The organism is Arthrobacter sp. alpha11c, from assembly GCF_054149985.1.
Genome location: NZ_CP196747.1, coordinates 4,684,640 through 4,799,982, shown reverse-complemented (window position 1 = coordinate 4,799,982; position 115,343 = coordinate 4,684,640). Strand labels below are relative to the sequence as shown.

Below are 115,343 nucleotides of genomic sequence, written 5' to 3'. Positions count from 1 at the left end.
TTCCGGAAGCAACGCCATCAGAACCGTTCGTGGTCGATCCTGACGTCGTACCCGCGCCCGAAGTACCGGAAGTACCGGCAGTGCCAGCCGACGAATCACCCAGCACACCAGCCGACGTCGAACCAACAGTCACCGGAGCAGTAATCGGAGCAACTACCTGGGTTCCGGAAGCAACGCCGTCCGAACCGCTGGTCGTAGCTCCGGGTGTAGCGGCAGCAGGTGCGCTGCCTGTATTCGAGGGTGCGCCGGACGTGGCTGATGAATCTCCAGCCACACCCGCGGCAGTGGCTCCGATGTTTAACAGGGACCAATATCGGAGCCACTACCTGAGCGCCGGATGCGATGCTTTCTCCCCCCGACGTTGTTGCCTGCGCAGGCGCTTGGGCCGGCGCAGAACCTGATGTTGCTGCTGGTGATGTCGTTGCCGATGAGTCCCCCAGGACACCCGTCGACGTCGATCCCACAGTTACGGGGACCGTCACCGGTGCAACTACTTGGGTACCGGAGGCTGTGCCGCCGGAACCGTTGGTGCCAGCCGCCGTCGTCGAACTGCTTGGTGCAGTTGGCGCGGCAGGTTTGGCTGGGCCCGTCGCAGTGGAGCCCCCCAGCAGACCCACTGATGACGAGCCCAGGTTTATGGGCGCTGTTACGGGCGCGACTACCTGTGTCCCGGAGCCAACGCCGTTGGAACCGTTGGTGCTGGCAGCTGGCGCTGTCCCCGTAGCCGGAGCGGCTGCGGGTGCCTTTGTGGTTGACGAGGAATCTCCCACGAGGGCTAATGACGTAGCGCCTGTGCTGACTGGCGCGGTCACCGGTGCCACCACCTGTGTACCGGAAAGGGTTCCGTCCTTTCCACTGGTCGTATCTGCCGCGTTGGCCGCGGTCCCGCCGAGGGCTATCAAGCCTCCGGCAAAGCATGTGCCGATCAGGCACCTGCGAATTGTCGAGTTCATTGTGATCTTCTCCTGAAGGTCGTGTTCCCAAAGACGTCCGATGACGGATCGTCCGGCTAACCACTGGCCGCATGTAGAGGCGCGGCTGGGTTGGGGAACTAGTCAGGAGATGAGCCGGGATCGAATGAAACCGGCTTTGGATGATCTTCATTGCTGGCCGCTGCTGGACCAGAAAGTGTGTCTGCAGGAACGATCAGCGCACCCTGCAGGAAGGCTGCGGCAGGGCTTGGTGGCCCGTTTTGTGAGGTACCCGAGCCCGCGCCGGTGACACCAAGGGGTGCCGCATCCGGGTCGGCAGGCAGCTCGTTTGGAGCCTCAGGTTCGACCATGACAGAGGCGCCGGTTACGGCACCGGGTGAAGCAGGAGCAAAACCTCGCGCCAGGACAAAGGCCAGTGAAGCGTCGGCATTGAGGGTGGGCGGGGTTGTCCCGAGGGGCAGGCCAGCGGATTCCAGGGCCGAACCTTCGCCAGCTGGAGTCACTGGTGAGGTCCCGACGGCGGGTGGCGGCACAGCTCCAGCACCCGGCGTCGTGGGAAGCATGGCGCCGTCGCCGCCTAAGAGCGGCGGAAGCAGGCTTCCGGGTCCAGCAATGGGAGGCAAGACGTTGCCGACAGGCGGGAGGACAGTGTCGATGACCTCAACGATGGGGACTACAACCGGGTTGGTCACGTCCGTCACGGGGTCCAGGCCAACCGGTTCCAGGACATTATTAACCGGAGGAACAATCGCCTCGACGGTGTTGTCAATGGTGCCCGTGGCTGGTTTAACCACCGTATCCACAACGTTGCCAACCGTGTCGTTGGGCACTACCCGATGAACCACGGGGACTGTGGCTACGACCTTGTCCGTGGAGTGCGCAACATGCTCAACCACTGGGGTTACAGCAGGAACATGCACGGTTATCGGATGCGCCGGGACAACGGCTTTGGCGGGAGCTGGCAGCGGGACGTTCGGAACCGGGACAGTGACCACGGGCGCGGAAGGGTTAGGCCCAACGGAAGTTGCAACGGACGCGGCCGCCTTCTTGACCGCACCCGTTGCAGCACTGAGCGTCTTATTGGTTTGCTTGCCGGCGGTGTCGGCTAATGAAACGGTTGACGACACCGAAGACGTCACTCCGCCCACCAGCGAATGCTTATCGGTGATCCCGGAATCGGCGCTGGCGGCCGTCGCGGACAATGCCATCCAAATTGCGGTACCGGCGCCAGCGATCATGACGGAGCGGAGAATCTGAGTAGCGCGCGGAATTACGCGAATGGCCTTCATCTCGACACCCCCCAGGTAGCCGCAAACCGATGGTCGACTTCATCCTAGGACTGGTGTTACCCAATAGTCCATGGGGAGGCAGTAATCAAGATGACAAATTTGTAAGCAACCTTCATTTATGAAGAAGGATAGAAGCCAGTCTTCTCGGGTCCAAAGTCGGGAGTTGCCAGGGATCCGCCAGCAGCCCTTCCGTGCTGGGCATTGGTCTCCTGGAGCCGCTTGATGAACCAGCGCGACTGCTCCGGTCCGTAAGGAAGCACCGGGATGGCCTTGGTTGCATCGTTGGGCATATCGCGAATGGACTGGGTTGCCTGCCGCACTGCGGTGCTCATGGTGTCGGCCATGGTCTTGACGAATTCGTCGCTCGCAGGCTTGCCGTGGCCTGGGACCAAGAACTCGTATCGGTGACGCAAAGCGGAGATGTGCCGGAGGACGTCCGCCCATTCCTCGGGATACGAGTCCTCAAACGAAGGATGGGCGCCCTGCTCCACGAGGTCGCCGACGAAGAGCGTCGAGTTTGTCCCCACCAGGAGGTCACCGTCGGTGTGGGCGCGGCCCAGATAGAACAGTGTGGCCGTAATTCCGCCAAGGTCCACCAGAACGGGCTGGTCGCCAACGATCGCGTTCGGAACAACGATATCGACGGCGTCACCCTTCCCCGCGGCCATCTCAGGTTCGTTGGTGGCTACGAAGCGACGCTGGTTGTCGGCGTCCCGCTCGATGGTTGCCGCACAGTTGGCGTGCCCCCAGAACTCCGTCACGCCGTCGTCGGCAAAAACAGCGTTGCCGAAGAAGTGGTCGTAATGGGCGTGGGTGTTCACTACCACCAGCGGAAGCTGGGTCTTTTCGCGGACAGCAGCGAGGATCTCGCGGCCTTGGCGCGGGCCACATCCGGTGTCGATGACCATGGCGAGCTCACTGCCCACCACAAGCCCGGTGTTGAGTAAGGACCCCTCGGTCTCCAAGACGTAGTTGTCCGTGCCAAGTTCATGCCAAGCTGACAATGAGTTCTCCGTATCCAGTGCAATCCGGCGATGTTCAGGCCTCGATTCTACCCATGCGCAGCTGGGAGAAGCCGGAATGACCCGGTGGCAGGTGAACTCGGCGCGGACTACAGGATGGCTGTCATGACGTTCCAGCCGGAACCAATCTGCCGGGCAGCAAGCCAACCACCAGAACCGTCACCGGGGTACAACCACAAAACACCGGAACTGTTGCGGGCAACAACATCAATCTTGCCGTCGCCGTTGAAATCGCCGGGGCCCTCAATAGCGGTCATCACGTTCCAGCCGGAACCAATCTGACGGGCAGGAAGCCAACCGCCTGAACCGTCACCGGGGTACAACCACAGAACGCCGGAACTGTTGCGGGCAAGAACATCAACTTTGCCGTCCCCGTCAAAGTCACCGGGGCCTTCAACAGCGGTCATGACATTCCAGCCTGCACCGATCTGGCGGGCAGCAAACCAACCACCTGAACCATTACCGGGATACAGCCACAAGACACCATTGGCATCGCGGGCGATCACATCGGCTTTGCCGTCCCCATTGAAGTCACCAGGCGCCTCGATCGCGGCCATGGTATTCCAGCCTGCACCGATCTGGCGGGCAGCAAGCCAGCCACCAGAACCATTACCGGGATACAGCCACAAGACACCGTTCGCGTCCCGCGCGATGACATCCATCTTGCCGTCCCCGTTGAAGTCACCGGGTGATTCAAGGGATGTCATGGCATTCCAGCCTGCACCGATCTTGCGGGCTGCAAGCCAGCCTCCGGAACCGTTGCCTGGGTACAGCCACAAAACACCGCCGCTGTCCCTCGCAAGGACATCGCTCTTGCCGTCGCCGTCGAAATCGGTGATTTTTTGAACGGAGGTCTTGAAGGTGAACTTCCACTCGGCCACTACTGCTGGGACCAACGCATAATCTGCAAGAGCCCTGACAGTAACAGTCACTGCCCCGCTGCCCGCGTATGTGCCAGCGGTAATAACCTTTCCGCCGACCAAATATTCAACGCCGGCCGAGGTGGGAATCGTGTAGGTATCGTTCGAGGTACCGTCCCGGTCTGTGAATACTACTGGCGCAGGCGTCACGGGAAGGTGCCCACCAAATGTGGTGAGCGCTGCGGTGGCATCGATCAAACCGGCGCCACATCCGGCCGGACAGCCAGCAGGAAGTGGCCGCGATGACTCCTTCAGTTGCTGTTCCACGTGCTCCGGAGTGAGAACAAGGCCCTCTGCCGAAAAAAGGAGCGCTGCGAGGCCTGCCACGTGCGGGGCCGCCATCGACGTTCCCTGCATGAACGCATAACCGGGCGCCCCCTGCGTGGTTGTCCCGGAGTTGTAGGTGGACAAGATGCCGTTCGAGGCCGAGGAAGCCATGTCGCCACCGGGAGCAGTTACATCAATGACGCTCCCGTAGTTGGAGTACGGCGCCTTTGCTCCTGTCCTGTCGCTGGCGGCAACGGTGATGACATTCTGGCAATTGGCCGGGCTGGAATCAGCCGCCGGGCGATTGGAATTTCCGGCAGCAACAATGACCGCCGCCCCAGCGTTATGGGCGAAATTGATGGCGTTTTGGTAAGTAGAAGAACACGCCCTGATGCCACCGAGACTGAGGTTGATGACGCGCGCGGGGTTGGGATTTATGGGAGCCCCGGTAACAACTCCTCCTGCGGCCCAAATGATTCCATCTGCGATATCCGATGAATACCCACCACAGGCACCTAACGCCCGCACTGGAAGAATTTTTGCCTTCGGGGCGACGCCGGTTACGCCGGAAGTATTGTTGCCGATGGCAGCGATTGTGCCTGCTACGTGGGTTCCATGCCAGGACGAATTTATCTGCGGGCTGCCCACCCCGCATTCATTTGCCGTCGACCAATCTCCGGGGTCTGTAGGATCCGCGTCCCTACCAGTCCCATCGCGGGCATCGGCGGCATCGGACATCATGTCGTAGCCGGGCAGTACATTGGCGTCGAGCTCCACATGACTGGTGATCCCGGTGTCTACCACTGCGACGACTACGCCTTCACCATGGTTGTATTGCCACGCCCCGGACGGCCGGATGCTGGCCAAATCCTCCGAGAGATCCCACTGCGCCGAATAGTAGGCATCGTTCGGATCAGCCGCCACCTGCATGATGTCGTCGGCTTCGGCGTAGGCAACGTTGGGATCCGCACGAAGGGATTGCAGGAATTGCTCTGCTTTTGTCCCTGAAAGTGCCTTAGCGAGTTTAATGACTTGCCCACCGGCAGCGTTTTGGTGCGAGCTCTTCGCAGCGACTCCGAGCTTGGTGGCCGCGCGATCTGCAGCCTGCTCAGCAGTAGCCTTAGCTGCTTTGACGTTGTCCCGTAGCCCGACGACAAATTGGTCCGTGGCCGCCTCGGGTGCCGGCTGGAGTGATTGCGGGGTGCTCGGGATGATGTCGCTATCTCCCGCTACTGCTGGCTGTACAGCGAGTCCCCCGGTAATGAGTAGCGTGGCCAGCGCGAAGCCGAGGGTCCTCAAGGATCGCATTGGGGAGTTTTTTACCATGGTTGGGCATCCTAGAACGGCGACTGAGCACGGTAAGGCTGGTCGCGGGCAACTGGAGACCACCAGCTGACCCCCACAAAAAATTGTACGCAGAGTTGGCAGCCCTTTTAGCCAAGTCTTTTGTGAGGATTTGTCGAGGATTTGCCCCACAAAGAGCAGGACCCCGATCAGCCGAATCGGGGCCCTGCCTCGTCAGCGTCAGGCTCGGACCTACATATCCGCGAGTGCTCCACCAGGGTTCTCGATGGCGTCGGCCACGTACCTGAGGAAACCGGCCGCGGTCTCGCCGTCGCACACGCGGTGGTCGAAGGCGAGGGTCAACTCGGTGACCTTTCGCACGGCAAGCTCACCGTTGACTACCCACGGCCTATCGATGATGCGACCAACACCAAGCATCGCAACCTCTGGGTAGTTGATGATCGCGGCCGAGCCATCCACTCCGAACACACCGTAGTTGTTCAGGGTGAAGGTGCCTGAGCCCAGTTCGGTTGGGGTCGCCTTGCCGTCACGAGCGACGGCGGTCAGTCGCCGGATCTCGGCGTCCAACTCGCGGGCGCTCAACTGGTGCGCATTCCGGACCGACGGGACCACAAGACCGCGATCCGTCTGTGCTGCGAAACCGAGGTTGATTCCGTCAAAACCGACAATCTCTTGGTAGCCGTCTTCTCCGGTTTCAAAGCGCGTGTTCAGGGCGGGGTACTTTTTAACCCAGCCGTGACAAAACGGGCAATGAAGGCCAGCAGACCGGGAGTGTCGTGTGGGGAGCGCTTCTTCAGTTCAGCCCGCATCTCAAGCAACGCCGTCGCGTCCACGTCCACCCAGACCGTCGCCTCAGGGATCTCCGTGCGGCTCTTGGTCATGTTCGCTGCAACCGCCTTGCGAACTCCGCGAACGGGAGTCCGGGCCGATACAGCCAGGCCGGTACGGGAGTCGAGGTCGCCCTCAGCAGCGGTTGCAGCCGAGGCCGGAGCCTTCTCACGAGCAGGAGCAGCAGGAGCTTCCGGCGTAGAGATCGCAGCCTCCACATCCCGGCGCATGATCAGCCCACTGGCACCCGAGCCCTCGATGTTCTCAAGGGAAACACCGTGGTCCCTGGCCATCTTCCTGACAAGCGGGGAGATGACCGCGCTGAGCTTGCCGGGGATGCGCGTTCCGGCGACAGCCGGTTCGGAAGCAACCGGAGCTTCGGCAAGGGTCTCCGTTTGGCGATCGACGACGGCGACGCTCGCCTTCCGCGGGCGGGTCCGGCCTCCGGTCACGCCACCAGGAGTGCCGTATCCGATCAGTACGTTGCCGGATCCAGCTTTCTCCTCAGTGCGATACGTCTCTGCGGCCGCATCAACCTCGGGGGACGCCACGATCCCAGTCGAGACCGCGTCTTCGGAAGTGGAGGGACTTTCCGGGGCAACGGGAGCAGTGCCTGAACGAGCGATCGAGATCAGCGGCTTGCCGACGTCGAGCGTTTGACCGGCCTCACCGTGAAGCTCGGCCACCGTGCCCGCATAAGGCGAGGGCACCTCCACCATGGACTTGGCAGTTTCGACTTCAGCGATCGGCTGATCCACTTTGATTTCGTCACCCACAGCGACGAGCCAGTTCACGAGTTCGGCTTCGGTAAGGCCCTCCCCCAGGTCCGGCAGACGAAATACCTGCATATCTGAGCTCATGGTCAGTCCTCCCATTGAAGGTCGTCGACGGCGTCGAGGATGCGGTCGACGCTTGGCAGGTAGTAGTGCTCCAGCTTGGGAGACGGGAACGGGACATCGAAGCCGGTCACACGGCGGATCGGTGCGGCGAGGTAGTGGAACGCACGCTCTTGGACGCGGGCCACGATCTCGGACGACACTGATGCGAAGCCATGCGCTTCGGCGATCACGACGGCGCGTCCCGTCTTGCGCACGGACGCGCAGACGGTTTCGTCGTCGAAGGGGACGAGGGTGCGCACGTCGATGACCTCAAGCGAGCGGCCCTCTTCGGCCGCAGCAGCTGCCGCTGCGAGCGCGGTGGGAACGGAAGGACCGTAGGCAATTAGTGTTGCGTCAGTGCCAGGACGGGCAACAGCCGCGCGGCCCTCGGTGGAGGTGCCGGCGTCGTGCTCTGCTCGTAGGGCATCCAGGTCCACCTGGTCTTTGGACCAGTAGAGCTTCTTCGGCTCCATGAACATAACCGGGTCATCGGAGTCGATGGCTTCGCGCAGCATCCGGTAACCGTCTGCGACTGTCGCTGGGGTGTAGACCTTCAGGCCGGCGGTGTGGGCGTAGTAGGACTCGGAGGAGTCGCAGTGGTGCTCCACTCCCCCGATTCCGCCGGCGTAGGGAACCCTGATGACTATGGGCATCTTCAGCTTGCCCTTGGTGCGGTTGTGCATCTTGGCGACGTGGCTGACGATCTGTTCGAACGCCGGGTAGGCGAACGCGTCGAACTGCATCTCGATGACGGGCCGCATGCCGTTGATGGCCATGCCGACTGCCATGCCGACGATGCCGGATTCTGCCAGCGGGGTATCGAAGCAGCGCTGCTCGCCGAACTCGGCAATGAGGCCGTCGGTGATACGGAAGACACCGCCCAGCATCCCGACGTCCTCACCGAAGACCAGCACCGAGGAATCGGCACGCATAGCATCGGCCATTGCCGTGTTGAGCGCCTTGGCCATGGTGATGGACTGAGGGCCGCTCGCCTCAGCGGTAGCTGCAGCGGACGCGGCGGCGCTTGCGGTGGCTGCGCTGACGTTGCCGTTGACGTTGGTGGTGACGGTCATTTTGCGCTCTCCTCTCGTGCGAGTTCGCCAGCGAGCAGTTCAGACTGCTCTTTCAACTGCGGGGTGGGCTTGGAGAAGACGTACTTAAAGAGGTCCAGCGGCTGTACCGGGACATCTTCACCCAGGCCTTCACGCAATTGGGTGGCGACCGCTTCTGCATGTTCCGCAATGCGGTCGTTGGCGGCGTCGTCCAGGAGTCCCTCGTCGGTGAGATAGGACTTCATTCGGGTCAGCGGATCCTTCGCTTGCCATTCGGCCACCTCGCTATCGGGGCGGTAGCGCGTGGCATCGTCGGCGTTGGTGTGCGCCTGCATGCGGTACGTGTGGGCCTCGATCAGGAGGGGTCCAGAGCCTTCGCGGGCCAGCTTCACGGCACGGTCCATCACGGCGAGGAGCGCGACGAGGTCGTTGCCGTCAACTCGCTCACCGGCCATGCCGTAGCCAACAGCCTTGTGGGCCAGCGACGGCGCCACCGACTGGTGGCTGAGCGGAACTGAAATGGCGTATTTGTTGTTCTGCACGAAGAAGATGACCGGCAGGTGGAAGACGGCAGCAAAGTTCAGGGCCTCGTGGAAGTCACCCTCACTCGTGGCACCATCGCCGCACATTGCCATCACCACGGTGTCCTCACCGCGGAGTTTGGCGGCATGCGCGACGCCGACGGCGTGCAGCAGCTGTGTGGTCAGCGGCGTGCACTGGATCCCGACGTGGTGCTTCTTGGGGTCGTAACCACCGTGCCAGTCACCGCGGAAGATCGTCATCGCTTCGACAGGATCCACACCACGGGTCATCACTGCGACGGCGTCGCGGTACGTCGGGAAGAGCCAGTCACCTTCGCTGAGGCACATGGCAGCCGCCACCTGGCAGGCTTCCTGACCATGGCTTGACGGGTAGACGGCCATGCGGCCCTGCCGAACGAGCGCGGAGTTCTGATCGTTGACACGACGCCCGACGACGAGCTGCTCGTAAGCGGCCATGAGTTCAGCATCGCTGGGCGTGGGGTACTCGTGGCCCGGTTCGGTGCCCTGCTCTTCATGGGAGCGAAGGGTGCCATCCGGATTCACCATCTGGATCTGGTGCCGGGCAGGCAGCATGTAGTCCTCTACGCTGATGCCGAATTTTCTCTGGACGTCAGCAGCTTGGTCCTCTACTGCCGCTTCCGGCGCAGTGTGGTCTGCGTGGATCGTCATTGGTCCGTCCTTCTCTAGCCACTATGTGCTTCCAGTATGTTCCGGAGAGCTGTTTCGTATCCAGCTTTCGTTCAGATCATGGAAGAGCATGCAGGAAGTGGCTATTCTGAAAGACGAATTGCAAATGTGAGCTGGGTAACGAGCCAGTTGTGTAGACGAATTGGAGACCACGTGAGCGAGACCGAGGCAGAGCAGACTGCCGTGCCCCTGGACGATGTTGACCGGGACATCATCCGAGAGCTCACAACTGACGGCCGGATGTCCATTACCCAAGTGGCCGAGAACGTGCACATCAGCCGGGCCCATGCTTACTCACGCATTGCCCGGTTGACCGGCGAGGGAGTTTTGACCAAGTTCACGGCATTGGTGGACCCGATCAAAGCCGGCCTGCGATCTTCCGCCTACGTCACCCTCAAGGTCCAGCAGCATTCATGGCGAGAACTGAAGGAGCAACTGCGGGCAATTCCCGAGGTTCACCACATCGCCTTGGTGGGCGGCGACTTTGACGTCATCCTGCTGGTCCGCGCCACGGACAACATCCACCTCCGGCGTGTGATCTTCGACCAATTGCAGTCCATGGAGGGTATCCTGGACACCCAAACTTTCCTGGTGTTTGAGGACGTCGATACGCGGTAACTGCCCGGGCCGCAGGCGCCTCGTACGGAACGCACATTCAGGGACCATAGACTGTCCCCGTGCCCCTCAAAACTGCCTCCGTCACGCGCGCCGCTGTGCGGGTTGCAGTGTCGGTTGTGGCCATCGCGCTGCTATGGCTGATCGCCGCTTTTCAGTTCTTTTACAGCCCTCCACAGGCTACCCCTCATCACACTGATGCGATCGTCGTTTTGGGCGGGTTAAGTAAGGAACGACTTCCAGTGGCTCAGGAACTCCAGGAAAGCCTGGATATCCCCATTTTGGTGGTCTCGACGACGGGCCTTTCCGGCAACGTTGAGGGTGACGCTTTGTGCCATGAAGACGATGACCCCGACTTGATTTGCTTCCGTCCCTCGCCGCTGAATACCCGGGGTGAAGCCAGAGGCCTTGCGGAGCTGATCGCGCAGAACGGATGGAAGTCCATCACCGTGGTTACCTCCGACTATCACCTCCTGCGGGCAGGTACTTTGATGCGGCAATGCACCTCTGTAGAGATCCAAATGGTCGGCTCCCAACCCGACCTTTCGCCCGGAGCCTGGCTGGACCGATTCGTGGTCGAAACAGGTGGGCTCATCGACGTGTGGATGCAGCCGGAGTGTTCTTCTCACTAGCAATGCGCCATTCAGCCTGCTGAGTGCCCCCGAAAAAACGGCAGAGTCCTGCGTGACAGCCTTCGTTAAGTATGAACTGACTTGGCAAAGGTTTCGTCACGAAATTGCCATTTCCTTCAAATCTATTTCAGCGCTTGAAGGATTCAGTCAAGTCATTGAGTTTGCTGTGCCAGCCCGTCATCCTTTTGCCATAGGTCCAAGGTCTCAGCCCTACGAGTCCAAGGATCCTCCGTGGCAAAGTTTAAAGCAGAGACGTACACCTTCAGCACGAGCAATGCCCGACATCTAACTGCCAGCATCTTGGCCGCCTTCGTCTTGGTGATGGGATTCCTTCACGGATCCACAGCCCAAGCGGCACCCACCCCGGTTTACCCCATAAGCGGTTACTTCATTTTCGGCAGCACCAGTGATGACGCCAACTTGAAGAAACTGACGGATATCAAGTCCGTCGGCGGGGATACCGTCATAACATTTGGGTCGTCGCTAAAGCCTGCCACGTTGTCGAGCATCCCCCCTGCGTGCTCCATTAACGGTCTCAACTGTGCCACCGCGGCTGCTGCCGGTGTCACTGTGAATCGATACTTCACCTATTCCGATGGAAATCAGTGGGGAACGCCGGCTCTGGCGTGTCCTCGAGACAAGACTGTCACAAGCGGCACGAGCGTGTTTACGGTGTTGGTCCTCCCATCCCAGGGAAGTGGGTGCACATCGTCAAACGGCTCTTATGACGTGGTGGTCATCAGCGGCCAGCAGACTTCCATAAGTGTCTCAGTGGCCAAGGCCGCAACCGCCCTGGGTATGAAGTTCTACGCAGGCATGCCCGCGCCTGTAAAGAGCACCACGGTGACATATATACCGGACCTTACCTACCAATCAACGTTCACAAACTTCACCGCCAGGTTCCTGCAATATCAGGCGAAAGTTAATAACGTGGCAGGTTTGGCTGGGTTCTACCATCACACGGAGATGCCTGTAGGCAATGGTTCCGTATGGAACGCCGTTCTGACGGTGTACTCGATTCAAAACGCCGCAATCGCCAAATACATGCCAACGCGCTCGGCACTGATCAGTCCATACATTGACTCACGCAGTGCCTATTCAGCCCACATCACCCTGGACCAAGCCCGGCAGGGCATTAGGAACATCGCCGGGACAGCAAATGGTGTTCGGCTCGCCATCGCTCCACAAGACGGTATGGGGACTGGGAAGGGCGCAGCGTTCTTTAGCAGCGACAGTGGAACCAGCGTGGACCAGTTCGCAGCCTCCATCGTTGGCGCTGGTACTTGGGGCAGCCAATACGTAGCGTCCAGCCGCGATTACTTCTCCGCAATGGCCGAAGGAATCGACGGAACAGGTGTAGAGCTGTGGGCCAACATGGAAGGCATGGCGCCAGCAACCAGCCAGAACCAATGCGACGGTAACTATCGAGGACAGAGCTACAAGGCTCGTCACGACAAGCAACTCCAGGTGCTGGGCAACTCGCCGGTCAAAATCATTTCGTACATGTGGGATCCGTTTTACACCTGCACTGGGACCTGGGCCCCCTTGCTCGACCAGATGAAAGCCGGCAGCATGACCCCCGTGATTACAGATTCGATCTTCTATGGCAATGGAGACGTCCTGGTCACTGGGCAAAACCTCAGCGGCGGTACCGTGCAGGTGAAGTGGACTGACAAGTATGGCCGCGTCTTCGACAAGACCGTCTCGGCGATCAACTACAACGCGAGCTATGGCAAGCAGCAAGGTATCAATCCGCGGCTCGAATCAGTGACTGCAAGACTTGGCACCACATCACTTGGCTCGGGCAAGTACTACTACATCAACGTAACCAACGGATCTGGCGCAAAGAACGACGCGCTCTATTCCGACCGCGGCTAAGCGATGCCTGAAGGGCGGTCCAGGTGCTGAAGGTGCGCCAGGACCGCCCTTCAATGGCGACTTCGCCGCTTGTCGCCAAACAGATAATCCATGCCGCTGACGGTGCGGCTGTGAGGGCCTTCTTCTGCCCAAATGTGGTCCCTCGCTCCTCGGATGCAACAATTGTGCGTGGCCATGTTCCATCTGGACGCAGCTGAGGAGTGAAGACGTGACAGATACTGTCCGCCGAGCGGCGGCACTTTCGCCGTCCCCACGACACATGCGCAAACGTCGATTCCTGGGGGATGTTCCCCCGTCTTCGTTGCCCGGCAACAAGGGCGCCGTAGACATCGCTCGTTCAGAATCCAGGCTCTCAGTGTCTCCGAAGCCGGCCCGGCCTCCCGGCGGTAGCACTGCGCCTAAACCCTCGGCTTCTTCTGAACCAAGCATCAGTACCGGATCACGAAAAGCAAGCCCTCGGCAAAAACGGTTAGTCGCCTTGGGCATTGTGATACTCGTCTCTCTCAGCATCCCGCTGCTGGTGCTGACCTTGATGTTTGCTGGTTGAAGCAAGTTGGGCGTCACACACAATTAATCACCTCGATTGGCTGTGCGATAGCATCTGTTGACCAGCCATTGCCATTCCCGGGGGAATCCATGCAAATCGTCATGCCAATTTTCGGTACTCGCCCGGAAGCCATCAAAATGGCTCCGATCGTCACCGCCCTTCAACAATCTACCGATTTCGATTGCGTAGTGACTGTCACAGGCCAACATCGCGAAATGCTGGATCAGGTCAACGAACTCTTCGGGATTATTCCGGACCACGACCTGAACATCCTTCAGCAGCGTCAGTCGCTGTCAGCGATTATGACCAGGACCATCGATGGCCTGGACAAATTGTTCAGCAGCAACAAGCCCGATGCTGTCATTGTTCAGGGCGACACCACGACGTCGACTGCTGCGGCCATCGCCGCCTTCTATCACGGTATCCCTGTTGTTCATGTCGAAGCCGGCCTTCGAAGCGGCGACTTGTACTCTCCATTCCCGGAAGAGGCGAACCGCAAGATCACCAGCCAGATCGCCAGTTTGCACCTCGCCCCGACCAGCACCAGCAAAGCTAATCTGCTGGCGGAAGGCATCAACGAGGATGACATCGTCGTCACCGGGAACACTGTGATCGATGCACTCCTCACCACAGTCAATAAGAACGTCCCTTTCACCGATCCGAAGCTCGAAGAGCTTGCGGCCAGCGGCCGCCGGATCCTTCTGGTAACCACGCACCGCCGCGAGAATCAAGGTGACGCCATGCGGGGTGTAGGACGCGCTCTGGCTCGAATAGCCGAGGCTGAACCGGATCTTGTCGTGGTGCTTCCCGCACACAAGAATCCAGTCGTGAGAGAAGCAGTTCTGCCGGCAATCGAAGGTAAGGCAAACGTGATCGTCACTGAGCCGTTGGCTTATGGCGAATTCACGCGGATGCTGTCCCTCGCACACGTAGTCCTCACGGATTCCGGTGGAGTTCAGGAGGAAGCACCCAGCTTGGGAAAGCCTGTCCTGGTTATGCGCGACAACACGGAGCGTCCCGAAGCCGTTCACGCCGGCACCGTCACGCTCATCGGCACCGACGAGGAGACGATCGTCAAGGAAGTTGATCGGCTCCTCAATCAGCAGGACGCATTCGATGCCATGGCAAATGCCGTAAACCCCTACGGCGACGGCCAAGCGGCCGAACGCACCGTTGCAGCGGTGGCGCAGCTCTTGGGAGTAGGGACCAGGGTGCCGGAATTCGGCGCCGAGATCCAGATAGTCCGTTAGATCGACGGCGATGCCCCTCGCCAACAATCTAGATCACTCCCCCGAACCCAGAAATTGGAGTCAAGCGTTGCTACGCAAACTCTTTGACCGCCAGGAAACTCAACAACACAGCATCTGGACCGCCGAGGATACAGCTCAGCCGCGATCCTTTGTGCTGCTCGACTCAAACAGCGACCCTGATGCCCACTTGCTGCTGCGCAAACGGCCTTATGAAGTCCGCCTGCAAGTGGTCCCAGGCTCGGAAGTGAACGCCACCTTCCAAACAGTCAGCAATCCCGATCAGCACGGCACTAAAGCCGGGATTATCTGGGTGAAGTTCCTCGACCCGAGCGGCAATGAGGTCCCAAACAGGGGCCGAATCAGCAAGGGGCGGCAGGGCAACTACGTCTACATCGTCCCGGACGCTCTCGGTGTCTCTGAGACGACGTTATACATCCCTACGGACTGCACCGAAGTAGTGCTTGGTTTCGCACTTTGGAAGGGCTATCCCGGAAGCCTGTCCTTGGCTAACGCAGTCCGCATACATCACAACGTTCTCCCGCCCTTTACTGAATCCCGCGAAGCCGGCAGCGGCGATCTCCGGTCGCATCGTATATCCGTCTCCCGAGAGCACGGCCCTGCGTCCGAGATTGGTCTGGGGAAAGAGCCACTCTGCCTCGACATTTCGACACTCGACGCCAAACACTTCAAAGTCCAGGGCCAATTCGTTGGTTCCGAGCCTGTTGGGCTCAGGGATGCCGTAGTCCTCTTCAGGTTCTCCGACAAACACGGGGCTGAAGTGGGCAGCTTGACGGACGTTCCCCGGGGCCCCGTCGGCGAATACATCTACGTGGTGCCGGATTCGTCCGGTGCGTTTTCGTTCGAGGTCCACGCCCCGTCAGATTGTGCGAGTGTGCGGATTGCCTTCGCCGCTTGGCATGCGGAGCCCGGCAGCCTCAGGATCCTGAATGCCGTGGACATCGTCGAGTTGGAGGCAGAATCCGCCGACGATCTCCGCCCCGGCTTCGGTCCTCCCCAGGCTGATGGCAAAGCGTTGAAGTTCGATCGATTGCATGAGCTCGGATCCAACGTGTCAGTAACTTCCCGGGCTCGATGGGCGCGGATTCCGCTCACCCACATAAAGGGTTCCCAGGTTCAGGTTCAATTCTCCGTCATTCCTCAAGTCGAAGGGTTGTCCAAGAAGAGCGCGCTCACACTTGTCGAGTTTGCCGACAAGGACGGCGGCCGGATTTGCCCGGTCGGCCTCTCAAAATCCGAAGAGCATAATGCCTATAAGTACATCGACGGGCGCCGCCCAAACGACGTATCACTGACGTTGGCCGTCCCTCGGGACGCTACGGAGATTCGTGTCGGCACATTGCTCTGGGAAGCACCTGCTGGACAGTTGCTGACGAGCAATCAGATTTGGGTGAAGGCACTTTCTACGCCGAAGCCGGTTCCGGCCCAGAAGCAGGCTGGGAGTACTTCCACAGTCGCCGTCATCGATGATGCAAACGAGGCACCGCGGCCGGCCAGGGAATTGAAGGTCGCCCTGATCGCAGACGAATTCACGTATAACTGCTTCAAATACGAGTTCAAGCCGATCATTATCGAGCCTCACAACTGGCGTGAGCGTTTTGAGGCAGACCGGCCCGACATCTTTTTCTGTGAGTCTGCATGGTCGGGCGTGGACAGTGAGAAGCGGCCTTGGAAGGGCCGCATCTACGCAAGCTCCAACTTTGCCCGGGAGAACCGTACCGAACTCCTTGAGATTCTGGAGTGGTGCGACAACGAGGACATTCCAACTGTCTTCTGGAATAAAGAAGACCCCACGCATTTCGATGACAAGGTCCACAACTTCATCGACACAGCGGTGAGGTTCGATCATGTTTTTACTACTGACGTGACCTGCGTTCCCCGCTATGAACAAGAGTACGGACACTCCAGTGTTCATTGCCTTCCATTTGCTACACAACCAAAGCTCTTCAATCCGATAGAGACTTCGCCGAGGGACCAAGGAGTCTCGTTCGCCGGCAGTTGGTATGCAAACCACCTTGACCGTTCCAAAGAGATGGAAGTCATTTTCGACCAGATCCTCGATGCCGGCATGGACCTCCGCATCTTCGATAGATTTTGGGGGTCGGATGACGAGCTGCACCATTTCCCCGAGCGCTATCGTCCCTTCACCAATCCTGCCGTTCCGCATTCAAAAATCGCCGACGCCTACAAGTCGACGACGCTTGGTCTCAACATCAATACCGTGACCTCGTCGCCCACTATGTTTGCGCGTCGCATTTTTGAACTCATGTCCTGCAATACTTTGGTTGTCTCCAACTACTCCGAAGGCGTCGCCGAATTTTTCAAGGGCCGGATACTGTTTGCTGGTGACGGCCATTCAGACATTCAGGATCTGGACACCGCAACTGCGGATCAGGTCAGGCACGCCGCTCTCCATGACGTGCTTGCACATCACACGTATGAACGCCGTTTCGAACAGATCCTGGACAGCATCGGCTTTGAGTACGCCAAATCGCACCGCATGGTGACTCTGGTTTGTCCAGTGGAAAGCGAAGCTCAACTCATCCAAGCCATCGCCCGCCAAGGTGAGTATGTCGACGTCGTCGATCGAGTGGTCATCGTTCTGGGACGGAGCTTCCAGAAGAGCGACGCATCCTATTTTCAGGCCAAGTATGGCCGCTTTGGTGTCGTGATTCTGTCGTGGGCCTGGGCTGTCAATGAATCTCTGGACCCCTCCACGTTTATCAGCGGCGATTCGTTTGCCCTCATATCACCTGATTCGACCGTCAGTGCGAAGGCAATCTACGAAGCCTCACTCCATCGCGCATACATCGACGGTCCGGTGGTCATCCAGTCCGGAGAACCGTACCGGTTCAGCGCCCAGCACGCCGTCGAAGACATCGTCGCGGGCCCGGCCTTCTTTAAGAAAGCCGTCGTCAACTACGGCAAAAACATCTCCGACAATTTCTACCTCGTCTAGGGGTTGAATCAGCCATTGCAAATCCTTGAGGATTCTCCGGATATGAAGCTCAGCATTGTTGTCCCCTGCTACAACGCAGAAACCAAGATCGGACTCTGCCTGGAGTCGTTGGAAGGCATCGACCTTCCTGAAGACTCCTTCGAGGTTGTCTTTGTGGACGATCGCTCCACCGATGGAACATTTGCCTTGCTCGAGGAGAGGGCGCGGGCACATTCAAACTGGCGGGTCGTGGCACTGTCCTCCAACAGTGGCTCGCCCTCACGCCCCCGCAACGTTGGTACGTCAAAGGCTGCAGGGGAATACGTCTTCTTCCTTGACTGCGACGACGAGATTCTGCCGGAAGCACTGCGCCAGCAGCTGGAACTTGCCACACAGGAAGATTCAGACATAGTCCGGGCCTCCTTGTACACGGTGGAACGAGGCAAGAAACCCCAACTGGTTAACCGGGTGGTGGACTTTCACAGCGCAGCATCCAGGACTGAGAAGATCGCCAAGATCGTGCGCGATCAAAGTACGACAAACTCGTCGTTGATCCGTCGCAGTCTGCTCATCGACAACGGCATTATCTGGCCGGAGCATCTGCACATGGGAGAAGACACTGTTTTTCTCAATAGTGTCTTGGCGGTGTCTCAGAAGATCTCCTACCTTGATAAACCAGCCATCGTTTACCACAAGACCATCGGATTTGTCCGGTCTACAACGCAGCAGTACGGTGCTCGCGAGCTGGCTTCGCATCTCGAAGTATGGGAGAGCGCCGAATCCACCCTGTCGCATGTTGGCCTTAGCTACATGGAGATCAGAGGCCACGTCGCGCTTAGGGTGGCCCTGGAATCCATTTACAGGTTCAACCGTGGTGATATTGATGCCGGGCTGTTCTCAAAGCTTTCCCATCTTGTCCAAGACAATTGGGCCGCCATCAGTGGGAAGCCGTATCGCGCCCGAATCCGTGAGACGCTCGAAATTATCAACAGCGGCAATTACGAAGACTTTCAGCAGAACATTAAACAGCGTGTCCTCATCGCCGGCATGGACTTGAAATTCATTTCTCCTGCTATTCCATCCCTGCGCGAGCACTACGACGTGAAGCTGGATGAATGGACCGGGCATGACTCCCACGATGAGAATCAGAGCCGGGAGCTCCTGGAGTGGGCAGACGTCATCTTCTGCGAATGGCTTCTGGGCAATGCAGTTTGGTATGCAAACCACAAGAAGGCACATCAACGTCTGATAGTCCGGCTCCATCGATTCGAACTCAACGCGAGGTTCGGGCATCTTGTGGATCAATCCAAGGTGGATTGCTTCATCTCTGTGTCACTTCACACCAGCGAAGACATGATCCGCACGTTCGGCATGGACCGAACGAAGGTTCGAATCATACCGAACTACCTCGACGTCAACGCCTATAAAACCAGTAACGATCCAAGCAAGACCCAGAGACTGGCAATGGTGGGCATGCTGCCCAAATTGAAGGGCTACCACCGCGCACTTGAACTTCTCCATTACTTGAATGCCCACGGCGAGTACTCCCTCACCGTCTTTGGGAAAGGGCCGCAAGACCTTCCATGGGTTTACAAGAACCCTGTGGAACGCGACTACTACGAGCAATGTGAGCAGTACATTGTGGATCACAACCTAGCCGAAAAAGTCACCTTTTCCGGCTGGGTAGACACCAAGACAGCTTTGGCTGACTTTGGATTCGTGCTGTCCCTCAGTGACTTGGAGAGTTTCCATGTCGCCCCGGGAGAGGGATTCGCCTCAGGAAATCAGGGAGTTTTTCTTCCTTGGCATGGGGTGGACTACGTTTACCCCGAGGACTACATTTTCGAGGATGTCTTCGGCATCCGCGATTACATCCTCGAGAACCAGGATCTGGACGTATTCAATAAGAACGCAGAGCCAGGCCAACGTTTTGTTCGTGAACGGTACTCGCTCGAGGCTTTCATCTCCCTTGTCCAGGAAGCCTTCGAAGAGGTCTAAACGGCGCTGCCAGGGCAGTCCAGGGCTGCGGCGCTTCGGCGCCGCAGCCCTTTCTTAGCGACTAACTAGAACGCGCAGCTGATCGGCGAGCCAAGCACCGAAAAAATCATGCCCGGCGTCGTTCAGATGAAGTTCGTCGTAGAAGGCTGACGGCTTATCCAGAAACTCAGCGTCGGCGTCGATGAATTTGACGCCGCTATCGGCGACAAATTGCTGCACGGCCCCGCGTATATCTGCACGCCGTTGCACGAGTGAAGTGTGCTGGTCCTCAGAGATCATTCGGGAGTAATACGAATCGGTGGCCCACTTTGCGTTGCGGTGGGGTGACGTTACAAGCACCAGGTCGATGCCGAATTCCTGGGCAGCCCACACGGCCAACCCCAGGATCGAGGTCAGGGCACCGGAACCTCGTGGAAGATCTGATGCTTCAGGCTGTACCGGCGGGAGCAGCGGTGCATATCTGTCTGTCGGGTACCAGTAGCTGTGAGGGCGGAAGTAGATAGGGAGATCCGATTGCGGCAGGAAAAATACCACCGTGCCACCGCGACCGACCAGTGGAACGATCTTGTTGAGGAAAACATTGAAAAGCTGTAGCGTGGTGGCCCCGGAATACCCGCCGTTCAGGCAGCGAAACCTTAGGCCGTCGCTAGCCAAGTGACGTTCGACCTGAGACACGAAGCGGACATCTTCCGGCGTGAAAGTTGCCTCAACAAAAGAGTCACCGAGAAACACAATCGGTGGGGCACCTTCCGAAGGCTCGTTGCCAGTCATGATGAACCCGTGCTCGTCCGTGCGGACCCGCCATGGCCCATCACCGATGGTTCCGTCAGTTGCTTCGAGGTAACCGTCGGGCCGGTTCCGCATGCCATCCAGGTTAGGCGTGGATTCCTTCAGCCTGATGTAACGGCGCTCTGACATTATGGCTCCCCAAGGGTACGACGGATGACAACCTATCGATCCTATCGGTTGGGCACTGCCGGTCGTTAATTCAACGGATGCAGAGGCCTTCCGTCGACCCTATTCTCCGGCGGCGTTGCCGTCGCGGTCCTCCAGGCGATTGCTGAGTTTGCCAACGAGCGCTTCCAATTGCTTGACGCGTTCGGACAGTTCCGCGACCGCGGTGCTCGCATCAAGTTCAGTGAGTGCCGAAGATAACCCATCCTTGATCGACTTCAATTCGCCGTTGACAAGTCCTAAGCGGTAATACAAATCCCTGGTGGCCCAGTTAGTACGCGTTATCAGACCAGCTGCACGGCGTTCCATGCGGGCACGTTCAAGTGGCGTCGCGGACGGAACCAGGATGTACGTGGGCGTCGCGTTGAATTGCGCTACGAAGGAGTAGCCAGACTCGGATGCGAACTGCTCAAGTTCGGCCTGTTCAACGGCTGTGGCGGCCTCGCAAGCAATGATCGGCCTGTCCCTGGCGATCAAATCGACCGCGCCCTTCAGGACCGCCACATCCATTCCCTCGGCATCAACCTTGATGAGGGCAACTTGTTGCCGGATCTCCTCCACGTCAATGGCGCTCACGGCATATTCGCCGTCCGAGGACACCGCAAACGTAGTGGCTCCAACGTTTTTAAGGTCGAGTTTATCCAGCGTGGCTCGTGAAGGTTTCTCCCCCAGCGCCACTCGGCGAACTTCAATATGATCTTGCAGCGAATTACTATCCACATTGCGCTGCAAGATATCTGCCGCAAGGGGCAATGGCTCAAACGAGATAACCTTGGCCTCACATACGGCTGCGAAGTATAGGCTATGGTTGCCAATATTTGCGCCGACGTCCAGGACTAAGTCCCCGGGCTTTAGATACTCGGCCAACGTTCCAAGGTACTGCCATTCATAGAACATTTTGGACGCATCAATCATGGCAGCGATGTGGTCGCCGGCCACGGCTTCAATGAGGATTCGTTTGCCGTGATGTTCAATAGCTAGCGACGTTGTTGCGATTGATTCAGTCGAACTGTCCATGGTTTCTCTCGTCGATAAAAACATATCCCGCGTTATTGCTGGATTCTCTCACAACCAGCCGCCGAATTCAGAACGCGGCTGCGGCTGTGGATCAACAACCGCGTCCGGGCGGAGTACCCGGACGCGGTAAAGCTTCTAGAGAGTAATAGCGGCCTCGACGTCCTTGGACGTCAGTTCGCGCCAGATTCCCCGTGTGTCAACGATTGGCTTGCCTGCAAGAAGACCTGCATCGACGTTCTTGAATTCGTCATGGTCCACCAAGACGACGATGACGTCTGCCTGCGCGATCGCATCTTCCGTGCTTGCAAGTTCAACATTGCGTCGGTTGGCGAGTGCCTTGGGCAGCGCCTCGACGTGCGGTTCAGCAACGAGAACCTTGGCGGTGGGCAACTCATCTGCCAAAGAGGCCGTGATCCCAATCGCCGGCGACTCCCGAAGGTCATCAATGTTGGCCTTGAAAGCCAACCCGAGCGTAGCGATCTTTGCCTCGCTGCCAAAGGACTCTGCTGCTTTGCGGACCTGTTCCACCACCCATTCAGGCTTGGAATCATTGACTTCGCGTGCGGTACGGATCAGCTTGGATTCAGTGGGTGCGGCGGCCACGATGAACCAAGGGTCAACTGCGATGCAGTGCCCACCGACTCCGGGGCCAGGCTGAAGGATGTTAACCCTCGGGTGATGGTTTGCCAGACGAATCAGCTCCCAGACATCAATGCCCAGCTTGTCGCTGATCACGGAAAGCTCGTTGGCGAAGGCGATGTTTACGTCGCGGTAAGAGTTTTCGACAAGCTTTGCCATCTCAGCAGTAACATCGTCCGTCACCAGGATTTCGCCTTGGCAGAAGACAGCGTAGAGGTCCTTTGCCAGCTCAGCCGCTTTGGAAGTAATGCCACCGACAATGCGGTCATTGGTCACAAGTTCGATCATGACCCGGCCAGGCAGTACTCGCTCCGGGCAGTGCGCAAAGTGAATAACTGGCGACCCGTCTGCCCCATCCAAAGAGAGGTCCGGTCGCAGGGCCAGGATGTACTCGGCCAAGTGGCGCGTCGCCCGGGGAGGCGACGTGGATTCGAGGATGACGAGTTCGTCTCCGACCAGCTGGGGTGCGATCCCACGGGCCGCGGCCTCGATGTAGCTGAGATCCGCTGAGTGGTCCTCGCGGAAGGGTGTTGGCACAGCCACGATGTAAGCCTGCGCTGCTGGAGTTTCCGTCGTCGCCCGCAGATTGCCCTGGCTGACTGCCCCGGCAACGTGAACGCCCAGATCAGGCTCAACGAAGGGAACCTCGCCACGGTTTACGGCGTCGACGGTGTTCTGATTCACGTCGACACCGATGACATTAATGCCGTTGGTGGCAAGGATGGCTGCAGTGGGCAATCCGATGTAGCCCAGTCCGATAACTGCGACAGTCTTACTGGTGGTGGTGGTCATTTTGTCCCCTATTTTTAGACGGTTATGTGTTCTTTGGGATCTCCAAAGAACTTGATTTCGCCGGACGCCGCCAATTCATCGTCCGAGATGTCCCAAGTGTGTCCTTCTGCCTGACGCATCTGGCAGAAGTTGAACCTGTCGGCGGCGTAGATGGAGCCGCCTGCGGTGGCGACCGATTTCAAGAATGCGGTGTCCTCACCGCGGTTGAGAGGCTCGAATGGGTGTGCCTTGAAAACTTCGGCGCGAGCCGTAATGGTTGGGCCCATCACGAACCTGCTGTACTGATGCTCCTTGTGCGGCATGCGCAAAACCGTGGCTTCTGTTGACACAAAGTGCATGTGGTGCGCATGCTTCCCAACGACATCAGCCTTGGAATAGTCAAGAGCGTGGAGCATGTCTGCAAGGTAGTTCGGACCGTAGTAATCGTCGTCATCCATCTTGGTCAGAATGTCTCCTGAAGCGGCGGCGACACAGAGATTGAGGCATTCCCCCAGCGTCGTCTCGCGGGGCTCTGTCAGCACCGTGTATCGCTCCACGCCGTACTTTTCCGCCAAGGAAGCCGCACGTTCGGATGTGATCTCAAATCCGTGAGTCAGCAACACCAGCTCAAGATCCACCCCCACTTGGCTTCCAACGGTGGCAAACACATGCTCAAGCTGATGCGGCCGGATAGTGGGAACCAAGGCGCTGGCAGAAGGAAGCCGGATGGGTCGGCTCCGATCCGGCAGGGCAGAAGCCACTATCGTCTCGGCCCTGTGGGCATATGTATTCCCTGCCCAAATGCGTCGCTGGCCCTTATGGACTACCCGATCGTTAAGCTCCGGGCTTCGCGCCAGCATTCGAATCTGGTGCTCGGCTTGTCCCTGGGATTCGGCTACAAACACTTCATCCGGTTCGAAGAATCGTCTGATGGCAGTGCTTGGAGAAGAGACGACCGGCGTCCCTGAAGCCGTGATTTCAAAGATTCGACGCGCACACATGCTAGGCGAGTCGACCACCGAATTCACATTGAGGAAGACTTTATAGGCCCGGTAGGCCGTGAGCATGGTGGCGTAATCCAGGCTTCCAACAACGTTCTCGGAAAACGGTACCGGGAACTGGTAGTTCGAGTCTCCGCCCAATTGCCGTGAGAAGATCTCGAGGACAGGACCGGACTTGGCCGATGCGTCCCGTGCAGCCGTCAGGAGCATGTCCATCTGTTGCCGGCGTTCTGGATACTTGTGCGCAAAATACATGCCAGCGAAGGCTACTCCCCGGGAGTGCCGTCCCTGCCCCACGCGTATGGGGTTGTGGATGGCTGGCTGTGCAGCAAAAGGAAGAGCCTCGATCCGGTCGTGGCCCAGATCCTCCTTGTAGAACGGGATCCGGCCGGAATCGCTGGTGAACACAACGTCGAACTGACGCGCCGCAGGCAGGAAGTCTTCGTAGTGGGGTGGATCTTCCTTATTCCAGAAGACTGTGGGAATTGATCGTTTGCGGCACCATTCCAGAAGTGCCAGAAATTCAGGCTTAGGGCCGGATGTTCCCGCAAGCTCATACTTCCATGACCCTTGGTTTCCGTTCCATGCGGATTCAACGAAGAGGAAATCAATTTCAGTCTCGCCTAGTTGCTGCAACCACTGATCCTTGCGGAGGTGGAGCAGATTCCACTCGAACGAGAACGCCGCTGACGAAAAGTCGTCAAGGATCACGCCGACGGTCAGGTCCGAGCGTCGCGGCTCCCGGTCAGGAACCCGGTACGGGCCGAAGATTGGAGGCCCGTCTTGCTCCGCCTGTTGGCCCCCTGGGCGGTCCGCGTTGATGCGTCGGTCTATCCTTTTTCGACGCAGCCATTCCTTGAATTGATCCAGTCCGCCTTCGCGCAAATGCCACAGTGCCTTGCGGGCTTCAACCATCGTTTTCATCTCAGCGCCCTTCCATTCGGCGTCCGCTGGATCTCTCCATGATTTGAGTGGCCACGAGATTCGCCCTTGCTTCGTCCTTGATCCGCGCTGCAGTTATGTTGTTGCCTTTGGAAAGGTTGGAAGAAAATTCCTGGTACAGGTTGGTGGTTTCTTCGGTTGAGCCGTCCATGATCAGTTCGCCCTTATCCAGCCAGATCACGCGTGTGCACATGTTCCGGATGGTGTCGAGACTGTGACTGACGATGAACACACAACCGGCTTGGGCCCGGAGCTCGTCCATGCGGGCCTTGCTGCGATCGTTGAACTGAGCGTCGCCCGTATTCAATGCTTCGTCCACCAGCAGTATCTCTGGGTTGACAGCTGCGGCAATGGCGAAGCGAAGCCGCGAGGCCATGCCCGATGAATAGGACTTCATGGGCAGGTAGATCGCGGAGTCCAGGCCTGACACTTCAACAATGCTGTCGAAGCGTTCATCGATTTCGTCCATGTCCATTCCCATGGCCAGGCAACCGAGGACTACGTTTTGGTCACCTGACAAATCCGGCACGAGCGCGGCGTGCACGCCCAGCAGCACTGGGGTGCTGGAGGCGTAGACGGCTCCATCTGTGGGGGCAGCCTGCCCACTGATCAGCTTCATCATGGTGCTCTTGCCGGAGCCGTTACGGCCGATAATGCCTACGGATTCCCCGCGCTCCACCACCAACGAAAGTTCCTTCAGTGCGCTGACCGTCACCAGGTTCTCGCGTCCCAGAAGCTTCCGGAGACTCCCCCGGATACCCTTTCGGGTGGATGTGGAACGTTCGATGGAGGAAGGCACCTTATAGGTCATCTTCACTCGATCCACCACTACGCAGGGCGGTCCGTCAAGGAACACAGCCTGATCAATCGCGACCATAGGTCTCTTCGCCTCTCCAGAAGAAGATGAATCCAACCAGCAGGGCCCCTAGGGCGACGACTGCCAGCGTGGCCCAGGACTCCCATGCGGGGACCCGATCGTAGAGTACGCAGCTCCGGACGATATCAATGACGTTGAACAGTGGATTGAACTTCATGATGGCGAGCAATGTTGGCTCATGAACAAAGCGTTCATACGAGTAGAAAACTGCAGAGCCGTACATCCACGCCCGGATCGCGAAGGGCAAGAGGTGCGTTACGTCATGGGCAATCGAAATGATCCTGGCAAGGATCATTCCGATTCCGAGGTTGAAGATGAATTGGAGCAAGAGGGCCGGCACGATCAGCACCCAGTGCCAGCTGATCTTCTCGGCGGGAGGCAACACTACGATCAACAGAAGCATGCCCAGGACAAGCGGGACAGACGAAAGGAGCTCCCTGATGTTTGCGCCAAGCGGAAGGGCGGCACGGGGGAAATTGAAGGCCTGAACAACAGACTTTCCATTCCGAATGGAGCGGGCACCTTCCATAATTGCTCCGGAGCTGAACTGGAACATGAAGATGCCGACGATCAAGTACCCAATGAAGTTTTCGATGCCACCACTCGTGTTGAGCAGCATGCCGAAGATCACGTAGTAAGTGAGCCCGTTGAAGACCGGGTTGAGCAGGAGCCAGGCGCTCCCCAAACGGTCTTTTCGGGTTCCCGTCTGCACGCGGGCGCGGGCATCGTAGAAGATGAACTGCCGGTAATCCCACAGCCGTACCAAGTAATCCAGGAATCCGGGTCTGGAACCCACCCTGGACAACTTCCGCATGTCCACGGACATCGGTTGGATGGCCGCGGGCGGCGGAAGCTTTGCTTTCTTCGCCGACATCAGCTGACCCTCCTTACGTAGTTAGACGCCCAAATTTTCATAAGCCCGGATGTATGCCTGGGCATTTGCCTGCCACGTCCTCGTGGCCAATACTTCCTGCCTGCCCGCGGCGCCAAGCCGCTTCCGTAAACCGTCATCATCAAGCAATTCGTACAACACCTCAGCCAGTCCCCCGGGATCTTCAGCGTTCGCCACCCTGCCGTTTACGCCGTCGTGCACTATCTCCCGCAAGGCCTCCAGGTTGCTGGCCACCACCGGCCGGCCGGAGGCCAGCGCCTCCACAGGTTTGAGCGGCGTCACGGCCCGGGTAACAGCCAAGTCCTTGCGTGGAACCGCAAAAATATCCAGCGCCAAGTGGTACAGGCGAGCCTGCTCCGGAGGGACACGCCCCGTGAAGATGGTCCGTTCCGATAGTCCCAAGCGCCGGACTTGGTCCTGAAGGCCAGGCGCGGCAGTGCCGTCCCCGACCAAAACCAGCTTCAACTGTGGCAGTCGTGGCGCAAGCAGCGCAAATGCTGTGACCAGATCGTCAAGGCCCTCATAGTCAACAAGGCTGCTTACTGTCCCGATGTAAAGCCCGTTCGGGTCCAGCCCCAGAGCCAGCCGCGCCTCGCCGTGATCGAGCGGTTCAGACAAGTATGCGCCGCCTACGGCATTGGGGCAGATCAGGATTTTGCTGTCCGGGATACCCATGGCCACGATGTTGTGTTTCATGGATTCGCCGAGCGTCACCACAAGGTCCGCGCTCTGCATGACGTCGGCTTCCCGTTCGGTAAAGAGCTTGTACCGTTCGCTCCGGCGAGCTTCCTCGCCACGCGTCGACGCCCACGTGTCAGCCAGTTGTCCACGAACTTCGTAGGCCCACGGAACATCCAGGGTGTTTGCGACTTCCCGGGCTATCAGGCCGTTGACGAAGTGGGTGGTGGTATGGAGGACCGCCGGCTTGAAGTCACGGGCGAGGGACAGAATGCCTTCGGCCTGCTGCTGTAAGCGACCATGCATGGACGGCTTCATACGCGCCGGCAGGAGGCGTTCGTAGCGCACGCCGTCAACGACGTCATACTGCCGCGCTGTCAACGCGCCGATCTGCACGGGGTAACCCAGGCGGGTTACGGCCATGGCTTCCCAACCGGCGTCCTGCTGGGCGGTCAGGATCGAGTGGCTGCGCCGGGCGTAGCCGCTGCCGGTATGCGGCACTGAGTTCGTCAGAAGGTGCAGGACCCTACGGGATTGCGGTTTAACTGCGGATGCCGTCAGGGATGGACGCCACCCCTGGAAGACGCGGACTTCGGACTCAAGCCGCTGCCCCTGTTTTGCCATGCCGCCCCGCTCGCCAGCGAGGACGACGACGGCGCCGCTCATGTCGCCGTCGTACCACTTGCGTCTGGCGAGGGTCGCCGGAGTCCGGCTCGCCCCTGCGGCGAGGGGCAGGAAAACATCCGCCCATGCTGGCTGTCCGGCAGCGATTGCTACTTCAGCCGCTTTGCGGGCGCGGTCACCATCAAGACCGGCACGGACGGCATGTTCAAACCGACGGGTAAGACCGGCGGTGTCCCCCGCCGCGTGGGTGGCCAGCAGGAAGAGGGGACGGGCGGAATTGGGCGCAAGCCTGGCGACGAAACGAGCCAGCGGCCTAACAATCCTGGATGGCAGCCGGCGAAGGACCTGGAGGAACAAGACAAAGGGCGACTCAGTGAGGTGCTCTGACACGGTTCCCGCAGTCAGGGCAATGTTCTTGAGGAGTTGGATCACGCAGTCCCCCGGGCATCAGTTGACTCCGGATTGACCAAGGAGGTTATTGACTCCATGTATCGCAGGGCCAGCTGGGCGTAGTCAGCGTTGTCCCGGACCCAGTCGCGTCCGCTGGTGCCTGAGGCGAGCCGGCTTCGGTCCTCGGAAAGCTCCCGCCACAGCTGCGCCACTGCTTCGGCGTTCGCCGCGACGACGTCGCCTCCGCCGGCTTCAATGATGATGCGTTCGGCTTCACCCCGCACAACCGCGGTGACGTGCCTGCCAATGGCCAGAACCTCGTAGGTCTTGGACGGGACAGTGGTCTCGAAAGACTTCCAGTCATCGCGGAGGGACACGATGCACGTATCGGCTTCACGGTATTTGTCCATGACTGCCTGACCCTGCAATGAAGGGAAGAAGGTCACGGGCGCGTTGAGCTCGCGGGCCAATTTCACCAGTTGCGGACGGCTGGTACCGTGACCCACCAATGTCAGATGGAATCCCTCGCCCAGCAGCGCACTCGCCCTGATGAGAATGTCCAGGCGCTGGCTTTTGCCGTGATTTCCAAGGTAGACGGCATGAAAGACGTCGCGCTCCAAGGCCGGGGGCTCAAGGAAAGGCATCGAGTTCAGATCAAGGCCGTTACTCACAGTAACGACGTTCTTGATGCCGCGGTCCCGCAGCGTCTCGGCAAAACCGTCCGTAACTGTGACAACCAGGTCCGCCCGCTGCTGGACGAACTCCACCACACGCTCCACCAGGCTTTTGACGCTGCCTTGCACGATTCGGGCGTCGCGGGCAAGGTCCGGCCAGGCATCCCGCATCTCGACGATGAAAGGCACCCTGCGAAGCCGGGAAAGCACGTATCCCGTAGCCAGCGTCGGGAGGCTCGGAGCGGTGGCGAGAATCGCGTCGGGTTTCTTGCCGCCCAAACCTATAGGAACGGACATCACAGCGGAGAAGAGCTGGTCCACGAAACGTGCCAGTGGCGAGGTGCCAAGATGCCGAAGGTACGGCACGCGCCTGATGGTTTCGCCGTGCGGGCCTTCCTGGTGGGCGAAAGCGAATCCGGCTTTTCGCCGGGGCAGATCCCGCTTGCCGTTGGGATAGTGCGCAACGGGAGCGACGACGTCGACGTCCCAGCCTGCTTTCCGGAATTCCCGGGTCAGGGACAGCCAACGGCGCTGCGGCGGGCTGTGCTCCGGCCAGTACGAGTGCGTGAGCAGCATTAGACGCAACGGGAATGCAGGATTTACGGCAGTCGCGTCCCTGGGGAGGGAAGTATCCATGGACTACTTGCCGTTGAGGCGGGGTCCGCGGATCCCCTTTGAGCGCAGGGCACGGAAGTACGCAAGACCCAGCAGCAGCAACACCAAGACCGTCAGGCCTTGGACTAGGGGGTTGTTCTCCGCGACGGGGGCCAGGGCCACCTTCAAGGGGCCGGTGATGTCTGCGCTGACAACGGGCGGGGCGGCGGTTTTCGTAGGAGTCGGTGTGGGCGTAGGCGTTGCCTCGGCGGTGGCCGTGGTGGTTTCCGCGGGAACTTCAGGCTCTACAACAAAGTTCTCTATGGCAACATCGGTGGGTACAGCAGGAACGAGCGACGTAGCTGGAGGAGTCACAGCAGGCACTTCCGCAGGCGGAGCGACGGGCTCGACGACGGGCGGCACCACGGGTGCGGGAGCTGGCTCTTCGGAAGGCTGGGCAGGTGCCGGAGGAATAGGTTCCAGAGTGGCCGGAGGCGCAGAAGGCTCAAGAACGGGCGGGATGACGACCGGGAACGTAGGCTCGGGTTTCGGCGATGGGTCCGACGGCTGTTCAGCATCGGGTCCAGGGTCGGTTACTGTGGTGGCCACGGCCGGCTGGGTACCAAAAAACCCGAGAATAGCCAGCAAGATGACCACAAGTGCGGCTTGAACACGTCTGATTCCGGTGCCCAACTTTCCCCCCGTTGATATGTCGTACAAAACGCTATTAGCGTCCGTTCCAGCGCGTCCACCTGAATGAGGGTAGGCGCGGCCACCAACAGCAGGAGGGCAGCCCGGTTTAGTCTAGCGTATGGATAACAGTCATTTGATTCCGTAGGATCGTCTGCTGATGCCGACCCCAAGGAATTCATGACGCTCATTCGCGGAAGCCGTCCGCGCATCAAAGCCCTCCTCGCGGCACTTGTGCTCATAGCCGGAGTTGCAGGAACCGCTTTAGTTGCGCCCAACCACAGCATCGAGGCGGAACGGCCGGCCCAGGAGAAACAGCCCACTGAGGCCCCGAAGAAAACTCCGGCCGTCAAGGCACCGAAACCGGCAAGCTACCCAATTGGCGGCTATTTCGTCTACGCCACTCCGAGCAGTTCCCGGAACCTACAGAAGCTCACCGAAATTAAGGCAGCAGGCGCTGACACTGTCATCACTTTTGGAACGTCCCTCGTGCCAGCTACTTTGGCGACGCTTCCCAAGGATTGCCTCATTGACGGAGTGAACTGCGCCAAGGCTGCTGCAGGAACTCTGGAGGTCAACCGCTATTTCACATACTCCGACGGAAGCATCTGGGGCAGCCAGGCCGTGAAGTGTCCCAACGACCGCAGGATCACCAGCCAAGGCAAGGCATTCGTTGTGCTGGTCCTCCCTGCCCAGGGCAGCGGCTGCACGTCCGCGAACGGCAAGTACGACGTCGTGGTGGCAGGCGGTGGCGCCGCCGATGCCACAGATCCAGCAACTTCAATGGCTGTGGCGGCCACGAAACTGGGCATGAAGTTCTATGCCGGACTACCTGCTCCGGTGAAGAGAACTGATAAGGCGTACCTCCCCGACGTTTCCTACCAAGGGACCCTTGCCCTCTTCACCGAGCGCTTGCTTCAGTATCAAGCGGCTGTATATAACGTGACCGGGCTGGCTGGCTTCTATCACCACACAGAAATGCCTCTGACCGATGGCCACACTTTCGATCCCATCCTGGATCTGTACCGCATGCAGAACCAGGCGATCCATCGAATCTTTCCCACTCGCAGCGCAATCGTTAGTCCCTACCTTGACGCGCGGGTCAGTGCCTTCAGTATCAGCCTGAATCAAGCCCGAAACGGGATCCGAAGAATTGCCCAGACAGCCAGCGGACTGGTTCTGAACATCGCCATCCAAGACGGCATGGGTACAGGTAAGGGTGGTGCGTTTCAGTCGAACGAGGCGAACTCGGCGGTGGACCGCTATGCGGAGAGCATCGTGGGCAAGGGTTCGTGGGGCAGCAAGTACGTGGCACCCGTTCGGGAGTATTTCCTGGCAGCTGCTGCGGGCATTTCCGGAACCGGCGCCGTCCTGTGGGCAAATTTGGAGGGCATGGCTCCAGCCACGGCTTCCAATCCCTGCGGTGACAGTCTCCGTGGGCAAAGTTCCAAAGCCAGGATCGACCGGCAACTCCAACAGCTTTCCAACGCGCAAAAAGTCATTTCCTTTATGTGGGATTCGTATTACACATGTGTTGGTACCGGTGTTCCACTGAAGGCCCAGATGGAGTCCGGAATTGCCACACCGATTATTACCGACGCCACGTTTGACCCGGCCACCGGCCAAGTGCGGATTACAGGCTTCAATCTTTCAGGTGGCAACGCCCAAGTGAAGTGGACCGCCAAAGGCGGACAACGCCTCGCGAAAACCGTGAAGCCCATAAGCACAAACACTGTGTACGGAGTCCAGAGCGGCATGAACCCAAAATTGGAAATGATCCTCGTGAACGTGGGTAAAACAACCTTGGCCGCCGGCCGCTACTACACCGTCAATGTCACCAACCGATGGGGTGCGGAGAACGATGCTTTCTATTCGCAACGCGTCTACACAGCGCAGGCTTCGCGGGGCGCCAAAGGCTAGCCCCGGACCTGGCGCGTTAATCTATTTGTTAGCGTGGGCGAGGAATTTGCCGCATTCGTGGCCCGGCGTTGCCGTTCAAAAACCTTCGCCAACCGGACAGCGTGATGTTCCACTCTCTTGGCAATTGCCGCGTCAGTGTGCCGGTCAGATGAAGAACCTGTTCTTCGACGTCATTTGATCCAACCTGCGGCACCACGCGGCCCGGTCGTGCCCAGAGGACGCTAAGTCCAACTGACCCTCCAGTTCTCCGATGTCCAACACATTCTGGTCACTCGTGTATATCAAATCGTCCTGTGCATAAACGGAGCTTCTCTCAGTCTGTGCAAGCGTGTAAGCATGTACAGAAGGACGTGACCAGAAGATCCCTTTGCCGACGATGCGGGCCGGGACACCCGCTGCGGTGGAGTTGGAAGGGATGCTTTTGGTGACCACAGCGCGGGCCGCCAGGATACTGCCGGAACCAATTCGTGCCCCTTTGAGTAGCAAGGTGTCCTCGCCGAGCCACACGTGGTCACCAACCCATATGGAAGCACTGGGATTGATTCTGTGGTGGTTACTCAGCGAATAGATCAGATGCGGGTCCGCCGTTCGGAATACCACGCGTGATGAAAACATGGCATCGCTGCCGATGATGACATGTTTGCGTTCTGTCGGAAGGAAGCGTGCCTCTGCAGTGAACGATGCCCCTGGGCCCAAATAGAACACAGACTCTTCAAACACGGTTGCCACCAACCGCAGGAACCTGGGCGACTTGCGTAGATGGACTACCGAATCATTCCCCATGAATCGAAGCCTTGAGTTCCGCAGCTTGACGCCGTCCTCCACGAACAGCACGTTTCCCTTCCCGGCAAACTCCACCGAGGAGCGGAGAAACTCCGATTCGGGCGTCTGATTCAAGTGGACAACATTGTCCCTAATTGAGGAGACATCCGCGTAGGAGCGAATAATTTGCGTTTGACCCATCCTTGCGGAACCAGCCACCGAGGCGCTATCCGACATTTAGCGGCACCTCATGCGGGGTCGATGCCTCATCCACTATGGCGACAACCGTGGAGGCCTTCCAGTCCACTGTCCCAAAGGTATCCAGGGCCTCGTCAGCCGAGCCGGCACCATGAACCACGATCAACAGATGTTCGGCTTTAGCGGTGATGACGAATCTCAAGGCAAGCAGCTCCGCCATCGCCCAGCCGTCCAGAGGCTCCACGACGGCAATATTCGACACCTTATGCTTGCCATGCTCAAGGGTCACGCCAGACACATCGAATTCGGCATCGCTCACGAAGTGGACCTCCATCGTGTCGCCCTCGATATCTTCGTCATAGCTGCGATACCGAAAACGGGCGAGACGGTCACGGTCCAAGACCACATACGTCTCTGGATGCCTCGCATGGAGGCTCAGAGCAGCTGCACTCATTGAGTGCTGCACTTCCTGCTTCGAATCCAATATCAAAGAACCGGGCAGAGTGCCAGTCCACTTAGTTCCGTTGGCTTCGATCGCTACAACCGCTGAGAGATGCTGGATCGGATCGTAAGCCGGATAGAGCAGTTGCTTTTCCGAAGTGAACTTCAGGAAGTCATAGGAATGTTCAGACATCGACTGCAGGAACCTGGTCCTGCCCAGCCAACCTTCAATGAACCAGTTGGCGCGGGCAATTTTAGAGGCGGCGGGATCAACCCGGACCTGCACTTGAATGCCGTTCTCTTGAGGGAAGGAACGTACTTCATCGGCACCAATGTCCCGTTGCTGCCGACCGCCCAAGAACCCACGGATGATGCCCAACATAGCTGGCAACGCGGCCCGGGCCACATCAGAGTGGACGCCATTTATGCGGTACTTCGTGAGGTTGGGGACGTCTCGAACAAGCTCAATGAGTGAGTGGTTGCTGAGTTCATCGGAGTTCGTGTAAAAATAGTCGATTCTTCGTCCCTCAGCGAAGTATTCGCGCAGGTTGTCCTCGGGCTGCTGTACATCGTGGAGTGCACGGTTCCGGAACAGATTGTTTCGAAAGAATGGCTTGTTGAAGTAGTACGGCAAATTCATTTGCGGCACAGCCAGCAGCAGTTGGGCGGCCGGGAAGTCCTTTGCATAGTGGATGGCTATGCTGCCGCCTTTGGAAGCTCCGAAGAACAGCATCTGTGCTGGGTCGATATCGAAGCGGCTCCGCAGTTCCTCGATGGCCTGCCAAACCCGGCGGTACAAAGGCCGGCCAGCGTTGTCCACCATCATGTAGGAGCCTGCGGCAAGGTAGCGGTCCTGAAAACACACCATAAGGGTGTCCTTCAGGTCGGCGTCGGTAATGGCCTTGAGGTAACTGACAGCGTAGGAGATCCGTGAGGTTGACGGCCCGAATCCCGGGAAGGTGATGAACAGCTTCTTGGGATTGGTGGTATTTCCCCGCAAGGAATAGTAGGTGTCCCCGTGCTGCTCCACGCCATACTGGTGATCGTATTTCAGCTGTTGCGGAGTAGTGAAAGCACCGCGGCCGATCTTCAGCTCATAAGGTGCGTCGATGTCCAGGCTAAATCGCTTGGGATCCTTCGACGTGACAATGATGTTGCGGTATTCAAGCGGGAAGCCGCGAGCCGGGGGTTCTATCTTGTTCCCGTAGACCACTCGGCCGTCCTGGAGCAGCCTGAATCCCCTGCCCTTATGCACTTGCCACTTTGCAATGGTCAGTTTTGCAAAGTAGGTTCCTTGCGGCAGGTTTTCGGACGCCAACCTGCGGATGCTGCCTTCCAAGCCTTTTGCCTTGATGAATCGCCGTGCGGGTGCGTTGGCTGGGGATGCCATCAGTTTGCGGGCGAAGCCCGTGCCGGCCTGTGAGTAGGCAGCATCTACCGCGATACCCGTGATGGTGCGTTTAATGCCTCGGATCTTCCTCATTAGAGACTCAGCATCCTCTCAACAATTTTGGCATTGATTCTTTGGGGGTCCACTCCCTGGAAGAAGCGTGCGCGACGGGCACTGAATAGTTCATGAGGCCGGAGATAGTGCTCCTTGACGACGTGGTTGATCAGGTCTGCATGCTCCTCAAAGACCGGGCCCAAGCCATCATCGCGGTAGTCCACGCGGCCTTCGTAGGGTTGCTCATGGAAGAAGTCCGCTGCGTCCCAGTGGTAATAGGCAATTGGCGTGCCGATAAAGGCAGCATCAAGCACAGCGGAGCTGTAGTCCGTGAAGACCATCTCAGCCGAGGCGATGGCTTCGCGATAGCTCAAATCAGTCCTGACAACGTTCTTGGAGAATCCGAATTGGCTGGCTCTCTTCTCCACATTTGGATGGAGTTTCACGTGGAGAGTCCGGCCAGTTTCTTCGAGGAACGCCAATAGCTTTGGATCCGAGAGGACGGCGTCGATTGCACGGAAGTACTCCGACTGGGCGAACTGTTCGGTGGACACTTGATGGAGGTTGAAACGCCACGTTGGCATGAAGAGAAGGTGCTGTGGCGCATGTGCCGTTTTGGTCAAGGCCTCGAAGCGGGGCAGCCCTGAGTTCAAAGTTTCGACGGGGGCAAGCTTGCCAAGATAGTCGGCTTCGAGTTGCCCAGTGGCGACGAACACATCGAAGTATTTGGAGAGAATCCAGTCGGTCATGTCGTTCAACTGGATCCCGTGTTGAAGATACACAAAGCGGGAGTTCGCGAAGGACTTGCCCCGGTATCTGATGTTGTAAATCTGGGACGAAACCACCAGGTCCGAGATGAGGAACTTCTCGTAGAACTCTGTAGTGAAGATCGGAATCAGTTTGAAGCCCTTTGCTTGCAGCCGTTCCCAATCGGGCGATTTCGGATTTAACGCGAAGTACGCCTCTGTGTACTCCCCATGGTTCACCCTGAAATATTCATACAGGTGCTCAGCGTTGTCGTCTGCCTGTAGGGGCCTATCAAAGAAGATCATGGTCGAGGAGTGTGTGATGGGTCGGCTGTAGAAGTCGTAGCTGGCGGCCCGCGAATAGCCGGGCCGTAGATCTCGCGGCCGATATGACTTCTCGATGAGGACGGTGTCCAAGCCGAAGTGCAATTCGTAGAGGGGCGGTTGCTTCCCTTCCGTGGGCTGGCCTTCCCTGAAAGACAAATATGAATCACTGGCGCTCAGCTGCTTGTAGAGGTGAGTGTCGGACTCCGAGTCAGACAACCAGCGAATCCAGGACGCCTCCACCGGCTGCAACGGTTCAACGAATCGGAGCAGCTCGACGAGACGATACGACCGGACCACGTCCCGGAGATTAGCCAAGGCAACCTGTGTCACCTTCCCAGCCCGCATGCCGCGAAGGAACAACGCAACATACCGCACGAGGTGAAGACGTACTTCCTTCGAGGCCGCTGGGATCAGTGGGACCAGCCGCGTGACATCGTGCGCTATTTGCAGGCCAATGGCGGCTTTGGTGTCAGATGCGACCGAGAAGCCTGTAGCCAGAGGCTTTACCGTTCCGATGGACCAGTACAGGCGGTAACTAAGGTAAAGGGCTGAGCGGTCAACGTCGCCAATTGCTTCCAACGCGTCCCTGAGCCGATGCGTGTTGAAGACAACACCGAATATGTCCCCGTCCCTCGCATAGCGATATGCGTCGTCGATCGTGGTGGCGGCTACATTGTTTGGAATGCCGCCTGTGTACATTACTGGTTCAGCAAGATAGACGGTTCGTGCCCGTAAGTACTCGAGCATCGTGGTCATGTACGACGCCGATAGCTGATGCGAGGTCTTCATAAACACCACGTATTTGGTCTCGATGGTCTCGCTGAGCCTGGTGATGCTATCCACTGTTAACACTTCGCCAACCTCGAGGATGGAGAACTGGGTTTCGTACCTCAGCCTCGCGGCGATGAGTCGTCTGTACATCACAGACTCGCGGTCAAGTAAACCCGAAGTCTCTAAGACGATCGTGAGCAGGGGTGATGAGTCGAGCATCCTGGTCCTCAGTGAGTCGATGGTGAAGGGACCTCAACCATGCGATCCCTACATGCCGATTTTTAGTTCAAGGACAGAGTGGCCCCATTGGCCGAATCGTGACGCAGGAATGCCCGGAAGAATCCCGTGTCGGACAAATTGATTTGCAGCTATCACTTCGTGAACGCTTGGGACCGGAAATGAGCACTTCAGGGAAGGTGGACAACACTCCCAGCCGGGCGGTGCAGCATGCCTGGGCACAATCCACCTTCAATTAGCAGTCACCCAGGGAACCACAGTGCCTTCGACCTGCATATATTGAAAACGCCGTGGCCAGCTCATGAGTGTCGACAACGGCCACTACTCGTTGGCGCTTGATAGAATCATCACTGCTGACGCCGACACCAAGGAACACATGACGCTCCCGACTGATACTGAAAATGCCGAGACTAAGTCCCGCCCTCGACGTCAAAAGAGCCCAAAAAAGACTGCGCGAAATGTGTTAATTGGCTTTGCGGCCGTCGTCCTAATCGCGGGCCTGATTGGTGGCGGCTACCTTTACAACTTGGCACAGACCTTCAACTCGGGGACTACGAAGATCGAGTCAGCCTTCCCTGACGAGGCCACCCGGCCCCAAAAGACCGAGCCTGCGAATGGCGCCCCCGCGCCCATGAATATCCTCGTGATGGGCAGTGATACCCGCGGGTCCGACGAATTGGACGTGGACACTGCTGTAGCCACCGATCAGCGCGCTGACACACTGATGCTCGTCCACATTCCGGCCGACCGGAAAAACGTGTACGCCGTTTCCCTCATGCGTGACCTGTGGGTGAACATCCCAGGGAAGGGCGAGTCCAAGATTAACGCGGCGCTCGCTCTTGGCGGTGTACCCCTGATGGTCCAGACTGTGGAGTCCCTCTTCCAGCAGCGGATCGATCACGTGGCAATGGTGGACTTCGAAGGTTTCAAGGGCCTCACCGATGCCTTGGGCGGCGTGGAAATAGACGTAAAGATCCCGTTCGCACCTGCATCTGGTCCGATGAAGGGCCACTACTACGCAGCAGGCAAGCATACGCTGAACGGCGATGAAGCACTCGCCTTTGTCCGCGAACGTAAGTCATTCAGCGATGGCGATTATCAGCGCGTGCGAAACCAGCAGGCGTATATGAAGGCCATCATCAGCAAGACGATTGCACGCGAAACCCTGACGAACCCTGTGACCGTCAGCAGCATGGTGAGCGCGGTTTCACCCTTCGTTAGCGTCGATAAGAGCTTCGACGCCGCTGCTATCGGCAGCCTCGCATTGGGCCTGAAGGACATTAAGGTGAATGACACTGTGATGTTTACCCTGCCCACGCTCGGCACCGGCACCTCCGTGGACGGCCAATCGATTGTCGTCGCAGACACCACTGCCATCTCCGAGATCGCCGGCGCGCTCTCCAAGGATCAGCTAGGCACGTATGTCACCGCACACGCACTCGAAAAGGGAAACTAGCGCGTAGGTCTGGGCACAGATTTCCGGAGATTCCTTCAGCTTCATAAGGCACCTCCACCGAGTCCGCTCTGGGCACGAACTCGGCGGGACTACGTCAATACAGACGGAGATGGCTTTCCCCAGCGTTTCTTGTAGCACTGGGCAAAAGGAGAGATGATACCGACGTGGAATCCCTACATCCATTCCGTATCCTTACCGTGTGCACAGGGAATATTTGTCGTTCGCCGGTGGCTGAGCGGTTGTTGCAGGCCGGGCTGGATCAGGTTTCAGACGCGAAGTTCGAGGTGAGAAGCGCTGGGACGCGTGCCATGGTTGGCGAGCCCATCCAGCCACTGTCTGCCGATATTATTCGAACGTTCGGCGGGAATGCTGCCAACTTCAAGGCAAGGCAGCTTACCGCAGCAATGCTCCGCCATAGCGACCTCATACTCACCATGAGTTCTCGACACCGACCAGAGGTTCTGCAACTCGATTCATCGCTGCTGAAACGAACCTTCACGATCAGGGAATTCGCAAGGATGCTCAATGTTCTTCTGGACGATGCATCAGTAGCGCCCTCGGGAACGATTGCAGATTGGCATCAAGTCCCAGCCCGTGCTGCTGCAGTTCGTCACTTGGCAATACCGGAAGATGCCAGTGACAACGACGTCGTGGACCCATACCGTCGCGGATCTGACGTTTATAAACAAATGGAGGATGAACTTGCGCCTGCCATCCTCTCCATCCTGCGTTTTGCCAGGTTGAACGCGAAATCTGACTCCGGGTTCGAGCTGTAAATCCAATCCTAGCCTCGACAGGATTGCGTTATGTTCGAGTAATGGAAGCACGCAAAATCGCTCCGGAATATGGCAGAAGTTATAGTCAAACATGCCTTCCGCGCTTAACTCCGTACATCGTTCAACTTTTCGCAGTGACATAGCTGGTTTAAGGACGATCGCCATTGTCTCAGTAGTCCTAGTCCATGCCGGGGTGAGTTGGATACCTGGAGGATTTGTCGGCGTAGACGTTTTCTTTGTAATCTCCGGGTTTCTCATCACTGGTCAACTACTACGGGAAAATGAAGCTACAGACAGAATCAATCTTCCGGAGTTTTGGGCCAGACGCGCCAGGCGGCTCTTCCCCGCGTTGGCCTTTGTAACGCTGACGGTCTTGGCGGTCAGTCCGTTCATATTTTCGCCCCTGGAGCTCAAAGAACTCGCAAGTCAGGCCGGCGCAGCTGTCCTTTCCGTATCCAATGTGCTCTTCGCATTCCAAGCTGCGGACTACTTCGGTCATGAAGTACAAGAGAGCCCTTTCCTGCACACGTGGTCCCTGGGAGTCGAAGAACAATTCTATTTGGCTCTTCCTTTGCTCTTGGTGATCGTTTCCTGGGTTGCACGACAATTGGGCTGGAGCACACGCCGGGTTACGCTTTTGACTCTCCTGTCTTGCCTCGCTGTTTCGTTTGCTGCCTCAGCTGCCTTGACCCCAGAGCATCCGTTCTGGGCTTTCTATACAATCCCGACAAGGGCTTGGGAGTTTGCTGCCGGCGGGGTTCTCGCAATCGTTATCGGGACCATGAGCTTGTCGAGGACGACGGCGACAGTTTTGGCTACCACCGGCATGGCGGCCATTCTTGCGAGTTGTTTGTTCATCGGAGACAACCAACCGTTTCCGGGCACCGTGGCGGCCGTTCCTGTGGCGGGTGCGCTGCTGGTGATTCTCGGCGGTTCTACGCCTAACCGGATGTCGAGCTTGTTTGGTAGCAAGTTGATGGTCTGGGTAGGTGAGCGGTCTTATTCCTGGTACCTCTGGCATTGGCCTGCCGTAGTGCTAATCAGCGTGGGCTTCGAAGTCCATTCAGTCTGGCTCGGGCTCGCTGCATCAACACTGGCGTTGGGCTTGGCGCACCTCACTTTCCTTTGGGTTGAGTCGCCGATCCGTGTGTGGAAGGCCCTTCGGGCAAATAACCGCATCACGTACACCGCCATGTCGGGTGCGCTTGTTGTCTCCGTTCTGGCCTCAGCCGGTATCTACACAGGCGGTTCGTTGGCGTCAACAACACTAGAGAATCGGACGTGGCTTGCCGTGCGGGAGCAGGGCGCGCCCCAGACATGCCCAGAGCGCCGCAAGGCAGATTCCGGGATCGCCTATTGTGTTTCAGGTTCGACTGATGCCCTGACAACTGTCATGGTGATTGGGGATTCCCACGCTGCGCAGTGGGTTCCTACGCTCTCGAAGGTCGGCGCTGAGGAGGGGTTCCGCCTTGTGATTCGTGCCCTCGATGCGTGCCCGGCCGCCAATCTGACAGTCCTGGCACACGGCGCGGTTAATTCCCATTGCGATTCTTTCCATCGCGAGACTGAAGCGCTTATATATGAGCTTCGACCGGAAGTCGTTCTTACGGCAAATTCGAACAGCTATGTCGGACAAATCCCGGACAGTGCAGGCAGTATCAAATCTGTGGACACGCAGTCCAGATTGTGGCGGGCAGGCTTCGCGTCGATTATTGAAGCGGCGCGCGCTTCCGGTGCCGTGCCGGCAGTTATCGAGGACACTCCGAGGCCCGGAGGTGACGCAGGTGTGTGCGTGACACGTCCTGGCGGAACCGAGCAGGGTTGCTCTCCGACGCGTCACAGGGCTTTTGAGGACATCGCGATTCTACGAGACGCGGAACGGGCCGTCCAAGAGGAATGGACAATCAATCACGTCTTAAGTTTCGACGACCACCTCTGTCCTACTGATACATGCCTCATCGCCGATGGTGGAATCCCAGTTTTCACCGACAGCAACCACCTTTCCCAGGACTGGGTCGCTGCTCAGGAGCCGAAACTCAGTGACTTCATCTCGGCGGCTCTGAAAGCCGCGATTAGTACTCCGTGACCAAGGGACCTCTGTCGGTGCAAGTGTCTTCGGCTGCAGTTCTTTCCAAAAGCGCGCGCAGCGACGTCATGAACGGTCCAATGAAGCTGCTGATCCGTATGCTAACGAGCCGGCCGTCGACGACTGACTCCAGCAGAAATTCTTCCCCTTGACGGGTCGTAAGGACACCTTCTGCAACCCAGACCGAATCCGTACTGCCGCCGAACAATACTGATTGGAGTCTGTTTCGACTGTCCACCAGGGCCTCCTCCGGATCGACTTTAGGCTTCGTGTCTTCAACCTAAGACGGTGGCCACAGCGCAGCACGAGTAGTGGGTACTCGACTTTTGCGGTCATGGAAGTGGGGACTACTTGGATTTGATGCTGTAAGGACATCTTCGAGTCTCCGTGAACTGTCGCGTCGGTGATAGAGTCTGACGGCGACACGAGTGGTTGGCAGCGGGCCGGCGGGCGTTTTCCGGTATTTTCCGCATTACCTTCTGCTCTTTTAAGGGGGAACGTGAAGATTCTTGTGACAGGCGCAAACGGGCGTCTGGGAATGGTCGTGCGCCAACAGCTTCAGCGCCGCGCAGATCTTTCCGCCATCTACCTGATCAGCCCCCGTGCCATCCCAAGGACGGAAGCGGATGTCAGGGCAGACATCTCTGATCCCACCGACTTGAAACAGGCGGTCCTGTTTGCGGAGCCTGACGTCATTATTCATCTTGCAGGTGTCAGCGGGGCGGCATGCGACGCCAACCTGAAACTGTCAGAGGCTGTCAATGTCACGGCGATGCAGGTGCTCTGCGATGCCGCAATGACTGTGGGGACTTCTCGCATCGTTTTTTCCTCTACGGCTGCCATTTACGGTGACCGCCACAGGGAACCTGTGAGCGAAGCGCATCAAGTCGACTTGAGCAGTACGTATGCTCGGATGAAACACGAGGCCGAGGAAATTCTTCGGGAGGCAACAGGTTCGGCAGTACTTTCAAGTGTCGCATTGCGGATTTTCAACATCTACGGCGACAAATTTTCAGACTCGCTCGTCCACCGTTTGTTGTCTTCAACGCTTTCTGAGCCCTCACGATTGCAGGGCCTCGACACCTTCGTTCGCGACTACGTTCACGCACCCGACGTAGCGGAGGCAATCCTGCGGTCCATAAACGTGCCGTTGCGCGGCCACCTGACTCTGAACATCGGAAGTGGCGAAGCCACGAGTAACAGGAAGCTCGTCCACCTTCTCAGCAAACTCGGAACAATCCACTATGAGGTGGACGAACCGCGGGCCAGTTTCAGCTGTGCGGACATTGGTTTGGCTACCAGGCAGCTAGACTTCTCTCCCGAAACTCTTGGTGACGTCCTCACGGCTTCAAGACGTTAAGCCAACCGTTAGGACGAGGTCACCCCGGTTCGCTCGCCCTGCTTGAACCACGTCAAGGTTCGCTCAATTCCGGTTTGAAGATCAACAGGTGTGACGCCTGGGAACAGTTCCTTCATCAAGCGGCCATCGCTTCGCGATGCCCTGACGTCTCCTGCCCGCGGATCGTGGTGGGAAATAGTCAGCTTCTGATTCATGGCGCCTTCGAGGCCCGCAATCACCTCAAGCAAAGTTGCATTGGATCCGAAAGCCAGATTGACCGGACTTTCTGAGCTCAATTGCTGCTGGCACGCCGCAAGAAGAACTTCGCAGACCGTGTCGACATACGTGAAGTCACGAGATTGCAGTCCATCGCCATGCACCTCCAGCGGCTCACCACGGAGCGCTGCGTCGAGGAACTTTGGGATAACTGCAGCGTAGGCATGGCCGGCACGTTGACCTGGCCCATAGACGTTAAAGAATCGAAACGCCAGCGTCTGCATACTGTATGTACGCCCATAGGCGATTGTGTAAGACTCGGCCGCAAGCTTGCTAGCCGCGTAAGGGCTTACCGGACGAGTCCAGTCAGTCTCGGACTTAGGCAGGACTGGATTGCTGCCGTAAACGGAGCTCGACGAGGACATGAGAAAATGCCTGACGCCGTGCCGCCTGGCTGCTTCCAGGACGTTCAGGGTACCCGTTGCGTTGGCATGGTGGCTCTGCAAGGGGCGGGCCACTGATCTAGGCACGCTACCCAGCGCTCCGAGGTGGACGACAGAGTCGACACCTTCCATAGCAACGTCGAGGATAGCCTCATCAAGAACGGACCCCTCGATGACATTCACAAGTCGTCCAGAAAGGTTTTCGGCATGTCCGGTGCTGAAGTTGTCAAGGACAACGAGCTCGGCCTGCGGATCGTTTTCGTTGATGTATCGAACCAGGTTCGACCCGATGAAACCGGCACCACCAGTGATCAAGATCTTCATACTTCAATTGCTCCTTTATCTTGCCAGTGCTTCGGAAAAGCCCAGCATCCGGTATCGGTCTCGGCCAGGCTCATAAATGCTCCACTGAGGCACCTTTGAGTGCATTTTTTGTGTCAAGCACCGGTACATCCGAATTATCCAGAATATTCAAGTCAAGGTAGTCGTGATCGGTGACCAGAAGGACCGCGTCGGATTTGCTGACCGTTTCGGCATCCAATGTTCCTCGTAGCATTTCCTTAGGCCAGTGGTGGTCTTCGACCAAGTCATCAACCCCTAAGACAATTGCACCAAACTCTTCAAGGAGCTCCCTGATACGCAAGGAGGGCGCCTCCCTGACATCCCCGGTGTTCTTTTTGTACGCCAGCCCGACCATCAAGATCCGTGAGCCTTTCAGAGGCTTGCCGACATTGTTCAAGCTCATGAGCAGGCGGCGGACGACATAGTCCGGCATGTGGTCATTGATGTCGTTGGCAAGTTCAACGAAGCGGAAGGCATGGCCAAGCTGACGACGAACGTGCCAAGAGAGATAGCTCGGATCCACGGGCAGGCAGTGTCCGCCAACGCCGGGACCTGGTACAAACTTCATATAGCCGAAGGGTTTGGTTGAGGCAGCGTCAATGGATTCCCACAGATCGATTCCCAAGGCGTGCGCATAGATCGCAAGCTCGTTAACCAGTGCAATGTTCACATGCCGGAAGGTGTTCTCCAGCAGCTTTGTCATTTCGGCTTCCTTTGGGGTTCCGACAGGAACGGTCCTTTCGACTAAGGAATCGTAGAAATCCTTGACGCGGACGAGCGATTCCGGTCCGAGTCCTGAAACGACCTTTGGCGTCTCGACGAAGCCCCAAACCTTGTTGCCAGGGTCGATTCTTTCTGGACTGTAGCCTACGTAGAAATCGACATCCGCCGTTAGTCCGGAGCCGGCTTCCAAAATTGGCACAAGCAGTTCCTCGGTGGTTCCGGGGTGTGTGGTGGATTCGAGAATGACAGTGGAACCGAGTGTAATGAATTGCGCCAATGCCTTTGCCGAATCCGTGATGTAGCTCAAATCCGGAAGGCTCTCCTTAAGAGGGGTTGGCACCGTGATGATGGCGAAATCGAAACCGGCGGCGTCGGTGTAGCTAGTGGTGGGAAGGTAGCGCCCGGAGTCCAGTCTGCGCCGGAGTTCGTCATTTGTGATGTCTCCAACAAACGATTCGCCATTGCTCAGGGCGACGATCCTCCGTTCATCAATGTCCAACCCGACCACGTCATAGCCGACTTCGACAGCTCTCATGGCCACGGGAAGGCCTACATAGCCCTGTCCGACTATGACTGCTTTCTTTGATTTATCCATGAGTGGATCCCTATCGGTTGTTTGCTGGAACTTTGCGGGAATTTTCGCTGGCAATCGGGCGCGCGTTGGGGTCTCGACGGCGCCGTGCACGACCTGATACGCGTGGCGGCCCTATCGAGGCTTTTCGGTGACGGGGTGCCTTTGATGATCGCTGCTGCCGCCTGATGATCAACGTCCCGCATATGAGAAAAAGGCTCATGGTGGCGTAGCCAGTGACGCATGCCCATGCCGCGCCAAGGCCCCCGCTGCCGGGAATGAACACCAGCAGAAACAAACTCATCGCTGCCATGCCCACAACGCCGGTCCAACTGGAGAGCTTTATGTGCCCTGCGCCGGCCACTGCACGACTCAAAACCAGGTAGGGCGACAAGGCGATCTCGGCCAAGGCAAGCACACGGACGATGTCGACGGCTGGCGCATATTCTTGCCCAAACACCAGCGGAATGAGCCATGGCGCTGCAACGTACATCACAGCCGTGTACGCCCCCGTCACTCCCGCAGCTCCGAGGACGAAGGTCAGCAGTTTCTTTCTGCCGAATTGATTCTGTGCAGCATCGCGGAAAGCGACTTGACCGACAGAATTGGATACGACCTGAATCAGACTCGCCGGCGTTGTCGCAACGGCGTACAAGCCAACAGCGCGGGTGTCGGCTAAGGCAGCAAGAAGATATTGATCCAGTCGGTAAGTTATGGACTGGCCCAGATTCATGCCCATCAGGCCGACGCCCTTGCGCAAAAGCTCTTTCGTTCCACCCGATGTCGGTTCGGTTGTTTTGAGGACAACGCCCTTGCCGATGATGCTGATGGCGATGACGCTGCGTGTTGTGAAACCGGCCGTGTAGGCAAGGAGTGCACCGAGCAGACCGTGCCCAAAAATCCAGAAAACGATGAGGACAGCAGCGGTGACACCGAACCCGACGCTGTTCGCCATCGATGCCCGGCTTGGGAAGCCGGTAGCGCTTAGGGCGTCCGCCGTCTGATTGGCGAAGAACGCCGCAAGCCCCAAAGGCAGCACGCCGAAAATAACTTCGTTGACGCCTAAATGCACGTCAATTGCGCCAAGCAAGAAATAAGAAACGAGGATAAGGACGATCAATTGCAAAGCGCCCAGCCATAGCGACGTTTTGGCATAGGCCCGCATCGTGACCCGTGGATCCCGGGGAAGAAGGATGCGCAGTGAAATGTTCGTACCAAGCCCACTTACCAGCGAAACGATCGTGACGGTGGTGATCAGGATCGCCAGGACTCCGCGGTCATCCGGGAGGAGCATTCTGGCCGTGATAACGCCGCACAGCAAGGCCCCGAAGAGACCGGCCACGCTCCAGGCGGTAGTCCCAAGGACCTCTTTTCCTGACCCCGAACGGGTGGCGGCAAGCAGGCGTCTCAATGTACTTTGCGCCCTTTAAGCCAGCTCAGCCCTATAGCGACGAGAATGAGTGCAACCCCGCCCGTGCCCCATGCGAAGATGGGCGCAAATGAATTCCTGACGTGCATCAGCAGGAGCGAGGCGGCAACGCCGAGGAAAGCCAGGGGCACGGGGCGCGGCGGAACGATGCAGAGACGGGAAGCCAGGAATCCAGCCAGCGCCAACGCGAGCAGTATGCCGGGGATCCCAAAATTGTGGTGTCCTTCGGCAATGATCGAACCGCCGATGGGACCTACACGGTGGGCAATCTCTGCGTTCATCAGACGAAAGTCCGTTTCAGCATCATCTCTGGGCAGGCCGAGTATTCCCGCGAGCCCACGCTCCAGAGGAGCTGCGTAGGTGGCCCCAGCCAAGTATGGTTCGTGCGCGGCTTCGTGCCAGCCAATAGTGGTAACGATAACCCGTGCCGAGTAGCCCATCTCCTCAATCGCCTTGATCGGCGAAGCGGACACCTCGTGAAGGGAGGTGTCCCCGAGTCCTTGGCTGCGGACCTGCTGTACTGCGGAGATCGCGACCAATCCGACGAGGACGCAGACTACCATTGACGCGAATGAAGGCGTCTTCCTGCAGCGGATGAATACAGCAAGGGCCGCGATCAACGGAAAGAGAGATTCACTGCGCAACCCCATGGGCAGGGCAAGCAGCAAGAATGCGAACAAGAAGACTAAACCCGCCCGCGAGATTAGCCGAGTAGTGTCCTGCGCTATGAGCGCAGATCCAATGGTAATTCCGAAATAGATAATGCCCACGGAATTTCCGGAAGTTGCCTCGAGGTATTCGCTGTAGCTGTTGAGGAAGAACAATGGGCCGAGCTGCGTATAGCAAACGAACAGCCAACTTGCGACCGCCACCGACAGTGTCAGTCCGCCCACGTCAACAATCGCGTCCCGCATGGATCGGTCAGATGAGTGTTCCTGCAGCTCAGAGGGCCGCATCCTGGTACCGGAGTTACTGGAAAGCCATGCGACAAACCCTATCGCCGTGGCATAGCTCAACAGGCCAAGGTCGATGAGGTATGCGGCCCGGATCATCACAGGGTCGCTGTACCAACCTGTCCACGTTCCATCCAGGAATGACGCCATTCGTCCGTTGTCAAGGGCCGGGGAGACGAACAATCCCAAGTGGAAAAGGCAGAGTATCAAGAAGTACAGGAACGGAAAAGACCAAACGCCATCGGAGAGTGACTTGGCGACCAAGTAGCCCAGGGCGCACGCTAGCAGGAGCGAGATGATCGCCACCCTTTGGATCGGGGCCTGCTCGAAGACTGGTGCAAGCACTAGCAGACAGATCAGGATGGCGCTTCCGACGTGAGCAAGTACGGCTCCGTGGAGTTTCGCTCTGGATAAGACCTCGTCCGGCAGAACTGAGTGCGTAGTCTGTGTCTGGACCTTCACGCGCACCACAGCCTGCGGAAGTGGCCGACTGCAACCTCAATATCCAGTTCAGAGCCGTACAACTTTCTACGGGCCAGCTCCCGGGTTTCAGGCGTTGGCCTGTCTCTTAGTGCATCGGCGATGGCATCCGCCCAAACGGATATGGCAGCTTGCAATGACAGAAGCTGTATCCCTCCGACATGCTGCGCGAGGTGAACGGCGCCTGCAACATCAGATGCAATAACGGGCGTACCAGCCGCACATGCCTCTACCAGCACGCCGGGCAGTCCCTCCAATGTGGAAGTGAACAACAAAAGATCTGCAGACGCCAGCAGATCCGGGACGTCCATGCGTTCGCCGGCATAATGAACACGGTCCGTAACACCTAATTGCTCGGTTATCGACAGCCAACGCGACCGGTTTGCTGCCGACTGGACCTCGTCAGCTCCATCTCGACCTACAAAAACCAAGGCTCCGCTCGGGTGTGCTTTAGCGTACTCACCGAAGAACCGGATGGCCCCGTCTCTATTCTTAGTGGGGATGTCAGCCCGACCTATGTGGAGAATCAATGGTTCGGCCGGGGCGATCCCGAGCTCATCGCGGATGTCAGTGGTGCCGGTGCTGGAGAACTTTTCCAGATCGAAACCTGTCATCAAGACACGGCAACGTGGGTCATTCGCCCAATCTTTCTTCCAGGCCACCGTTAGCGTTGAGGGAGCGATTCCGATGATGTCGGTTGCGAACTGGTTAAGGAGCCAGCGCATTACCGCGTACTTTGCCCGCGCCGGCAGCGACTGTTCGGCACGGGGCCGGCCGTCGCTGCTGAAATTAGCGATCCGGATACGGGCGCCCCCAAGGGTTGCCAACGCGAGGATGAATCCAGAAGCAAGATGAACGTGCGAGTGGACGACTTTGATGCGGTTGCCCCGGAGAAACCGGACGAACTTCAATGCAAACCAGGGGCTGGAGAGGCGTAAAGGGACAATCGTGGCGCCGGCCGCTCTATAGTCGCCTGCCAGGGACCCTTCCCGCCCGGTGAGTGTGACCATTGTCAGTTTCGGGCCGGTCGCAGGCAGGGCACGGGCTACTTCAAGCATCCGCATCTCGACGCCACCGCGGTCGACGGATCCGAGGATGTGGGCCACAGTAGGGCCGCTCTTTTCCGGCAGCGTCATGATCTTTCCAGTGCTTTCGGCGCAGCCTCGAGTTGGCTGAAAAAGTCAACAACCCTTTGCGGGTCAAGTGAAGCGATAATTTGACGAGCATGCTCCAGGTTTGTGGCCCCCTGCTGTGTCATCCATTCATGGTTGTTAAGGGCTGAGCGGAGCAACTCGGTTAATTCTTCAACGGATCCTGAAGTAAAGAGGCAATCCGGTGGAAGCAATTCCGGGATTCCGCCTATGTCGGAACCAATGCAGGGCAGGCCCCGGGCCATCGCCTCAATGAGGGCTCTCGGGACACCTTCAGTGCGGGATGGCATGGCAAAAAGGTCAGCACGGTCCAGGATGTCGCGTATTTCCTGGGGCGTTTCAATGTGTCCATGGAAGGTAACATGCTTATCGATGCCCAGGTCTTTGGCCAGCTCAACAAGTACCCGATGTTTCGCGCCTCCGCCAACAAGTTCCAGGGTAATGCTGTGACCCTTGCTTAGGAGTTGGGCAGCTGCCTGAAGCAGGAGATCGTGGCCCTTGTACATCTGGTTGTGCGTTCCGACGGCGACCACGATAAGGCCCTCCCGGTCGGGGCGAGCGACTTTCGGTTGCGCAGGAAGGGTGCCGTCGGTAACGGCTACTCCGCTTCGAACGAGCGATGCCGCACCTGCGCGCACCGGGTATCGGCGCTGCAGTGTCCTCTCGGAGACGTAGATTGCGCCGTCGACGCTGGAAACTTGTCGCGCTACAAGTAGTTTCGCCAGCCATGCCAACTTGACTCCCGGCTTCCCCGCTACACCGGCCTTGAGGACGTCGTAGGGGTCGCCCACCACGTGCGCGAAGGTCCGGGCTCCCAAGCGGCGACCCGCGCTAACGGTGATTCCACCGATTACACCGGGGAACCGGCCCCCGTAAACAGCACTGGCGTCGGTGGTAAACCGGCGCACAAGTTTGCGTATCTGCATGAACCGGGTCACCATGCCTCTTGCTCCCTGATACGAGGGGACTGCAAGGACCTTGACACCGTCGCCTTCAACGAGGCGACCGCCGTCCCGAGGAATGTCTTCGACCCTAGCGACAACGATGACTTCGTCAAAGCTGTTCAGCCACAGCAGATGGTTCTCGTACCAGTCCTGCGAAGCATCCGAGTAAACACGGCCATCCAAGCCGCGGTGCAAACGCGCTTCCGTGGCATAGAAGACCGTTCGTTTACTGGCAGTCATGGGGTGGGTCCGATCTCAGTCGCAAAAGTGATGAGTGAGGAAGTCATGGCTTATTTTTGCTTTCTGGTCGTCAAGCTGCTTGTCCGAGTGTTCTTGTCGCCAGTGTAAAAGTGGTATTGGCGGTTCCAGAGCCGCTCCCTGTCAAAGTCGCGGAACACTACAGCCTGGGCATTGAGAGCAATTGCCTTGGCCTCTTCAGGGTTTATCAAGACCATGCGTAGTGCGGTTTCAAGTGCCGACGAGTCATCGATGGGCACAACCTTCCCGCATCCCGGATGTGGAATCACATCGCGGACCCCCGTGGCATCGGTTGCCACGATTGGGGTCCCGGAAGCCGCTGCTTCCAGAAGTACGGTCGGAAGGCCTTCACGGCGGGACGGAAGGCACAGCAGGTCTAATGCCGCGTACACCGTCGCAGTATCGTCCAAGTTGCCCGTCCTGTGTACCCAGGGCTCATCGAACGCAGCTACTGTCTCTGGGCGTAGCGATTCGATCCCATCGTCCGGTCCCACCAGGACGAGGTGGACGTCATCCATGTGCTGTCTAAGTGACTGCACTGCGTCCATGAGCGCGTCGATGCCCTTGTCAGCTGTGATGCGGCCGACGAAGCCTACAACTTTGGCATCGGCAGGGATATCGTGGTCCGCGCGGAATGATGTGCGCAGCTCAGGGTCCTGTCCCTTGAGTTGATAGCTCTCGAGATCGATGCTGTTAGCAGAGCCCTTTCCGAAAACTGTGACGTCAGCCGTGAGTCCTGCCTGGATCATCTGCTCCTTCAGGGCATGGCCGACAGCCACGACGTCTGTGGAAAGCCTAATGATTGTCTTCTCGATGAGAAGCATCATCTGTTTGCTGGCGCCGGTCATGGTCTCGGATCGAAGCCCATAGACGCAGTAAATGCGCCGAGGCTTCTGCAGCACCCAGGAAGCGATTGCACCCAGCAGTGAAGCCTTCGGTGTGCCGTACACAATGACATCAGGCTGGAGCTTTCGGATGAGCCTAAAAATCCGCCAAAGTGCGCGCAGATCAGACAACACCGAAGGGTCACGTTCAATCGGCAGGGCGTGCGACGATACGTTGTCCTGCTCGGCGAGGGAACTCAAAAGACCGGTATCGCCTGATGCAACCGCAACGCGCAATCCCCGACGCTGCAGGTAACCCATCTGGCCGCTCAACTGGGAGCTAACCGAGATGTCAGTAGTCTGGATGAAAAAAATGTCTGTCGTGGATTTCATTCTTGAGCCCGCTCCCCTGCCGCCAAAGTACTTTCCCCCATGCCTAAGGATTGGCCAGCGGACGTTTGGCTGATCCGCTGGCCAAACCACAGCACCTCGGCCCTGCGGACGACGCTATCCATTTTGGGTGAGCCGAATTTCGCAAGCCAATAACCAACCTTGAGCATCAAACGGCACAACGTAGGAGGCAGCTGAAGGGGTTCCTTGTGCCCGTGCTGGAGCACAACGTCGCGCACGGTTAGTCCTTCCCACGGTTGCACACTGACAGTCCGCACACGTTCCGGCGCGTCGCCTACGGCGAGCACGTACTCCGCTAGACCGCCAAGACTGGACACCGGTGAGGGAGCGGAACCAGGTGCGGCCACGCTGGCAAGTGGTGAACGCGCGAACCTGATCAGACTCCGCGTAGTGCTTCGGCTGGGGTCCTGAATCGACGTGGCCCGGACAATCCGGACTGTCGACGGCCTCGTGAGGGTCTGATCCATGAGCAATTGCAAAGCTCGTTCGCCTAGGGCTTTGGACTGTGAATAAGGTGAGAAGGGTTGATGATCCCACGAACCGTCAAGCACAGGCCGCCGTCCCTGCACAGCAGCACTACTTATGTGGATGTACGTCGGGACACCGGCCTGCTGTGCCGCCAGCCAGATGAGGGCTGGCAAGACCGCGTTGGCACCAAAAAGCTCCAGGCTCTGGCCGCTACCTGGGGTAGCAAGTCCAGCTGCATTTACCACGACATCCTTGTCCGCAAATGAGGCGGCCAGCGCGGCGATCTCCTCGACGTGCTTGGAAGCTTCCGCTATGACCTCCTGAGCAGACCACTTTGGATCAGCCAGCACACGTGGGGCGACCTGCTTCAAGACGCCGTGGCCCGTAGAGGCCAGAACGTCGACGAGAGCGCCGCCAACAAATCCACTGCCCCCGACCACAATCCAGTCAGCCATCGAGACGGCTCCTTCCCACGTCGGCGTGACGGTTGCTCGCCCAGCGTCGAATCGCTGCCGGGGTCATGAGATACCCTGCGATAAGCACCCCGGCGATGCCCAGATATAGGACTGCTGTCCAGGGCGCTGCCTGGGCGGCAAGTATTCCCAGGGCACCTGTGGCGCAGCTGCCAGCAGCGACGATGGTGGCAACCTGGAGGTGGGTCAGACCGAGGTCTTCGAGCTGATGGTAGATGTGGCTGCGGTGGGATTCATACCAACGCTGGCCTCCGGCAATTCTGGACAGCAACGTGTACGTTGCGTCTGCCAGGTAGACGGCTATTGGCCCAAGGATTGCGAGGAGCGGCGCTCCCGAGCAGAAAGCTGCAAAAGCCATGACAGAAACTGCTGCGCCGAGCAGGTAGCTGCCGCTGTCGCCAAGGAAGATCCGATTCCGCCCAAGATTCCAAGGCAAGAAGGCGGCATAAACGGCAGCAAGTACCAATCCGGCCGCAGTCAGCCAGGGCAGCGACGTCAGCATTCCAGTCACCGCGTAAGTCCCACCGAATACGGCACCGTTCAAGCCCGAGATTCCGTCGACGCCATCCATGAAATTCGCGACATTTATGAACCCTGTTATGAACAGTCCTCCGAGCGGGATGATCCACGGTTCCGCGCCGGAAACGGCAACCACGGCCCCCGCGGCGGAAAGCCCGATCAGCAGTTGGCTTGCCACCCGATATTTGATGGAAATTCCTTTGAAGTCCTCCAGCCAGCCGGCCCCAGCCGCTGCCACGGACGTAAGAAGAACACAAATGACTAGTTTCGGCGCATGTCCTCCCGCCAAGATGACCAGACAACCGGTTATGAAGCCAACAAGGGTTGCAAGACCAGCCCCACGAATCGCCGGGGACGAATGCGAGGAACGGGCTGATGGAATGTCGACGACTCCCAGTCGCCGCAGCAAGGGCAGGACCACATATGGAGCAAGAAGGCTGGCCAGCAGTCCGAGACCCGCCGCCGCGAACTCAAACCTCACGCTGGCCCCTTCGAAGCGAGTTTGTTCGTTCCCGTTTCAAAGTCATCCGCAAAGAGCTGATACCACGCTTCGACGTCGAGGTCATCGGGCTCAAGTTGAGCGGCCATAGTATGGGAGATCTTTGGATGAATCGGACGCACATCTGATTCGTTGTGGCTGACCAAGACTTCGTGGAGCTTCTCGCCTTCGCGAAGGCCTGTATAGACAATTTCAATGTTCTTGCCGCTGGCTGCAATCATCCGCTCAGCGACATCCTGGATCCGGACAGGCTCACCCATATCCAGGATCAACACCTCTCCTGGGCTCCCGATGCCGCCCGCCTGCACGACAAGCTGGCACGCCTCGGGGATTGTCATGAAGAACCTAGTAACTTCTGGATGTGTGATGGTCAGCGGACGACCGGCAGCAATGAGTGTCTGGAACGTCGGAAGCATAGATCCCCTGCTGCCGATGACATTACCGAAGCGCACGGATAGGTACCTTCCACCACAGTTGGCGGCGGCCCAGGCGGTAAGCTGCTCAGCCAGCCGCTTTGAGTGCCCGAGTACACTCGTCGGGTCGGCGGCCTTGTCAGTAGAGATGTTTACGAAGGTCGAAACACCAGCTTCGCGAGCCGCGTTCAGGACGTTGAGTGTGCCGAGAACGTTGGTCTTCCAAGCCTCGCCCGGGTATTGCTCCAACATTGGCAAATGCTTGAGCGCAGCCGCATGAAACACCACCTCGGGTCGCCGCTCCCGGAAAATTTCCTCCAATGCCTGTGGGTCACGGATATCGGCCAGGACGACATCCTTGGTGTCGAGGAGCCCGTGCCCCGCGATTGATATCTGCGCGCTTTGAAGACCGGATTCATCGCGGTCCAGCATCATCAACTCGGCCGGTTCGAACCTGACAATCTGTCGGCACAGCTCAGACCCGATGGAACCGCCGGCCCCTGTCACAAGAACACGTTTGCCTTTAAGGTCGCCGGCAATGGAGGCCACCTCCGTGTCCACGGGATGCCGTCCAATAAGGTCTTCTATGGCGATGTCACGGACGTCCGCAGGCGCGGCTCTGCCTTCCATGATCTCGCTTAGGCTCGGTAGGACCTTGACTTGAATGCCGCAGGCTGCTGCTGCATCGGAAATGGATCGAAGGAGTTCCGAATCAGCCCTGGCAATCGACACGATCAGGACTTCAACGTCGGATTCATTGACGATCTGCGAAAGCCGGCTGCTGTCGCCCAGGACAGGGACACCTGCGAGCCTAAGGTTTCGCTTCGAAGGATCGTCGTCGATTAATCCGACAGGCTGGTAACCGGAATAAGCGTCGGCATACATATTCCTGATCAACAACTGGCCCATGTGACCCGCGCCGATAGATGAGCGTGCGCTTCGCGTCCGTTTGGGGCTTGAGCAGGCGATCGGAGTTCAGTCGGCGGAGATATCGTGAGGACCCCATGAGGAGGAAGGCCAGAGGCAGCGCCATGAGCGTTGCGCTGCGGGGAATTCCGAAGCTCTCGCCGAGGAAGACTACGGGAATGCCAACGAGCATGGCAACGGAAATAACGGTAACCAGCAGGGCCGCAGCTTCTTCAAAACTCGCAGAAGTGTACCGACCCCGGTAGAGCCAGAATAGCCAGCCGACGAGGAGTTGGGCGATGACCAAGGCGACACAAACGGCTAGCAGCGGAGGCAAGCTCATCTGACTGCCATCAAACTCGTAGCGGAAGAAAACACCGACGATTAACCCGATAATCCAAGACGCGGCATCCAAGCCAAATTGAAGGCGGTGGCTGAATGGGTTCAAATGCGAACTATTTTGGGGAGCGATCTCCGTCGAAGGCGTCCCCATAAGGTCACTTACGGTGTTGATCCGGTTGTTGTGTTTCATCGACTATCCCCAATGTTGTGCAAGTCAGGACTGAGCTGGTCCCTAGAATCGTGAAGCGCTGAAAGGCTGGTGAAACCGACATTGACGACTGAAGTCTGCATCGGGATTCGGTGCGCCCGGCATTCTCAAATGTGGAAGCGAGAGGCACCGAAGCGTACATTCCGTTGCTCCCGGCCCGCCTACGGCCTTAGGCTGCCGTGGCGCATTTCTTGGCGATTCCTGGCTTCAGTCGAACGCCTCTTGCCTTTGTCGACTTGAGGCTTGTAGTCGTAGTAATTGTGATCACCCTTGGTTGCCGGAAGACGGTTGATGACCACGCCCAACATACGCGCACGGACGGCTTCGATATTCGTGACAGCTCTGGCCAAATCGGCCTTCTTGGTTCGACCATCAACGCTCACGACCAGCAGGATGCCACTGGCGTTAGCCGCAAGGACCGCAGGGTCCGTGACTGGGAGCAAAGGTGGGGCGTCAATAATGACCACTTCATACTCAGATTCCAAGTGAGTGAGTAGCTTGTCCATGGTCGAAGACCCAAGCAACTCACTTGGGTTCGGTGCCAAACGCCCCGATGCCAAAACGTGAAGCTGGCCAGCTGGACCCCATGTCTGAATTGCGTCCTCAAGCGCCACGCTGCCCGTAAGGACGCCAGTAAGCCCCACGGAACCTTCCAAGCCCAAGTAATTGGCCACACGCGGTCGCCGCAAATCGGCATCGATGAGAAGAACTCGCGTCCCGCTTTCAGCGAGCATAATCGCCAAATTGACAGCGGTAGACGTTTTCCCTTCGCCTGGGATCGACGAGGAAACTACGACGCTCTGGTGCCCGCCACCGAGGTTCGTGAATGACAGGTGTGTCCGCAGCTGACGGAAGCCCTCTGCCCGCGGACTATATGGGTCTCCTTGCGTTAGGACAGGGGTCTTTTCCAAAGAAGGATCGCCGACGAATGTGCCCAGAATACCCGTGCTGACGACTCGCTCGATGTCATCCTGGGTCCGCAGCCGAGTATTGAGAACTTCACGTACGAACGCAAAACCAAGGCCGAGGACCAGCCCCGCAACCAAGCCTAGGATCAGGTTCATCATGGGCCGAGGTGAAGAAGGACTGACTGGCGGCTCCGCCCGTTCAAAGACGCTCAATTTCACCAACGAAACATCCTCTACGGATGCCACGCCTTTAATCAGTTCGTCCGCCGTGGAGTTGGCAATCCTGGCTGCCAGTTCGGGGTCTGCGTCGGAAGCCGTAATGTCGATGAGAACTGTTTGTGGGGGCGCCGAGGCTGCAACGCGACCCGCCAGTTTCCTTGATCCGCCTGGCATATCTTAAGTCATCTGCGACGGCCTGGAGGACGCGGGGGCTCGTAGCGAGACTTACATAAGACGTAACGCGGTTCTGCGCGAACATGTTTCCCTGGGTCACGTCAGTCGCTGAATTTCCACCCTTGACGGACACGAACAATTGTGAATGCGCGTCATAGATGGGCGTCTGGGTCAACGTTTGACCCAGTGCGACGATAACCGCCACAGCGGTGACAAGCAGTATGGAAATCCAGCGCTTGCGGATGACATGCAAGTAGGTACGCAACTCCACGGGGTTCCCCAATATTTTCGTGAGCGATTATCCATCAAGGAAGCGGAGCCGAGGCGATCGGTCCACTCACCGTTATTAGATCATGTCGTATAACCGATGTTGCAACACAGGTAGACCCTGCTTGTCATATGGTCACGCTTGATAATTTTGACGCTATCATGCATCTGCCACGCAGGTTTAAAATGAACTTCCTAGGTGGATGTTAAATTTCAACTAAAATTGGTTGACGAACTGAAGTGTGGGACTCCGAAATGTGCCGGCATAGGCCATCCCGCACGCTGCACGCATCAAGCACCCTTTACAGCAGTCCCTACCACGAGAACTTGCCCAGCTAAGGTATCGGATGCCATAGATACCAAAGAGTGAGCAAGGGACATCGGCTGCTGTCGCTCCTGTACTCTGTCTAGGTGCCCTCTGTCTTCATCTACGGGAGCTGCGTATCCCGAGATCCCTTTGAAAAGCCAAGCGAATTCGAGCTGAAAGGCTACTTCGCCAGGTCATCGCTGGGCAGTGCTTTCCGCCAAACACCAAGCCCGGATACCGCGCTACCCAACATTGATATGCTGGCGAGCCAATTCCAACAACGCATGGTTCGGGCAGACGTCCACAAGACTCTGGCGACTTCCTTGACAACCACAGAGTACGACTGGCTCGTGGTGGATTTCATCGACGAACGCATGAGCACAATCGAGCTTGGCGGGACCACCATTACACAGTCCGATGAGCTCAAGGCAATGGATTTCCCCGTTGATCCTGCCAGTGTTCATGAGCCTTGGAGTGCCACCGGATGGGCCAACCGCCTTGAAGGCCTTGGGGAGCTTGTGAGGCTAGTTGACCCTGCCAAGATCATTGTCAACCGCGTTTACTGGTCAAGTATTGACGCGTCAGGGCAGCCCTTCGGGCGTTCCCTCTGGTTCGACCGAAATAATCGACTGCTCTACAACCTGTACAAAGAGATCGAGAAGTCGCCAGGTGTCCGGTTCATCGACTATCCCGGCGGAACACCCCTGGCTGCGGATATACACAAATGGGGCAGGCAACCCTTCCATTACACAGACGCTTCGAACGAGCACTTTCTCGCGGAGCTCACGCGGTTGACCAAAGCGTAACGCGCTGGGAGGAAGTCCAGGTTTGCGAGGACTTCCCCTCTAGCGTTCGTGGAGCTGGTCAGAAATGTCTGTATTTCAGTTAGATTCACACCTTCCACCGGCAGCTAATCGCTCCCTGCATATTCCGATCTCAATCCCTGAATTGAGGTCAGGCTTCCGCAGGTAAGAGACTCCGTGGGAAAATTCACGTTGAGACCGTCGATGCCCGATGACCAAGTTTGCCGGTAATTGATTGGGACCAGCGCAATCGCGCAGTAAATTGAAAACCGCGGGTCAAATAGGTATTAACGGCCTATTGTGGAGCCACCACAGCCTGGCAGGGCAACCGCAAGGATACAGAAACCACGCAGGCCAAGCGGCTGGCTGCGCGCCCGCGGGATTGTCTGACGTCCCGCCGGTCACTGTACCCAGCCGCTATGTACTGGTCTCACCCAGGCGATGAAGGGCCTCACGGCCACTTTCAAATGCTACGTGCCACCCATGCCCCTCGGACACGGCCCAGGAGCTCCCGGCGAGTAGTTGACGCAAATAATCCGAGTAGTGGATGCACGTAATACAAGTATTCTTCGGCTTCAAGATCTAAGTACGCCAAGTAGTAATCGAGTGTCGCAGGCCTTCAACTCGAGTACTAATTACTGTTGTTAAGAACCGATACTACCCACTATTTTCGAAATGTGATGGCGATCCATTTCAGGAATGAAGTTCACATATCTGGCAAGGTTTCCATCTTCTAATTCTAGTTGGCGAGTCAGACCTTTCTTCCCGGTCCGCCGGGTTACTCGGCCCTGGTTGTTTTTCCAAGCAGCCAGCCCGGGATAACTACCTCACGGGAACCAGCGAATAGGGGTGTCTTCATGAGTAATGGCAAAGAGAATGCGGATAGCTCGCTGACAGAGCGAGGTGCCGGCATAGGGCGTCGGGGAATCTTAAATTCGTCCCCTTGGCAACGGCTGCAGTCGCCAGCGAGGGTTTGTTGGTCCTTAACTCAGGCTCAGCTCATGCTGCTGGAGTCGGGTCAACAGTGTCGGCCGCGACTGATCCTTCGGCCCAGTATGTACTGCGTACGAACGAACCCGTGAATGCCAGAGACTATGGTGCGGTCGGGGACGGCATCGCCGACGACACGGCTGCCATTAGCGCAGCACTTCGCGCTGCCGGAGGCGGATCTGTTGTCCTACCAGCAGGGACCTATTTGATTCCGTCTGCGACCCGACTCCAGATGTTCGCGAGTTACTCATCCCTGGTTGGCGATCCCTCCGGTTCGTCCGTGCTTCGGTTTACTCACCCAAGCGGGGGTATCGATGTGGGCAATGGAACGGATTTCATCTACCAGAACCTGATACAGAATCTAGTTATCGACGGGTTCAACATAGCCCAGACCCCTTTGCGACTCCGGAAGTCCGAAGAGATGGGCATGGTCAATGTCAGGGTTCATCAAGCCGTTGTTGCCGCAATCGAAACCACAGACACAAGCCTGTTTCATTCGACGCGTCTCCAACTCGCCCGTGCCCCAATCGGAATCAAGACTCTGGGTTACTTAGGCACTGCGGGACTGCACGACGGCAACTTTTATCTTTTGGACAGCATCGTTTCCGTGGAAGGTACGGGTGTCGCACACTTAGTAGTGAGCGGCGTGACTTACATTGAATTGGTCAAGGCAGGCGTCAGGTTCAACCGGATGGGAGGTCCTATCTCAATCGGTACAATACATTTTCGTGATTGTTATGTAACGAGCAGCCTGGCGGATTTTTCACTATTCAAGGGTGTTGCGGCAACTGGCATAAATGCGGGCGCTTTGCTGGCGACGGATCTCAATGCGTACCTACCAAATGTGACGACACCACCATTCGTGGACTTCAGGGGTTTAACAACTCCGGTTCGACGTTGCGAGCACGGCTCACCGGGGGAAACTTCACGCTTACGTCACTCGGATCCGGAAAACTCGTGGCCGTCCACAAATCGCAGAACTGGTTCCAGTTTTTCGTTACCCTAGCCAGCATTACGGGTGCTGCCACGAGTCAATTCGCCAACCTATATGTAACTGGAGGCGTGGCGCTCAGCCCGCTTCAACTAGTTGGCTCCGGCAGTCCAGAGAAACGCGAAATGGCGCCGGTCGGTTCGACCTACCAAAACTACGGAGGCGGCGCTGGAACAACGCTCTACGTCAAGCAGAGTGGAAACGGAAGCACTGGCTGGGTTGGTAAATGACGAGGGCGGTCATGCCCCAACAAAGTGGCGCTACTTGAAACGCATACCTCTGTTGACGACTTATGAGTCGGACCGAGGCTCCGGGGCTGGTTTCTACTCCACAGTGCAACCTAGAAACGCCTCAACATCCTCAGCAACCCGTTCCGGACACTCCCACAACACCAAGTGGCCAGTCTTCTCGTAGATCTTCAGCTGAGCTCCCGGGATACGCCTGACGAGGGTTTCTTGGTGGTGCCGCGGCACAATGTGGTCATGAGCGCCCCACAGGATGAGCGTCGGAGCTGAGATGGTTCCGGCTTCGGTTGGCGGAACAGCCTCGTAGTAGCCGCGCAAGGACGCCTTCAAAACGGCTGCCGGCATGGCCAAACCGTCCTGCACCCTGTCCTCGATGTAGGCAGCGGGCACGGTGTGCAGCAGCCGGTACCAGGACAGAGATTCCCGAACCCAGTCCTCCGAAATTGGATCAGTGAGCGCCTCTATCTCGCTCGCAAATAGTGGTTTCCCATTGAGGCTCAATGGAGATCCCACCAGAATCAGTGATGCAACGAGTTCCGGATGCATCACGGCGAGTTGTTGCGCCACGTATCCGCCGCTGGATGAACCCAATACGTGAGCCCTCGCTATACCCAGGGCATCAAACATGGCGAGAACATCTTCCACAACCGCTGTCAGCGAGTACCCGTCTTCAGGTTTGTCGGCCCCACCATGGCCGCGCAGGTCAGGCGCCACCAGAGTAAAGGATGGCAGCGAGGCAACCAACCGATCAAAACTCCGCCAGGATTCACCCCACGCATGCAACAAGACCAAGGGCTCGGCGCCGTCGTCGTTCGCTTCACCAAGGCGACCCTGCACAAAACAGGGCACGTTGATCCCGGTGCGCAGAGCGAGCATCCTGACCTCGGACTCCATGCGGCCAGCGTACGCCCGCGCTGGCTACTGCACGACCGTCTTGGGTGAACCCATTGCCGTCTGGCATTCCACGGACCGAACGATCGCTACCGGATAGACAAGCCTCCCTGGTGTCGCTATGAGCATGCGCCCAGGTGCTGTGCGATGATGCCGAAATGGAACTGATGACCTCTGAAGTATTGCGTTATGCCGCCTTTACCAATGCTCCCGACGGGGGAAATCCAGCGGGAGTTGTCCTGGACGCAATGCGGCTGTCTGACGCCAGGATGCAGGCCATCGCGGCCGAGATCGGATACGCGGAAACGGTCTTCGTGACCGAGGCGAGGGTTAATGGGGACTCCCGCCGAAACCGTGTCAGGTACTTCTCCCCGATTGCCGAGGTGCCGTTCTGCGGCCATGCCACAATTGCTTTGGCCGTCGCGCTGTCCGGGCGCGATGGTACAGGGACCTTTGTCTTCGACACGGCCGTGGGACCTGTCGCGATTGAGACTGAAGGTGAGGGCGCTGCGGTGGCAGCATCGTTCACAAGCGTTGAGCCGAGGGTGGCCGATTTCCCTGACGGTGTCCTGGCCACCCTTCTCGGTCTGCTCGGTGTGGATCGGGCCGACCTGCACCCGGCGTACCCTCCGATGGTTGCTTTTGCCGGAAACTGGCATCCAATCCTCGTCTTCGCGGATCGAAGGACCTTTGACTCGTTTGCTTTCGATCCGGATGCGATGCGTACGCTGATGGATGCCCAGAACTGGGCTGGTACTGTCACGACGCTCTGCGAGATTGGACCGGACGAGTACGACTCCCGAAACCTCTTCCCGGTTGGCACCATAGCTGAAGATCCGGCCACCGGCTCGGCAGCCGCTGCCTTCGGCGGATACCTACGCTTGCTTTCACTCGCGGAGCCGCCAAGCCGTGTGGTGGTGCGCCAAGGCAGCCACGTCGGCCGCGCGAGCGTGCTGACTGTCGACATTCCTGTGTCAGGCGGGATAGTCGTGAGTGGTGAAGCAGTCGAGCTCTCTTGAGCGGTATGAGCTGATCTTGAAGTGATGGGGCCCTACGGCAATCTGGCTGAATCCGTTGCCGTCTGGCATTCTGCGCAGCATCCGGAGTCTTCGGAAGACTCATCAGTGACGTCCGCAGCGGGCATGGCGCAACAAACGTCACCACGCCACGCGTTGATTCCTTCACGCACGGCGACGGCGGCAATCACCAGAGCTGCGCCGGCGTCGGCCCACCACCAACCCAGCGTGCTGTTCAGGATCAGACCAATGAGCAGCACAGCGGACAGATACGTGCACAGCAGTGTCTGCTTGGAGTCAGCTACGGCTGTCTTGGAACCGAGCTCACGTCCGGCTCGGCGCTGCGCCCAGGACAAAACGGGCATGATCGCCAGGCTGAGGGCCGCGATCACGATGCCGGGCGTCGAGTGCTGGGCCTCTCCCCCACCGGTGAGGGACCTGATGGAATCGAACGTGACGAAGGCAGCGAGGGCGAAGAAGGAAATCGCGATGATCCGCAGGGTTATGTGCTCGCGCCGCTCGGGGTCCTTGGCGGAGAACTGCCAGGACAATGCGACTGCGGAGGCCACCTCGATTACCGAGTCGAGCCCGAAACCAATCAAGGCCGACGAATCCGCCGCGCCGCCAGCCCACAGTGCCGCTGCTGCCTCGATCACGTTGTAGGTGATGGTGGCGGCAGCGAAAAGTCTGATCCGACGCGTCAGGATGGCTCTGCGTTCCGATGCTTCCCGCAGCTCAATGGTCATGCCACGCATGTCCCGTCGGGAGCACAGCAGTTGGGATCCACCGCCAAGACCACACCGATCAGGTCCTTGATGGCGTGACCCAGGCGTGCGTCGGCCAGTTCATACCGTGTCCTGCGCCCGTCCGGAACCGCCACAACCAGGCCGCACCCACGCAGGCAAGTCAGGTGGTTGGACATGCTCTGGCGGGAAACGCCCAGGGAATCTGCAAGCTCCGAGGGGAACGCCGGCGCATCAGCCAGGGCCAGGAGTACGCGTGCCCTGGTGGCGTCCGAGATCGCGTAGCCGAACCGAGCCAGTACCGGAGCGTGGGTGAGGGTTTCCATAACGCTAAAGTACAGCTGTGGCTGTATTCACGCAATCGTGTATTGAATCTCCGCGCGAAACGCCAAAGCCGCACGCTTCCGCACCGGGCGGCGGCAGCCCCGCCGTCGTACGCTTTCCCGACACGACAGAGGCGGAGCCACCCTGTTAGGTGGCCCCGCCTCTGGTGCGTTGGGATTATCCAGTCCTGCCCCCGTCTTTCGGGTTACCTGTTGCGTTGGTATGCAGGGTGGGTCCCACCGCGTACCGACGTGGAATTGCCGGCAGTCATGTGAAAAGTTGCGGTTTAGAGGATGCCGGTCGGAACCAGGAGGGCCCAAGCCATGGCCGGCGCCACCAGGACCACTCCACCTGCGTAGATCATCAGCTGCTTGTAGACGCGCTGACGGTCTGATTCCTGGGCATTGGCCACGATCAGTGCACCGTCGGTGGAGAAGGGAGAAACGTCCACGACAGTTGCTGCGATAGCAAGGGCTGCCACCGTTCCTGATGCACTCAACGTGCTGGACGCCAACAGCGGCCCGGCGAGCGGGATAAACGCGGTCAGCAGCGCTGTGGACGAGGCAAATGCTGAGCCGACGCCGATGACGTAGCAGAGAACCAAAGCGATCAGCAGCGGTGCGCCGAGAGCCAAAGCCATCTCTGCAAGGGTGTCGATAACGCCCACATGCTGCAGCAGGGAGACGTAGGTGATCATGCCGGCCACCAGGAGGACGGTGGACCAGGAAACGCCGCCGATAAAGGTCCGGTGTTCCTTGATGTTGATGAGTGCCAGCAGCAGGCCGGCGGAAAGAGCAACAAAGCCAATCGGCATCCGGAAGCCCAACGTGCAGACGAGCATTACACCGATCAGCACGAGCGTCAGGATCTGCTGGCCATGAGGCCGCGTGGTGCGGGGAGTTTCGAGATCCACGTTCGGGACCCCCGTGCCGTCCTTCAGCTTTCCGAAGACGGCGAACAAAGACAGGGAGAGCGCCGAGAGAAGCAGGTTGATGGCGAAGCTCGCCGCGAAGAGTCCGCCCTGGGAAATGGGGAAGCCGTTATCGTGGGCGATGTTGTGGACCAGGACGCCGGCAACCGAGAGTGGCGAGAACCCACCTGCGTGTGCGCCGTTGATGACGAAGGCACCCATGAGGACGGGGTGGATGCGTGACTCGTAAGCAAACCCCATGGCGGCAGGCGCCAGAAGTGCGACGGCGGCTGGCGAGAACGTGCCCAGCGAGGTCAGCGCCGCAGCAATAAGGAAGAAGACCCACGGCAACAGCAGCGTCTTGCCCCTGACGAGGCGCGCACAGTTCTGCACGATGATATCGATGGTTCCATTGCGGTTTGCCATGCTGAAGAAATACGTCACGCCGATGATCGTCAGGACGATGCTGGCCGGGAAGTCCTCCAGGATCTCCTTATCGGACATTCCCAGCATGAAATACCCGACGCCGAACGAGGCTACCAGCCCCATCACACCGATGTTCAGTGGCCACTTGGTAGCAACAACGAACATGAGGACGAGGATGACCAAGGGAATGATCTGGGTAGCGGTCAAGGTCGGCTCCGTTCCCGAGGTGGCCGCCGGGTTGAAAATGGCGCCTCCGAACATCAGAGCGGCCAGACCCAGGACAGCAATCACGGCTGCTGTTATCAGCAGGATACGGCGGCTGCGGTTCGGACGTTTGGAACCAGCCTCCTGAACATCATCCACTGATGTGGAGGCGGCTTGGTAATCGGTCTTAGTCATGATCTTTACTCCTCGTTGAGTGGGCTGATGTCACTGAGCGACTGATGCGAAGGAAGGCTCGACGGCGCTGCCGAGGAGTTCCGGGAGATGCAGGGTGGTGGTGGCGATGGTGCGTGCCGTACGGTCCACCCCGACCAACAGGGACCCGTCGCGTTCTTCGCTCCAGGTCTCGATCACCCCCGCAGGAGTACGAAGCCGCAGGATGGATCGCGGTTCATTGCCCGTGATGCTGTTGAGGACAGTTCCTGGGGTACTTGCTGCAAGCGTCAGGGCGATGCTTCCGGTAATTGCCAGGGCCGGGTGGGGCTTGCCCATGGAGAGCATCATGACGTTGACGTCGGCAGTGTCGCCTGCGCTGGGGGCGCCGACTATTGCGAGCTTGGGGATAGCGCGGGCAGCATCCTTGACCGTTGGGGCCAGACCCATCCGGACGGCAGCCTGCCGCCGGATCTGGTCCAGGGTGTCCAACTGCAGCTTCACTCCCGCCTGCCAACTTTCGAAGCGGGCTGTGTCCAGGCCCAGCTCCTCAGCCTTGACGATCACAACGGGAGCTCCGGCGTCGACCATTGAAACTGTCCAGCGCGTCCCGCCGGCACTTATCGTGTCCGTCGGTTCGCCGGTGGGAAGCAACTTCCCGGTCGTCTTTCCGGCAGGATCCTTGAAGCCGAGACCCACCCGGTAGCCGGGAAATACGACGCCGGGCATCTCCGCATCCGGGACGATGGGCAGGGCGCCCTCTGGGGTGGCAACGCGCTGGATGATGATCTGGCCCGTATTGGTGTTGCGCGTGACGATCCGGGTGTTGTCGCCGCTGGGCGTGACCCAGCCCTTCTCGATCGCGTACAGTCCAACAACCGCGGAGCAGTTTCCGCAGTTACTCCCCCAGTCCACGGCCGCTTCCTCGATGCCGACCTGAGCGAAGGTGAACTCGACGTCGATATCCGGGTCGGAGGGACGGCGCAGAATCATGGCCTTGCTGGTGGTGGAGGTTGACCCCCCGACGCCGTCAATCTGGCGGTGGTCAGGGCTGCCGAAAAGCCGGGGCAGCAAAGAGTCCAGGTCCTTGTGGGTTTCGTCCAGGTGTTCACCTTCGAAGACCCAACACTTGCTGGTGCCTCCACGCATCCATTCCGCTTCAATCTTCATGGCAATCCGTCCATCTCCTCATGCCGCGCTGGGTTTCAGGGGCCTATAAAAAGAATGATCCGGATCACAAATGAAGACAATGTTGGATATTTGATGGGGTGTGTAGAGATGCTTCATTCATTGAACTTCCGGGCCGCTTCTGCCTGTGCGTCTTCGGTTTATTGGTTGTCTCCTGAGGCAATTGCTGGTGGAAATCGCGGGGCATTGCATAGAATGAACCAAAATCGGAGGAGACTTAAGTGATGCTTAATGATCACGGTCAGGAATTATTCGACATTCGGCGGTTGGCTCTGCTGGTTGAGGTGGTGGAGCAGGGATCCATCACTGCTGCGGCCGATCTGATGCTCTACACGCCATCGGCGGTTTCCCAACAATTACGGAAGCTGGAACAGGAAGTAGGGCAGCCGCTTCTTACCCGCCGCTCGCGAGGAGTGGTGCCGACAGAAGCCGGCCAGGTGCTTGCAGGGCACGCCCGCAAGATGGTGGGGCAGATGCGCGCCGCCCGGAACGATCTCGACCAAATCGCCGGCCTCCGCCGCGGATCCCTGACCGTAGGCACGTTTCCCACGCTCGCCGGATCGTTCTTACCGCTCGTGATCCGCGCTTTCAAGAAGCGATACCCGGCCATCAGCCTGTCCGTCCGCAGCGCGCGTTTTGAGGAGCTGGTCTCGGACCTCGAATCCGGGGAGACCGGCCTATGCCTGCTCTGGGACTACCCTTGGAATCGCTTCCATGACGACGCCATCCGGATAACCGAAGTGTTCCAGGAAAGCACAGTCATCCTCGTAGCCAAAGGACACCACCTGGCCGACCTCGATGAAGTAAAGATGGAGGATCTGAAAAAGGAATCCTGGATCGTGCGTGCGGATGCGCATCCCGTGGTGGAAGTGCTCCGGCGCTCGGCCAACGAAGCCGGCTTCGAGCCGACCATCGGCTTCCTGGCCAACGACTACCAGGAAGCGCAGGCCATGGTCAGCGTTGGAATGGGCGTCGCCATGGTGCCCAAAACCGCCGTCGCACTCCAGCACCCCGACGTCCGGGTGCTGAGCCTCGGCGCCGCTGCCCCACTGCGCCGGGTTCTCCTCGCCCAACGCCAGGACAAGGTCTACGCCCCGGCCGAAGTCGCGTTTCACACCACGCTGTTGGAAATTGCCCGGGAGCATGTTGGGGATTACCTCTAGGCCGTCTTACTTGGTCCCATCCCCTTGGCCGCTGGAACGGATATCCTTTGTTATGCCCATCCCGGACGGACCGTCGTCGAACATCCCCGAAGAACCTGGAGATACATCCGGGGTCCTTCACGACAAGCTCACCATCCCGGAACGATACGTTGCACCCCGGAGTCAAAAGATCCTCTATGTCATCGCGGTTATCCTCGCGGTGGTCGGCGCCGGAACCTTCTTCCTCATCCTCGCCGAAGTAAAGCAAAAAATAGATCTGGCCACAGTGGATGAAACAGTCAGCTCGTGGTTCGTGAGCCAACGCTCACCGGCGGCAACCACGGTCATGGCTGTCCTCGCCACGATTTTCGGGCCTATAGTCATGCCCATCATCGTGGCGGCGGTGACCGGCATCTGGATCATCAGGGCGCGAAAACTCTGGCGGCCTCTCCTGCTGGCTGGCGCTATGCTGACCGGAGTGTTGCTCGCCCAAGTCATTACGCGTTTGGTCGAACGGCCAAGACCGCCCATGGATCTCATGGTGCTCGGCGCTGACAGCACCTACTCTTTTCCCTCCGGCCACGTGCTCGGCGCCTCCGACTTCCTTCTTGTGGGGGCATTCCTCGTCTTTTCCCGCCGCCGCAGAATAGGTGCTGTCATTGCCGGCTTCAGTGCCGCCGTCGCAGGAATCGCTACCCAAGCCATCAGCAGGCTGTACCTCGGCTATCACTGGCTAACGGATGTCCTCGCTTCCGTCTCTTTGTCACTCATAGTGCTGGCCGCAGTGATTGCCTTAGACACGTGGCGCACTACAAAGGCACTGCCCGGGCCGGAGGAGATGGCTGCGAAAAAGCGCGGCTGATGTCACGATCACTTGCCGTGCAGATCCCACTTCCTTGGTTCTATCGGGGTCCCATCACCTGTGGTGGATTGTGGCACAACCTTGATCGCTTGATTCGTGGACTTAGGTGGCCGCGGTCGCGAGCCGGGCTGCAAGAGTCCTGATGTGCTCTACGAGTTCCGGGGGCTCGTGAACCTGGAAGTTGAACCCTTTTGTTGTCACGTAGATGGCCAACTCGTCCAGCGAGTTGGATCCGGCGCGCAGGGTGCAGCTGTGCTCGTCGATGGGCTCCAGCGCTCCGGTGGTGGGGGCGATCTGCTCTGCCGCGGTCTCTGCGCTGACGTGCAGGGTGAACCGGGCCTGGTAGCGGTAGGCCGACGTGGAGATCGCCCGCGATGTGTAGCCGCTGATATCGGGATCTGGCGGGGTGCGCGGGGTGAACCGGGGGCCGGTGGGGATCCGCGGGTCGAGGCGGTCCACGCGGTAGGTGCGCCAGTCCTGGCGGTCAACGTCCCAGCCGATGAGGTACCAGCGCCGGCCCGCGTACACTACCCGGTGCGGCTCGGCCGTGCGGATGCTGCTGGTTCCGTCGTGGGTGCGGTAGTCAAAGCGCAGGCGCAGCGAGTCGCGGCAGGCGGCGGCGATGGCGGTGAGCGTGCTCGGGTCGACGGTGGGGCCGGTGTTGGCCATCGGCACGACTACCGACTGCAGGGCATTGATTCGGTGACGCAGCCGGGACGGAAGTATCTGTTCGAGCTTGGCCAGCGCCCGCACTGAGGTCTCCTCGATGCCGGTGATCGCACCAGCGGCGGCCGTGCGCAGGCCGACAGCGACTGCGACGGCTTCGTCGTCGTCGAGCAGCAGCGGCGGCAGGTCCGCGCCCGCACCCAATCGGTATCCGGCGGTGCCCGCAGTGGCCAGCACGGGGTAGCCGAGGCCGCGAAGCCGATCGATATCGCGGCGCACGGTGCGCGGAGTGATCTCCAGCCGCTCGGCCAGTTCGGTGCCGGACCAGTCGCGTCGGGTTTGCAGGAGAGAGAGCAGTCGCAGCAGCCGTGCCGATGTTTCCCACATGGCTTAAAGTCTGCCATAGTCCTAGGACCGAACCTGACCTAACCGGTGCCTAGAGTTATCGGTATGGAGAACAACAGAGAGATCCGGCCCTTCACCATCGACATTCCCCAGGCTGACTTGGACGACCTGCGGGACCGGCTCGCCAGGACCCGGTGGGCCGCGGACCTGCCCGATGCTGGCTGGAGCCGTGGCGTGCCGGTGAGCTACCTCAAGGACCTGGCCGAGTACTGGCGCGATGGCTACGACTGGCGCGCCTACGAGGGGGAACTGAACAAGTACCCCCAGTTCACCACCGAGATCGACGGGCAGAACATCCATTTCCTGCACGTGCTTTCGCCCGAGCCGGACGCGCTGCCGCTGATCCTGACCCACGGCTGGCCCGGCTCGATCGTGGAGTTCCTGAATGTCATCGGCCCGCTGACCGACCCCAGGGCACATGGTGGTGATCCGGGGGACGCGTTCCATCTGGTGATCCCTTCGATCCCTGGCAGCGGATTCTCCGGACCCACCGGCGAGGCTGGCTGGGACACCAACCGGGTGACCAGGGCCTTCGCTGAGCTGATGAACCGGCTCGGCTACGACCGCTACGGCGCACAGGGCGGGGACACCGGTGCGGTCATCTCCCCGGGGCTCGGCCGGCTCAACCCCGACAAGGTCGTCGGCGTGCATGCGAACGGGCTCTCCGCCTTTACCGAGGTGAACCCGGACGAGGTGGCGGAACTCACCGAGCCCGAGCGGGCGCGGCTGAAGCACCTGCAGTACCTAAAAACCGAGCAGTCCGGCTACATGATGATCCAAATCACCCGGCCGCAGACCCTGGCACACGGGCTGCACGACTCCCCGGCCGGGCAGTTGGCCTGGATCGTGGAGAAGTTCAAGGAATGGACAGATCCGGCCGCCGAACTGCCCGAGGACGCAGTGGACAAGGACCTGTTGCTCACCAACGTGATGCTCTACTGGCTAACTGGTACCGCCGGATCCTCAGCCAACAGCTACTACGAGACCGCGCACTCCGGAGCCTGGGGCGCGAGTGAACGTTCCACGGTCCCGACAGGGGTGGCGGTATTTCCCATGGACGTCTCGATCCGACGCACCCTCGAGCTCGAACACGCGGTGGTGCACTGGTCGGAATTCAGCCGCGGCGGCCACTTCGCCGCCATGGAAGCCCCCGACCTGCTCATCGAAGACGTCCGAAAGTTCTTCAGGAACCTGCACTGAAACCACAGTGATGGCGATCCCTTGGTCATCTGACATGTACACGCTCTGCTCGGGCCCCGTGTATGGATAGCAGTTTCCGTCAGCATGGGTCCCAATCGTCCAGAGCGTCCGTTCGCCCGGGCCGAGGCTTAGGGTGGGACATGACCGACGAACAAAAGACTTGGCACGACAGACACAAGGCTTCCCTTACCAAGGGGCAGCGCGCGGCGGACATCATGCGGAACGGGATGGGAAGCTGGCCGTTCGTGGGAAGCTTCATCGTCTTCATGATGATCTGGGCCGGCATCAACACCTTGGCACTGGTGACGAAAGCCTGGGACCCCTACCCCTACATACTCCTGAACCTCCTGCTTTCAATGCTGGCAGGACTTCAAGGCGCCATCCTTCTGATCGCCGCCAAACGACAGGACGCCATCGCCGCGGCCATGGCCCAGCACGACTACGACACCAACCTGAAAGCAAAGGAAGAGATCGAACTCCTGATCACCATCAACCGTGAGCAGCTTGCGATCCTGCGGGAACTTACGAATATCAGGGGTTCCTGAAGGAGGAAACCTTCCCAGACCGCATGCAGCAAGGAAGTCAGTGCCGAGCATTTCCGCGAGCATGTGGCCGACCAGGCTTACCGATGCCAGCTTTGCTGACTCCATTGATCCCTCCTCCCGGCGTCGAATTCGGTTGGATTGGGAGACGATGGAGGAGAAGGATGAGCCATATCAGCACTCGCGCACACCATAGAAATCGATCGCCCACCAGATGAGGTATTGCGTATGCGGGCGAGCGAGCCGCTGCACTTTCCCGAGTGCCAGGCTGACGTCCTGGAGGTGCACTTCGAGAACGCGGGCGGCAGCGAGGTGGGGACCCGGTTCACGACCACCCCGCGGATCGGACCCAACGAACGCACAATGACCCAGAAGATCACGGAGTTCGAGCCGCCCCATCGGTTCGCCGCACACGGCCTCGAGGGGGCTCCAAGGCATCGGACTCCTCGAATAGCGCCCTGACAAGCTCGTACACGCCTAACCAACCGGAGCGTGCCGAACTGTCCCCGCATGACCGCAGCCTGCGAGTACCGCCCCTTCCTGCTGCTGGTGCAGTGCCGTAAAGTCAGGTCATGAATGCTTCGGCTTCCGACCCGGATCCAGTGCTCGATCCCACCGCCGGGTTCCGACGCCGTAGCGCCGCGATCGCCTTGCCGGTCGCCTTCGTCTGTCAGCTAGTCTGCAATGCGATCTACGCCGGCGTATCAACCTCGACCGGCCTCAGCGACACGGGCAGCTCCGCCGGTGGCCTCGAGCTGGCCGCTGCGGCTCCCGGCGCCCTGCTGGCAGCCGTCATGTTCGCTCTTGTCGGATCACTGCTGGCAGTGCTCGGGCTTCCCGCTGCGCTGCGACTGCTGCGTCCGGCCCGTCCGCGACTGTCCTTGTGGGCGGTGGCGCTGATGGTCGCCGGTTACATCAGCTACTTCGGCATTAGCTTCGCCAACCTCGACAGGATCGCCCTGGCCACGAGCGGCGTGGATGCGGCCGCCGCCCTGGATGCATCGCCCACGGGGACGTGGGGCGCGCCGTTCTACCTGCTGTTCGCGATCGGCAATCTTGTCGGCACGCTGCTGCTCGGCCTCGCGGTGATCCTGGCCGGGCGCGCCGTCGGGGTGCCGTCGTGGGCGGGCGCGCTCATCATCTGCTGGACCATCGGCCACGTCATCAACATCGTCGTCGGCAACGAGTGGTTCGCCGTGGCCGGTGGCGCGCTTGAGATCGTCGGGCTCACGTTCGTTTCCGCGGCGGTGTGGCGGTCGACGAACGCGGACTGGGTGGCGCGGGGCTGACCCACGGTCTCCCCTCTCATTGATCCAAACTCGCCGGGTCGATTTCGCTTGGACTGAGAGACGATGGAGGAGAAGGAGGAGCCATGTCAGCACTCACGCACACCATAGAAATCGACCGTCCGCCAGATGAGGTTTTTGCGTATGCGAGCGACCCGCTGCGCTTCCCGGAGTGGCAGGCTGACGTCCTGGAGGTGCACTTCGAGGGCGACGGCGGCAGGGAGGTTGGGTCGCGGTTCACCACCACCCGTCGGATCGGCCCCAACGAGCGCACGATGACCCAGGAAATCACGGACGTCGAGCCGCCCCATCGGTTTGCCGCACACGGCGTTGAGGGCCCGATCCGCCCTCACGCGAGCATCGACGTCGAACCGCTCGACGACGGCGCGAGGTCGCGGGTGACGTTCGAGCTCGATTTCGAGGGGCACGGCTTCGGCAAGGCGCTCGTGCCCGCCGTACGTCAGCTCGCCTCGCGGGGTGCCCCAGCGAGCCACAGGCGGCTTAAGGAGCGGCTCGAGGCGGACGGATAGCACCTATTAGGGAATCTGCAGTTAGTCCTGTCGGATTTGCATCATCAGCCCGAAGAGGTCCGGGAGACCGTGCTCTTCACTGATCTGACCCTTTGTGAATCGATAGATGTTCATTGCCTGGGTTTGGATGGGTTTGCCTGTTGCAGGTACGCCGAGGAAGTCCCCTTGGTGTGTGCCACGAAGGATGAATCGTGCGGCAACCGTGTTTCCTTCGATGATGGTTTCCTCCAGTGACCACTGGACGTCGGGAAACGCCTGTCGCATTATCCCGATGATTTCGAGGTAGCCGCTGGGACCCTGCACTGGCTCTGGCAGAAAGGGCACATGGAATGTTGCCGACGGCGAGATGATCTCATCACCAATCTTTTCGTCGGCTGAATTGATGAATTCAACGAATCGGTCCATGCGTCCGCGGAGTTCTTCAGTCATTTTGCTGCTTCCTTCACGTCTCTATTTGGCTACGGCACACACCGCTGGTTAGCGGCTATTAATTGATGAACTCGGGGTCACGCAAGCGTGTCAGCTCGCTCGCTCGGCAGCCGCCATCGACCGATTGGCATTTCGCAGCCGGCCCAGCAGTTCCACGAGATCATGAGTGGTTTGCTCGGTAAGCACGGGATTCAGCCGCAGATACAACTCGGCTTCAACAGTCTTCCTGGCCCGTTCCAGCAGCATGCGACCGTCCGCCGTTAGCTCGATGAGGGAGGATCTGCGATCGTCCGGGTTATTTCTCCGACGGCAATATCCGGACTTTTCAATCCGGTCAATGAGCTTGCTTGTGCCTCCGACGGTAATCGCAAGAGCCGAGGCCACATCGAATACCCGGCAGGCGCCCAAGCGATCGACGACGGCCATCGGTTCAAATCTGCTCATGGGGAGGCCATGCTCTTTGCGCAATCTGCTGTCGAGCGCGTCCCACAGCTCAGTTTCCAATCGGGTCAGTTCGCTGAAGAGAGGGTATAGAGACCAAGTTTCGATGCTCTTGTTCATAAAGAGACCCTAACACTTTGTTTCCATGGAACATAGTTCTAAGGAAACAAACGATTGAGGTCGCTAGCGGTTGCTGGGTGGAGCCTACAGCTTCGCCCAGCCTCCGCAGCCTTCGCTGATGAACCTCTGGCCCCGGACCAGTTTCACCGTGGGGAATCCACTCGTCACAGCTCCCTCGGAGCTGTCAATGCTGTCCGGGCGCGTGATCTGCCAGGAGCAGGAGCGGCTAACCTCATTCGTGGTTCGATACGTTCCTGGGGCGATATCCTTCCCAACAATCCACGTCCCGTCCTGGATGATCCCGTCTTGAACGGTCCCGTTTTGAATGGTGCTCGGAGCTTGCGGAGCAGCGGCAACAGCCGAATCACGAACGGCTTCAGTCCCGGCAGCAACCACGCCGAGGAAAAGTGACGCCGCTCCGGCGACGGCAACCACTATCGCTGCCTGTTTGCGTGGTAACGCTGCCCAGGAGGGCCTCTTGAAAATGAGCGAATAGAGACCAGTAAGCAGCGCTGCCAGGCCGATAAAAATCAGGATCGATTCGCCGTTCCCCGTAACAGCATTGGCCAGGGCAAGTACGGCAAGCAATGCTCCGACGATCCAAAAGGACGGACTGAAGCGCTTCTTGGAACCGCTGGACCAATTTTCGGGTGCAGGATATGGCGGCGATGGTGGGGGTCCGAAGCCCGGTTGTTGGAAGGGCTGCTGCTGGTAGTAGGGCTGGTACTGAAAAGGTGATTGCTGGAAAGGCCCCTGCTGGAACGGCGGCTGCTGGGACGGCGGCTGCTCGTACTGGTGTGGCGCCGGAGCAGCGGCCGGTGCTGCAAAGGGCTGCGACGACCCGTACGGAGGCACTCCCGGCGGCGCAAATGGCTGCGGCTGTTGCAGCGGCACCGCTGGCACGTCCGACTGGCCGTAAGCCGCACCATCCGTGTCATTCGTCATCAAATTCCCCCAATGAAAGTAACCCTTATGACGCGTTCCTCAGCAGCTGGCCCAGCTACGCATCAGACTACGACATCGAGCCCGAACATCAGGGGCTTTCCAGAACATCTTCCGGGCATGACTGAACGCCGGGAACGCCAGTGCCCTACCGGCGGAAAGGGCGCGCCGCCTAAACTGAGGGGCAAACGCTACGAAGACTGGGAACTCACCGATCCCGCCGACCAGCCCCTCGACACCGTCCGGGCCATCCGCGACGATATCCACGACCGTGTGAAAAACCTAGTCGCCTCCCTCACGAAAGAAGCAGCACTCTAATGACCGCCGAACACCCCTCCGTCCTGTTCGTCTGCAGCAAGAACGGCGGCAAATCCCAGCTCGCCGCCGGTCTCATGCGAGACCTGGCCGGGAAGGGCCTCTCGGTCTACTCCGCCGGCACCAAACCAGCTGAGTCCTTGAATGGCCAAGCCGTGGACTCGCTGGCGGAGTTGGGCATCGACGTCACCGGCGAATACCCCAAACCGATAACAGACGAAGTCCTCAACTCCGTGGACGCCGTAATCGTCCTCGGAACCGAAGCCAAGCTCGACCCACCAGCCGGAAAGCGTTTCGAGATTTGGGAAACCGACGAACCCTCCGAACGCGGCATCGAAGGTATGGAACGCATGCGTTTGGTTCGCGACGACATCAAGGCACGGGTCGAAAAGCTCTACGACGAACTCGTTCAGAACTGACCTCCTGCCCCTAATCCACCTCGCATCATGGAACCAGGCCAGGAATCAACCGCCGCCGGATACAACCGTGCCCGCGGGGAGCTCAGTGGCTGGCTGGCCCGTGCCACCACTGACGATCTCCAACGCCAGAGCAACGGGACCCGCTGGACCAATGAGGAACTGCTCTTCCACATGGTCTTCGGCTACATGATCGTCCGGGCGCTTCTCCCGCTGGTCCGTCTCATCAGCCGCTTGCCCCGCTCATGGCAAAAGGCTTTCGCCGCTGGCCTGAACGCCGCTACAGGCCCGTTCGACGTCGTCAACTATTGGGGATCCCGGGCGGCCGCCACCGTCTATAACAGGCACCGCATGGGCCGGAAATTAGACAAAACGATCAAAGCACTGACCCGCCGGTTGGAAAAAGAAACCCCGGCGACCCTGGCCAGGTCAATGCCCTTCCCAACCCGGTGGGACCCGTTCTTCAAACCCGAAATGACAGTCGCGGACGTCTACGCCTATGGCACTCAACATTTCAACTTCCACGCCAGACAGTTGAGCCTCCATGGACCCGAGAAGGAACCCTCCGAAAAATGACCAAGGCTGCCGACGGCCCACCGGCGACGATGCACGAAATCGCTGACGTGGACGTCAACCAGGATTTCCAGAACATCTTCCTGGCATGCCCGATCGCCAGTGCCCTACCTGCCGAAAGGGTGCACTGCCTAAACTGAAGAGGCACGAAGCAATCACGGTTTGCGGGGTTGAGCGTGCCTAAGGACGGAGAGCGCCATGCTCAAGATGCTCATGTGCAAACTGAACTTGAGTCACGCCTGGCACGTGGAATCGGCAGACGATGGCAGCGGCCGCTATAGGCGATGCACGCGGTGCGGGAAGTATGACCGCGACTGGGACGGTAGCGGCTTTATGCACTGAACGGGCCTATGCCTTCATGTTCTCCTCGGCTGGCGTGGCCGGAAGCGACACCGTAAAGGTGCTGCCTCTTCCCGGTTTACTGGTGCACGTGATGCTGCCGCCGTGGCGTTCCACGATGGACTTGGTGATGGACAGTCCCAAGCCTACGCCTGGGATGGCGGCCTGCCGGGCAGCGCCTGTCCGGAAGAAGCGCGTGAAAATCTTGGACGTCTCCTCGGTGGTCATACCCATACCGGTATCTTGAACTTCCAGTTGGATCCACCCGTCGTTCCGGGCGGCCCTCACGGTCACCCGTCCGCCACCCGGGGAGTACTTGATGGCATTGGACACGAGGTTATCCAGGGCCTGACCCAGCCTCAGAGGATCAGCATCTGCCCACAGGGGTGAAGGGACATCGGCCACGAGGCCCACATTGGCAAAATCGGCCTGCGCATGGGCTGACACCAAGCTGTTTTCAACCAGGCCAGCGACGTCTGTACGCCGTAGGTGGATGCTCTCAACTGCGGCGGCTGACATGAGCAGATCATTCACCAGAACGCGGAGCCGCTCCGCATTGCGCTCGGCGACTTCCAAGCGGGTCTTGACTTTATCGGAGAGCTCTTCGTCCCCGCGGAGCACCAAGTCCAGGTTGCCCAGGATAGAGGTCAGTGGGGATCCGAATTCGTGCGAGACGTTGGCAACCAATTCATCCTTGGCCGCCAGGGCCTGGACAACGTCGGTCACGTCGCGAAAAACGATCACGGCACCGCCGAACCCTTCGTCGACGCCGTACTTCATGCTCCGTGCGGCGGTCGAAATGGCCCGCTGTTCTGCTCCCGTGCCGAACCACACAAGGTAATCCGAATACGTCTCCCCTTGGGCTGCCCTTTGAGTGGGGCTCTTTTCGGGCGGAAGCGGTGTCAGCCGATCCTGACCAAAGATCAAAAGCTCGTCCCGTGTGGGAGCGGCTCCAGACCGGGACGGAGTCGCCACGCGATGGAATTCTTTTTGTTGGTTGTTGGTCAAAAGCGTCTCGCCCTTGGAATCGACGGCGACAATTCCGACGTCGATTGTGTCCAGGATCGTCCCAAGCAGCATTTCGCGATCCCTGCTCGCCGCGAGCAATTGCCGCAAAGCTTGGTCACGCTGCCTGACACGCTGTTGCTGGATCCTGGCATTGGAGCCTGAGAGGCGAATGGTGAGTGCAACAGCAAACATCACCAGGGGCAAGACGATAACCGAGAACATGTCGGAGGACGGAGGCTTTGGCAGATGCGAAATGAACGGCGGGAGGGCAATTACGAGGGGACCAAGAAAGCTGATAATAAGGCTTGACCTGGTTCGCAGACCTGAGGCGGATAACCAGATCACAGGAAAAAGTGCGAGAACGACGAGGCCTGGCAGCGAGCCATATGCACCACTTCGCGTAAATGCGAGGGCAACCAGGTCCAAGACCGGGATGGCCAGGCTCGCGCCCGGCGCAAGGCGCTCCCACGGTACCAGGAAGCAACTCAGGAAAAGGAGTGCATGCATGAAGATTCCGGTGACAAACAACCCGTTCTGCATGAGATTTGGCCATAGGGCTGGGGCAGAGACGAACAATCCTCCGACCACCAGGGTCAAAGGCAATTCGCAGACGGCTACCCGGGCCCGGGGCGTCAGTTTCCTGAAGATTCGGGCGGCTGTGCGAAGCAAAGGCTGCTCAGTCAAGGCAGAATCCTTCGTTTGGGGGACACGGACCAAATATCGTTTCGCGCCGATTCCGGGAAGAGCGGGGGGCGGAGCGTAAAACCGGAACGTTGGGACGGCGCATATTGCACATATTAGGTGCTATAAAACTTGAATGCTTGTATCGTACGTATTGGGTGACGCTTCCCGCTCTGCGCTGGGCTTGCGGGGATGTGCGCCGACTCGAGGGAATCAATGAACGAGCCTGGGGTTGCTGTAGTCATTGAGGATGATGAAGACGTCCGGAATTTGGTGGGCGCCATCCTAAAAGAGGCGGGTTTTGTGGTCCATTCCGCCGCGACTGGACGCGAAGGCGTCGAAGTTGTTCGAGATCATCATGCCGTGGCGGTGACACTGGATGTCGGACTTCCTGACATGGATGGTCACGAGGTTTTACGGCGAATCCGACAATTTAGTGATGCCTATGTCGTCATGCTCACTGCACGCAAAGATGAACCGGACACCCTGACCGCTTTTCTGACGGGCGCGGACGACTACGTGAAAAAGCCGTTCCTGCCCCGCGAGCTAAGGGCAAGAGTCACAGCGATGATGCGGCGGCCCCGTATGGGCAGTGGGTTGTCTTTGCCTGAGGAAGCCGGCGACACTGGCTTGGCCCGTTCGAATGGACGCAATGATGCGGTCATTGAACACAATGGATTGTCGTTGAATTACAAATCCCGGGCAGTTGCCCTTGATGGTTCTCCCCTGACCTTGACCAGAAGCGAATTCGATCTGCTGTTGGATTTGCTTCGCAACCCGGAGGAAGTGCGGTCAAGGGCTGACCTGGTTCGAGCTGCCCGTGGTGACTACTACGACGACGACGCTTATATCAGCGAGGCCGACGAACGGGCTGTTGAAACCCACATTGGGAATCTTCGCAGAAAGCTGCGCGAAGATTCACAGTCTCCCCGGTTTCTGCAGACGATCCGGGGAGTCGGCTATCGACTCGCCCCGAAAAGACCCCATTAGGAGATGGGATCCGGTTCCGGGCTTTCATTCCTCAGAACGTAGCTTTCCCTGAGCTCCTTGACCGTGCGCTGACCACAGTCAGCAATCTCATCAAGGAGAGGCTGGGCATCGAGTAATTCGCCGTTCAGAACGTGTTCCTCCAGTTGCGCTGCGAGGAACGCAAGGCGAAGCCCGCCCACCATGGAAGACGAAGTCCTGAGGCTCAAGATCGTGTCCAGGGCCGCCGCTTCGTCACCACGCTCGACGGCGGTAGCGAGGCTTTCGTACCTTACTCGCCAGAGTCGGGCAAAGTCGCTTGCAAACTTGCGCGCTGTGCGCGGATCGCCCACCTGATCTTCCAAGAGTTGGAATTCCGCGAGGTCCAATATCGGCCGCCGATCGGCGTCGGGCTTCCACGTGGAACCCTCCGCTGGGCCGATATGGTCGGAGTCCCCACGCTCGTCGACCTCACTGAACTCTGAACTGAACATAACTCGATGCTACTTCCTGAACTCAGATTTAAACCGATCTTGTGCCGATCTTGAGCAAATCCTCAGCTCCTCCTGATTTCTTGAGTTTCTCTTATTGCGCAATTTACTTATTCCGCTCATCCACCACTGAGCGCCGTTATGGTGTTGATGACCGCTGGTCCCAGGATGGCAATAAAGAGAACCGGAAAGATGAAGAATAGCAGGGGAAAGAGAATTGTTACCGGAAGCTTCATCGCTTTCTCCTCGGCGCGTTGCCGGCGCTTAACCCTCATGACCTTCGCCTGAACTCTCAACACGCGGCTAATGGCAATCCCGTACGTGTCTGCCTGGATAACCGCCTGCACGAAGCTTCGGAGCTCAGGAATGTTGGTTCGTTGGGCCAACGCGAGATACGACTCGCGTCGGCTCCGTCCAACCTGCATATCCTGGAGTGTCCTGACAAGTTCTTCCGCCAGCGGTCCCTTGCCGTTTTCGCCCGCGCGAGCCATGGCTCCTTCGAAGCCCAAGCCGGCCTCGACGGAAATGAGCATTTGATCCATGGTATTTGCGAGTTCCAACTGTATTTTCTTCTGCCGTTCCTGACCTTTGCTATAAAGCATCAGGTCCGGAATGAAATATCCCAGCAGGACCACAAAGATCCCCACCAGCTTGATGAGTCCGCTCTGGCTGGTGGTAGTGATAAAGAAACCGAAAATCGCGCCGAGAAGGCCAAGCGCGGGCTTGGCTGCGAGGACACGTCCAAGCGGAAGCGAGGTCGGTCGGCCGGCCAGCGCCAGCAGCCTATCCAGCTTCTGGACGTAGCTACCAGGGGTCAGCCTGTATCCGAGGCGCTCCAAGCCCCCGCTCCTGTTCTGCTGCTCCACTTCAATAGCGATTTGACCCCTGGAGAGCAGCTCGCGGACTGCTCGCGGGGTCCTCCGGTCAGTTGAAAGGAGGGACCACGCGAAATACGCGCTCGGCAACGGAACGAGCAACAAGGATAAAAGCAGGAAAGGGTGCAAGGTTCACCTCAAAATTTCAAATCGATGATCTTGCGCATCCACAGACCACCGATGGTCATCAAGATGACAGAAGCCACGATCATCACCCAACCGAGCGGATTGGTAAACATCACGTTCATATAGCCGGGGTTGACGACCATGAGCATGATGACGATTCCCACGGGAAGAGCCATCAGGATGTACGCGGAAAACTTTCCCTCTGCAGCCAGGGACTTGATGTGTCCTTTGATTTCACTGCGTTCGCGAATGGTGTCGTTCACCTGGTCCAGCACGTCTGCGAGGTTCCCACCCACCTCGCGGTTGATCTGGATCGCTTGGGCTATCCATACGAAATCCTCGCTTCGCATTCTCTCCGCCGTATCGTTCAGGGAAGCTTGCAAGTCCCGTCCCAGGCTTGTCTCGGTGATGACCCTGCGCATTTCTTCGGAGGTGGGGCTGACTGATTCCGCAGCAGCGGCGTCGATGGCGCGGAGGATGCTGTGGCCAGCCCTTAGTCCACCAGAAAGCAGCTGTAGTGTGTCGCCCAATTGATCCTCGAATTTGTCTCTTCTTTTGCCCGCGCGGACCTTCAGGACCAGCCGGGCCACGAAGGGTGCCAGGACACTGAGGAGAATCGCGACCAGAACGCCGCCCACAACCAGCCCGATCAAGGCTCCTACCACCGCGCCTGCAATCACCAAGACGACGAAGTCCGCTTGGCTCATTCGCACACCCGCGTCATCGAGCTGCTCGCGGTTGAAAAGCCGAACGTTGCGCCGCGTCAACACACCATGAATCATGTCCGTGGCGGACCCGGTAAATCGCGTCAGATGGGAACCAGGAAGCACCTGATAGGGCCTCCTCCGGTCCAGCGGAACCTCGGGTGCCTTTGGCAGAATGACGGCTACTCCGAACAGCACGATGGCTGACAGCATGAGGGCCAGCCCGACGAAAAGAATCATGGCGCGCTCACGTCCTCGGCGTCGACGTCAGTGGAGCAGCAAAAAGCTCGGGAGAGACATGAATGCCCAAGTCCGTGAAGCGATCGATGAACCGCGGACGGATACCCGTAGATACCGGTCGGCCCAGAAATATACCGTGAGCGTCGACGCCGGCCGAGTAGTCGAAAACAAACGCGTCCTGGAGGGTGACAATGTCCCCTTCCATCCCTTGTACCTCAGTCACATGGGTGATTCGTCGCGTGCCATCGCGGAGACGCGAAATTTGGATGATGAGATTCACGGCGGACGCGAGCTGTTCACGGATTGCCCGCAAGGGGAGGTCCATTCCAGCCATAAGAACCAGCGTTTCAAGCCTAGCCACGGCGTCCCGGGGAGAATTCGAGTGCACCGTTGAGAGTGAGCCGTCGTGCCCTGTGTTCATGGCCTGCAGCATGTCCAGCGACTCTCCCCCGCGCACCTCTCCCACCACGATCCTGTCGGGGCGCATACGGAGGGAGTTCCTGAGCAGCTCCCGGATAGTGACTTCGCCCTTGCCCTCCGTGTTTGGTGGCCGGCTCTCAAGCCTGACCACGTGCTGCTGCTGGATCTGCAGTTCCACGGCGTCCTCAATGGTGACAATCCGGTTGTCCTCGGGGATAAAGGAAGACAGGACATTTTAACAGCGTGGTTTTGCCGGTTCCGGTACCGCCGGAAACAATAATGTTCAATTTCGCTTTGACACAGGCGTTGAGGAGTTCGGCGATTTCAGGGGTCAGCGTGCCGAAGTCGATCAAATTTCTAATGGTCAAGGGCACTTTGCTGAATTTTCGGATTGTCAGGGAGGAACCGCCGACAGCAAGCGGCGGGATCACGGCGTTGACGCGTGAGCCGTCCTCCAACCGAGCGTCGACCAGCGGGGATGACTCGTCAATTCGGCGTCCCACCTTCGAGACGATCCGTTCGATAACTCTTCTCAGATGATCTTCGGAGCTAAATCCGGAATCAGTGAGGATGAGCTTGCCGCGCCGTTCGACGTAGATCTGGTCCATCCTATTGACCATGATCTCCGTAACTTCGGGGTCATCCAGCAGGCGTTGCAGTGGCCCGTAGCCCAGGACGTCGTCGGCCACATCGGCCACCAGCCGGCTGCGCTCCTCGGGAGAGAGCGGCACCTGTTCAGAGTCAATGATTCTGGTCAGCTCTTCGCGGGCAGCCGTCCGCAGCTCCTGCTCACTCAATGTTGAGTCGTTGAATCTCGCCCCCAGGCGCTCAAACAATGCGGTTGCAGCCCGTCGCTTCAGGGCAGCGAACGCGTCCACCGGCTGCTGGGCCTTTGGCATCGGAGCATCCGGATGATCAGCCAATTTCGCCGAGAGGTGGGGTTTCGACGCAACCGCGGCCGCCTTCGTTTGAACGTTTGGCTTGGCCTGCTGTGCGGCCTGCGCAAAGGTGGGGTTCGCCGTCGAGACCGGCTTTAGTCCTTGCCCAGGCGCAACCGCTGGACCCGCGGATTCTTGCTCGGCATCGCGCAGACGTTCAGAGAGCTTCACTGGACTACCACCCTCCTGTGCAGTTTTCGCTGGGATGAGGCCCGCCATGCGGGGTTGAAGCGTTCAACGAGATGGTTCAAACCCTTGATTGCTGGGTCCTTCGCCCCCTGTTGAAGCACCGGAATTCCCCGGTTGGTGGAGAGCGCGACTGCTTTTGACCGGGGGATGCTGACATCAACGGGGGCACCAACGGTGGATTCAACGTCCTGGACGGACAACCCGGACTTGGAATCGGCCATGTTGAGCACCACATGACGGGTTTCAGGGAGCAGGTTTAGCTTGCGAAGGATGTCCAGTCCGGACCGCAGGCCTCGCACGCTTGGCACATCCATGGCTGACACCCACACCGCATCGGTGCACTGCTCCAGCGCCGCGAGGCCGATTTCAGGCAGCCCAGGGGCTGTATCAACCACCACGTACTGAAACTCTTCGGCAAGTTGCTCCAGCAGCCGGCCCACCTGTTCGGGAGTAATTTCATCTGCTTCAACAGGGTTTTTGGGCGCACACAGAGCATAGATACTGGCCGGATGGACCGTGAGAAATGCTTTGAGCACCAAGGAATCCTGGCTGGCCGAGGGCGTGACAGCGTCGGTAACGGTGTGTTCCGGATTGAGGTAGAGCCCCGAGGCGACATCTCCGAACTGCAAATCCAGATCCACGATCACTACGCTCATGGGCGCTATCTTGCCCAGGCCCACGGCAATGTTCGTGGCGATGGTCGTCTTACCCACACCACCCTTGGGAGAAAAGACGCCGATCACCAGTCCCTTCGGTGCTCCCGCTGGTTTAGGTTCCGAAGTCCGCTGACGGGTGGCGAAGGACTGGCACGCACGCTCCAGGGTGACCCTGATCTCGGCCATGTCGGCGGAGGGGCTCATGATGTCGCGGATGCCGGATCGCATCGCCTGGAGGATAAAGTCTGGCTGCGGCTCGGCGACAAGAAGCACGCTGAGTTCCGGCACTTGAACATTAAGGACTGTAGCCAGGCGCATCGCATCCTCCACGGGCACCTCCGGACCCAGGATCAGCACCTCGAGTTGTCCCTGGTCCAGGGCGCCGAAGAGTTCGGCCGGGTCTACCGGCAGGACGTTGGTGAAGAACGTCTGCACAGATCCCGGGAGTCCGCCGGCAACGGCTTGACGCAAGCGCTGATCAAATTCCGCGCTGGGGGTTATCAGGACAAACCGGCTCACTTGTACACCTCGCTCCGTTGGATGATTCTGGGTCCGCTCTCCTGGGCGTCCACCGGCTCCTTGCTCAGCCAAATTTTGGCGAACTCGGAGGCGAAAACGATCTTGGTTGCATCCGAGTCGCCCACTGCGACAGTCAGGAGCAGGGAACCGGTGGGCAGCGTGCTGTCCTTAGGATCAGGTGCTGTGGTTCCGGGACTGGGGGCAGGGCTGGGCTCGCTCGTGGGTGCTGGCTCGGGGGCCCGCTGCACTGCAGTCACTAGCACCTTGTGAATGGACAGCTGGGTAGTTTCCTTATCCGGTTTGGACTCAATGCCGCCGTTCTGCATGGAAATGAAAATCCCCACGTGGTCACCAGGAACCACCCGTCCCCCCACCACACGCACGGGCTCCACCTGAAAGGAGACCTCTTGCATTCCGGGAGGCACTGCGACGTTTCCCGGAGTCTTCAGTGCCTCAGGAGCAACCAAGCGCTCGGCAACCAACGGTTCCCCTGGAACGAGGTCTACGGCAGCCACTTTGCCGGCCGAATCGCCCAGTGTCTTGAGTGCCGATTCGGGGACAGACGACTCCGGAAGCTGCTGGGCAGCCAGGGAAGCCTTCATGGCCTCAACCGGTGTGCCGGCGGGAATCGGAGCCTTGACCATCAACACCTCAACAGGGGCAAGATTCTGGACAGCCCGTTGATCAGCGCCCTGTGCATAGACGAATACGAGGATCACCCCTATGACCGCCAGCAGCGCTGCTGCCGATCCTGCCAATAAGCGTGATTTCACTTAACACTTCCTGTGCTTATAAATTTGGAAAGGCTAGTTGGTCATGCGCACTACGGTGACGCCGTTGGCATCCACGGGTCCCAAGGAATAGCCGTCCGCCAGCGATACGTATTTGACGAATCTCCCCACGATTCCCCGGCAATTTCCGGTGCAGGACAGCGCGGAGGACACATAGGGGCTCTCGTTGTGGAAAGCATCCGGAAGGGTGCTGCCGCCGCTGAACTTCCATCCCGTTACTTTGAAAGCGGCAAACGAGATCAGGTGGTAAATGGCTCCGTTGCCTGTGCCCGTAACGGAATTGAAGACCGGAAGCAGCACAATGATGTCTTTTCCGGCATTGATGGTGGCGGCCCACTTGTTGAGGGTGGCGGAACAATTTGGCGGCACACTGTTCCCGGGAGCGCTGCCACCTTCGCTCAGCGCCAGGTCAATGGTGCCACCGCACACCCCAGGATCCTGGATGGTCCATCCGAATCCGCCCTCTACTGCCGCGCCTGAAGGCCCGTAGTTGCAGCTGGGGTTGGCGCCGGTGCCGTGAGCCTGCAACAGCTGCTGGACGCCCCCAACGTAGCCCTGCACTTGGCAGATCGAGAACGCCAAGGGGAATGGAGTAGTTCCTTTAAGTGGGCTGCCCCACTGTACGGTCGAGGAAGCCACAACGTCCGCAGAATTCATGCCCAGGACACGGCCAAAGACAAGGGAAACGGCATTTGGAGCCCCACCGGCCTGTTGGGAGCCGGCGGACACGGTTACCTTCCGGTTAGTCAGATCAAGGTTAACAGAGTTGATGTTTCCAAGGCCGTCCACAGCATTCTTGTTGGCCATGTCCTTGGCGATCTGGGACGTAGTGGAGCAGTTCGGGTCACTGGTGCTGGCGGCACATTTCTCCGCCACGGCCAAGGCCGCGGCATCGGATCCGTTCTGCGCTTGCGCCTTTTCCGAGTAGAGCATTCCAGCATCCACAGCGAGAGCGGCAAAGCCAAGTAACGCAACCAGAATGAGAGCTATGAGGACCGCAACGGCCCCGCGTTCGCCGTCGTCATTGCCCTTTAGCCGCCACATACCATCACCCCCACGCCTTGCATCGGGAACGGTCCTGCTATTCCCGTGAGGGTGCTGAGTGTGTACTTGACGGTGACTGACATCTGCGCACCGGACGTGCAGCTGGTGGCACTGAAGGTGAAGTTCGCATCTGCCAGCTTGGGATTCAGGGTTACAGCCGCGTTTTTCGCTGCGGTCCTGGCTGCCGACTGATCATTCGCGATCGACATCACGCGCACGCCCTCGCGGGCGGCGTTCGTGAGCGAGACCTGCGCGTTGTAAGCCCGCCCGAACTCCATGATCCCCAGGACCAGGAGAATCAGGACGGGTGCGAGCAACGCGAACTCGACCGCTACCGCACCCCGTTCTGATGTCCTGTGCATGTGGATCTGCCTTCTTATCGAAAGTGGAAAGAGGAACGGGTGGGTGGGGCCACCGACCCACCCACCCGGGTACCCGCCGTGAGTCGGACTACTTTGAGCAGCTGCCTGGGACGGAAGGGACTGTAGCGGTGGCAGTGGTGGTGGCGGTCCAAGCGCCGCCCTTGACGGCACAGGCTGAGCTGTTGAAGGTCTCGACGAGGTTGTTGCCGAGCAGGCTAACGGCCACGATGATGACCACGGCGATGAGCGCAACCATGATGCCGTATTCGACGGCGGTAGCGCCGTTCTCTTCACGACGGGCACGGGATGCGATGGTGCGGAAGGTAGCAAACATTTTGAAAACTCCTGAGCGAGTTGGGGAGATGTGGGCTGGCCCGATACCAGCTCCCAATCAACGTAGCAACGGAAAGAGGCCCATATCGGAGTCCTTGGGACTTCCTGTGGAAAGCCTCTGGAACCTGCGCATTTCCTGCGCTAATCCTAGGAATTCCCTTGCGTTGCCCACACAAAAAGGCCGCGCCATCATCGGCGCGGCCTTATTTTTCGAGTTTTTGTCAGCCCATTGCAGGCGCGACCACCGGTGGCGGCGAGAGCTGCTTACGCGCCCACTTGGCCAACTTCTTGCCCTTGCCCTTCCACCAGTTGTCTTCGTCCTTGTCGTAGTGCCAGCGGAAGATGATCATCACCAGCACGGCCATACTCATGGCCACCTGAATCCAGGACCAGTTAACCGCTTCAGCGAGCGCGCTGATCCCCATCACGAGGATGGAAGGCACCGCCAAGGTCCTGAAAATAGTATTCGCCACGTACCGGGGGCGTGAACTCGGCAATGACAGCGCACGCACCATGTCGAAGCACAGGCACACCACCACCATTATTTGTCCCACGGACATAAGGAGAAGCCCGGGCAGCGACCCCGCGAACATTGCTGCCGATTCCATTCCTGTACTCAACGTAAACCCCTCCAACAAACGTCATTTGAGATCCTCTGTGCTCCATTGAATCGGCTGCAGGAGGGACCCGTCACGAGTAGTGGGTACTCGTTTCCGGCCGGCCCGACTACTCGGTTGCTTGCCCTGTACTTGGTCTAAAGCAACGCGGGGTCAGGTAGGGCCCATAAATCCCCTCGGGATGGGCCCTAAATGACCCCGCGTTGCGCGATGTACACTCGCGGTGAGGCGAAGCGCAAGCCAGGATTCCGGCAGCAGTGTCAGCGAAGGGTCAGGATGTTCGGTTCAAAGAAGCAGAAGCTCAACGATCTTATGGAGCAGCTCAGGCCCGACCTGAGTCGGGAGTCGCTCGGCGTCGGGCCCAATTTCCCGGGCGTCGCCCCGAATCCCCTCCTGAGCAGTGATGCACGGAAGCGCAATGCGGAACTGCGCACTGGGACGCTTGCTCTCGGCGTTCTCGTCGACTGGCGGGAGGTCAACAGCAATCCGCGCGTGGTCCTGATGTTCGACGTGGAGACCGCCGACGGCATCTCGTTCCGCGGCATCGCGGACGAAGACCTCACGATCACCGCTCTCACCCGACTCGCCCCAGGACAGACGTTGCCTGTGCGCTACCGGCCGGCGGTCATGGACCACTACGTCGCCCTTGCCCGGGATGCGGACCCCGCCCACGTGCAGCAGCTCTCTGACGAGATCGCGAGCCGCAAGCAGACCTGACCCGAAACCATCTCCGCAACGCGGGGTCATTTAGGGCCCATAAATCCACCCCGGATGGGCCCTAAATGACCCCGCGTTGGGCGTTTAAGGGGCCTATGCTTGGCAGCAGAGCTTGGTTTTTCAGATCCGGGGATGGAAGGTGCTTGGCTATGGGGGATAGCGTTTTCTTGCCGCTGGAGGATTATTTCAGCAGAATCGGAACGCGCAGGGCGATTGTGCTGTGCCAACTGCCACTGATGGCCACGGTGGCCTTCATTGTTTTCCTGGCGGTTCTCTTCAACCCCGCAAGCGTCTTACATCCTGCCTTCATCCTGGTCCTTTTTCTGCAAGTCGCGATCCTGGCGGCATGCCTCGTTCTTCCGTGGAACCGCCTTCCCACATGGAGCTTCGTCCTCATCCCCTTACTGGATTGTCTTGCTCTCGGCCTCCTGCGCGAGGTTGGTGGTCCCGTTCTCAGCGTCGTGGGACTGGTCATGGCCTTCCCGGTGATTTGGCTGTCCGTCAGCGCCAGCAAGGTCCGCCTGGCCCTGGCTATCTTGGCACCACTTTGCGCCACCGTTGCTTCGCCGCTCGTGTTGGGTCACGAGGTTGAACGGTCGGAGTTGATCCGCATGATCGTCTTCCCTGCCATCATGGCCGGTTTGGCCATCTCCGGGCATGCAGTTGCCCGCGGGCTGATCAAACACGGCGAGCGGCTGGACCGTAAGGATCAGGAATTGGTGCGGCTCCATGGTGCAACCAAAGAACACGCACAACTCCTGGATACCGTCCTTGAAACGGTCAACGTTGGTGTCTGGGCCATGGACGCCAACGGTGCTGACATTCTCACCAACCGTCGCCTTCGCGCGGACCGTTCTTGGGCGCAGGAATCGACGGACGCCGAGAACCCGTTCACCATTGGGACTGGTCACTCCGATGAAGAACGGAATAGTCCTGCCGATCTTGCTGTCCGAGGCGCCAGTTTCACCAACAGACTGGTCCGGGTAAGCGATGGGGAGAAGCAGCGGACCTTCTCGGCCGCCGCGCGTCCACTGCTCGGCGAAGCGGGCCAGTTGAAGGGTTCCATCATTGCTTTCACTGACGTCACGGCGCTGGTGAAGGCGCAAACAGCGCGCGACAAGTTCGTAGCCACGATCTCCCACGAACTTCGAACCCCGCTCACGTCCATCCTTGGTTACCTGGAAATACTCGACGACCAGCCAAATCCTGCGTTCATGGGAATCATCGAACGGAACGCTGAACGTCTGCTAACCCTTGTCAACGATCTGCTCCTTGTCGCGTCCGAAGACCTCGAACTGCGTCGCAGGCCCACCAACGTTTCCGAACTACTCCAGGAGTCCGTCAAGAATGCCCGGCCGGCGGCCGCCGCAAGGGGTATCACCATTGCCATGCAAATCCACGGCGACGTGGCGGCAGATGTGGACCCCGGCCAGTTTTCCAAAGCGATTGAGCAGTTGCTATCCAACGCCATCAAGTTCTCGCCCGAAGGCACCCAGGTGGTGATCGGTCTCCGGGGAAATAACGGCGAGGTGGAGCTCTCCGTGCGCGATCATGGGATCGGTATGACGGAACAAGAACAAGACGAAGCCTTCACCAAGTTCTTCAGGGCCGATCAGGCAATGGAATCGGCAATACCCGGGGCCGGCCTGGGATTGCCACTCAGCAAAGCCATCATCGAAGCCCATGGTGGAACGATCGGATTGAACAGCCGGCCGGGGTCCGGCACCACCGTCACGGTCACCGTTCCGCGTTAGCTGCAGAGTTGCCGTTCCGCAGGCGCCAGCAATCCTCCTTCATCGATATCGTGACGATCGTCAAAATTTTGTTATCCACATCACGATAGACCCTGCCCTGAGCTCAGCGCAATAGCCTACTGGTATGCCAAGACCGCACTCGGCTCGGCATCACTTCGCGACGCTGTGCAGAAATTGGCACTGCTATTGACGCTCCATTTGAGTTTGGTATACCGTCAGCGCTATTCGGCATCCACCTGACTGGACGCCTCGACGATGAGGGAAGACGAATGGCAGAAGTTGAAGTGGCATCGACACAGGCCGGAGCTGGCTGCGCCAACTGTGGCGGCAATGTGGGACTCGAAGAAGAAACCGACCCTCTCCCGGGCCAGGCTCATCCAACCGGGCTACTGACGGATAAAGTCCAGCGCGAGTCTGCTCTGGCGAAGATGCGAGGATTCGGAGCTGATGCCTTCCGTGACCAAAGCCGCCCCCTGGTTCTGGCCCCGAGTTGGCTCTTGGCGCATATCAATGACGAGATGGTTCTCCTGGCCGATCACGAGGTTGTGGTCAAGAACGGTCGAATTGAGGAAGTAAGGCCCCGCACGGGCAGTACTGACGAGCGTGTGGATATGCCAGGACAACTACTACTTCCGGGGCTGATCTCCATGCACAGCCATGTGGCCGGAGGAGCAGCCACCCGAGGATATGTTGAAGGCAACCTGACACCAATGAGCAAGGGTGCGCCGCTGCGGCAGGGACGGCAATTCCTCAAGGCCATGGTGCTCCTTGAAGACCTTCCGGACGAAGATCTGGACACTATGACCGCATTGAACCTCGCTGAAATTCTTCGCGGTGGCTGTACCACTCAAGTGGAAATGTCCAAGGGCCTCCGCTCAATGCAGTCATACGTCCGTGTTGCCCGCGAGTTTGGCATCCGGGGCTACCCTTCAGGCGCTGTCCCGGGGATGAAGCGGATCCTGCCCATATGGAAACGCGGTACGGACGATCAAGTGTTGTTCGATTCTGTGCCCGAAACCTTGGCAGAAATCCAAGAAAACCTGGACTACGCCCGCACCATCAATGGCGTTGACGATGGTCGGATCCTTCCCATGATGGCGCCTGCAACGAACGCTGTGCACACGCCGGAAACTTTTGCCGCAATGAAGTCAGCGGCACAAGAGCTGCACGGTCTGCACATTCACCTGCAGGCCGGATATGGCCGGGCGCCTCAACCCGACAAGGTAGCAATGAACAGGCTGTGGGGCCAGGATGAAATACCGTGGCTGCACAGCATGGGTATCTTCGATGGGTCCGTTCGCGTCTTCGGGGCACATCTGCTGGGTATCGATTTTGAGCGGGACCTTCCACTCTTGGCGAACTCCAGCTTCACGTTTGCCAACTGCCCTTCGGGGACGGGAGCGGGAGTAACGCCTGCGCAGTGGCCGTGGCCGGAGGTCCTGGGTGCGGGTGTCAATTCCGGTATCGGCTTGGATACCCACTCCAACGACTACATCGAAAACCTGAAGATGGCGGTTATCTATGGGCGCATCCGCGCTGACTTCCTGGGTGATTCCACCCCAGTGCCCATGGTCCGCCCGTCCATCTGGACCGCCGTCGAAGCAGCAACGCTGGGCGGAGCGAGGGGCCTTGGCCGTGAAGATCTGGGACGCATCGCCGTGGGAGCGAAAGCCGACCTGACAAGCATCGACGTCAGTGGTTTGTTTGTGGGTGTTGGAACCGTGCCGCGCGAACCGCTGAACCACCTGATGTACGCCAACGGGCTCTCGGTCAGGAACGTCATGACAGATGGCCAGTGGCAGGTCCGCGACGGCGCCCTGACTATCGTTGACGAGGCCGCCCTGGTCCACAAAGCCGGCAAGGTGGTCCAGAGAATCTGGGACGACATGGCAGCCGACGGCGTCTTTGTCGACGAGCCCCGCAGCGACCTGATCCCAGCCGCTTCCCTGAGCTAAACGCTTCCTGTAATTCCCGGTTCACCCCGGGTTATTCCGTGCTGCCCAATTTTCACCATGTTGTTCCCTTCAAATTGTTAGGAGATAGATCAATGAAGAACTTTGCTCCCCAGGTATCTGAATGCTGGAAGAAGGTCGCTGTAACGACATTTCTGCTCGGAATACTTGCAAGCACCGCCGCTTGTGGTGGCGCCGCGCAGCCAGCCACCAAGGTGGAACCGGCAGCAAGCGGTGATGCGTCCCTGAGCGATCTGCTTCCCGCGGACCTCAAAGCAAAAGGCTCGATCACTGTAGGCACGCAGCCGGACTTTGAACCCGCCAATTACACTCCGATCGGCGAAGACGGCGTCAAGGGATTCAATATTGACCTGATGAACGCGATGGCCGCCAAGCTGGGGCTGAAAGTCACCTACCAGAAGGTCCCTTTCGACCAGCTTCTGGTTGGCGTGCAGAACGGCAAGTTTGACGCCTCCATTGCTGGAATGACGGACCGTCCCGGGCGCCAGGAAAAAGTTGATTTCGTGGACTACCAAGTGGCAGGAACGGTCTTCATGGTGGCCAAAGGCAACCCAAAGAAGATCACCAGTGAGGTCAATGGCGGCTGCGGAATCAAGATCGGCGGGGTCAAAGGCAACGACGACGAACGCCTGGTCAAACTGATGGCCGAGGCGTGCACCGCCGAAGGCAAGCCTGCCCCGGAACTGGTGACTTTCCCCACCGGAAGCGATAAGAACCTGGCGCTAACCTCCGGGCGAGTGGACGCCATGTTCTGGCCCGACATGGCCGTGTCCGTAGTCCAGAGGGAGACCGGTGGAAAGCTGGAGTCTGTGCCGGTGAATTTCGAGGAAAAAGTCTTCCTCGGCATGATCTTCAATAAGCAGACCCCGCAATTACGCGACGCCTTTCTTAAGGCAACCGAGGCCATCCATGCCGACGGCACGTATGACGAGATCCTGAAGAAGTGGGATGTTGCTGTCATCGATCTGCCAAAGCCCGGAATCAACCTCGCCAAATGACCACTAATAATGAAGCGCTGACAAAAGTGCATTTGGCCACCGATTCCCCTCTCACAACTCCCCAACGTAGTTCGGACGAGCCCCAGAGAGTATCCGGAGAAAAGGCAAGAAGGCGAAAACCATACGGACAATGGGCCACCGCAGCCCTGATCCTGGCAATCATCGGCGCATTCTGCTGGACGCAGGCCGGCAATGAAAAGCTTGACTGGGCCAGCGTGGGCCAGTTCATGTTCCATCCAGCCATCCTCAAGGGCATAGCAGTCACCCTGGAACTCGCGGTCTTCAGCATGCTGATCTCCGTGGTTCTGGCCTTCGGCGTCGCCCTCATGTGCCAAAGCAGAAACCGTGTGGCGTCAGCAGTAGGCAAACTCTATGTCTGGTTCTTCAGGGGCGTGCCCCTGCTGGTACAGATCCTCATCTGGTTCAATCTCGCCGTGCTTTACCCAACCATCCTGGGGACAGACACGAATGAATTGATCTCAGGTTTCACCGCAGGCCTCTGTGCCCTGTCGCTGGCCGAATCCGGATATATGGCGGAGATCATTCGCGGCGGCATCATCTCGGTCAACAAAGGCCAAACTGAGGCGGGACTTAGCATCGGCCTTACCCGGGGCCAAGCCCTTCGCCGAATCGTCCTGCCCCAAACCATCAGGGTCATCATTCCGCCCACCGGAAATCAATTCATCGGACTGCTGAAGGCAAGCTCGTTGGTCTCAGCCATCGGTGGCAGCGACCTGCTCACCCAAACCCAACTGATCTATGGACAAAACTTCAAGATCGTTCCCCTGCTCATCGTCGCCACAGTTTGGTACCTGATCCTGGTCAGCGTCGCCAGCGTGGGCCAGTACTTCCTGGAGCGGAAGTTCAATCCGGAGGGAGCATCCTCCCGGTTCTCATTTCGGAAGGCAGGACGGCCATGACGGTACTTCAAGAGCAGGCACCCTTGATGTCAGCCCGGGATGTCAACAAATGGCTCGGACGCAATCACATCCTTCGCGGTGTGGACATGACAGTAGAACCAGGTGAAATTGTCTGTGTCCTCGGCCCGTCAGGCTCCGGCAAAAGCACATTGTTAAGGTGCATCAACGGGCTCGAGGCAATCGAGTCCGGCACCATCAACGTGGACGGTGACCGGGTGGGGTTCACTACCCGCAAAGGGCAGCTGTACGAACACACCGAACAAGAAGCTGCACTGATGCGTCGGAGGATTGGAATGGTCTTCCAACATTTCAATCTTTTCAATCACATGACGGCCCTGCAAAACGTCACCTATGGACCTCGGAAGGTCCTCGGCCTCCCGAAAGCAGAGGCAATCAAACAAGGGCTGGATGCGCTGGACAAGGTTGGCCTGTCCTTGAAACGGGACTCCTACCCAGCCCAACTTTCCGGTGGACAGCAGCAACGCGTAGCAATCGCCCGCGCGCTGGCCATGAAACCCCAACTGATGTTGTTCGACGAACCAACCAGCGCCCTGGACCCGGAATTGGTGGGCGACGTACTGGCCGTCATGAAGCGGGTGGCTGAGGAAGGGATGACGATGATCATCGTGACCCACGAAATCGGTTTCGCCCGGGAAGTCGCGGACAGAGTGGTCTTTATGGATGAAGGCCGGATTGTCGAATCAGGACCGGCAGCGCAGGTACTCGACCATCCAGCCAATGAGCGAACAGCCAATTTCCTTCGTCACGTCAAGTGAAAGCGTGGGGTCCGGCAAGGCCCGGACCCCGCGCCACCAGAACAGGAACACGACCCTATGACAGACCGTGAAGCCGTGGATGATGTTCCAGTTTCAGCATCACGCACAGCCTTGGCCTATTTGCACATAAGAGACCGGATTATCAGCGGGGACCTGACGCCCGGGACCTGGCTCCGGGAGCGGGAGCTATCCTCTGAGCTCAACGTTTCCCGTGTGCCGGTCCGGGAAGCCCTGCTTCAGCTCGAGGCCGATGGTTACACCACCACAGGGCCACGGCACGGTGCCGTTGTTCGGCAAATGACCATTCAGGATGTCAATGAAGTATTCGATATCAGGCTCAGCATCGAAGTCTCAGCAGCAAGCATTGCCGCGAGGCAGGTAGCCGATGGTGCCGCTCCAGATCAGCTGCTCACGGTCATGGCCCACGCAGAATCGCTCGTCGACAGCGAGGATGCCGATCTGCGGGCGCGGACAAATATCGCCATACACGACGAAATCTTCCGGCTGACGGGCAACGAACTGCTGACTTCGGTCATTAGGCCCGTCGCCAACCGCATGCGCTGGCTTTTCGGGAATGTGGTGGAACAGGACGCCTCGGTGCTCTGCCAGGAACATCGGGCTCTGTGCCAAGCGATATGCATGGGGCAAACAGAGCTGGCCTCGGCCTTGGCCGTCGCCCACATCGAACACAGCCGGGCTCCTGCTATTGCCCAGTTGGAAGGAAGGCTTCCATCCCGCCGTCCGCAAACTGCGCGACCCCCTAGCTCCTTCCAACCCCGGACACAGAGGCACTCATGACACTTGTTCTCACAGCATCCACACTCGAATCCCTGGCCAGCATGCCCGACACCATTACCGCCGTCGAACGCGGTTTTGGTGACATTGCCCGCGGCACTGCACTTCAGCCCGGTCCGCTTTCCCTGCACCTGCCGTCGTCGGAGGCGCGTTACTTACTCATGGCCGGACTGGCAGAAACCCAGCAGCTGGCGGCGGTGAAGCTGCTTTCCGATATCCCGGCGAACCACGATGAGGGGCTGCCTACCCAACGCTCGAGTATCCTCTTGGCCGATCGACGGACAGGAGAAACACTCGCCCTTCTGGACGGACGGGTGCCTACTCGAATTCGAACTGCAGCCGCGAGCGCCGTGGCCAGCAGGTTCCTTGCCCGGCCTGACAGTTCCACTCTGGGGTTGGTTGGCGCAGGCGCCCTGGCGATCGCCCACGTTGAAGCGTTGATGGCTGTTCTTCCCATTCGAGAGGTAGTGGTGTGGTCAAGAAGCGCCACTACCTTGGCGGCATTCGAGGCCAGGACCGCGCATCACCCGATCGAACTGGTGAGGGCATCGAGTGTCCAGCAAGTTGTGGAGGCAGCCGACGTCCTCTGCACTTTGACGCCGTCCGTGGAGCCGCTGGTTCATGGTGAGTGGTTCCGTCCGGGGCTGCAGGTCAACTCTGTCGGCGCTCGGCCCCGTCCCACCCACCGGGAAATCGATTCGGAGGGGATGCGGCGGTCACGGGTGTTCGTGGACAGCATGCCGACGGCGGTAGAGAAGTCAGGCGACCTCATGATGGCCGTGGCCGAAGGCGTCATGTCGGTGGACGACGTCAGGGGTGAGCTTGGCGAAGTCATCGCCGGCGAGTTGACCGGACGTGAGCGCGAGGACGACATTACGCTCTTCAATTCGGTGGGAATCGGGATGCTTGACCTGGCAATCGGCCGGCTGCTGTACGACGCTGCGGTCCTTCATGGGTTGGGAACCAGTATTGATATGTCCCGGTGATGAATGCACGGCAACCCCTCACGAACGGAGTGTTGGATAATTGAGCATGGGCGCGGAGCTACTGACAATTCAGGAATGTCCCCATGCCCCGGCCGCTCAGGAACTCTTCGAACAGGCACTGAGGCTGGCCGGGGTTACCGGCATGGTGCACGTGGTGGTGGACTCCGAGGAGGAAGCATCCTCGCTCGGTTTCCATGGCTCCCCCACGTTCCAGATCGACGGACAGGACCTTTTTCCGGTACTCGGAGACCCCGCGCTGAGCTGCCGGATCTATCCGACGACGGACGGTCCCCGAAGCCTGCCGTCTCTTGAATCGCTCCGAAGGGCGATTCAAGAAAAGTTTACGGACGGGTCAGGAACGACTCCACTTTCCCCGGATCCCGCTCGATCACCGGCTCCAAAACCTGATCAATCCTCGTGAGCAGTTCGGCATCAAGTTTCACTCCCGAAGCCGTGGCATTGTCCACCAACTGCTCGGGCTTGGACGCCCCCACGATCGCTGCCGAGACGTTGTTGTTCTGCAATACCCAGGCCACTGCGAGGGCGGCCATGGACAGTCCTGCTTCCTTGGCAATTGGCTGCAATTCCTGGACCTTCTCCAGCACCTCCGGACGCATGAACTTGTGGTCGTCTTTCAAAGTCCCGTCCTCGGTGGTGAAGCGCGAATCCGTGGGCGCCCCCTTGCCGGGAAAGTACTTGCCTGTCAGGACGCCCTGGGCCAACGGGGACCAGCAAATCTGTCCCAAGCCCAGCTCCTCGGACGTGGGAACGACTTCCTCCTCGATGACCCGCCACAGCATTGAGTATTGGGGCTGGTTCGAAATCAGGCCGACACCAAGGTCCTTGGCAAGTGCGGCGCCAGCGCGAATCTCGTCCGGAGTCCATTCGGAAACACCGATGTAAAGTGCCTTGCCGGCCCGGACGATGTCCGCAAATGTCTGCATCGTCTCCTCAAGCGGCGTCTCATAGTCGTAGCGGTGGGCTTGGTAGAGGTCAACGTAATCCGTACCGAGCCTGCGCAACGAGCCGTTGATTGACTCCATCATGTGTTTACGCGAGAGCCCACGATCGTTCTTTCCTTCACCGGTGGGAAAGTACACCTTGGTGAAGATCTCCAAGCCCTCACGCCGAACCCCCTTGAGGGCCTCGCCCAAGGCCGATTCTGCACGGGTTCCCGCGTAAGCGTCGGCAGTATCGAATGTGGTGATCCCAAGATCCAGTGCTTGCCGTACGCAGGATGTTGCCGCCTCCTGATCGATCTGTTCGCCGTGGGTGACCCAGTTGCCGTAGGCCAGTTCGCTGATGTACATGCCGGAGGCGCCGAGCTTGCGATATTCCATGGATCAAGTCCTTTTCATACGTGTGATTGTTGGCTGTGGGATGTGATTCTTAGGCAGGTGGTGTGACAGCTCGCCTGCCTCGCAAGGGAGATGGTGGCGCTGTAGTGCCGCGAACAATAAGTTGGGCGGACAGCACCAAATCCGGCTCCGCACCGGCGTCGGGCGCTAGCAAAGCCAGCAACCGCCGCGCAGTTTCGGACCCCTGCAGGGCGACCGAGTGGTCCATGGTGGTCAGGTCGAGAATCTCGGAGAGTTCGTGGTTATCGAAGCCAATGACCGACATGTCGCCCGGAACTATGATTCCGCCTGCATTCAGGGTTCGCAGCACGCCAAAAGCCATTTCGTCGGACGCTACGAAGACCGCGGTAGGGGCTACTTCCGCGCACAACAACTGGGACATAGCCCTTGATCCGCCAGCCGTTGAATTCTCCTCGTGGACCTCAAGGTCTTGACTGGGCTCCAGCCCTGCCTCAGCCAGTGCCTCGCGGTAGCCCCTCAAACGGTTGGCCGGCGGGACACCACCCAGCGTGCTGCCTGCAGCCTCGCGAATTCCGACGAAAGCGATGCGTTCGTGCCCCAAATTGATGAGGTGCCGGGCTGCTGCCCGCCCGGCCGCGTGGTCGTCTACCCGAACACCAGACCTGCCAGGAGTTCCCGACCCCAAAAACGCGAGCGGTAAGTTCTGGGCTTCAAGGGTGGCCAGTTCCTCCGGAGTCGGCTGCAAGGCAAAGACCAACACTCCATCAGCTCGCCCGGTAAGGCTGGACCCCGCGAAGAAACGCTCCCGCGCGGCAGTGTCCGCGAGTTCGTACAACAAGACGTCAAAGCCTGCTTGGCGAAGCACACGCCCCGCCGATGCCAACACCTGGCCAAAGAACCATTTGGAGAGGTTGGGAGTGACAATCGCGATGGCTCCCGTGCGGCCAGTTGCCAAGCGGGAACCAGCCAGCGAGGGAACATAGCCTAGTTCCCTCGCGATTTCTTGCACGCGCTTGCGCGTCTCTTGCGAAACACCCGGCATATCCCGCAAGGCACGCGAGACTGTTGATACCGAGACATTCGCACGTTCCGCAACCGCATCCACTGTTGATGACATGGGAACGACGGTAGTGGCAACGCCAGATTAACGCAAGCGCTTGCGAATTGAACCTAACTGGACCTCTAAGGAGATGTGCTTGGCGACGGTGATGAAGTAACGCTGCCCTCCGATGTGCTCATGGTTGGTGTCGACGTCGGCGAGGCGGACGACGTCGAAGTGGCCGTTCTGCTCGGCGAACTGGTCATGCTGCTGGACGAACTGGTCATCATTGCACTGGGAGTTTCGCTACCGCCCTCGGCTTTCTCAAGCACCTTGTTGATCAGGTCTTCGAGTTCCTTCTGGTCAGGATCGCCCAGGCTTGGCCCACTCTTGGTGGCGACCACCAGCAACCTCCCGTCAGCCGCGGAGACCTGCATTAGCTTCTTCTGGCTTTCGTCGGAACGGGTGCTGATTGTCCCGAACGTTTCGTCCGCCTTCGTCTTGGCGTCTAATTTCTCACTGGAGACTTCATATGTCTGGCCCACGGCTTTCACAGTGAACTTTGCGCACTTATCCATGGTGCCGCTGATGTCCTTGAGAACTTTCTCCGCGTCAGGACCCTCTTTACCGGATTGCGCGGACAGGGACCGGGGCTGATCACTGTCGGACAGGGCGACGGCAACATCCCCGTGTTCGACCTTGTCTACGAGCCCTGCCGTGGCGATGTCCTTGCAATCCCCAGGATCAACACTGGCCGTATTCAAAAGGAGGTCGGCGATCTTGCCACCTTGGTCAACCTGCTCCTTGGAATAGAGCTTGAGCTCGTTGCCATCTCCATCCCTCATACCGGAGATTAGCTCCCGCAACTCATCCTCGCTGTAGACCTTCTCCTGGGCCGCCGTCGAGGCGGACGTTGACGAGGTAGTGGCAGATGAAGGACTTGCTGCACTGCCCCCGCCACCACTGCACCCCGCCAAAGCCACTGCTGCAACTGCAAATACTGCAAGCGCTTGAACTCTTCGCATCAGATAATGCCTTCCAAGACGTTCGAAGCGGGTCTACTAAAGCTGTCCGCCCGGACCGCTGTCGTCCACCTCACCGCGCCAAGCACCTGTTTCTGTCCCCCGGGATTCGATAAAGTCCTTAAACTTCCGCATATCGGCTTTGACCTGCATCTCGTCGATCTGCAAGGCCGCACCTGCCTTTTCGGTAAACGTTTCCGGTGCCCACTCAAAATGGACGTTGACCTTGGTGTGATTATCATCCATCCGGGTGAACCGCACGACGCCGGCGTGTGACTTGCCGTCTGTACTGCGCCAGGCGATCCGGTCGTCAGGCTCCTGATCGACGATTTCGGTATCGAATTCGCGTTCCACACCAGCGATTTTGGTGACCCAGTGGTTGGTGGTGTCAGTCAGTTGAGTCACGGACTCTACACCGGACATGAACTGGGGAAAGGACTCAAACTGGGTCCACTGGTTATAGGCCGTGCGTACCGGGACGGCGACATCAATGGTTTCTTCAACGGTTTCCATTTTTCCTCCTATTTGTTGGTGCTGCCCGCAAGCAGCGGACAGCGGTAGGCCTCAAGGCGCGCTGGAGTACGCGTAGGTTCAGAATGGCTGTGATCTCCAAGTGGAGTGCCTGAGGATAGTCGGATGGACTTCGTCCGGGCGATGGACAATCGCCGGGAATGTAGGGATCAGAGATGATCGACATCGACTGTTTCCTCAAGAAAGGGAGGCCGCTGCCCACCTCTGGACCTGCTCCCGCTTTTAGGCTAGACCTCGATATGTTGTGGGGCAAGGATCCGACGAGGCCCACAGCGCGGAGGCAGCAGTCACTTCTTTGGTAGCAATTTTCAGTTGTTTCCGGAGACAGCACTACCAACGTTGTACCGTCTTGCTTCCAACGTTGTACCCTGTCATCAGGGCGATTCCGGCCCTTTGCGCAGGGAAAGGAGCGGCCATGTCTGTCACTATCCGGGACGTCGCCAGGGTCAGCGGTTTTTCCATCAAGACGGTGTCCAACGTCATTAATGGCCACCCGCAGCTGCGCGAAGAAACGCGGGCACGGGTCCAGGAAGCCATTGACCAGCTGGGGTACAGGCCGAACCTCTCCGCGAGGAATCTGAGGTCCGGGCGTACTGGGGTCATTGGGCTCATCATCCCGGACCTCACCACGGCCTATTTCGCTGAACTCGCGGACGCCGTGATGCGTGCCGCTGCCGCCAAGGGAATCGCTGTCCTCATTGAACCGATCGGCAGTGGTCGTGAAAATGAGCTGGCAGCCCTTCGTGGCCAACACCGGCACATGGTGGACGGCATCATCTACAGCTCTCTGACTTTGGGATCTGCGGATACGGAAATTCTGAAGGGAGTGGACACGCCGCTGGTTGTCCTGGGTGATACATCCTTCGAGGGCCAAGTGGATCGCGTCACCATGGCAAACACTGCGGGAGCAAAGTCCGCCACGGAGCACTTGTTGAGCATCGGCCGACGCAGGGTTGTGGCCTTGGGTGCTCACGAGGGCGATATTGTCGCGTCCGCGGAACTTCGCTTGGACGGATACAAGGCCGCACTGGAAGACGCCGGAGTGCCCTTCGATCCCAAGCTGGTTTATTACGCCGATTCCTGGCACCGGAGGGGCGGTGCCGCCGCAATGACGCGGATGCTCGCCGACGGATTGGACTTTGACGCGGTGTTTGCCTTCAATGACACCTTGGCGCTGGGCGCCATGCGCGTCCTCCAAGAGGCCGGGCTGCACATCCCGAAGGATGTAGCGATCGTCGGCTTTGATGACCTGGATGAAACGCAGTATTCCCTGCCGACTTTGTCCACCATCAATCCACGGCGGGACCAGATCGCCCAGGCAGCTGTTGAGATGCTCCTGCGGCGCATACAGGGCGGCGATGGCCCGGAGGCCAACGAGATTGAAACGGGCTTCTCCCTCCAAGTCCGCGAGTCCTCCGGCGGATCCACGGACAGCGCCTCGCTGGCAACATCTGCCGCTTGAAATAAAAATCCACTGAGGTCTTGACCGCTTTCGAAGCACGGCGCATGCTTGATACAACGTTTACGTACAACGTTTACCTAAATCGTTGACAGCAGGTTTTGGGGACATGGCTGTCCCATTTCACGAAAGGGCTGACATGAAAAGGTCGCTCACATTCCTCACCGTCGTCGCCGCCGCGTCGTTAGCGCTAACGTCCTGTTCGGGGCGGGGGCGCCGGCGGGAAAGCAAAGACGGCGCGCAAAGCGGAACTCACGTTCTGGCACGGTTACACCGAGGCTGACGGGAAGGTCCTGAACAAGATCGTTGACGACTTCAACGCCTCACAGAATGAAGTCGAGCATCAAAGTCCAAACCAATCCATGGTCGGTCATTGATGACACCCTTCTGCCGGCCCTCTCCTCCGGAAAGGGTCCGGACATCGTGGCGATGCCGGCCGAACGGCTCCCCGTCTACGCTGACAAAGGGGCCTTCGTTCAACTGGATGACTTCTACAAGAATCCGTCCAGCAACCTCGACAAGCTGATTCCCGCCGCCGCGGACATGGAAACCGTCAACGGACACAAGTACGGCGTCCCATCCGGCTTCGTTCCCCTGGCGATGTTCTACAACAAGTCCCTGTTTGCCAAGGCTGGAATCACCACCCCTCCCACTACCTGGGACGAATGGATCGCCGCGGCCAAGAAGCTGACCGTGGATGAAAACAACGACGGAACTCCAGAACAGTACGGACTTGGTTTGCCTGACCACGCAACCGTAGCCAACGGCGTCTGGCCTTCCCTCTTCTACGGCAACGGCGGAAACGTCGTCAAGGATGGCAAGGCTGTGGTCGACTCGCCGGAGAATGCCCAGACACTCAAGACGTGGGTGGACGCCATCCGGAACGACAAGATCTCACCAGCCGGCCTGGACGGTATTGCCGGTGACAAGCTCTTCAGCAGCGGCAAGGCAGCCATGTACCTCGGTGGGCCGTGGATGTCCTCCATCGCCACTGAAAACAAGATCGATTACGGCATTGCCGCCGTCCCTGCCGGGCCTAAGGACCAAGCCGCGTCCGCTATCGGTATTTCGATGGGCATCACAACCCAGAAGGACGAGGCGAAAGCCGCCGCAGCACAGAAGTTCTTCACCTACTTCCTGCAGAAGGAACAGGCGACAGCCTGGTCCCTGGGTTCCGGCTGGCCGCCGCTGCGCTCAGACATCCCGGCATCTGATGTCGCCGCGAACCCTGTAGTGGAAGCCTTGACCAAACAGTCTGAATTCGGCCGCCCGCTCCTGCCCGGCGTCGTGAACAGCACGGACGTTCTGACCGCCGTCGACAAGCTCACACAGCGCGCTGTGGCCGGCGAGAACATTCAGGATCTGCTCAAGGAAACCCAGGCGTCTGTCCAGAAGATCGTCGACGCCAAATAGTTGAACGGAACAGGTGCGGCGCCTCGTGGGCGCCGCACCTTCCGGAAGGAAGCTCCCCAAATGAGCACCACCATGCACAAGAAACGACGGCGGCACCCCGGTACCGAGCGCCGGCCCCCTTGGGCGGCCGACGCAACCCGGCCATCGGGCAACGCCGCAAGAACATCCAGGCCTTGGCCTTCCTGATCCCAGCACTCTTGGTCCTAGGCGCATTCACCGCCTGGCCGATGATCTCCGCCCTGAGACTGTCCTTTACCGATGCCAGCGGTTTCGGCAAGGAAAAATGGGTCGGCTTGGAGAACTACGCCCGCATCTTCACCGATCCGGTCATCCTCAATGCAGTAGTCAACACCGCCCTTTACGCACTGTTGTTCACGCCAATGGCGGTGGTCCTGGCACTCGTTTTGGCCCTGCTGCTGAACGATCCCCGGCTGCCATTTCGCGGATTCTTCCGAACCGCCCTATTCCTGCCGTTCATCATCAGCCTCGCTGTCGCCGCGATTGCCTGGTCCTAACCTGATCGACCCCCAGGTTGGTTTGTTGAACTACTGGTTGGGGAACGCCGGGATCCGCATCGGAAACGTCCTGCAGGATCCCGTCCTGGCCATGCCAGCGGTTGCGTTCGTAGCCGTGTGGAAAAGCTTTGGCTTCTACATGGTCATTTTCCTCGCCGGCTTGCAGGAGATCCCGGGATCTCTCTACGAGGCCGCGAAGGTGGACGGCGCCGGGCCCCTCATGCGATTCCGGCATGTGACCATGCCGATGCTTTCCAACACCACGGCTTTTGTCCTGATTTTCGCCCTCATCGCAGCCCTCCAGGCCTTCGACCAGATCTATGTGATGACCGGCGGAGGACCTTACGGCCACACCGAAACCGTGGTCATGCAGATTTACAAGTCCGGGTTCCAGAAACTCGACGTCGGTTTCGCCTCCGCACTCTCCTACGTCCTGCTGGCCGCCACGCTGCTGCTCAGCGTTGTCCAGTTTGTTTTCTTCGGAAAACGAGAACGGGAAGGTGACTAATGTCCACCACATTAAGACTGCAGCACGCCCCTGGCCGAGCCGGGTCTAAATCCCGCAATGCCACGAGGTCGAGGCTGAACCGCGCGTTGGTGGTGGTTCTCCTGGGCCTGGCGACGGCCGTGATCCTCTTGCCCATCGCCATCATTATCTTCACGGCCTTCAAACCGGTGGCCGAGGTTAACGCTTTTCCGCCGACGCTCACGCCGGCCACGTGGACCCTGGACAACTTCACCAGGATCTTCCAGGACCTCCCGTTCATCCGGCTGATCGCCAACAGCTTCGTCTTTGCTGGTGGAGTAACGCTCTTTGCCCTCCTGTTCGATTCGCTGGCTGCCTACGCATTGGCCAGGATCGACTTCACCGGCAAGAAGTTCCTGCTGATCGCGATCATTGCCAGCCTGATGATTCCCTTCCAAGCCACCCTTGTTCCGGTCTACCAACTGGCAAGCGACCTGGGCTGGGTCAACACCTTCGCTGCGCTGATCGTCCCCCGCGCCGCGGATGCCTTCGGGATTTTCTTCCTGCGGCAGTTCTTCCTGTCCCTCTCCCAGGGACCTGGACAATGCAGCCCGCATTGATGGCGCCTCTGAGTGGCGCGTTTATTGGAATGTTGTCCTCCCGAATGCCTTGCCGGCCATCTTGACGCTGGGAGTGTTCGTCTTCGTGAACAACTGGAACGACCTGCTCTGGCCACTGATCTTCACCACCGACAAGGACATGGGCACTCTGACCTCAGGGCTGACCCTCTTGACGGGACCGGGCGGAATCGTCCCCTACGGCGTGATGATGGCAGGCGCTCTGGTAGCCATCCTGCCCCTCGCCGCCATCTTTATGTTTGTCCAACGCCGCTTCATCGAGAGCGTCGCCACCACAGGATTGAAGTGAGGAAAAATTTGAACTGGCACGAAGACGGGCGCCTGCATTTCGGCCTCGGGATTGAAGACACCTTCATTCCCCAGGAACGCGCCGGAGAGCGGTCCCTGGACGAATACGAACTCACCCAGCACTACCGCTTCTGGCATCAGGATCTGGGGCTTGCCAAGGAGGCGGGCGCAGAGTTCCTGCGTTGGGGTATTCCCTGGTACAAGATCAATCCCGAGCGTGATGTCTGGAAGTGGGACTGGCTGGACCAGGTGATGGAACGGTTCCAGGAACTTGGGCTGAAGCCCTTGGTGGACCTGATGCACTACGGAACCCCCACGTGGCTGGACAACCAGTTCCTGAACTCCAGTTATCCGGAACGCGTGGCTGACTACTCCGCCCGGGTCGCGGCACGCTACGCCGATACGGTGGTGGACTACACACCGGTTAAACGAGCCCATGATCCACACCCTGTTTGCCGGAAAGTTCGGGCACTGGCCACCCTACCTCGCGGGCGACGACGGCCTCGTCGCCTTGGTTCGCAACCTCTCCAAGGGATTTGTCCTCGCCCAGCAAAACATGGCCGAGGTGCTTGGCGAGCGGGCCATCTTCACCCACGTCGATGCTGGTTTCCGGTTCGTCAGTGACTCCAACAACGGCGAACACGACGATGAACTCCGTCACCTCAAGGCGCGCTCCTATCTGGTGGAGGACCTGGTGACGGGCAAAGTGGATGCCAATCACGAGCTCACGCCCTGGCTCTCCCGGCACGGAATGACCGACCACGATCTCGCTTGGCACCAAGAGAACATCGTGCTCCCTGATGTGATGGGCGTTAACTACTACCCCCTGCACTCCACCGAACTCCTGGAATCTGCGCGTCCCGTCCGTGGTGACATCAACGATCCCCGTGCTGTCCGCAACGACTGGACGGAGGGATTGGCCGACGTTCTGACCACCTACGGCAAGCGCTATGGTGCTCCAGTTGCGCTCACCGAAACCTGCCTGACAGGCTCCTATGAGAGGCGGATCGAGTGGCTTGATGCCTCCGTACGATGCGTCCAGGAACTCCGCGCGGCAGGGCAGGACATCGTGGGATACACCTGGTGGCCAGTTACGGATATGTACGAGTGGACCTACCGCTACGGCACCGAACCGCTTGAACACTACCGGCTCACCATGGGCCTTTGGGACCTTGTCCCGGACGAAATCGGCACCCTTCACCGGGTGAAGAATCGCGTCGCCGATAGGTTCCAGCATTACGCCGACGCAGCTGTGACCCAGCCGGCCGCTGGTATCACCAAAGAACCCGCATTCGCCTCCGAAAAAGGAAGAAGCCCGTGGCCACAGCACGCCTGACCCTCGACCCACGACGCACCATCGACACAGTCAACCGCAGGATGTTCGGTTCATTCGTTGAACACCTTGGCCGCTGCGTGTATGACGGCATTTACGAACCCGGCCACCCCCTCGCCGACTCCGCCGGATTCCGGAACGACGTCAAGGAACTCGTCAAGGAACTGGGAGTATCCGCAATCCGGTATCCCGGGGCGGGAACTTCGTCTCCGGATTCAAATGGGAAGACAGCGTTGGCCCGGTGGAACAGCGGCCCAAACGGCTTGACCTCGCATGGCACTCCACCGAAACCAACCAGGTGGGACTCCACGAATTCGCAGGATGGCTCGAGGAAATCGGCAGCGAGCTCATGCTCGCCGTCAATCTCGGAACACGCGGCACGGAAGAGGCCTTGGATCTGCTGGAATACTGCAACCTCCCGTTCGGTACCGCCCTGGCCGAGAAACGGGCAGCCAATGGCCACGACAAAGCGTTCAACATCAAAATGTGGTGTTTGGGCAACGAAATGGACGGTCCATGGCAGATTGGGCATCGCAGCGCTGACGACTACGGCAAGATTGCCTCCCAGACGGCAAAGGCCATGCGCCAACTGGATCCTTCCATCGAACTTGTCGCCTGCGGTTCCTCAAGTGCGGCCATGCCCACTTTCGGCGAATGGGAACGAGTGGTGCTGGGGCATACCTACGACGACGTCGACTTCATCTCCTGCCACGCCTACTACGAGATCAAGGACGGCGACCTGGGAAGCTTCCTGGCCTCGGCGGCAAACATGGACCGGTTCATCGACTCCGTCACCGCGACGGCAGACCATATCAAGGCTGTGAAGGGAAGCGACAAAACCCTGAACATCTCCTTCGATGAATGGAACGTCTGGTACAACGAACGTTTCGAAACGGTGGATAAGATCACCGGGATCGACAACTGGCCGATCGCTCCCCGGCTGCTTGAGGACAGCTATACCGTGGCGGACGCCGTTGTGGTGGGAAACCTCCTCATTTCGCTGCTCAACCACGCGGACAGAGTCACCTCCGCTTCCCTGGCCCAACTGGTCAACGTCATTGCCCCCATCATGACCGAACCCGGCGGACTTGCCTGGAGGCAGACCACCTTTTTCCCCTTTGCCCTGACCTCCCACAACGCAAACGGCATTGCTCTGGACACCGGACTCGAAAGCGAAAAATACGACACTGCCGCCCATGGCACCGTCAGGATCGTCGACGCAGCCGCCACCCACAATCCCGACGACGGATCCGCCTCGGTCTTCCTCGTCAACCGCAGCTCAGACCAGGAATCTACTGTCACCATCGACACCAGCCATCTCCGGGACGTGCAAATACTTAGCGCCCTGACGCTGACCGATACCGACGTCTTCGCCGCCAACACCCTGGCCGATCCACACCGCGTTCAGCTCCGTGACCTCGAGGGAACGGAGCAGGGCCCCGGCACCATCACCCTTACGCTGCCACCTGTCTCCTGGACAGCGCTGTTCCTGACCAGCACCCCCGAAAAGGCCTGATACGCAGCCAACAAGAAATGGGAGAACAAATGCACGAACAATCTGTGCCTTCAGCCATGCCCAAATACAGGACCAGCCCTCCACGCGCCAGACCGATCGTCGCCGTCGTCGTGCTTGTCATGCTGGCAGTACTGGCCGGTCAGTTCACCGCGATACCGTCAGCCGTGGCAGTGACCACCGGGAATGGTGCGCTGGTGTACTCACCGCCGGCGGGATCCTCGTTCAATCCCGAAGGCGGACGCGCGGCAGGTACCACCTACGCCAAAGTCATCACCCTCAAGAACAACGGGACCGCCAACGGCACGCTGCTGTCCACCTTCGACAAACTTGTACTGACAAACGGCGTTCAGAGCTATCCCATCCACCGCAGCACGGACAACGGCGCCACGTGGACCAAGATCTCTGAAGTGAATCCAAGCATCACCTTTCCTGCCCTGACACGGACAGCCCAACCCTTCCTCTTCGAACTCCCCCAACAGGTTGGCAACCTGCCCGCCGGCACTATTCTGCTCACGGGGATGATCATGCCCGAAGACCGTTCCAGCAGCAGACTTGTTGTGTACAAGAGCTTGGACAAGGGCGTTACGTGGTCCTACCAGAGCACCATCGACTCCGGCGGACCGGCAGTTTACGATCCCAGCCCCACCTCCACCACGAGTACTGTTTGGGAACCCTCCCTGGCAATCGACGGCAACGGCGGACTCGCGGCCTATTTCTCGGACGAGCGGCAAAAGGCAAACGGAGTGCTCCAAGGCGTTTCTTACCGACGCTCTACTGATGGCGGCCTCACCTGGGGTGCACTCGGCAACGTTTCTGCGCCGACAAACAACAGTGACCGCCCGGGCATGATTACCGTGACCAAGATGCAGGATGGCCGCTACCTGGCCACTTTCGAAGTGGTCAACCGCCCCAGCCAGTCACAGAACACAGCGCCCGTCTATTTCAAGATCTCGCCCGATGGCCTGAACTGGTCGCCTGAAGCCAGCATCGGCACAAAGGTAGCTCTCAAAGACGGGCGAGGAATTGGGTCCTCCCCCTTCGTGAGGTGGGTTCCCACCGGCGGACCTAAAGGCATGGTCGTCATCGCCTCGAAATGGTCACTTGACGCAGCCGGCACCATCGACGGCGGCCAGAACTTCTACGTCAACTACAACCTTGGCGATGGTCCCTGGGAAAGGCTCCCCTACGCCGTCACCTATGACGCATCCGATACTCAAGGCGGGTCCTTCACCGGCTTCGCGCAAGGCTTCGACACCAGCGTTGACGGCAGGACGCTCTACCAGGCCACCAATGTTGAAAATCCTGCTACCACCTACAACGATGTTCGAGTCGGCTCGATCCCCCTCGACGCCCAGCAGTACGAAGCCGAACGCGCAGTCCGGCAGGATGCAGCCCTGGTGAACGATCCGGATGCGTCCAATGGCTCAAAAGTAGGCAACATCAACAATGCCGGCAGCTCGGTCACCTTCACAGTGAGGGTGCCAACTGCAGGAACCTACACACTGAATATGCGCTACACGAACGGAACCGGAGCAAACAGCTCGCACGCCGTCAAAGTCAACGGGGGCACATCGAGTACCTTGAATTACCCGGCGACGGTCGACTGGGGACGCTACGGCTGGGTGCAGATGACGGCTACCCTGTCGGCCGGAGCCAACACGGTGTCCTTCACCAAGGCAACCTCCTTCGCCGAACTGGATGTCCTCCAGGTCTTCAACCCTTCCAGCAGCCTGGATCCGCAATTCCGGGTTACCAACCGCAACAGCGGCAAATCTCTGGAAATTCTCAGCGCTCTAACAACCGATGGCGCGGGAGCCGGACAATGGGGCGATACCGGCAATGCCACGCAGCTATGGAGCATCAAACAAGTCAGCGGAGGAATCCAGCTCACCAACGTCAACAGTGGCAAGCTCCTCGAAATTGGCTCGGCAGCTACGGCCGATGGGGTTCAGGCGAGCCAGTGGGGCCCAACCGGTAGCCCTACACAGGTCTGGGCACCGACCGTTAGCGGCGGCTGGTGGAAACTCGCCAATGCCAACAGCGGAAAATTGCTGGAAATAGCTGGTGCTTCAACAGCCGATGGCGCCCATGCCCAGCAATACACTGCCAACGGGTTCACGTGCCAGGAATGGAAGCTGAACCGCGAAGGAATTCAGTAACTTAATGAAGGACCCCTCTGCCAGCAAAACCGGCAGAGGGGTCCTTCATTGGACCGCCCTTTTCCTGCCGAAAGGCTTCAGGGTTGGATGTGACGCTTCAATGCATCCAGGGTCGTCTCCGGCGAGGTGTTGAAGCAGAACGTGATTCCTGGTGATTCGGCGTTGCACGCATTGATAACCCGTTCGAAGAGTTCCGTGTACTCCGGGACCATCCTGATGCCTCCACCGATCATCACCAGGCCGAATTGATCGCGGGCGAACGCTTCACGAAGCTCTGCTTCGGCTTCGTCAGGCGAGGTGCCGATCAGGCAGGACACTGCATCAAAACCGGCAGCGATGGTTGCCCCGAACCCAGCCTCGATCCGCTCGGTCATGGTTGCCTCATCCAGTCCCGGCGGCAGTTTGCTGTAATCAAGCGCGCGGGCATGGATACCGATCATTAGGATTCGAGTCATGGTGCTTACTGTGCCATTGCAGTCAAATATTTGTCTGCTGAGGCGGCTCAGGGCTACCGACCCGGGGGGGAACGTTCACTCTATTGCCTTGCCTCGTGGGCGAGAGCTTAATGGTGCTCGGGGCGCCGCCCGACGCTCCTGTCTTCGGAGGAGAAAACAATGAGTCTGACGACTAGATCACTCGCGATTATCGGCATCGCATTCGCGGGAACTTTGGGACTCGCACCAGCTGCGTCAGCAACGATCCACCCCATAGTCGAATCGGTTGACTGTGCCAGCCAAACAGCCAATGACCACCATCCGCTGGGAGACGTTGCTGAGGTTCCGGGCGTAACCCCGGGATATGGCAACCACTCCACCAACAGTGATCTCGCGTCCCTGTCAGCCACGACGGATGGTTTCACCGACTTCTCGAGCCCAGCTTGGTCTGACTTCAAGATCAACGGCACGTGCGGCCAGGTGGGTAAATAGCCTAGGAAAAGCGCGACCCCCTGCTGGGAGGGGTCGTGCCACAAGGGTTACGTGCCGCAGAACGTCCGGTAGGGGCCGAAGTTCTCCGGTGCAGGCACTGCAAACCGCTCCAGGCCCGGGCGCTCGAGGTATGGCGAACCCAGCGCTTCAAGCAACCGTTCCGCTGGCCCTGTATCCCCCTCCGTGGCGGCCGAAAGGGCTTCCTCCACCAAGTGGTTTCGAGGGATGTAGACCGGGTTGACCCGGTCCATGGCATCAGCATCCGGCGTCACCGCCCGCCAGCGTTCCAGCCAGGCATCGAACGCTGCCAGGTCCAGGATCTGGCCGCGCGCGGGTTCAACCTCCCCGCGGGCAGCCTTACCGAGGCTTCGGAAAAACGAGGTGTAGTCCGCGCGTGACTCCTGGACCAGCTCAAGCAGGTCATCCACCAAAGGTGAGGCAACGCCGTCGTCGATTCCCTCAGGTAGCCCAAGTTTGGCCTTCATGCCGTTGAACCAGGTGGCGCTGTACTGCTGGCGGAATCCGGTGAGTGCCTCGACGGCAAGGGCCACCGCCTGCTCCTCATCCTCATGGATAAGAGCGGCGAGTGATTCGGCGAAACGGGCAAGGTTCCACTCCGCAACCAACGGCTGGTTGCGATAGGCATAGCGTCCGGTTTCATCGATGGAGCTGTATACCGCTCCCGGATCGAAGCCTTCCATGAAGGCGCATGGACCGTAATCGATGGTTTCGCCGGACACGGTCATGTTGTCGGTGTTCATGACACCGTGCACGAAACCGACGAGCATCCACTCGGCCACCAGTTTCGCTTGGACCGCAATGACGCCTTTAAGCAGCCCGAGGTAGCGGTTGTCTTCCTCAGCAGCCGACCGGTGGTGGCGTTCGATCGCGTGATCGGCAAGGCGGCGCAACAGATCCATGTCATTGGTGGCCCTGGCGTATTGGAAACTGCCCACTCGCAGGTGACTGCTGGCAACCCGGGTCAGAACGGCGCCCGGCAGGAGAGTCTCGCGCTGAACCGGACGGCCCGTCGCGACCACGGCCAGGGACCTCGTAGTGGGAATGTTCAAAGCATGCATCGCCTCGCTCACGATGTACTCGCGCAGCATGGGACCGACCACCGCCTGTCCGTCACCGTTGCGGGCAAAAGGCGTCCGCCCCGAACCCTTGAGGTGGACGTCGCGGAGCGTCCCATCGGCGTTGGCCACCTCACCCAGCAGGAGGGCCCGCCCATCCCCCAAACGGGGTGAGTACCAGCCGAACTGGTGACCCGAATATGCCTGGGCCACGGGGGTTGCCTGTTCCGGGAGGGCACTACCGATCAGCAGCCGAATGCCCTCCGGGCTGCTGAGAAAACCAGGATCAAAACCGAGCTCGACGGCGAGGGGCTCGTTGAGTGCCAAAAGCTGCGGATCAGGTGCCTCCTCCGCCCGCCAAGGAATAGCCATCTCAGGGAAATCCCGCGCGAAATGTCCCTCAAAGGCGATGGTGGAATGCGCAATCTCGCTCATCATTCAAGGATAGCGATGGTGGCTCAATCGCCGTCCACAGCCCGTGGGCTAGCATATGAACCACTGCCTTTGGGCGGGGATCTATTGGGGGCGGTTCCGCCAGAAAAGAGGCACCACATGAGTTCGTTTGCGCAAGCACGTCCATTTTCAGCCACACCTGGCTGGGCCGTCGGATACGCAGCTGTGTCCCTGGTGGCCTTCATTGGTGCCACCGCACTCCTCTTCAGCAACGCGTTCTACCTACACTGGGCTGAACCTGCTCACCTGATCCTGACTGGATTCGTTGGCCCGCTCGCGGCGACCATTTCCGGCGTCGTGCTGTTGCGTCGCGTCGGGCGGCTGTCTGCCCGGGCCGCCGTGTTCACAATGGCAGGTGCGGTGCTTGCATGGGCCCTCGCCGCAACCACGGCAGCAAGCTGGTCTGTGCGCTTTGACGAGGCCGACGCTGGACAGGACTTCGGCTGGTTCGGGTCCTCGATGCTCGTGTTCATGATCCTGGGGTGGATTTCTGGAACAGCCTGTGTTGCTGTGGCAATTGACTCCCTCCGCGCGAACCGGCGCACGACTCCAGTCCGGGTCATACAGTCCGTCCTCTTGGCAGCACCAATCGCACTCATTCTCGGAGCCGTCATACTGATGCCTCCGATGGTGGGCATGCTGGGAGCCGTCGTGCTGCTCATTGTGGCCCTGCGGCAAGGACGTCCCGTTCCTTCGCCGGTCAGGGCCGCGGTGTCCAATAGTCACCCTGCGCAGCAGAATAATCGCACTGTTGCCGTTGCGGCCTTTGCCTTGCTTATAGTGGGTCTGGGATGCGCTGCCTTTGCGCTGACGGGAAGTCTGTGGACATCCGCGGTCAGCGATGCCACCCATGCCATGAACCTCGGTTTGGGCTTCGGCGCCTTCGCCGGTATCCCCCTGCTGATGATTGTCGGACACGTCCTTGCCCAACGCCTCGGAGCCACCGCACCGTGGGTCGTCCTTCTCGGTTGTGCAAGCCTTGCCGCTGAAGGCGCAGCACAACTCCTCGGAGCCGGTCACCCATGGCAGTGGCCGGCAGTGGTTGCTGCGGCAACGCTCATGGGCTTCGCGATCGCACTGCCCTTTGGTCGGCTTGTAGCTGGTTCGCGTTATGCCCGCATCGGCGTCATCATCTTGATGGGGTTGGCAGCATCAACACTGGGACTGCCGTTGGTGACTATGTCCGCGTTCCTTGCACCGATTGGGTCGGGCGTTCTCCTCATCTGGGCTTGGCGGGCAGCCTCTGCTCCGAGCCGCTGCTGAGACAACGATTCCTGCTCTTGTTCGCCCCACATGCCGTACAACGGCGAGTGGGGCGAACAAGACCGGGATCCTCGCCTCAGATACTTAGATCATTCCACCGCGCGCGCCGATGATCAGTTCCAAGGACCGGAGCACAGCGAACGGGACAACGCCGCTGGTGCGCGGGTTTTGCGGCGATACTTTGTTGCAGATTTCAAAGCGGTAATTCCCGCTGTTTCCTGAAGCCTCAATCAAGTGCGTCGTAAGCTCGGCCGCCGGGTCTGCCCTTACAGACACGGCCACGGCGTCCCAGTCATCTACTGCAAGGGCGACGGCGGCTGCCACGTTGAGCGATTTTGGGAACAATTGCGTGGCTTGGGTGGCGGGACCGGAAAAGATCTCGATGGGGCCTGCCGTATTCCGAATGCGATCAGCCTCAACCTCGTCCATCCACGGCTGAATCAGGGAACCCGGGAGCTTGGTTGTGGTTATCCTGACGGCGTCATAGCCCGTTGCGCGGGCGCCCGAAGCCAACAAGTCCAGGCCGCCAATGGAGCCCGGGGTCAAGAAAAGCCTGCCAGGCCCTGCGGCCGACAATCGCTCTGAGAGGTCTGGGTCAGCAAGCGCCCCGAGTGAAGTAGCGAGCAGGTCTACGCCCGCAGAAAGCACCGACTCACCGTGCTCGATCAAGACCTCCTGCCCGGCACATTCAACCAGGAGGTCACAGCGCTCCAATGCTTGGTCCATCTCAAGCTGGGGTGCCGGCGCGTTGTCTATGGCGCTGCGGCAAATGATTCCCTCAAGGGTGGCTCCCTTGACTTTTCCAGCGGCAATGTCAGCAGCAACACGAGCGCCAATGGCTCCATGTCCGATGATTCCGATCCTGCGGGCTCCTGGCTTCATTCGATTCCTTGCTTGATGGAGTGGATGGACGAAACCCGCGCCGTGATCGTCTAGACGTTCAGGGTAAGTTCGTCCGCGGAGGAAGCCTTCGGGTCGTAGGCGACGATGGAGGCTTCAGTTTTTTTCAGTAGCAGTGCCAGTTGTTCGATCTCCTTGGCGGTCAGGCCGGCGAGCATATTGCGCTGCGTTTCCAGATGCTTTGAAATGACCTCGTCAATGAGCTCCTTGCCATGGTCCGTCATCTGGGCGTAGACCACCCGACGATCCTCCTTCGACCGAACCCGCTCAATGAGGTTTTGTTCCTCCATACGGTCCAGCCGGAAGGTGATACCGCCCGTAGTCAGCATGGACGAACTTGCCAGTTCACCGGCCGTCTTCCGGTGCGGAGGGCCGGATCGACGCAAGTTCGCCAAAACATCAAAGGATGCCAACGTGAGCCCGTACTCCTCATAGTTCACATCCTGCACAGCTCGCTGCCGCGCCACCAGGCTCTGCAAGCGGCCAAAGACGCCGATGGTCCTGGGATCAAGGTCCGGGCGTTCGCGGTGCCAGTCCTCAATAATGGCGTCCACGGCGTCCGTGTCAGCGTTCCGCGATTCGGTGGTCATGCGCACTCTCTCCTTCATTCGGTCTAAGCATCTTAACACTGAGCTTCCCAACGAGCGCAGCAAATTCTGAGCACTTTCCACCGGCATCTTGCAGCGCCTCCCATTATATCTTAGTCTTGAGATAGTTAGAGTCGAGGGAGATCAAATCCATGCTGA

The 115,343-nt window shown here is 59.0% G+C and carries 102 protein-coding genes and 5 pseudogenes (1 of these 107 cut by a window edge); 46 read left to right on the top strand and 61 right to left on the bottom strand.

From position 1 onward, the window contains the following. On the bottom strand, positions 1-274 hold the start of the coding sequence (locus tag ACTAQJ_RS22380; protein ID WP_498699513.1) for a beta strand repeat-containing protein. The gene continues 1,370 nt to the left of window position 1, outside the view; the window shows 274 of its 1,644 coding nt (coding positions 1-274); it begins with the start codon at positions 272-274; its stop codon lies off the left edge, out of view. A gap of 68 nt (positions 275-342) precedes the next feature. Between ACTAQJ_RS22380 and ACTAQJ_RS22375 the strand changes: the two genes are divergently transcribed. Further along, positions 343-969 (top strand): hypothetical protein, encoded by a 627-nt coding sequence (locus ACTAQJ_RS22375; RefSeq protein ID WP_498699511.1) that lies wholly within the window; start codon positions 343-345, stop codon positions 967-969. An 82-nt stretch (positions 970-1,051) separates the two neighbouring features. Here ACTAQJ_RS22375 and ACTAQJ_RS22370 read toward each other — a convergent pair whose 3' ends face one another. The 6 genes and pseudogenes from ACTAQJ_RS22370 to pdhA all read right to left on the bottom strand — a co-directional run bounded on the left by ACTAQJ_RS22370 (position 1,052) and on the right by pdhA (position 9,704). Next, positions 1,052-2,221, bottom strand: coding sequence for a hypothetical protein (locus ACTAQJ_RS22370; RefSeq protein ID WP_498699510.1), 1,170 nt, complete (start codon positions 2,219-2,221; stop codon positions 1,052-1,054). A 116-nt stretch (positions 2,222-2,337) separates the two neighbouring features. Next, on the bottom strand, positions 2,338-3,225 hold the full coding sequence (locus tag ACTAQJ_RS22365) for an MBL fold metallo-hydrolase (protein ID WP_498699508.1): 888 nt from the start codon (positions 3,223-3,225) through the stop codon (positions 2,338-2,340). A gap of 107 nt (positions 3,226-3,332) precedes the next feature. Further along, positions 3,333-5,756 carry a S8 family serine peptidase gene (locus ACTAQJ_RS22360; RefSeq protein WP_498699507.1) on the bottom strand — a complete coding sequence of 808 codons (2,424 nt, stop codon included), beginning with the start codon at positions 5,754-5,756 and terminating at the stop codon, positions 3,333-3,335. Between the two features lie 210 nt (positions 5,757-5,966). Next, positions 5,967-7,438, bottom strand: a pseudogene (locus ACTAQJ_RS22355) (dihydrolipoamide acetyltransferase family protein). Continuing rightward, on the bottom strand, positions 7,426-8,514 hold the full coding sequence (locus ACTAQJ_RS22350) for an alpha-ketoacid dehydrogenase subunit beta (RefSeq protein ID WP_498699505.1): 1,089 nt from the start codon (positions 8,512-8,514) through the stop codon (positions 7,426-7,428). The pseudogene ACTAQJ_RS22355 and the gene ACTAQJ_RS22350 overlap by 13 nt, the downstream one beginning before the upstream one ends. Further along, complete coding sequence (gene pdhA / locus ACTAQJ_RS22345) at positions 8,511-9,704, bottom strand: pyruvate dehydrogenase (acetyl-transferring) E1 component subunit alpha (protein WP_498699502.1); 1,194 nt, start codon at positions 9,702-9,704, stop codon at positions 8,511-8,513. Before pdhA ends, ACTAQJ_RS22350 begins: the two co-directional genes overlap by 4 nt. 171 nt (positions 9,705-9,875) lie before the next feature. Here pdhA and ACTAQJ_RS22340 point away from each other — a divergent pair, with 171 nt between their 5' ends. The 6 genes from ACTAQJ_RS22340 to ACTAQJ_RS22315 all read left to right on the top strand — a co-directional run bounded on the left by ACTAQJ_RS22340 (position 9,876) and on the right by ACTAQJ_RS22315 (position 19,598). After that, positions 9,876-10,340 carry an Lrp/AsnC family transcriptional regulator gene (locus ACTAQJ_RS22340; RefSeq protein ID WP_498699500.1) on the top strand — a complete coding sequence of 155 codons (465 nt, stop codon included), beginning with the start codon at positions 9,876-9,878 and terminating at the stop codon, positions 10,338-10,340. A 59-nt stretch (positions 10,341-10,399) separates the two neighbouring features. After that, positions 10,400-10,969: a YdcF family protein gene (locus tag ACTAQJ_RS22335; RefSeq protein WP_498699497.1), complete on the top strand. Its 570-nt coding sequence runs from the start codon at positions 10,400-10,402 to the stop codon at positions 10,967-10,969. A 231-nt stretch (positions 10,970-11,200) separates the two neighbouring features. Next, positions 11,201-12,847 carry a hypothetical protein gene (locus ACTAQJ_RS22330; protein WP_498699495.1) on the top strand — a complete coding sequence of 549 codons (1,647 nt, stop codon included), beginning with the start codon at positions 11,201-11,203 and terminating at the stop codon, positions 12,845-12,847. A 636-nt stretch (positions 12,848-13,483) separates the two neighbouring features. Further along, positions 13,484-14,644, top strand: a complete 1,161-nt coding sequence (wecB, locus tag ACTAQJ_RS22325) for a non-hydrolyzing UDP-N-acetylglucosamine 2-epimerase (protein ID WP_498699494.1) — start codon at positions 13,484-13,486, stop codon at positions 14,642-14,644. 67 nt (positions 14,645-14,711) lie between these two features. Then, positions 14,712-17,621 carry a CgeB family protein gene (locus tag ACTAQJ_RS22320; RefSeq protein WP_498699493.1) on the top strand — a complete coding sequence of 970 codons (2,910 nt, stop codon included), beginning with the start codon at positions 14,712-14,714 and terminating at the stop codon, positions 17,619-17,621. Between the two features lie 42 nt (positions 17,622-17,663). After that, a complete protein-coding gene (locus ACTAQJ_RS22315; protein WP_498699491.1) occupies positions 17,664-19,598 on the top strand; it encodes a glycosyltransferase in 1,935 nt (644 codons plus the stop codon). A 54-nt stretch (positions 19,599-19,652) separates the two neighbouring features. On the opposite strand, the gene ACTAQJ_RS22310 is transcribed toward ACTAQJ_RS22315, so the two are convergent. From ACTAQJ_RS22310 to ACTAQJ_RS22270, 9 genes are all read right to left on the bottom strand, one after another. Then, complete coding sequence (locus ACTAQJ_RS22310) at positions 19,653-20,516, bottom strand: SGNH/GDSL hydrolase family protein (protein WP_498699489.1); 864 nt, start codon at positions 20,514-20,516, stop codon at positions 19,653-19,655. A 99-nt stretch (positions 20,517-20,615) separates the two neighbouring features. Continuing rightward, a complete protein-coding gene (locus ACTAQJ_RS22305) occupies positions 20,616-21,569 on the bottom strand; it encodes an FkbM family methyltransferase (RefSeq protein ID WP_498699487.1) in 954 nt (317 codons plus the stop codon). Between the two features lie 135 nt (positions 21,570-21,704). Then, complete coding sequence (wecC, locus tag ACTAQJ_RS22300) at positions 21,705-23,000, bottom strand: UDP-N-acetyl-D-mannosamine dehydrogenase (protein WP_498699485.1); 1,296 nt, start codon at positions 22,998-23,000, stop codon at positions 21,705-21,707. Between the two features lie 14 nt (positions 23,001-23,014). Then, the gene (locus ACTAQJ_RS22295) at positions 23,015-24,904 is read right to left on the bottom strand and encodes a glycosyltransferase family protein (protein ID WP_498699483.1); all 1,890 of its coding nucleotides are present in this window, start codon (positions 24,902-24,904) and stop codon (positions 23,015-23,017) included. A gap of 1 nt (position 24,905) precedes the next feature. Next, positions 24,906-25,799: an ABC transporter ATP-binding protein gene (locus ACTAQJ_RS22290; RefSeq protein ID WP_498699481.1), complete on the bottom strand. Its 894-nt coding sequence runs from the start codon at positions 25,797-25,799 to the stop codon at positions 24,906-24,908. Further along, positions 25,786-26,673: an ABC transporter permease gene (locus ACTAQJ_RS22285; RefSeq protein ID WP_498699479.1), complete on the bottom strand. Its 888-nt coding sequence runs from the start codon at positions 26,671-26,673 to the stop codon at positions 25,786-25,788. The genes ACTAQJ_RS22290 and ACTAQJ_RS22285 overlap by 14 nt, the downstream gene beginning before the upstream one ends. A 21-nt stretch (positions 26,674-26,694) precedes the next feature. Beyond that, positions 26,695-28,425: a glycosyltransferase family 4 protein gene (locus ACTAQJ_RS22280; protein ID WP_498699477.1), complete on the bottom strand. Its 1,731-nt coding sequence runs from the start codon at positions 28,423-28,425 to the stop codon at positions 26,695-26,697. Next, the gene (locus tag ACTAQJ_RS22275) at positions 28,422-29,693 is read right to left on the bottom strand and encodes a glycosyltransferase family 4 protein (protein ID WP_498699475.1); all 1,272 of its coding nucleotides are present in this window, start codon (positions 29,691-29,693) and stop codon (positions 28,422-28,424) included. Before ACTAQJ_RS22275 ends, ACTAQJ_RS22280 begins: the two co-directional genes overlap by 4 nt. Positions 29,694-29,696: 3 nt before the next feature. Beyond that, positions 29,697-30,260 (bottom strand): hypothetical protein, encoded by a 564-nt coding sequence (locus ACTAQJ_RS22270; protein WP_498699474.1) that lies wholly within the window; start codon positions 30,258-30,260, stop codon positions 29,697-29,699. Between the two features lie 261 nt (positions 30,261-30,521). Between ACTAQJ_RS22270 and ACTAQJ_RS22265 the strand changes: the two genes are divergently transcribed. Beyond that, positions 30,522-32,261 carry a DUF4434 domain-containing protein gene (locus tag ACTAQJ_RS22265; protein ID WP_498699472.1) on the top strand — a complete coding sequence of 580 codons (1,740 nt, stop codon included), beginning with the start codon at positions 30,522-30,524 and terminating at the stop codon, positions 32,259-32,261. Positions 32,262-32,405: 144 nt separating this feature from the next. On the opposite strand, the gene ACTAQJ_RS22260 is transcribed toward ACTAQJ_RS22265, so the two are convergent. The 3 genes from ACTAQJ_RS22260 to ACTAQJ_RS22250 all read right to left on the bottom strand — a co-directional run bounded on the left by ACTAQJ_RS22260 (position 32,406) and on the right by ACTAQJ_RS22250 (position 37,169). Next, a complete protein-coding gene (locus tag ACTAQJ_RS22260; RefSeq protein ID WP_498699470.1) occupies positions 32,406-33,158 on the bottom strand; it encodes an acyltransferase in 753 nt (250 codons plus the stop codon). A gap of 91 nt (positions 33,159-33,249) precedes the next feature. Next, positions 33,250-35,145 carry a hypothetical protein gene (locus ACTAQJ_RS22255; RefSeq protein ID WP_498699469.1) on the bottom strand — a complete coding sequence of 632 codons (1,896 nt, stop codon included), beginning with the start codon at positions 35,143-35,145 and terminating at the stop codon, positions 33,250-33,252. After that, positions 35,145-37,169, bottom strand: coding sequence for a CDP-glycerol glycerophosphotransferase family protein (locus ACTAQJ_RS22250; RefSeq protein ID WP_498699467.1), 2,025 nt, complete (start codon positions 37,167-37,169; stop codon positions 35,145-35,147). The genes ACTAQJ_RS22255 and ACTAQJ_RS22250 overlap by 1 nt, the downstream gene beginning before the upstream one ends. A 319-nt stretch (positions 37,170-37,488) precedes the next feature. Here ACTAQJ_RS22250 and ACTAQJ_RS22245 point away from each other — a divergent pair, with 319 nt between their 5' ends. From ACTAQJ_RS22245 to ACTAQJ_RS22230, 4 genes are all read left to right on the top strand, one after another. After that, entirely contained in the window at positions 37,489-38,643 is a 1,155-nt protein-coding gene (locus ACTAQJ_RS22245) for an LCP family protein (RefSeq protein ID WP_498699466.1), read from the top strand. A 164-nt stretch (positions 38,644-38,807) separates the two neighbouring features. Further along, positions 38,808-39,419 carry an arsenate reductase/protein-tyrosine-phosphatase family protein gene (locus ACTAQJ_RS22240; RefSeq protein WP_498699465.1) on the top strand — a complete coding sequence of 204 codons (612 nt, stop codon included), beginning with the start codon at positions 38,808-38,810 and terminating at the stop codon, positions 39,417-39,419. A 91-nt stretch (positions 39,420-39,510) separates the two neighbouring features. Beyond that, positions 39,511-41,505, top strand: coding sequence for an acyltransferase family protein (locus ACTAQJ_RS22235; protein ID WP_498699463.1), 1,995 nt, complete (start codon positions 39,511-39,513; stop codon positions 41,503-41,505). A gap of 403 nt (positions 41,506-41,908) precedes the next feature. Further along, positions 41,909-42,865 (top strand): NAD-dependent epimerase/dehydratase family protein, encoded by a 957-nt coding sequence (locus ACTAQJ_RS22230; protein WP_498699461.1) that lies wholly within the window; start codon positions 41,909-41,911, stop codon positions 42,863-42,865. Positions 42,866-42,873: 8 nt separating this feature from the next. Here ACTAQJ_RS22230 and ACTAQJ_RS22225 read toward each other — a convergent pair whose 3' ends face one another. From ACTAQJ_RS22225 to ACTAQJ_RS22165, 13 genes and pseudogenes are all read right to left on the bottom strand, one after another. Next, positions 42,874-43,827 (bottom strand): NAD-dependent epimerase/dehydratase family protein, encoded by a 954-nt coding sequence (locus tag ACTAQJ_RS22225; protein WP_498699460.1) that lies wholly within the window; start codon positions 43,825-43,827, stop codon positions 42,874-42,876. Positions 43,828-43,897: 70 nt separating this feature from the next. After that, positions 43,898-45,253 carry a nucleotide sugar dehydrogenase gene (locus tag ACTAQJ_RS22220; RefSeq protein WP_498699458.1) on the bottom strand — a complete coding sequence of 452 codons (1,356 nt, stop codon included), beginning with the start codon at positions 45,251-45,253 and terminating at the stop codon, positions 43,898-43,900. Beyond that, on the bottom strand, positions 45,174-46,433 hold the full coding sequence (locus ACTAQJ_RS22215; RefSeq protein WP_498702241.1) for a lipopolysaccharide biosynthesis protein: 1,260 nt from the start codon (positions 46,431-46,433) through the stop codon (positions 45,174-45,176). Before ACTAQJ_RS22215 ends, ACTAQJ_RS22220 begins: the two co-directional genes overlap by 80 nt. A 113-nt stretch (positions 46,434-46,546) precedes the next feature. After that, positions 46,547-47,866, bottom strand: a complete 1,320-nt coding sequence (wzy, locus tag ACTAQJ_RS22210; RefSeq protein WP_498699456.1) for an O-antigen polysaccharide polymerase Wzy — start codon at positions 47,864-47,866, stop codon at positions 46,547-46,549. Between the two features lie 113 nt (positions 47,867-47,979). Next, positions 47,980-49,137, bottom strand: coding sequence for a glycosyltransferase (locus tag ACTAQJ_RS22205; protein WP_498699454.1), 1,158 nt, complete (start codon positions 49,135-49,137; stop codon positions 47,980-47,982). After that, complete coding sequence (locus ACTAQJ_RS22200) at positions 49,134-50,336, bottom strand: glycosyltransferase family 4 protein (RefSeq protein ID WP_498699452.1); 1,203 nt, start codon at positions 50,334-50,336, stop codon at positions 49,134-49,136. The genes ACTAQJ_RS22205 and ACTAQJ_RS22200 overlap by 4 nt, the downstream gene beginning before the upstream one ends. 50 nt (positions 50,337-50,386) lie before the next feature. Further along, positions 50,387-51,571 carry a glycosyltransferase gene (locus tag ACTAQJ_RS22195; RefSeq protein ID WP_498699450.1) on the bottom strand — a complete coding sequence of 395 codons (1,185 nt, stop codon included), beginning with the start codon at positions 51,569-51,571 and terminating at the stop codon, positions 50,387-50,389. Continuing rightward, positions 51,568-52,512: an NAD-dependent epimerase/dehydratase family protein gene (locus ACTAQJ_RS22190; RefSeq protein ID WP_498699448.1), complete on the bottom strand. Its 945-nt coding sequence runs from the start codon at positions 52,510-52,512 to the stop codon at positions 51,568-51,570. Before ACTAQJ_RS22190 ends, ACTAQJ_RS22195 begins: the two co-directional genes overlap by 4 nt. Continuing rightward, entirely contained in the window at positions 52,505-53,530 is a 1,026-nt protein-coding gene (locus ACTAQJ_RS22185) for an MraY family glycosyltransferase (protein ID WP_498699447.1), read from the bottom strand. The genes ACTAQJ_RS22190 and ACTAQJ_RS22185 overlap by 8 nt, the downstream gene beginning before the upstream one ends. Then, complete coding sequence (locus tag ACTAQJ_RS22180) at positions 53,527-54,846, bottom strand: polysaccharide biosynthesis protein (protein WP_498699446.1); 1,320 nt, start codon at positions 54,844-54,846, stop codon at positions 53,527-53,529. Before ACTAQJ_RS22180 ends, ACTAQJ_RS22185 begins: the two co-directional genes overlap by 4 nt. Then, positions 54,773-55,399 (bottom strand): hypothetical protein, encoded by a 627-nt coding sequence (locus ACTAQJ_RS22175; protein ID WP_498699444.1) that lies wholly within the window; start codon positions 55,397-55,399, stop codon positions 54,773-54,775. The genes ACTAQJ_RS22180 and ACTAQJ_RS22175 overlap by 74 nt, the downstream gene beginning before the upstream one ends. 179 nt (positions 55,400-55,578) lie before the next feature. Then, the gene (locus tag ACTAQJ_RS22170; protein ID WP_498699443.1) at positions 55,579-56,718 is read right to left on the bottom strand and encodes a tyrosine-protein kinase domain-containing protein; all 1,140 of its coding nucleotides are present in this window, start codon (positions 56,716-56,718) and stop codon (positions 55,579-55,581) included. A 64-nt stretch (positions 56,719-56,782) separates the two neighbouring features. Then, positions 56,783-56,989, bottom strand: a pseudogene (locus ACTAQJ_RS22165) (Wzz/FepE/Etk N-terminal domain-containing protein); the annotation flags it as partial. Between the two features lie 407 nt (positions 56,990-57,396). Between ACTAQJ_RS22165 and ACTAQJ_RS22160 the strand changes: the two are divergent. Further along, positions 57,397-58,098, top strand: a complete 702-nt coding sequence (locus tag ACTAQJ_RS22160) for a DUF6270 domain-containing protein (protein WP_498699442.1) — start codon at positions 57,397-57,399, stop codon at positions 58,096-58,098. 1,075 nt (positions 58,099-59,173) lie between these two features. Then, positions 59,174-60,091, top strand: coding sequence for a glycosyl hydrolase family 28-related protein (locus ACTAQJ_RS22155; RefSeq protein ID WP_498699440.1), 918 nt, complete (start codon positions 59,174-59,176; stop codon positions 60,089-60,091). 308 nt (positions 60,092-60,399) lie between these two features. Here the strand turns inward: ACTAQJ_RS22155 and ACTAQJ_RS22150 are convergent, their stop codons facing one another. Beyond that, positions 60,400-61,215 (bottom strand): alpha/beta fold hydrolase, encoded by an 816-nt coding sequence (locus ACTAQJ_RS22150; RefSeq protein ID WP_498699437.1) that lies wholly within the window; start codon positions 61,213-61,215, stop codon positions 60,400-60,402. A gap of 155 nt (positions 61,216-61,370) precedes the next feature. Between ACTAQJ_RS22150 and ACTAQJ_RS22145 the strand changes: the two genes are divergently transcribed. Further along, on the top strand, positions 61,371-62,231 hold the full coding sequence (locus ACTAQJ_RS22145; protein WP_498699436.1) for a PhzF family phenazine biosynthesis protein: 861 nt from the start codon (positions 61,371-61,373) through the stop codon (positions 62,229-62,231). Positions 62,232-62,263: 32 nt separating this feature from the next. Here the strand turns inward: ACTAQJ_RS22145 and ACTAQJ_RS22140 are convergent, their stop codons facing one another. The 4 genes from ACTAQJ_RS22140 to ACTAQJ_RS22125 form a co-directional block, all read right to left on the bottom strand. Next, positions 62,264-62,974, bottom strand: a complete 711-nt coding sequence (locus ACTAQJ_RS22140; RefSeq protein ID WP_498699434.1) for a cation efflux transmembrane domain-containing protein — start codon at positions 62,972-62,974, stop codon at positions 62,264-62,266. After that, positions 62,971-63,297 (bottom strand): ArsR/SmtB family transcription factor, encoded by a 327-nt coding sequence (locus ACTAQJ_RS22135; protein ID WP_431116184.1) that lies wholly within the window; start codon positions 63,295-63,297, stop codon positions 62,971-62,973. The genes ACTAQJ_RS22140 and ACTAQJ_RS22135 overlap by 4 nt, the downstream gene beginning before the upstream one ends. A gap of 284 nt (positions 63,298-63,581) precedes the next feature. Then, a complete protein-coding gene (locus ACTAQJ_RS22130) occupies positions 63,582-65,030 on the bottom strand; it encodes an SLC13 family permease (RefSeq protein ID WP_498699431.1) in 1,449 nt (482 codons plus the stop codon). A gap of 30 nt (positions 65,031-65,060) precedes the next feature. Further along, positions 65,061-66,176 carry a PrpF domain-containing protein gene (locus tag ACTAQJ_RS22125; protein WP_498699430.1) on the bottom strand — a complete coding sequence of 372 codons (1,116 nt, stop codon included), beginning with the start codon at positions 66,174-66,176 and terminating at the stop codon, positions 65,061-65,063. A 242-nt stretch (positions 66,177-66,418) separates the two neighbouring features. On the opposite strand from ACTAQJ_RS22125, the gene ACTAQJ_RS22120 reads away from it, so the two are divergent. Together ACTAQJ_RS22120 and ACTAQJ_RS22115 are read left to right on the top strand one after the other, a co-directional pair. Next, positions 66,419-67,357 (top strand): LysR family transcriptional regulator, encoded by a 939-nt coding sequence (locus ACTAQJ_RS22120; protein ID WP_498702240.1) that lies wholly within the window; start codon positions 66,419-66,421, stop codon positions 67,355-67,357. Positions 67,358-67,409: 52 nt separating this feature from the next. Continuing rightward, entirely contained in the window at positions 67,410-68,198 is a 789-nt protein-coding gene (locus tag ACTAQJ_RS22115) for a phosphatase PAP2 family protein (RefSeq protein ID WP_431116191.1), read from the top strand. A 102-nt stretch (positions 68,199-68,300) separates the two neighbouring features. Here ACTAQJ_RS22115 and ACTAQJ_RS22110 read toward each other — a convergent pair whose 3' ends face one another. Beyond that, entirely contained in the window at positions 68,301-69,251 is a 951-nt protein-coding gene (locus ACTAQJ_RS22110; protein WP_431116193.1) for a helix-turn-helix transcriptional regulator, read from the bottom strand. Positions 69,252-69,314: 63 nt separating this feature from the next. On the opposite strand from ACTAQJ_RS22110, the gene ACTAQJ_RS22105 reads away from it, so the two are divergent. Next, positions 69,315-70,469, top strand: coding sequence for an epoxide hydrolase family protein (locus ACTAQJ_RS22105; protein ID WP_431116194.1), 1,155 nt, complete (start codon positions 69,315-69,317; stop codon positions 70,467-70,469). Between the two features lie 140 nt (positions 70,470-70,609). After that, positions 70,610-71,014, top strand: a complete 405-nt coding sequence (locus ACTAQJ_RS22100) for a DUF1003 domain-containing protein (RefSeq protein WP_431116195.1) — start codon at positions 70,610-70,612, stop codon at positions 71,012-71,014. A gap of 171 nt (positions 71,015-71,185) precedes the next feature. Here ACTAQJ_RS22100 and ACTAQJ_RS22095 read toward each other — a convergent pair whose 3' ends face one another. Then, positions 71,186-71,449 carry a hypothetical protein gene (locus tag ACTAQJ_RS22095; RefSeq protein WP_431116196.1) on the bottom strand — a complete coding sequence of 88 codons (264 nt, stop codon included), beginning with the start codon at positions 71,447-71,449 and terminating at the stop codon, positions 71,186-71,188. A gap of 134 nt (positions 71,450-71,583) precedes the next feature. Here ACTAQJ_RS22095 and ACTAQJ_RS22090 point away from each other — a divergent pair, with 134 nt between their 5' ends. Next, the gene (locus ACTAQJ_RS22090; protein WP_431116197.1) at positions 71,584-72,300 is read left to right on the top strand and encodes a hypothetical protein; all 717 of its coding nucleotides are present in this window, start codon (positions 71,584-71,586) and stop codon (positions 72,298-72,300) included. Positions 72,301-72,383: 83 nt separating this feature from the next. Continuing rightward, on the top strand, positions 72,384-72,827 hold the full coding sequence (locus ACTAQJ_RS22085) for an SRPBCC family protein (protein WP_431116198.1): 444 nt from the start codon (positions 72,384-72,386) through the stop codon (positions 72,825-72,827). 21 nt (positions 72,828-72,848) lie between these two features. Here the strand turns inward: ACTAQJ_RS22085 and ACTAQJ_RS22080 are convergent, their stop codons facing one another. From ACTAQJ_RS22080 to ACTAQJ_RS22070, 3 genes are all read right to left on the bottom strand, one after another. Further along, a complete protein-coding gene (locus ACTAQJ_RS22080; protein WP_431116199.1) occupies positions 72,849-73,256 on the bottom strand; it encodes an ester cyclase in 408 nt (135 codons plus the stop codon). 90 nt (positions 73,257-73,346) lie between these two features. Continuing rightward, a complete protein-coding gene (locus ACTAQJ_RS22075; RefSeq protein WP_498699425.1) occupies positions 73,347-73,700 on the bottom strand; it encodes a MarR family transcriptional regulator in 354 nt (117 codons plus the stop codon). A gap of 201 nt (positions 73,701-73,901) precedes the next feature. Further along, positions 73,902-74,762 (bottom strand): Rv1352/Rv1906c domain-containing protein, encoded by an 861-nt coding sequence (locus ACTAQJ_RS22070; RefSeq protein ID WP_431116201.1) that lies wholly within the window; start codon positions 74,760-74,762, stop codon positions 73,902-73,904. Between the two features lie 117 nt (positions 74,763-74,879). On the opposite strand from ACTAQJ_RS22070, the gene ACTAQJ_RS22065 reads away from it, so the two are divergent. From ACTAQJ_RS22065 to ACTAQJ_RS22050, 4 genes are read left to right on the top strand one after another with little or no spacing between them, the layout of a single operon-like run. Continuing rightward, positions 74,880-75,077, top strand: a complete 198-nt coding sequence (locus ACTAQJ_RS22065) for a low molecular weight phosphatase family protein (protein ID WP_431116202.1) — start codon at positions 74,880-74,882, stop codon at positions 75,075-75,077. Continuing rightward, positions 75,077-75,493 carry an arsenate-mycothiol transferase ArsC gene (locus ACTAQJ_RS22060; RefSeq protein ID WP_431116203.1) on the top strand — a complete coding sequence of 139 codons (417 nt, stop codon included), beginning with the start codon at positions 75,077-75,079 and terminating at the stop codon, positions 75,491-75,493. Before ACTAQJ_RS22065 ends, ACTAQJ_RS22060 begins: the two co-directional genes overlap by 1 nt. Before the next feature lie 27 nt (positions 75,494-75,520). Further along, positions 75,521-76,066 carry a DinB family protein gene (locus ACTAQJ_RS22055; RefSeq protein ID WP_431116205.1) on the top strand — a complete coding sequence of 182 codons (546 nt, stop codon included), beginning with the start codon at positions 75,521-75,523 and terminating at the stop codon, positions 76,064-76,066. Beyond that, entirely contained in the window at positions 76,063-76,203 is a 141-nt protein-coding gene (locus tag ACTAQJ_RS22050; RefSeq protein ID WP_498699422.1) for a hypothetical protein, read from the top strand. The genes ACTAQJ_RS22055 and ACTAQJ_RS22050 overlap by 4 nt, the downstream gene beginning before the upstream one ends. A gap of 208 nt (positions 76,204-76,411) precedes the next feature. Here ACTAQJ_RS22050 and ACTAQJ_RS22045 read toward each other — a convergent pair whose 3' ends face one another. After that, entirely contained in the window at positions 76,412-78,094 is a 1,683-nt protein-coding gene (locus tag ACTAQJ_RS22045) for a sensor histidine kinase (protein ID WP_498699421.1), read from the bottom strand. 213 nt (positions 78,095-78,307) lie between these two features. On the opposite strand from ACTAQJ_RS22045, the gene ACTAQJ_RS22040 reads away from it, so the two are divergent. After that, positions 78,308-79,081, top strand: coding sequence for a response regulator transcription factor (locus ACTAQJ_RS22040; RefSeq protein WP_498699419.1), 774 nt, complete (start codon positions 78,308-78,310; stop codon positions 79,079-79,081). On the opposite strand, the gene ACTAQJ_RS22035 is transcribed toward ACTAQJ_RS22040, so the two are convergent. The 10 genes and pseudogenes from ACTAQJ_RS22035 to ACTAQJ_RS21990 form a co-directional block, all read right to left on the bottom strand. Next, positions 79,078-79,551 (bottom strand): Hpt domain-containing protein, encoded by a 474-nt coding sequence (locus ACTAQJ_RS22035; protein WP_498699417.1) that lies wholly within the window; start codon positions 79,549-79,551, stop codon positions 79,078-79,080. The genes ACTAQJ_RS22040 and ACTAQJ_RS22035 overlap by 4 nt on opposite strands. Positions 79,552-79,667: 116 nt before the next feature. Next, positions 79,668-80,552 (bottom strand): type II secretion system F family protein, encoded by an 885-nt coding sequence (locus ACTAQJ_RS22030; protein ID WP_498699416.1) that lies wholly within the window; start codon positions 80,550-80,552, stop codon positions 79,668-79,670. Between the two features lie 8 nt (positions 80,553-80,560). After that, positions 80,561-81,493, bottom strand: coding sequence for a type II secretion system F family protein (locus tag ACTAQJ_RS22025; RefSeq protein ID WP_498699414.1), 933 nt, complete (start codon positions 81,491-81,493; stop codon positions 80,561-80,563). 7 nt (positions 81,494-81,500) lie between these two features. After that, positions 81,501-82,812 (bottom strand): annotated as a pseudogene (locus ACTAQJ_RS22020) (TadA family conjugal transfer-associated ATPase). 206 nt (positions 82,813-83,018) lie between these two features. Then, complete coding sequence (locus ACTAQJ_RS22015) at positions 83,019-84,215, bottom strand: CpaE/TadZ family protein (RefSeq protein WP_498699411.1); 1,197 nt, start codon at positions 84,213-84,215, stop codon at positions 83,019-83,021. Continuing rightward, a complete protein-coding gene (cpaB, locus tag ACTAQJ_RS22010; protein ID WP_498699410.1) occupies positions 84,212-84,988 on the bottom strand; it encodes a Flp pilus assembly protein CpaB in 777 nt (258 codons plus the stop codon). The genes ACTAQJ_RS22015 and cpaB overlap by 4 nt, the downstream gene beginning before the upstream one ends. A 33-nt stretch (positions 84,989-85,021) precedes the next feature. Beyond that, a complete protein-coding gene (locus tag ACTAQJ_RS22005; RefSeq protein WP_498699408.1) occupies positions 85,022-86,050 on the bottom strand; it encodes a Tad domain-containing protein in 1,029 nt (342 codons plus the stop codon). Then, a complete protein-coding gene (locus ACTAQJ_RS22000; RefSeq protein ID WP_216926392.1) occupies positions 86,038-86,412 on the bottom strand; it encodes a TadE/TadG family type IV pilus assembly protein in 375 nt (124 codons plus the stop codon). Before ACTAQJ_RS22000 ends, ACTAQJ_RS22005 begins: the two co-directional genes overlap by 13 nt. Positions 86,413-86,500: 88 nt before the next feature. Further along, positions 86,501-86,746 (bottom strand): Flp family type IVb pilin, encoded by a 246-nt coding sequence (locus tag ACTAQJ_RS21995; protein WP_498699407.1) that lies wholly within the window; start codon positions 86,744-86,746, stop codon positions 86,501-86,503. Between the two features lie 220 nt (positions 86,747-86,966). Beyond that, on the bottom strand, positions 86,967-87,353 hold the full coding sequence (locus ACTAQJ_RS21990; protein ID WP_498699405.1) for a hypothetical protein: 387 nt from the start codon (positions 87,351-87,353) through the stop codon (positions 86,967-86,969). A gap of 219 nt (positions 87,354-87,572) precedes the next feature. On the opposite strand from ACTAQJ_RS21990, the gene ACTAQJ_RS21985 reads away from it, so the two are divergent. The 8 genes from ACTAQJ_RS21985 to ACTAQJ_RS21950 all read left to right on the top strand — a co-directional run bounded on the left by ACTAQJ_RS21985 (position 87,573) and on the right by ACTAQJ_RS21950 (position 96,281). Next, positions 87,573-88,079: a hypothetical protein gene (locus ACTAQJ_RS21985; RefSeq protein ID WP_498699403.1), complete on the top strand. Its 507-nt coding sequence runs from the start codon at positions 87,573-87,575 to the stop codon at positions 88,077-88,079. Positions 88,080-88,228: 149 nt separating this feature from the next. Beyond that, positions 88,229-89,833, top strand: a complete 1,605-nt coding sequence (locus ACTAQJ_RS21980) for an ATP-binding protein (RefSeq protein ID WP_431116222.1) — start codon at positions 88,229-88,231, stop codon at positions 89,831-89,833. A gap of 269 nt (positions 89,834-90,102) precedes the next feature. Then, a complete protein-coding gene (locus ACTAQJ_RS21975) occupies positions 90,103-91,788 on the top strand; it encodes an amidohydrolase family protein (protein WP_431116223.1) in 1,686 nt (561 codons plus the stop codon). Between the two features lie 92 nt (positions 91,789-91,880). Further along, entirely contained in the window at positions 91,881-92,804 is a 924-nt protein-coding gene (locus tag ACTAQJ_RS21970; RefSeq protein WP_431116224.1) for an ABC transporter substrate-binding protein, read from the top strand. After that, complete coding sequence (locus tag ACTAQJ_RS21965; RefSeq protein ID WP_431116226.1) at positions 92,801-93,724, top strand: amino acid ABC transporter permease; 924 nt, start codon at positions 92,801-92,803, stop codon at positions 93,722-93,724. The genes ACTAQJ_RS21970 and ACTAQJ_RS21965 overlap by 4 nt, the downstream gene beginning before the upstream one ends. Next, complete coding sequence (locus ACTAQJ_RS21960) at positions 93,721-94,500, top strand: amino acid ABC transporter ATP-binding protein (RefSeq protein WP_431116228.1); 780 nt, start codon at positions 93,721-93,723, stop codon at positions 94,498-94,500. The genes ACTAQJ_RS21965 and ACTAQJ_RS21960 overlap by 4 nt, the downstream gene beginning before the upstream one ends. A 57-nt stretch (positions 94,501-94,557) precedes the next feature. After that, the gene (locus ACTAQJ_RS21955) at positions 94,558-95,298 is read left to right on the top strand and encodes a GntR family transcriptional regulator (protein WP_431116230.1); all 741 of its coding nucleotides are present in this window, start codon (positions 94,558-94,560) and stop codon (positions 95,296-95,298) included. Further along, positions 95,295-96,281, top strand: a complete 987-nt coding sequence (locus ACTAQJ_RS21950) for an ornithine cyclodeaminase family protein (protein WP_498699397.1) — start codon at positions 95,295-95,297, stop codon at positions 96,279-96,281. The genes ACTAQJ_RS21955 and ACTAQJ_RS21950 overlap by 4 nt, the downstream gene beginning before the upstream one ends. A 341-nt stretch (positions 96,282-96,622) precedes the next feature. Here ACTAQJ_RS21950 and ACTAQJ_RS21945 read toward each other — a convergent pair whose 3' ends face one another. The 4 genes from ACTAQJ_RS21945 to ACTAQJ_RS21930 all read right to left on the bottom strand — a co-directional run bounded on the left by ACTAQJ_RS21945 (position 96,623) and on the right by ACTAQJ_RS21930 (position 100,174). Further along, positions 96,623-97,621 (bottom strand): aldo/keto reductase family protein, encoded by a 999-nt coding sequence (locus ACTAQJ_RS21945; protein WP_498699395.1) that lies wholly within the window; start codon positions 97,619-97,621, stop codon positions 96,623-96,625. Between the two features lie 49 nt (positions 97,622-97,670). Continuing rightward, positions 97,671-98,717 carry a LacI family DNA-binding transcriptional regulator gene (locus ACTAQJ_RS21940; protein ID WP_498699393.1) on the bottom strand — a complete coding sequence of 349 codons (1,047 nt, stop codon included), beginning with the start codon at positions 98,715-98,717 and terminating at the stop codon, positions 97,671-97,673. 65 nt (positions 98,718-98,782) lie between these two features. Beyond that, complete coding sequence (locus ACTAQJ_RS21935; RefSeq protein ID WP_498699392.1) at positions 98,783-99,664, bottom strand: hypothetical protein; 882 nt, start codon at positions 99,662-99,664, stop codon at positions 98,783-98,785. A 36-nt stretch (positions 99,665-99,700) separates the two neighbouring features. Beyond that, positions 99,701-100,174, bottom strand: a complete 474-nt coding sequence (locus ACTAQJ_RS21930; protein ID WP_498699390.1) for an SRPBCC family protein — start codon at positions 100,172-100,174, stop codon at positions 99,701-99,703. A 433-nt stretch (positions 100,175-100,607) separates the two neighbouring features. Between ACTAQJ_RS21930 and ACTAQJ_RS21925 the strand changes: the two genes are divergently transcribed. The 10 genes and pseudogenes from ACTAQJ_RS21925 to ACTAQJ_RS21880 all read left to right on the top strand — a co-directional run bounded on the left by ACTAQJ_RS21925 (position 100,608) and on the right by ACTAQJ_RS21880 (position 109,979). After that, positions 100,608-101,654 (top strand): LacI family DNA-binding transcriptional regulator, encoded by a 1,047-nt coding sequence (locus tag ACTAQJ_RS21925; protein WP_498699388.1) that lies wholly within the window; start codon positions 100,608-100,610, stop codon positions 101,652-101,654. Between the two features lie 327 nt (positions 101,655-101,981). Beyond that, the gene (locus ACTAQJ_RS21920; RefSeq protein ID WP_498699385.1) at positions 101,982-103,064 is read left to right on the top strand and encodes an ABC transporter substrate-binding protein; all 1,083 of its coding nucleotides are present in this window, start codon (positions 101,982-101,984) and stop codon (positions 103,062-103,064) included. Positions 103,065-103,183: 119 nt separating this feature from the next. Continuing rightward, positions 103,184-103,579: a carbohydrate ABC transporter permease gene (locus ACTAQJ_RS21915; protein ID WP_498699383.1), complete on the top strand. Its 396-nt coding sequence runs from the start codon at positions 103,184-103,186 to the stop codon at positions 103,577-103,579. 25 nt (positions 103,580-103,604) lie between these two features. Further along, positions 103,605-104,087 (top strand): carbohydrate ABC transporter permease, encoded by a 483-nt coding sequence (locus ACTAQJ_RS21910; RefSeq protein WP_498699381.1) that lies wholly within the window; start codon positions 103,605-103,607, stop codon positions 104,085-104,087. Beyond that, complete coding sequence (locus tag ACTAQJ_RS21905) at positions 104,087-104,665, top strand: carbohydrate ABC transporter permease (protein ID WP_498699379.1); 579 nt, start codon at positions 104,087-104,089, stop codon at positions 104,663-104,665. The genes ACTAQJ_RS21910 and ACTAQJ_RS21905 overlap by 1 nt, the downstream gene beginning before the upstream one ends. Further along, complete coding sequence (locus ACTAQJ_RS21900; RefSeq protein ID WP_498699378.1) at positions 104,589-104,972, top strand: carbohydrate ABC transporter permease; 384 nt, start codon at positions 104,589-104,591, stop codon at positions 104,970-104,972. Before ACTAQJ_RS21905 ends, ACTAQJ_RS21900 begins: the two co-directional genes overlap by 77 nt. Continuing rightward, positions 104,969-105,322 (top strand): annotated as a pseudogene (locus tag ACTAQJ_RS21895) (family 1 glycosylhydrolase); the annotation flags it as partial. The gene ACTAQJ_RS21900 and the pseudogene ACTAQJ_RS21895, both read left to right, overlap by 4 nt. 85 nt (positions 105,323-105,407) lie before the next feature. Further along, positions 105,408-106,307, top strand: a complete 900-nt coding sequence (locus tag ACTAQJ_RS21890; RefSeq protein ID WP_498702253.1) for a hypothetical protein — start codon at positions 105,408-105,410, stop codon at positions 106,305-106,307. Further along, positions 106,289-107,820: pseudogene (gene arfA, locus ACTAQJ_RS21885) on the top strand (arabinosylfuranosidase ArfA). Before ACTAQJ_RS21890 ends, arfA begins: the two are co-directional and overlap by 19 nt. A 29-nt stretch (positions 107,821-107,849) precedes the next feature. Further along, entirely contained in the window at positions 107,850-109,979 is a 2,130-nt protein-coding gene (locus ACTAQJ_RS21880) for an RICIN domain-containing protein (protein ID WP_498699376.1), read from the top strand. A 77-nt stretch (positions 109,980-110,056) separates the two neighbouring features. Here the strand turns inward: ACTAQJ_RS21880 and ACTAQJ_RS21875 are convergent, their stop codons facing one another. After that, positions 110,057-110,434: a hypothetical protein gene (locus ACTAQJ_RS21875; RefSeq protein WP_498699374.1), complete on the bottom strand. Its 378-nt coding sequence runs from the start codon at positions 110,432-110,434 to the stop codon at positions 110,057-110,059. Positions 110,435-110,593: 159 nt separating this feature from the next. Between ACTAQJ_RS21875 and ACTAQJ_RS21870 the strand changes: the two genes are divergently transcribed. After that, complete coding sequence (locus ACTAQJ_RS21870) at positions 110,594-110,905, top strand: hypothetical protein (RefSeq protein ID WP_431116252.1); 312 nt, start codon at positions 110,594-110,596, stop codon at positions 110,903-110,905. Positions 110,906-110,952: 47 nt separating this feature from the next. On the opposite strand, the gene ACTAQJ_RS21865 is transcribed toward ACTAQJ_RS21870, so the two are convergent. Next, a complete protein-coding gene (locus tag ACTAQJ_RS21865) occupies positions 110,953-112,416 on the bottom strand; it encodes a protein adenylyltransferase SelO (RefSeq protein WP_498699373.1) in 1,464 nt (487 codons plus the stop codon). A gap of 117 nt (positions 112,417-112,533) precedes the next feature. On the opposite strand from ACTAQJ_RS21865, the gene ACTAQJ_RS21860 reads away from it, so the two are divergent. Beyond that, complete coding sequence (locus ACTAQJ_RS21860) at positions 112,534-113,697, top strand: hypothetical protein (protein WP_498699371.1); 1,164 nt, start codon at positions 112,534-112,536, stop codon at positions 113,695-113,697. An 84-nt stretch (positions 113,698-113,781) separates the two neighbouring features. On the opposite strand, the gene ACTAQJ_RS21855 is transcribed toward ACTAQJ_RS21860, so the two are convergent. Continuing rightward, entirely contained in the window at positions 113,782-114,579 is a 798-nt protein-coding gene (locus tag ACTAQJ_RS21855) for an aspartate dehydrogenase domain-containing protein (protein ID WP_498699369.1), read from the bottom strand. 50 nt (positions 114,580-114,629) lie between these two features. Then, positions 114,630-115,187: a MarR family winged helix-turn-helix transcriptional regulator gene (locus ACTAQJ_RS21850; protein WP_498699366.1), complete on the bottom strand. Its 558-nt coding sequence runs from the start codon at positions 115,185-115,187 to the stop codon at positions 114,630-114,632. Between the last annotated feature and the right edge of the window lie 156 nt (positions 115,188-115,343).

Excerpts from the sequence above, each read along its gene's own strand:
- ACTAQJ_RS21870 (WP_431116252.1), top strand. The coding sequence starts at position 110,594 with ATGAGTCTGACGACTAGATCACTCGCGATTATCGGCATCGCATTCGCG.
- ACTAQJ_RS22100 (WP_431116195.1), top strand. The coding sequence starts at position 70,610 with ATGACCGACGAACAAAAGACTTGGCACGACAGACACAAGGCTTCCCTT.
- pdhA (WP_498699502.1), bottom strand. The coding sequence starts at position 9,704 with ATGACGATCCACGCAGACCACACTGCGCCGGAAGCGGCAGTAGAGGAC.
- ACTAQJ_RS22295 (WP_498699483.1), bottom strand. The coding sequence starts at position 24,904 with ATGAAAACGATGGTTGAAGCCCGCAAGGCACTGTGGCATTTGCGCGAA.
- ACTAQJ_RS21985 (WP_498699403.1), top strand. The coding sequence starts at position 87,573 with ATGTACACTCGCGGTGAGGCGAAGCGCAAGCCAGGATTCCGGCAGCAG.
- ACTAQJ_RS21865 (WP_498699373.1), bottom strand. The coding sequence starts at position 112,416 with ATGAGCGAGATTGCGCATTCCACCATCGCCTTTGAGGGACATTTCGCG.
- ACTAQJ_RS22290 (WP_498699481.1), bottom strand. The coding sequence starts at position 25,799 with ATGGTCGCGATTGATCAGGCTGTGTTCCTTGACGGACCGCCCTGCGTA.
- ACTAQJ_RS22070 (WP_431116201.1), bottom strand. The coding sequence starts at position 74,762 with ATGACGAATGACACGGATGGTGCGGCTTACGGCCAGTCGGACGTGCCA.
- ACTAQJ_RS22035 (WP_498699417.1), bottom strand. The coding sequence starts at position 79,551 with ATGTTCAGTTCAGAGTTCAGTGAGGTCGACGAGCGTGGGGACTCCGAC.
- ACTAQJ_RS22315 (WP_498699491.1), top strand. The coding sequence starts at position 17,664 with ATGAAGCTCAGCATTGTTGTCCCCTGCTACAACGCAGAAACCAAGATC.
- ACTAQJ_RS21975 (WP_431116223.1), top strand. The coding sequence starts at position 90,103 with ATGGCAGAAGTTGAAGTGGCATCGACACAGGCCGGAGCTGGCTGCGCC.
- ACTAQJ_RS21950 (WP_498699397.1), top strand. The coding sequence starts at position 95,295 with ATGACACTTGTTCTCACAGCATCCACACTCGAATCCCTGGCCAGCATG.
- ACTAQJ_RS22305 (WP_498699487.1), bottom strand. The coding sequence starts at position 21,569 with ATGGACAGTTCGACTGAATCAATCGCAACAACGTCGCTAGCTATTGAA.
- ACTAQJ_RS21940 (WP_498699393.1), bottom strand. The coding sequence starts at position 98,717 with ATGTCATCAACAGTGGATGCGGTTGCGGAACGTGCGAATGTCTCGGTA.
- ACTAQJ_RS21945 (WP_498699395.1), bottom strand. The coding sequence starts at position 97,621 with ATGGAATATCGCAAGCTCGGCGCCTCCGGCATGTACATCAGCGAACTG.
- ACTAQJ_RS22265 (WP_498699472.1), top strand. The coding sequence starts at position 30,522 with ATGACGCTCATTCGCGGAAGCCGTCCGCGCATCAAAGCCCTCCTCGCG.
- ACTAQJ_RS21880 (WP_498699376.1), top strand. The coding sequence starts at position 107,850 with ATGCACGAACAATCTGTGCCTTCAGCCATGCCCAAATACAGGACCAGC.
- ACTAQJ_RS22040 (WP_498699419.1), top strand. The coding sequence starts at position 78,308 with ATGAACGAGCCTGGGGTTGCTGTAGTCATTGAGGATGATGAAGACGTC.
- wecB (WP_498699494.1), top strand. The coding sequence starts at position 13,484 with ATGCAAATCGTCATGCCAATTTTCGGTACTCGCCCGGAAGCCATCAAA.
- ACTAQJ_RS21890 (WP_498702253.1), top strand. The coding sequence starts at position 105,408 with ATGATCCACACCCTGTTTGCCGGAAAGTTCGGGCACTGGCCACCCTAC.
- ACTAQJ_RS22115 (WP_431116191.1), top strand. The coding sequence starts at position 67,410 with ATGCCCATCCCGGACGGACCGTCGTCGAACATCCCCGAAGAACCTGGA.
- ACTAQJ_RS22310 (WP_498699489.1), bottom strand. The coding sequence starts at position 20,516 with ATGTCAGAGCGCCGTTACATCAGGCTGAAGGAATCCACGCCTAACCTG.
- ACTAQJ_RS22125 (WP_498699430.1), bottom strand. The coding sequence starts at position 66,176 with ATGAAGATTGAAGCGGAATGGATGCGTGGAGGCACCAGCAAGTGTTGG.
- ACTAQJ_RS22000 (WP_216926392.1), bottom strand. The coding sequence starts at position 86,412 with ATGCACAGGACATCAGAACGGGGTGCGGTAGCGGTCGAGTTCGCGTTG.
- ACTAQJ_RS21900 (WP_498699378.1), top strand. The coding sequence starts at position 104,589 with ATGCCTTCGGGATTTTCTTCCTGCGGCAGTTCTTCCTGTCCCTCTCCC.
- ACTAQJ_RS22285 (WP_498699479.1), bottom strand. The coding sequence starts at position 26,673 with ATGTCGGCGAAGAAAGCAAAGCTTCCGCCGCCCGCGGCCATCCAACCG.
- ACTAQJ_RS22245 (WP_498699466.1), top strand. The coding sequence starts at position 37,489 with ATGAGTGTCGACAACGGCCACTACTCGTTGGCGCTTGATAGAATCATC.
- ACTAQJ_RS22350 (WP_498699505.1), bottom strand. The coding sequence starts at position 8,514 with ATGACCGTCACCACCAACGTCAACGGCAACGTCAGCGCAGCCACCGCA.
- ACTAQJ_RS21965 (WP_431116226.1), top strand. The coding sequence starts at position 92,801 with ATGACCACTAATAATGAAGCGCTGACAAAAGTGCATTTGGCCACCGAT.
- ACTAQJ_RS22090 (WP_431116197.1), top strand. The coding sequence starts at position 71,584 with ATGAATGCTTCGGCTTCCGACCCGGATCCAGTGCTCGATCCCACCGCC.
- ACTAQJ_RS22105 (WP_431116194.1), top strand. The coding sequence starts at position 69,315 with ATGGAGAACAACAGAGAGATCCGGCCCTTCACCATCGACATTCCCCAG.
- ACTAQJ_RS22195 (WP_498699450.1), bottom strand. The coding sequence starts at position 51,571 with ATGAAATCCACGACAGACATTTTTTTCATCCAGACTACTGACATCTCG.
- ACTAQJ_RS21855 (WP_498699369.1), bottom strand. The coding sequence starts at position 114,579 with ATGAAGCCAGGAGCCCGCAGGATCGGAATCATCGGACATGGAGCCATT.
- ACTAQJ_RS21930 (WP_498699390.1), bottom strand. The coding sequence starts at position 100,174 with ATGGAAACCGTTGAAGAAACCATTGATGTCGCCGTCCCGGTACGCACG.
- ACTAQJ_RS22275 (WP_498699475.1), bottom strand. The coding sequence starts at position 29,693 with ATGGATACTTCCCTCCCCAGGGACGCGACTGCCGTAAATCCTGCATTC.
- ACTAQJ_RS21905 (WP_498699379.1), top strand. The coding sequence starts at position 104,087 with ATGTCCACCACATTAAGACTGCAGCACGCCCCTGGCCGAGCCGGGTCT.
- ACTAQJ_RS21935 (WP_498699392.1), bottom strand. The coding sequence starts at position 99,664 with ATGCGAAGAGTTCAAGCGCTTGCAGTATTTGCAGTTGCAGCAGTGGCT.
- ACTAQJ_RS22120 (WP_498702240.1), top strand. The coding sequence starts at position 66,419 with ATGCTTAATGATCACGGTCAGGAATTATTCGACATTCGGCGGTTGGCT.
- ACTAQJ_RS21850 (WP_498699366.1), bottom strand. The coding sequence starts at position 115,187 with ATGACCACCGAATCGCGGAACGCTGACACGGACGCCGTGGACGCCATT.
- ACTAQJ_RS22250 (WP_498699467.1), bottom strand. The coding sequence starts at position 37,169 with ATGCTCGACTCATCACCCCTGCTCACGATCGTCTTAGAGACTTCGGGT.
- ACTAQJ_RS22215 (WP_498702241.1), bottom strand. The coding sequence starts at position 46,433 with ATGCTCCTCCCGGATGACCGCGGAGTCCTGGCGATCCTGATCACCACC.
- ACTAQJ_RS21960 (WP_431116228.1), top strand. The coding sequence starts at position 93,721 with ATGACGGTACTTCAAGAGCAGGCACCCTTGATGTCAGCCCGGGATGTC.
- ACTAQJ_RS22080 (WP_431116199.1), bottom strand. The coding sequence starts at position 73,256 with ATGACTGAAGAACTCCGCGGACGCATGGACCGATTCGTTGAATTCATC.
- ACTAQJ_RS22235 (WP_498699463.1), top strand. The coding sequence starts at position 39,511 with ATGCCTTCCGCGCTTAACTCCGTACATCGTTCAACTTTTCGCAGTGAC.
- ACTAQJ_RS22130 (WP_498699431.1), bottom strand. The coding sequence starts at position 65,030 with ATGACTAAGACCGATTACCAAGCCGCCTCCACATCAGTGGATGATGTT.
- ACTAQJ_RS22055 (WP_431116205.1), top strand. The coding sequence starts at position 75,521 with ATGGAACCAGGCCAGGAATCAACCGCCGCCGGATACAACCGTGCCCGC.
- ACTAQJ_RS22190 (WP_498699448.1), bottom strand. The coding sequence starts at position 52,512 with ATGGCTGACTGGATTGTGGTCGGGGGCAGTGGATTTGTTGGCGGCGCT.
- ACTAQJ_RS22145 (WP_498699436.1), top strand. The coding sequence starts at position 61,371 with ATGGAACTGATGACCTCTGAAGTATTGCGTTATGCCGCCTTTACCAAT.
- ACTAQJ_RS22065 (WP_431116202.1), top strand. The coding sequence starts at position 74,880 with ATGACTGAACGCCGGGAACGCCAGTGCCCTACCGGCGGAAAGGGCGCG.
- ACTAQJ_RS22025 (WP_498699414.1), bottom strand. The coding sequence starts at position 81,493 with ATGATTCTTTTCGTCGGGCTGGCCCTCATGCTGTCAGCCATCGTGCTG.
- ACTAQJ_RS22135 (WP_431116184.1), bottom strand. The coding sequence starts at position 63,297 with ATGGAAACCCTCACCCACGCTCCGGTACTGGCTCGGTTCGGCTACGCG.
- ACTAQJ_RS21925 (WP_498699388.1), top strand. The coding sequence starts at position 100,608 with ATGTCTGTCACTATCCGGGACGTCGCCAGGGTCAGCGGTTTTTCCATC.
- ACTAQJ_RS22375 (WP_498699511.1), top strand. The coding sequence starts at position 343 with ATGCTTTCTCCCCCCGACGTTGTTGCCTGCGCAGGCGCTTGGGCCGGC.
- ACTAQJ_RS22150 (WP_498699437.1), bottom strand. The coding sequence starts at position 61,215 with ATGGAGTCCGAGGTCAGGATGCTCGCTCTGCGCACCGGGATCAACGTG.
- ACTAQJ_RS22255 (WP_498699469.1), bottom strand. The coding sequence starts at position 35,145 with ATGAGGAAGATCCGAGGCATTAAACGCACCATCACGGGTATCGCGGTA.
- ACTAQJ_RS21920 (WP_498699385.1), top strand. The coding sequence starts at position 101,982 with ATGAAGTCGAGCATCAAAGTCCAAACCAATCCATGGTCGGTCATTGAT.
- ACTAQJ_RS22175 (WP_498699444.1), bottom strand. The coding sequence starts at position 55,399 with ATGAAACACAACAACCGGATCAACACCGTAAGTGACCTTATGGGGACG.
- ACTAQJ_RS21995 (WP_498699407.1), bottom strand. The coding sequence starts at position 86,746 with ATGTTTGCTACCTTCCGCACCATCGCATCCCGTGCCCGTCGTGAAGAG.
- ACTAQJ_RS22370 (WP_498699510.1), bottom strand. The coding sequence starts at position 2,221 with ATGAAGGCCATTCGCGTAATTCCGCGCGCTACTCAGATTCTCCGCTCC.
- ACTAQJ_RS21980 (WP_431116222.1), top strand. The coding sequence starts at position 88,229 with ATGGGGGATAGCGTTTTCTTGCCGCTGGAGGATTATTTCAGCAGAATC.
- ACTAQJ_RS22200 (WP_498699452.1), bottom strand. The coding sequence starts at position 50,336 with ATGACTGCCAGTAAACGAACGGTCTTCTATGCCACGGAAGCGCGTTTG.
- ACTAQJ_RS22110 (WP_431116193.1), bottom strand. The coding sequence starts at position 69,251 with ATGTGGGAAACATCGGCACGGCTGCTGCGACTGCTCTCTCTCCTGCAA.
- ACTAQJ_RS21860 (WP_498699371.1), top strand. The coding sequence starts at position 112,534 with ATGAGTTCGTTTGCGCAAGCACGTCCATTTTCAGCCACACCTGGCTGG.
- ACTAQJ_RS21955 (WP_431116230.1), top strand. The coding sequence starts at position 94,558 with ATGACAGACCGTGAAGCCGTGGATGATGTTCCAGTTTCAGCATCACGC.
- ACTAQJ_RS22075 (WP_498699425.1), bottom strand. The coding sequence starts at position 73,700 with ATGAGCAGATTTGAACCGATGGCCGTCGTCGATCGCTTGGGCGCCTGC.
- ACTAQJ_RS22180 (WP_498699446.1), bottom strand. The coding sequence starts at position 54,846 with ATGTATGCCGACGCTTATTCCGGTTACCAGCCTGTCGGATTAATCGAC.
- ACTAQJ_RS22050 (WP_498699422.1), top strand. The coding sequence starts at position 76,063 with ATGACCAAGGCTGCCGACGGCCCACCGGCGACGATGCACGAAATCGCT.
- ACTAQJ_RS22225 (WP_498699460.1), bottom strand. The coding sequence starts at position 43,827 with ATGAAGATCTTGATCACTGGTGGTGCCGGTTTCATCGGGTCGAACCTG.
- ACTAQJ_RS22085 (WP_431116198.1), top strand. The coding sequence starts at position 72,384 with ATGTCAGCACTCACGCACACCATAGAAATCGACCGTCCGCCAGATGAG.
- ACTAQJ_RS22095 (WP_431116196.1), bottom strand. The coding sequence starts at position 71,449 with ATGCCTTGGAGCCCCCTCGAGGCCGTGTGCGGCGAACCGATGGGGCGG.
- ACTAQJ_RS22360 (WP_498699507.1), bottom strand. The coding sequence starts at position 5,756 with ATGGTAAAAAACTCCCCAATGCGATCCTTGAGGACCCTCGGCTTCGCG.
- ACTAQJ_RS21875 (WP_498699374.1), bottom strand. The coding sequence starts at position 110,434 with ATGACTCGAATCCTAATGATCGGTATCCATGCCCGCGCGCTTGATTAC.
- ACTAQJ_RS22205 (WP_498699454.1), bottom strand. The coding sequence starts at position 49,137 with ATGACGCTGCCGGAAAAGAGCGGCCCTACTGTGGCCCACATCCTCGGA.
- ACTAQJ_RS22060 (WP_431116203.1), top strand. The coding sequence starts at position 75,077 with ATGACCGCCGAACACCCCTCCGTCCTGTTCGTCTGCAGCAAGAACGGC.
- ACTAQJ_RS21970 (WP_431116224.1), top strand. The coding sequence starts at position 91,881 with ATGAAGAACTTTGCTCCCCAGGTATCTGAATGCTGGAAGAAGGTCGCT.
- ACTAQJ_RS22005 (WP_498699408.1), bottom strand. The coding sequence starts at position 86,050 with ATGTGGCGGCTAAAGGGCAATGACGACGGCGAACGCGGGGCCGTTGCG.
- ACTAQJ_RS21990 (WP_498699405.1), bottom strand. The coding sequence starts at position 87,353 with ATGGAATCGGCAGCAATGTTCGCGGGGTCGCTGCCCGGGCTTCTCCTT.
- wecC (WP_498699485.1), bottom strand. The coding sequence starts at position 23,000 with ATGACCACCACCACCAGTAAGACTGTCGCAGTTATCGGACTGGGCTAC.
- ACTAQJ_RS22170 (WP_498699443.1), bottom strand. The coding sequence starts at position 56,718 with ATGCCAGGCGGATCAAGGAAACTGGCGGGTCGCGTTGCAGCCTCGGCG.
- ACTAQJ_RS22140 (WP_498699434.1), bottom strand. The coding sequence starts at position 62,974 with ATGACCATTGAGCTGCGGGAAGCATCGGAACGCAGAGCCATCCTGACG.